Here is a 115,343-nt window from a genome sequence, read left to right on the forward strand (position 1 = left end):
TGTAAAAGTATTACAATAGAGTCAGAGTCAGATATATAAGGCTGAAATCATTAAAAATCTTCTGGAGCGACTGACAAAAACAACCTCATGAACAATTTGGGGGGCACTGTTCCGTTGTACGTAAAAATTTGACTAAAAGGACTGAATTCTTTGCCTGAAAACCAGCAAGACCCATTAAAAGAAATCATGAAAAAAGCAGGGATCAAGAATACCAAGCATAGGAACTTGATATTTGACCTGCTTCAGAATGCGGAAGAACCTCTGACAGCTGAGGAGATTTTTATTTCTCTAAAAGATAAAAGCTCGTCCATTTGCCTTTCTACCGTCTATCGTACGCTGGAAAAGCTGATGTCGGGCAATCTGCTTCTCAAAACGAATATCTCTGATGACGGCAAAGCCAGATATGAACTGAATGACGACAAGCACAAACACTATCTGATTTGTATGAAGTGCAATAAACGGATCTCGATTGCGGACTGCCCAATGAAAGAATTTGAAAAGGCCCTGAAAGACCAAGCCAATTTCGATGTGATCCAGCACAAACTGGAAATCTATGGTTACTGTCAGGACTGCAAGGCCTCGCCGCTGTCAAAAAGATAAAAATACTTTTCTTTGACTTTTCTCCCTGTCAGCATTTCCAGCGCCCTGGCATAATAAAGAATCTGCTGGCGGTACCTTTCCAGAATAATGCGGGACCCGCCTTCCGGAATGCGGTCCGTCTTATAGTCAACCAGAACAATCCCGTCCTCTTCCTCAAAATAACAGTCAATAATGCCCTGCAGCAAGACGACTTCCTGCCCGCAGGCACCTGCCGCCATGTCGGAGAATATTTCCCGGCATGGTATTTCTATATTAAAGCGGACTTCACGGTTTACACTGCCTGAGGCCTTCATTCTGCATCCGAGCGGGGACTCGAGGAAAAATATTACCTTTTCCGGATCAACGCTTTCAGCCTGCTGCTCTGTGAGCAGTTCTTTTTTCACCATTTCCTGAATCTGATTCGGAATGTCATTGCGCTGAACATCCAGGTGCTGCATGACAAAATGCAGGATCGTTCCGGCTTCAGCCGCACCCAACCCTTTCTTTTCTTCGAGAAACAACGGCTTTTTGATCAGTTGTGGCAGAAAATCTGATCCGGTTGCCAGCCGCAGCTCCGGCTCTTCCGTAAGCTCCGCTTCCAGCCGTCTTTTCAGTTCGGTGACAGAGACTTTGGGCGGTATCCGGGTACTGGCAGCAAAGGGATACTCCCAACCAAGCCTTCGCGCAATCTCTTGCTTTACATTTCCGCCGTGAAGCCCATCACTGTCGTTATTATCGATATAATCGTTATAATCGATATAATCGTTATTAGCACGATTATCGCTGCTACCGTTTTTATCATTATTCACTTCAGTATCACTGTGATCCTCGGTATCGCCGTGATCTTCGGTCTCCTGATGCAAACCGGCCAGCCATCGGATGAATGTTTCTTCTTCCTGTTCCTGAACAGCTGGTCTGCCAAGAAGCTCATTTTTTGTCCATACGCGGATCTGCCATTCCGACGGATCTTCAAGTTGACCGTTTCCCAATGCTCCCTCCGTCGCATAGGTAGGATACCCAAGCCAACCGGTCAGACTGGCAGTGCAGCAACCCCGGTGCTTCATGAGTGCCGGTCCGATCCAGTCCAGATATTTTTCTCCTTTATATACTTCATGTGCAGGCAGCTTTTCCGGATCACCTGCAGCAGCTTTGCACCATTTGTTCAACGCCTTCCGGGCATTGGAAACCGCTCCGGAGATAATCAGCTTTTCCCTGGCTCTGGTCAAGGCCACATAGAGAATCCGCATTTCTTCCGACAGGGTCTCCATCCTGATTTGTTCCCGAATTGCATATTTAGGAACAGATGGATACGCTATCCTGAGCCTCGGATCCGTAACGTCAGGACCGAGTCCAAGCTCCTGGTGAAATAAAATGCTCCTGTTCAAATCCTGAAAGTTAAATTTCTTGCCGCATCCGGCCAGAATGACGACCGGAAATTCCAGCCCTTTGCTTTTATGAATACTCATGATCCGAACGACATTATCATTTTCACCAAGGATTTTAGCACTGCCAAAGTCACCCTGGTTGCTTTTTAGCTTGTCGATGAAATTAATAAAATTGAACAGCCCTTTAAAGCTTGTTCCCTCATATTGTCTGGCCCGTTCAAATAGAATCCGGAGATTGGCCTGACGCAGCACGCCCCCAGGCATCGCTCCGACAATTCCATAATAGCCGGTCTCGGTATAAAGCTGCCAGAGCAGCTTGTCGGCAGACAGATATTGAGCGGTGCCCCGCCATCTGTGAAGGTTGTTCAGGAACATTGCTGCTTTCTTTTTCAGCGCTTCTTCGGCCGACGTCTCTATTTCGTTCTTTATTTTTTCAACCTCAGATTCTCCGTCCGTGGATTGGCTCTGAGATTTGATTTCCGGCTTACTGCTCCCTAATTCATTATCAGGCCCTCCGCTCTCCGGTTCAGGGGTATCCCCTTCTGCCATCTCTTCCACCAACTGTTTGAGCGCCTCATAGATCGGCACATGCCGTCTGCTAAGCCGCAGCCCGGCGAGTTCATCGGATGAGAAAGCGGCCAGCGGCGATCTCAGAACGGCCAATAACGGAATATCCTGCAACGGGTTATCAATGATCTGGAGCAGTGACAGGATTACCTGTACCTCGGATGATTTGAAAAATCCTGTGCCGGTATCAGCAAAGGCAGGGATACCGGCCGCCGTCAGTTCCTCTGTGAATATCTCGGACCAATTCCGGGTGGTCCGGAGAAGAATGACAATGTCGCTGCAGCGCAGCTCCCGGTACGCTTTACATTCCTTATCATAGACGGACGTCCGCCTGCCCTTCTCATCCGGATGAAACAGTTCCTGTATCCTTCTGACCGTAAAGCGGGCTTCACACTGAATCGCATCCAGCATACCCGAGTCAATCTGTTCCGTTTCATCAGAGAGGCCATTTGAGGCGTCCGCAAACTCCGTCAATTCCTGTTCTTCCTGACCTGAACTGTCAGAAAATCCGTTTTCCTGATCCAGCCGTTCCGGATCACCTGTTTGAATAAGATGAAATTCTACCGCCCCGCCGACAGTCAAATGTTCCTGGTCATTTTCAGCAAAGACAGCTCCCGGATTCAAAGCCTCGTTGTCATTGTAGTCCAGTTCCCCGACCTGCACCGACATGATCTGCCTGAAAATGTAGTTAACAGCATCAACCACTTCCCGGCGGCTACGGAAATTCTTATACAGGCAAATTTTTCGATGGCTGGCGCCTTGTTCCGGAGAGTAGCTGTGATACTTCTCCAGAAACAGTTCCGGTTTAGCCTGTCTGAATCGATAAATACTCTGTTTGACATCTCCGACCATAAAGACATTCGGCCTGGCTGATCCTGTGCGGGAAATCATCTGAAGCAAAATCTCCTGGACCAGATTGCTGTCCTGGTACTCATCGACCAGAATTTCCGCGAAGCGTTCCTGATAGCGTTTGGCTGCTTCAGATGGTACATACGCTCCCGTTTCATCCTGTACAGTCAAAATTTCGAGGCAAAAATGTTCCAGATCATTAAAATCCACCAGAGACTTGCCATTCTTTTTCAGCGCATATCTGCGTTCAAATTCAACAACCAGTCTGCCCAGACACTGCATCAGCGGCTGAATGGTCTGCAAATCGGTTCTGATTTCTTCCGAATCCGCTGCCAGCGACCTTTCTTTCAATTTGCCGATTTTCTTTTTGACCTGATCCCGGATTTCTTTGACCTGCTCCTGAACAGCTTTATCCGCATCTTTGCCGGCTGCCGGCAGTCTTTGAAACAGGTAGTTCCGGACTGTTTGGGCAAGGTCATCCCACCTGGCATTACGCTCTTCCAGACAAAGCTCCCAGATATGCTGCAGAAAGCAGTATTCTTCCTCGAAGACAGGACGGTATTTATCCAGTCCTGTACCAGGCTGCAGAAGGGCAACCGCGGCCTGCATATTCTGTATCAGTCCCTCCATTTCGAGCCCAATACTTTTAAGCAGGACTTTTTCCCAGCAGGTCTGACTGAAATCCGTCCCTTCGGACATGCCGAAACGTCCGATCATCTCCGCAAGCCATTTTTCCGGCCAGGGACTGCTTTGTATAAACGTATGCAGATTCAGCACCATGTCCTGCAAGGCCTGATCGTCCCTGTTGCCGCCATAACACTCTAATAGTTCAAGAAAATCCTGATTCTCGGCATTCTCTTCATACATTTCATCAAACAGGTCATTGAGCACTTCCATTTTCATCAGCATCGTTTCCGTCTCATCGGCAATCCGGAAAGACGGATCAATATTAATGGCCTGAAAGTTACTGCGGATGACCTCAAGACAAAATGAGTGAATGGTTGTAATACTGGCTTTGCTTAACAGCGTCAGCTGTTTTTGCATATTGGAAGACCCCGGGTTGCTTTCCAGTACTGCAGCGAGCGCTTCGGCAATCCTTTCCCTCATCTCTGCCGCAGCTGCATTGGTAAACGTCACCACAAGCAACCGGTCAATGTCCACAGGATCATGGCTGTCTGTAATTTTTTGAATGATACGCTCCACAAGCACGGCCGTCTTGCCGGCCCCGGCAGCCGCTGCGACCAGCAGGTTGCAGTCCTTGGCCGTAATTGCTTCCCTTTGTTCATTCGTCCATTTCGTCTGATCAGTCATGATTTTGTTCCGCCTTCATGATATCGTTCCAGATTTCCTCATCCCCGCGGTCAGCCAGCAACCGGAAGCTGTTTTCCTTTCTGGCCGGATCAAATTGGCAGACTGCTGCATAGCGGCAGTAGGTGCACGAGGTTGTCCGCTTTTTCTTGTACGGCGTGATCGAAACGCTGCCACTCATCATTTCCTCACATAAGTCTTTCAGAAGGTTCCGAACATATTTTCTGAGGATTTCAAATTGCTCCAGGGTAGCTGCCGATGATTTGCCCAGAAGGTCCCCCTTATTGATCCTGGCCGGAATGATCAGCGAAGTGCCGTCGATGGTCCGGTCCATTTCCTTGATCAATTTGACATCCGCGAGCAGCAAGCCCTTCATTTTCAGTTGTTTCATAATGTCCAGCTCGATCTCTTCCTCCGTGAGCCTGCCGTCAGCTCTGACGATAGGATCATCGATCCGGAAATACAGGATCCCTCCCGGCAGGACTGGTTTTTCCGTCTCCAGCCCGCTGTTCTGCCAGAGGGCATCGAGATACGTGAACAACTGGATCTGCAGTCCATAATAAACGTCGGCCAGTTTGAAATCCTTGCTCCCGGATTTATAATCCACGATTCTGAGGTAGGTCCCTTCTTCAGCTTCCAGCGCATCGACCCTGTCAATCCTTCCGCTTAAAGATACCTTCCGGCCTGAATCAAGTTCAATCACAATTGGCGGGAACTTTTCCCGCTCGCCAAATCCAAGCTCATAACCCAACGGCTCAAAGCCACTGCGCTTGAGGTGCTCCGCAATCATCCAGACCGCACGCGTGATGACCCTTTTCAGTCTCAAGGCAAGTGAAGTATACCGTTGGGAGGCCGTGAGGCCGGACCCTTGCATTTTTCGAAGCATTTCATCCACAATCTCCGAGACTTTCTCCCGGCACCACGGTCTTTCCATCTCTCGCCAAGAGATTTGCTGCTGTGCCGCCTCCAGCGAAAATCTTTCGAGAACGGCATGCATAAACGTCCCGACATCCGGCGGACTGAACTGATAAATCTTTCTCTCTTTGGCTTCAAGTCCATATTGAAGATAAAATGCGAACTGACAGGACGCATATTTCTCGAGCCTCGATGCACTGGCATGAGCCGATGCGCCATACAGCGCCGTTATTTTTTCAGAACTGACCGGCTCGGCAATATTTCTGGCTGAAAATGCTGTCTGAAGTGCCTCACAGCGCGGTTTCCATTCTTCCAGCCCATTGTACCAGCGATAGACATCCTGCCACCAGCCGTTGATTTCCAGCCCTTCTGCCTTGCAGCGGAAAGCTGCAACCATTTGTTTAAAAGAAGGGGATTTTCCGGTCAGCTGTTCCAATTCAGCACTTTCTAGCCAGGTATTTTCTGTACCGTCATTCACCACTTCTGTATTCTTCGTCTCTGCATTCTCCGTCCCTATATTCTCCGTCTCAGCATTTTCTTTACCAGCAGCAAACCCGGATAGCATTGGAATCAGCGTGCTGTTTTCCGTAATTTTCGGAAACAGCTTCCTTAACCTGTAGATCACCATCGAAGGCCGTAAGCTTCGGCCCTCCTGGTCGGCGATCGGCCAGCTCAGGCGAAGATAAGCAGATGCGGTCGTTAAAGACCGGTAAATCAGATACTGGGCCTGAAAGGCCTGCGTGCGGGTATCATTAGCCAGTTCGATCCCCATCGTATTCAGCGCGGCACGGTCCGCATCGGCCAGGATACCTTCCGTCTGAGCAGTGGAAGGGAACACCCCGTCATTGACCCCTAAAATGAAAAGTGCTTTGATCTCATGGCTTCGAAACCTCTCGATGCTGCCGATCAGAACTTGATCCAGCGAAGCCGGTATCAACCCGATCTGATATTCGGCAAAGCCGATTTTCAGGGTGTCCGTAAAGCTTTCCAAACTCAAAGGCTCCTCGCCCATGGTCTCCACGGTCTGATCCAGGATGTTCATCAGGATATTCCAGACCTGGCCGTATTCATTGGCCAGATTCAGCATACCCTGCCGCCTAAATTCCTCCATGATCCTTTCCAACCTGGCCGGGACGCCTATCCCGCCAAGAAAGTCATACAGGGCCTCGCAGATTTCCGAAGCCTTTTTTCTGTTTTTGGTTTTGGCGCGAAATTGAAGAAGCGGGGCTGCAATTTCATGTCTGGTCTGATTGATCTCCTTCAGCTCTGTTTCGGCCTTCTCCACATCTTGGGGCCGCTGATTCTCTTCCGGCAGCAAACCCGGATGCATCGACCAGTCTTCATTTTTCGTCCAGCGGCTGCCGCGGATCCCACAGGCCAGCACATAATTTTCGATGCGGTCGATACGCTCCCTGTCCAGACCGGTTAAACCGGTTTTTAGATAAGCGAATACCGTCTCGTAAGACCAGTTGTCGCTAAAAATATCGAGCATCGCCAGCATCATCCTAACCAGCGGCTGATCCGTGATCTCGGTCTTTCTGTCTAAAAAATACGGGATCTCATATTCAGCAAAAACAGTCTCCAGAAAACTCCGGTAGCCGTCCAGATTTCCGGTGACTACGGCAATATCTCTGTATCTGAGCCCGCGATCCCGGCAAAGCCTGACAATGTCTGCCGCTGCAGCTTCAATCTCCGCATAGATATTCACCGAAGCATGCAGGAAGATATCCCTGGTTGCTTCGGGATATACCCGATGCGGATACACATCATAGTAACGTTCAAGGTGGGACAACTCCGTACTACAGCGAAACCTGGGCAGAGGAACTTCCGCCAAATGAACCGACGGCTCAATCTCCAAGCCCGCCTCCTGGCAGATTTTCTTGAACTTACGGTACACGCCTTTAACTTCAGAGAATACATCGGTTTCCAACAGACCTTCTTCAGCCAAGGAATCCGTACACAGGCAGATATTCACCCTGCTCACCTTAAGCAGCAGCATAGTGATGACTTTGTATTCCTGCGGTGTAAATCCGGCAAAACCATCAATCCAGATTTCTGCGCCGTCAAAAATGTTCGTGGATTCCAGCTTGGCTGCCGCCAGGGTAAGATCATCGTCACTGTCCCGGTATCTTTGCCGGATCAATTCCTCGAACCCGGAATAGACGGCATTCAGTTCGGCCAGTTTGTCCTTGAGCGGCTGGTCCGCCATACCGGCAATGGCGTTCTGCAGATCTTCCGGCGTAACATTATACCGTTTCAGTTCCGTGATCAACCCGGAAAGCGAGCTGACAAACCCCTTGCGATCGGCTGATCTCGCATAGACCTTCAGTTCATCTTTGATCTGCGTCAAAATCCGATAAATCAGCATGCTTTTGCCGGCTGGATGAATATGCGGGTACGTGATTCCGCCCGCCTCATTAAATACCCTGAATGCCAGGCGGCGGAAACTTAGTACTTCCGTCTTTAAAATACCGCCGGTCTTCAGCACATTAATCAAGTCTCTCTCCGCCTGCAGCGTATACTGTTCCGGCACAAGCAGCACCAAAGGATGATCCGCTCCGTTTTTGACGTGTTCCTTTATTTCATTCAGGCAATAGGTGGACTTGCCGCTGCCGGACCGTCCGTAAATAAACCTAAGACTCATCCTGTTCTCCGTTCCTCTGAGAATTATCCAACTAAAACAGTGTATTTATTATTCAAACGTACGGTCTTTGGTTTCTTCAATCAACCTAATAAAGGCCGTCCTGAACCTTTCATTGTCTTCTTTGGTTCTTTTCTTGACATGGGTGGTCCTTCCTCCCCCACGCCGTACCTTTTGTCCGACGTGACGTTCGAAAAGGAGCCGTTCAATATTGCTGTCCGTATAAATAAGGCCATTTTGATTAATGGCCCTGGCGCCTTTTCCCAGAACAAGCGCCGCCAGTCCATAATCCTGCGTGACAACAATATCTTCCCTGTCCAACCGCTTCATCAGCGCGAAATCTACACTGTCCCGATCCTGGTCCACGGTGATCACCATACTGTAGTCATCCTTCAGTTCATGGGAAGTATCGATGATCATGATGACCGGAAGTTCAAATTGTTTCGCGCAGCTCACAATGAGCTCTTTCACCGGACAGGCATCCCCGTCAACCAATATTTTCATGTCCTTGCAGGGCCTCCTTGATCTCCTCTAAAAAAAGATCCCCGTATTTCTGGAGCTTTCTTTCGCCAACACCATTTACCCGGATCAGGGCATTCCTGTCCTGCGGACAGCTTTGAGCCATTTCCCTGAGCGTGCTGTCCGGAAAAATCATGTACGGAGGCAATCCCTCCTGCTGGGCAATCCGTTTGCGCAAGGCCCGCAGTCTTTCAAAGATTTGTTCAGCGGCGGTGAGCGATACTTCTTCCCGCTGCACCTGAATCTGATATACTCTTTCCTCACTCTTAAGTACAGCCGCCGCTTTCGGCGCAAGCTTCATTACCGGATACTGACCGCCTGCAACCACGAGATAACCTTCGGCTGCCAGGAAACTGATCCTGTCCTTAATCTCCTGCAGCGGTGTGTCCTTCATGATCCCATGGGTAGATAGTCTGTCTAGCCCAAACTGCAGAACTTTTTTGTTCTGGGAGCCTTTGAGTACCTCGGCTACCAACGCCGAACCAAAACGTTCCTTCATCCGATAAACACAGGATAAAATTTTTTGGGCGTCCAGAGTCACATCAACCTTTTTCCGGTCATCGTCACAGTTACTGCAGTTCCGGCACTTATCCGGACTTTCTGTTTCTCCGAAATACTCCAGGATGGTCTGCCTTAAACATCTCGATGTATGGCAGTAATCGACCATGGCCTGCAGTTTTTTATACTCATTGGCCACACGCTGTTCCTGAAATATGGTTTCTTCAATCATCATTTTTTGAATCTGCACATCCTGGGGGCCAAAAAGCAGAAAACATTCTGCCGGCTCACCGTCACGACCCGCCCTGCCGGCTTCCTGATAATAGGATTCGATGTTCTTGGGCATGTTGTAATGAATCACAAACCGGACATTGGATTTATCGATTCCCATGCCGAAAGCGTTTGTTGCCACCATCACAGCAATCTCGTCATAGATAAACTTTTCCTGATTGCGCTTTCGTTCCTGATCGGGCAAACCGGCATGGTAACAGCCGACTGAGAATCCCTGTCCTTTCAGTAATTTATAGAGTTTATCGACATCTTTACGCGTTGCGGCATAGATAATTCCCGAATCATTGAGGTTATTTTTCAGATGGTCCTGGATAAAAACCTTTTTGTTTTCACCGCGCAGAACGGAAAACTTCAGGTTCGGCCTATCAAATCCCGTAATAAAGCAATTCGGTTTCTTGAGGCCCAGCAAGCGGATGATATCCTGCCTGACTTCCTCTGTGGCCGTAGCTGTAAAAGCTCCAAACAACGGCCTTGCGGGCAGGGATTGCAGAAACTTGCTGATCCGCAAATAGCTCGGGCGAAAGTCATGGCCCCACTGGGAAACACAATGCGCTTCGTCTACAGCCACAAAATGGATTGGCAGTCCCTTCAACCTGGCAAGGAACTCTTCCGATTCCAGACGCTCCGGTGCCAGATAGACCAGCTTATACTCTCCCCGCTGCATCCTGTCAATGCGCGACCAGGTCTCTTTCGGAGAAATAGAGCTGTTGATAAACGTAGCCGGAATCCCGGTTTGCCTGAGGCTGTCCACTTGATCTTTCATTAGAGAGATCAAAGGGGAAATGACAAGCGTAACCCCTTCAAACAGAACCGCCGGAATCTGATACGCAATCGACTTGCCTGCCCCTGTGGGCATAATGGCTAACGTATCCTGCCTTTGAAGCAGGCTCTCTATCACTTGCTCCTGCCCTCCTCTGAATTCCCGGTAACCGTAATATTTGAGCAGGGCTTCTTTGGCTTTGGCAATCATATCCAATCAATCTCCCATCCGCCGGGATTATAGAAAAATAACCATAGAGCAGAATCTATGGCCGATTTTATGTATTAAAGTTCGCCGAAAAAAAGTCATTTCCTTTATTAATCTCAGGATTTTTGTTACAATTCTTCATATCGTTGATATCATTGCAGCAATTATTTTCAGGAGGTGTTTCTGTGAACAAGAAACTGTAGTTCACATGGTTAGGAAACATTGCCAAAAAAATACATTTTAAATTGACATTAAATTAATCTTTTGTTATCCTATATTTATCAGCTAATATTTTGGCTGGATTCAGTAAATAGGATACGCAAAACATAATACGTTTGCTTTCGGTTGGAATGGCACTTGCCATTTTCAAGAGAAACAAGGCTCTGGGGTGGGAGGCTACTTAATGTGTTAGCTTTTCACCTTATGTTTTTATCAAAGAATAAAACTGAATTTATTTTAAACGCTGAATCCGTATGGAACGGGAGACCCAAACAAATAGGGGTGAATCCATAGCAGGTGCTTTGGTAGGGTTAGGCTCTTTCGACCCGAATCCGTCAGCTAATCTCGTAAGCGTTGGAAGAGAAGGTGATTAATATGCTTGATGACACCTTTAGTTAGGGTATAAATTTTTTAGGCATATGCTGCAGGGACCTCTCTGCAGCATTTTTTATTGAAGAAAAAACAATTATTAAAAAGGAAGGATTGCTATGATTTCTGTATGTATTTCGGGTCTTGGCAGAACAGGTAGGAAATTGCCGGAGTATTATTACAAGAAGATGATATCAGAATCGTAGCGGCAATATGCAGTCCCCCACAGCCATAAAAGAGGCAAACATTTAGGAGAGATTAAAGGAGGAACAGGCTGAATAAAGATTGGAGAGGAGCATAATGAAATGCCGAGAGATTACAGGGATATACCTTTATGGAAAGATATAACGACAGAACAATGGCAGGATTGGCAATGGCAGATTGCCAATCGAATCACCGGAATAGATCAGTTGGTACAGGTGGTCAATCTTACCCAGGATGAGCGCCAGGGAGTAGAAGTAAGTCTTAAAAAATTACGTATGGCAATAACACCCTATTATGCGATGCTCATGAATCCTAATGATGCGCATTGCCCTATACGGCGGCAAGCAATACCGACAGTTCATGAAACTAAAATATCCAAGTTCGACAGTTGTGATCCGCTGCATGAAACAGTCGACTCGCCAGTCCCGGGTCTTACTCACAGATATCCGGACAGGGTACTTTTGCTTATTACTGATCAGTGTTCAATGTATTGTCGCCACTGTACAAGAAGACGATTTGCCGGGCATGAGGATAGGGCTCTTTCCCAGGACAATATCAAACGGGCGATTAATTATATCAGAGCGCATAAAGAAGTCAGAGATGTACTTTTGTCAGGAGGGGACGCCTTATGCCTCTCTGATGAAAGGCTGGAAGCAATCATAAGATCAATACGAGAAATCAAACATGTGGAAATAATACGGATAGGCACAAGAACACCAGTTGTCATGCCTCAGAGAATTACCGATACGCTCTGCAAAATGCTGAAAAAATATCATCCAATTTGGCTGAATACTCACTTTAACCACCCCAAGGAATTGACAATTGAGGCTCGCATGGCATGCGAGAAATTGGCAGATGCCGGAATTCCTCTTGGCAACCAATCTGTACTTTTAAAAGACATTAACGATTGCCCCTATATAATGCGTGATTTGGTTCAGAAACTGATAAGCTCCAGAATTAGACCATATTACCTTTATCAGTGCGACCTTTCAGAAGGAATAGAGCATTTCAGAACTCCGGTTTCTGTAGGGATTGAAATCATAGAAATGCTGCGTGGACATACCTCGGGTCTAGCTATTCCACAGTTTGTTGTGGATGCGCCTGGAGGCGGGGGGAAGATCCCAGTCAATCCACAATACTTGATTTCATATTCCCCTGAAAAGGTCATTCTTAGAAATTATGAAGGTGTAATTTGCACGTATAGCGAGCCTCGGGATAAAACGCACCAGTGCCGAAAATGCGGCACGTGCAGTAAATTCAAGAATAAAGAATACCGGGGATTAGAAAAGTTATACAGAGATGAACAAGTGTGCTTGATTCCAAGTACAAACGTAAGACTCAACAAGAGGGAGGACTTCCATGAATATAGATCAAGACGAATGTGAAAATTTATATACAAACTTTTCGGGTGTGGACATGTACGTGGATTATCGCAATAAAAGGCTTAAAATATTGAGTCATTCTCTTTTGTCTGAGTTGATAATCAAAGAGATTATTGATTATTCCAAAAAAGAAAATCTGGGTAAGATTATTGCGAATTGTTATAAACAAGATCTTAGTATCTTTGAGGAATGTGGGTTTGTAGCAGAGGGGGTTATCGACGGTTTTTTTCAGGGAGAGGATGCAACTTGTATGTCCCTTTTTCTTGATACGAAGCGCAAAAATTCACTCTATGAGGAGAAAGAAAACAGAATTATCGATTATTGCGTTAAGAATACCAATAAATTCGAGCTGAATAAGAATAAAAACTATACGATAAGGCAGGCCGTGCCGGACGATATTCCCCAGATAATTCAGCTTTTTCAAACGGCATTTGAAACCTATCCAACTCCTATTTTCAGCAGAGAGTATCTTCAAAAAGTTATGCAGGATCATATTTTATATATGGTAGCGGAAGAAGAAGGAAAAATTATCAGTATTGCTTCGGCGGATCTTGACAAACAACACATGAACGCTGAAATAACTGATTGCGCCACTTATCCAAAGTATAGAGGCAGAAACATATTAAGCGAATTGATATTCCAACTGGAAACACACTTGAAACGCAATGGCTTTGCTACAGCATATAGCCTTTCAAGAGCTAACAATCTTGGAATCAACAGGTCTTTAAGCAAGCTGGGGTATATGTATCGGGGTAGACTAATCAACAACTGCCATATTTGCGGCGGTTTTGAAGATATGAATATTTGGGTAAAAACTTTAAAATAGTAAAATACTATTTTGTAAGTCAAGGGGAAGAAGATTTTTGAGAGATAGCCTGATTTGCTAAAGGATTATATTAAAAAACAAAATACTTAAGATAAATACCTGGACTCTTCAGCATAAAGTGGATATATTCAGGGTATTCAAAAGAATAATTTTCTGTTATAATATAAAAGCTTAAGCAAAAATAACAATATATAGTTGTACAGGTTGATGCAAACTTCGTGAAAGTGAAGGACGCTAAAGCTATGGGTCTAAGGTTGCTTGTAAGTTGCTATGATTGCCAGGCTGCAAGTAATATGAACTTCTTGGGGGGGAGTAGTTCCGTTTTGGAGTACTCTCTTTTTTATGTCTTTTATTTTCACTTGGGAGGATAGTACATATGAAAGAAATGGGCATCGGACGGGCTTTCAGAGATAATTTTCTGGGCCGCGCTCCGGACTGGTACAAAAGAACAATTCTTGCTTTTCTGGTGTTGAACCCTATTTTGATGGTTACCGCCGGTATGTACGTTACCGGGTGGGTGTTGATTGTCGAATTTATTTTTACCCTGGCAATGGCGTTAAAATGTTATCCGCTTCCTGCCGGTGGGCTTCTGGCGATTGAAGCCGTTGTGCTCGGACTTACTAACCCTCATATGGTCTATCACGAGGTTGAAATGAACCTGCCGGTTATTCTTCTTCTGATGTTCATGGTTGCCGGGATCTATTTTATGAAAGAAGGTCTTGTGTACCTGTTTTCCAAGCTCCTTACTAAAGTACACTCTAAAGTCGCGCTTTCATTCCTGTTCGCTGTTCTAGGTGCGGTTCTTTCCGCGTTTTTGGACGCGCTGACCGTAACCGCAGTGATTATCGCCGTGGCCTATGGTTTCTATTGCATCTTCCACAAGTTTGCTTCCAGCGAAAAAGTATACGAAACGTATGACATTAATCACGACCATAGTGTTGATGAAAAACATCATGAGGACCTGAACGAGTTCCGTGGTTTTCTGCGTAATCTTCTGATGCATGGCGCTGTGGGCACTGCGCTGGGCGGAGCAATAACACTGGTTGGTGAACCGCAGAACCTCTTAATTGGCTCCATTATGCAATGGGACTTCGTAGATTTCTTTATACAATGTGCCCCTGTGTCTATCCCGGTATTGATCGTTGGTCTTCTGACTACCATTATCCTTGAAGTTACTAAGTTCTGGGGGTACGGCTACCAGCTTCCTGAGTCTGTGCGAAAGGTTATGGAAGATGATGTAAAAGTCAAAGATACTGCCAGGAATATGCGCGGACGTGTGCGCCTGATTGTTATGGCTTTGTGCGGTGTTGTGCTGATCTTCTCCCTGGCACTGCACCTGGCGGAAGTAGGTATTATTGGTCTGATGATTATTATCCTGCTTACAGCCTTCAACGGGGTTACTGAAGAAAAGCGCATCGGTCATGCGTTTGAAGAAGCGCTGCCGTTTACTGCGCTGCTGGTCGTATTTTTCGCCGTCGTTGCGGTTATTCATGATCAGCATTTGTTTACGCCGATTATTCAATGGGTATTGAACATCGAAGGACAGAATCAGCTTGCCGCTTTTTTTACGGCCAACGGCGTCCTTTCGGCAATCAGTGACAACGTTTTTGTGGCTACGGTATATATGACTGAAACAAAGCAAGCGTTTGAAGCCGGAGCTATTGCGCTGGAGCAGTACAACAAGCTGGCAGTTGCCATCAACATGGGTACAAATATCCCTTCCGTTGCCACACCAAATGGTCAGGCGGCGTTTCTGTTTCTCTTGACTTCTGCACTTGCACCGCTGATTCGCCTGTCTTACGCTGAGATGGTAAAACTGGCTCTGCCATACGCCGTCGTTATGACTGCAGCAGGTTTACTGGCAACAATGTACCTGTTATAACACTTGAGAATATCAGATTACAAGGGTTTGAGCATTACTGATCTTTTAGTATCTCGACTTTCGGTGACCTTATATACGATGAGAAAGATTGTCCGTTGTTAAGACTGAGGTTGTCAAACTTTTAAGCCTGGCCACATATCCTACCCAAGGAGTGTGGATATCATGACTGATCCAATAACTAATACATGTCATCGCGGCTGAAATTAACATGACAAATACCCGACTGAGAGGAGTTACCTTGCCGCCGCTGTCGAGATTGAAAGGCGGCTGACGGAGGTCAAGGCCCCTTCTTAAGCATGGAGAAAGGGGCAAGTGGCTGGAGGAGTCTCAGAGTACGGCCGGCAGACATATAAAGGTCTTCAGAGAGTACGGGAACAAACTGCCCGATGCTTCCGCCGGCAACTCAAATTACGCACCAGTGCGCAATTTGACATACTCCCAGGCGGTGATCCTAGGAGTCCCGGAAGAAGAACGAAAAATGCGTTACAGATGGTCTAAGTTAATTCTGTTTTCCGCCCAAAATAAGTACACCTTTCGGGTAATGATCCTGCACCCAGGCCAAACTATTTTTGTCTGTTATCTCCTGGATATGCTTCTTATAGACATCATACCAGTCCTGATGATTCGTACTGGCGTATTTGATATCCTCACTGCCGAGGATCTTTCGGCACAGGATCTCCATCAGACTTCCCTTTAAGCCTGTTTGCCCGCCTTTTGCAAATTCGGAGAATAGGTAAGGCAGTGCTTGTTCATCCATGGCCAGAATGATATTGTACTCTGCCTGATGCGCTTTGATATAATCATAGGGATTGGAGGAAGGTAACGGTGATGACATAATTTTCTCCAAGCACAGCTCAATCTGCTTAGCTCTGTTGACCGCCGTATTTCCTTCATTTCCAAGACTGAAGTACGCATGCTCCAGACGTGTAAGCAATTCCTTCAGTGAATCGGTACTTTCGGCATATGCGCGTACATCTCTCTGCATGATTTGCTCGATTCTGCTTCTTAAGTAAGTCGTGCTATATCCTTCATATTTTCCCGCGATGTCGGTAAATTTTATGTTAATGACTTCAACATTATCGACTAGGCTGAACAACAGGATGGCATTGCGCCCAAACACATCACCGATCATTCCGTTTTCCGCAGAAATCGCTGAAACGTCGTTGATCCGGTAATGAATGGTTAAACCATACGGCGCGGTCGACGTCTGCAATTCGACTTTATCCCGTACGACCCCTTTCGGCAAAGGCATCGCGTCAATCAGCGCGATAACCTTGCTCGCATTGCCTACATACGGTGTTTTGTTGGCCAGTAATTTATCTACTGCATAACCAGCGTATGTTTCCTGTCCTGCAGCCGTGTCATTGACCGGGTTTGCCACAAATCCAATCATCAACGCTACAATCATAACAACTGCCGCCGTACCAATCCAAACACCGGGTTTTCTGTAATGGATTACATTTTTTATTCTCTCTTTAATATTGTTTTCACCGAAAGCTAAAGGGGTAGCCTGCCAGAAGCTGTTCTTCTGAACTGCCAACGCCAGCAGGGAATTGGAATAATCTTCTTTGATCTCTTGTCCCTTGTTTCTGATAACCGTTTCATCGCAAGACATTTCCATGTCCTTAACCATCAGCGCAAAGCAGAACCACATCAACGGATTAAACCAATGGATGATCAGAACCAGAAATGCCGCTGGTTTGATCAGATAATCGCGTCTCTTAATATGTACCGTTTCGTGCGCCAGTACATAGGGTAATTCCCGGGACGAAATTCCTACAGGCAAGTAAATTCTCGGTCTCCTAAAGCCAAAAACAAACGGTGTGCTGATTTGATCTGTCTCATAAATATCCGGTAAAGAAGCATCCAGCAGCGTAGCCGTTTTGATCTTCCCTGCAATTTTAAAATAGGAAAAAATATTCCAAATCTGCAGCACCATAACCCCGGCCATCCAGACCATACTGCCAAGCAACATCAGCATAGAAAGCGGACTTACACCCATTGCTGCGACCAGAGGCAGCGTACTGCCAACTGAGCTGTTTACTGTACCGTTTATTGCATAATCTATGTTCTCAAGGCCTGCCATCACCAGCGTCTCAGGCAAAGCATCAGGCTGCATGGCGGGTTTGAAAACGTTTAGAAAACTGAAAGCTGAGGTAAATGAACCAGGACAGATCAGTCTGAAAAAAACTGCCAGCCACAACAGATAAGAAAAGATTTTCGGTGCCCTTTTCAGAAGCAGTCGAATCAGGATCACACCGAGAGCCACGTAGGAAGCTGTCATGCTCATATCGACAATAGTGCTGAATACTGCCATCAAGCTGTTCATTGCATCGCCTCTTCAATAATTCTTTTCAGTTCTTCAGCTTCCTTAGCCGTGAGCTTTTTCCGATCAAGGAATGCTGTTAAAAACTGCGGCAGAGAACCTTCAAAGTTTTTTTCGATCAAAGATTGGCTTTCATACTTTTGCACTTCTTCCTTTTTAATACGTGAAGTGACTACAGTATCCGTGTTGTCTAAAATGCCCCGTTCACATAGTTTTCGCAAAACCGTATAAGTCGTTGACTTCTTCCAGCCCAGTCTTTCCAAAGAAAGCCGTACAAGCTCAGTCGAATTCACCGGTTCCTTTTCCCAGACGATACTGACAAATTTATACTCCGCATCAAATAATTTATAGTTTTCCATGATGGCCCCCTAAGGTTTATCTCAATAGACTTAATTGTAAGTTTATTCTAATAGACCTCATTTGTCAACAGAAAATCCGCGGTACTTCAGGGCCCTGAAAATTTGTTAGAGGACAACCGATCAAAGCCTAATATATTTTGTTACTACTGATTGCACAAACGCACTGTCATGCTCCACAAACAGCAGGGTCGGCCGGCATCTTACAATAAGGTCCTCAATCTGCATTCGGGACAGGACGTCAATATAGTTCAGCGGTTCATCCCAGATATACAGATGGGCCTGCTCGCAGAGACTTTTGGCCAGGAGCACCTTTTTCTTCTGCCCTGCGCTGAACATACGCAAATCTTTTCCGAACTGAATGCCTGAGAAATCAAGCTTGTGCAGAATGGTCAGAAAACGGCTTTCCTCAATCTGGCACTGCTCGGCAAAACTGCGCAGACTGCCCTGCAAGTAAGCGGTATCCTGCGAAATATAGGAGATTTTTAGATTACTTCCAATATTAACCTTACCGCTGTAGGCAAGGTCTTCTCCAATCAGCAGCTTTAAAACACTGGATTTACCGCAGCCATTCATGCCACTTAAGGCCACCCGCTCTCCTCTCTCTACAGTAAAATGAACATTCTCGCAGACCTTCCTGTCCGCATAATAGATTGCCAGGTCACGTAATTCCACAAGTGTATTTTTCGGGTGTGAAAGAGGTTTCATACTCAAGCTGTCGGCCAGCTCGATATTTTTTAAAAGTTTTTCTTTCGTCTGAATGTTCTTTTGCAGCCGAGTTTCGATCACTTTGGACCGTTTCATCATTTTTGCCGCCTGGTGGCCGATATAGCCTTTATCCGGCTTGATGCCGGAGTTCAGCGTTCCCTTCTTGGTTTTCTCGATTTTATCCGACCAGTCGGCTGTCCGCCTGGCTGCTGCCGATAATTGTTTGATCTCTTTCTGCAGCCTGTCATTCTCCGCTGTTTCAAACGAATCCATCCTCTCTTTATTGACCCACCATGTTGAAAAATTGCCTTTTTGAAGTTCAATATTGGTTTTATTGATGGTCAGGATATGGTCGATACAACCGTCCAGAAAAACTCTGTCATGAGAGACCAGGATGAAGCCGGTTTTCCTGTTCAGATATTTCCCGACAACGCGCCTACCCTCTATGTCCAGATGGTTGGTCGGCTCATCAATCAAAAGAAAGTTGTGGGGCTTAATGAACAGTGCCGCAAGCAAAACCTTGGTCTGCTCCCCCTGGCTTAAGGCCGCAAAAGGCAGCTCCAGGACATCCTCTGCAACTTCGAGCAATGACAATTCTTTCTGAAGTTCCCAATGTTCAAAAACAGGGCAGATACTTGCCACTACCTCAATGACATTTTGACTGGGATCGGTAACCTGAAAAGGAAAATAATCAAAAGACACAGGGGAGTCAATTGTCCCACGATACTCGTATTTCCCGCACAGCAGCTGCAAAAAGGTCGTTTTACCGCGCCCGTTCCGGCCAGTGAACCCAAGTTTCCAGTCCGTATCGATCTGAAAAGATACATTTTCAAAGATATTGTCGTAACTGCCGTCATAGCAAAACGTTAAATGGTCGATGTTAATCAACGCCATCACGATCACCTCACCGTGTAAAAATAATAAGGCTGCAAGAAAGTTTATTCTTGCAGCCTCAAAATATCCTTGAACGCAGTTGATGTGCAGAAAAAATGTTAACATGATGCACATTCCAAAACGCTGTCGGTCCAATGTGATCTTTGATTACTTTAAAAGATTGAAACTTTCTTGCTCCGTGGGCGTCACAAGGCCAGCAGCACTTGCTGCTTACTCTGGAACGCTCTTTTAACTTCACGTTTAGCAAGAAAGTTTGCGCATCTTCCCATCTCCGATTAAATTTATCTATTAATGAAAAACTCCAAATCGTCCTATTGATAGATCACTAACCCTAATATTATATCAGATAACCCTATCATTCGATACTAGGCTAGAAAACCCTGCAGAATCATATCTTCAGCCTCTTTTTCCGTGAGACCAAGCGTCATCAGCTTGATCAGCTGATCGTTTGCAATCCTGCCGATCGCCGCCTCATGGATCAGCTGAGCATCCGAATGAAAGGCCGAAATTTCCGGAATCGAAGAAACTTTCGCTTGATCCATAATAATGGAATCACATTGAATATGTCCGCGGCATTGGGCATAGCCGCGCATATTCAAATGAAAAACTTGGGTGGAATGATCCTGCGCCACGGAACGCGAAATGATCTGGGCGGCAGCATCTTCTCCTGTCAGCTCAACTGTAATATTGGATTCGGCATTCTGGTTGGTGGTAGTCAGCAGTCTTTCCATGACAATCAAACGCGCGTTCTTGTGCAGGCGCACTTCCGTATCCCTTTTGGTCTGGTCGACGCCTCTAATCTGAACCATTTCCAGCTCAGCCATGCCGCCCTCTTCGACTTCAATAATCGTCTTCGGATTCAAAATTCTTTCTCCGCTGCCATCGCCTTCGCCATAGTGTTTTTCCACATACTTCATCTTAGCACCCTTGCGGACAAAAAATTCGTGAACACCGTCATGCTGAGCTTTCTTGCTTCCGGGGTTATGAATTCCGCAGCCAGCCACAATCAGGACATCCGAGTCGGCGCCGATTTCAAACGTATTGTAAACAAGGTCATCCATCCCTTCAGACAGAATAACCGGAATATGCACGCTTTCTCCTTTAGTTCCGGGCTTTACAATGATATCAATGCCGGGCTTGTCCTGCTTGGTGACAATGTCAATATTGGCGGTCGTGTTCCGTCCTGCTTTCTCGCCATTTTTACGGATATTATAGGCCCCATGAGGTATTTCATGCAAATCAGCGACTTCAGCCAGAATTTTTTTATCAATCGCATTCAACATTGGCTTTTCCTCCTACAATGGTACAGTTGTTTCTACATTCGCAGTTGGAATCCAACAGCTCAATTTCACCCAGAATTTTAGCCTTGGTGGTCACTTCGCTGATTTTTCCGTCGGACACTAAAACAACCTGGTCGGCCAGACGGAGAATCCGTTCCTGATGGGAGATAATTACAATCGTCGTGTCATATTTTTTATTTAAATTTTGGAACGTCTCGGTCAGCTTCTGGAAGCTCCACAGGTCAATCCCTGCTTCCGGTTCATCAAAAACAGCCACTTTCAGGTTGCGCGCCAAAATACTGGCAATTTCAACTCTCTTTAATTCCCCGCCCGAAAAGCTCGCATTAATTTCCCTATCCAAATAATCCTGCGCACATAAACCCACATCATAAAGCAAATCACAGGAATTCACCTCTTTATCCGGACCGGCAGCCAGCTTCAAAATATCGCGGACTTTCATTCCTTTGAAACGGGGCGGTGACTGAAACGCATAGCCGATGCCGAGACGCGCTCTTTCCGTAATTCCCATCTGAGTAATATCCGTTCCGTCCAATAATATTTTCCCTGCCGTAGGCTGGTAAATACCCATAATCACTTTGGCGATCGAGGATTTTCCTCCCCCGTTCGGACCTGTCATGACGTAAATCTTTTTCTTATCCAGGGTGAGACTGATGTTCTCAAGGATTTCTACATCTGTTCCCTTGTCATCGTCTAACGTCAGTCCGACATTTATCAGTTCCAACATCTCAATACCACCTTTTAAGCATTTTCCAATTTGAAAATGGTTGCAACATCTTCCATCATTATCTCTGATAGATATTTCTCCGGATATTATAGCATCCCAAATAAAATAAAGGAAATCCCAGTATCCTTTAAATTCATAATTACTTTGTTAACGCCCCAAAAAACAATTAACTGCTATTGAGGGCAACTATCTTCCTTAATGGTTATAAAGTACAAGCGAAAAAAAGCCGACTTTTCCCATTCCTGCGTTATACGTCATCTTCTGGTCCATGGACATCCGGACGACATCAATCCCGTTGCCTTCCATCGAATATTGCTTTTTGTCCGGGAAGCGGCAGGGTACTCCGTCAAGAGCCGAGCATTTCTCACACAATGTACAGGGACCTGCCCCCAAAATCAGAACATCTTCCGCAGCAAATTCTTTCCGCAGCGCTTTGTTCAAATTGCCCAGAATCCCCATCGACTCCATCATATCATCGCCGGAGAGGATCGAGATGATTTTACAGAGAATAAAAGCCTGATCATATTTCCGGACCCTGGCTTTCCTTTCCTCCTCCGTCCCTGCTCCGGGCGGGCAAGCATGGTTCTTTCCAAAATTCCCGCAGGTATTTCTGGCGCACTGATCGAATACATCCTGTGAAAAAACAATGTTATCAACTTTAATTTCTCTGTATTCGTCAAATCCCAATTTGGTGAAGGCTTCGATTAACCGCTCTCTAAGATCCATTTTCTTCAGCCCCTTTTTTATTTTTGGCACGCAGGAAGCTTGGAACCCTACATATGGAATACTATACAAACTGATCAATTAATTCAAGGGCAAAAGGAGGGATAAAACACGCTAATCTCGCCAGATCGGGGCTGAAACCCTCACACTTGTCTGGGGACCGGAATATTTTATAGCGTTATCTGTAAAATATCATCGGTTAAGAGAGTGAAACCAGAATGAATGTTGAATTATCTACCCGGACACCGGCGCAAATCGCGGCCGAGATTAACTTAATTAAAAGCCGGACCGACAAAATCATGCTCCAGAACTGCGTTCGAATCGGCACCTGCCTGACGGAGGCCAAGGCAACGGTTCCCTATGGGGAGTGGGGAAAGTGGCTGAGGCAAAAAAAAACTAAAGAGCTATTTATAAAGCCTTTAGTTCTGTAATATCCTCAGTATTTTTCGCCGTTGCTGAAATCATTGTATCAAGTTTCCGGTGAATTTCTTTGTGTTCTGCTTGGTTTTTCTTTTCCATTGCTTCCAGTTTATCATCAATAGAATTGATTCTATTATCAATGGATGATAATTTTTCTAGGATAATATCAAGTTTATCCATTAGAAAGTATCTCCTTTGTTATAAGTATAAATGGATCGGAGTCTTAGGCATTTTAAATATATTTTGGTAACTTTCCCAACCCCTAATATCTCTCAAGTAACCTTATGGTATTTAGAATAATGGTGGGTTTGATAGGATTCGAACCTACGACCCCCGCGATGTGAACACGGTGCTCTAACCGGCTGAGCTACAAACCCACAATGGCATGCACATGGTTTATTATAGCGCTATTATCTGAGAAATGCTACCCTAAAAGCTCTAAAAAGCAACGATCTTTATCAAAGCAAAGGACTGATTAGAAACTTATAGACATACTCAATCGGCGGCCCGATCACGATATTGATCACATTTGTAATAATCAGAATCAGTAAGATAAACGTACTCATCTGATAAATCTGGCTGTACAGACTGCTGTCTTTCAAACCGAGCAAACCAAAGACAACATGGGAACCGTCGAGCGGCGGGATTGGCAGAAGGTTAAAGACAAACAAAACGACATTCATCCAGACCGCATTAATAAAGATACTTTGAAGAATATTTAAAGTATTGCTATCGAGGATGCTTTCCGGAATATAACTGATGGCCCATATCAGGATCACGAAACATACCGCAAGCAACAAGTTCATCACCGGTCCGGCCAGGGATACCAGAATGTCATCTCTTTTTCTGTTTTTAAAATTGCTGGTGTCAACCTGAACAGGCTTAGCCCACCCAAAATGGGCGATGACCAGCATCAGGAATCCAATAATGTCAATATGAACCAACGGGTTAAGCGACGTCCTGCCCTGCAGTCTGGGCGTATCATCACCCAACCACACTGCGGTCTGGGCGTGGGCAAACTCATGAAAGGTAAGACCAATAATGATTCCGGGTAACATATAAAGGGTTTGAACAATATCAAAATCCATGCTTTACTTCCTTTCGGGTAATTTGTTCTCTTAACTTTTGAGAGGTTGCCACATCAAGGGGAGTCGCCACATCAAGGGGATAAAATCCTATAATCCTAATAATACATAATTCCAGCCCATTTGACAAAGGAATACTTCAGATACAATATAAGATACAGGGTAAAGCTTAAGAATATGTGAATAAAGAAAGGAAGTGATCCTTATGGAAAAACATTTTCTTAAAAATATTGATTTTGGTAAAGTTCTGGATATGGCTTCTTTGGTAGATTACCAGAACGGTCAGGTCGTCAGCAGAACGCTGGCCCAGAACAAAGCCTTAAGTCTGACACTTTTTGCGTTTGATCTGGGAGAAGAGATCAGCTCCCACTCCTCTGGCGGAGATGCGATGGTCTACATCCTTGATGGCAGCGCCCGGATCACGATCGGATCTCAGGACTATGTGCTGGAAAAAGGCCAGACCATCGTCATGCCTGCAGCTATCCCGCACGCAATATTTGCTGCCGCGAAATTCAAAATGCTACTGATCGTTGTATTCAATATTGACGCATAATAGCGTTTGCTTACACAAGAACCCCCCTGCAATCGGGAGGTTTCTTGATTCTGATGATCTTCGGTTCAATGTTCTATCTATGCTATCAGCTTATCTGTATACCTTCCTATCGTTTGAAGCCTCTTCCGTCTCCCGGTGCGCCACCGGATCCAGGCTGAGTGCTCCCGGCTCTGCCGCCCATTCCTCCGCTATAGGAACCGACACGCGTAACCTTCTCGGAAATCGCAACCTCTTCGTAGCATGTTCCAGCCGTATAGGTTCCACCTGAATAGAGACCGTTGGCAGAGGTGCCTGTTGAACTTCCCCCATAATAAATCTTGTAGGTTGTGCCTTTGGTTAATTCCGATGAACATACGACCAGATTCCGGAACATTTTGGTCGGCGCGAAAGTAAGTACTTCTTTTCCATCTGCAGTTTCGATCCTGACGATGGTCCCGGCCTGCTGATCAGACGGCAGGTTAATGTTCAAAGCGTAGAGGGATGAATTCGTATCCGGAGCCTCTGCCATGCCTGCGCTGCCTGCCGCTACCAGGAACCCGCCGGTTACGGTGAATGATCCGGTATAATCCAGAGCACCGTTGCCGTTGTCCGTTGGTCCGTTGACAATGACCTTTCCATCGGTCATGGTGACCGCTCCGTTGATATCAATCCCATCACCGCCTGAGTCAACAACGATGGTACCACCATTGATGCTCATACTGCAATCACACGAAGACGCAAAATCATTTTGACCCGGCCGGCCATTCACTGAGGAAGAATCTGTACCGCCTGCACCGTTGATACCATCGTCGCTTGACTTCACGTTCACATCCCCGCCATGGATATTGATCACAGCACTTTCAATGCCCTCATAGGATTTCGCAATCGTAACCTCTCCGGCGTTAATATTCAGTGTCGTATCGGAATGCATCCCGTCATCTCCGGCTGTAATATTGATCTTTCCGCCGCTTACCGTTAAACTGCCGTTGGAATGAATCCCGTCGTCCGCCGAGTCAATGCTGATCGTGCCTCCTTCGATCGTGACCACAGAACCAGCCTTGATTCCTTTCATACTGCCGGTGGACGTACTGTCATCCTTCGAAGCAGTGTCAGGTGCGGCACCGCCGGGTCTCATCATACCTGAATTTGTGTTTGTATTAATGCTGTTGGCGCTGCCTCCGCCGGACGTAATATCAATCGTTCCGTCTGTGCACCAAATGCTTGTTTCGGCCTGCATCCCGTCTTCACCGGCAGTCATATGGATTGTTCCTGCTTCAATCAGGATAAAGCCTTTAGCAGCATCCGCATCATTAGAAGATTTAAGCCCGTCATCTCCTGCATTCACCGTGATACTGCCATCTTTAACGGCAAGAAAATCACGGCCAATGATCCCGTTCTTCACGGCATCGACGGAAATGTTGCCGCTCACGATTCTAAGTTCATCTTTGCTCGTTATGCCATTTTTGAAGTTGGCTTTGACATTCAATGATCCGCTGCCATTAATCGTCAGGTCACTTTTGCTGAAGATCACTGCATTCGGTTCCTCTGCTTTTGGATCCGAGTAAGTGTAGGCTGAGCCGTCCTTCAGCGTATTTTTCGTGCCGTCTGCCAGGGTAATGACAGTCTTCTCAGATTTTAGCACATAAATAGGCGCACTGGTTGAACAGGTCATATCGACACCATTCAGGATCAGTCTGACAGTTTTGCTGTCCTCGGTGTAGACGATCATCTGAGCGTCGGCAATTGTGCCGCTGACAACATACGTACCTGCAGATAGAATGGTTATAACGTTATCGACAACGCTGACTCCGCTTCCCTCTGTCTTCGCCGAGCCCCCCGAAAAAGTAATATGTGAGGCCTTGGTATCATCCCATTCCGCATTGGTATCTTCATCATTATAATCAACGGATATACGGTTCTCAGTACTGTCCAGGGCGGTACCGGCGCTGTCCGATTCCGCTGTCTTCTGTGAGGAGCAAGCTGTTAAGGTTAAAAGGGATACGCACAATATAGCAATCATGCCAATGGAGATTATTTTTTTCTTGGGAATATTGGGAGTATTGGGGGTCTTTGGGCCCATCAATCTTCATCCTTTCCAGGAATCTTTTTTTGTGATTGTACAACAGGTTTGTGACCATGAGGTGTAGGCAGTGTGACAAAATGATGAAAACGTTCAACAAACAACAATTAAAAGCCGGTTCAGATCGAACCGGCCTTATACTAGGTATCCTATACGATTGTCATTCTGTTTCATCTGTCCATTGTCCCAAACAAATTCTCATAACGGATTTATCATGCTGTCTTGCGGCAGTTTTACGTATATTTTTATTTGTCTATCTCTTTATCTTTCTGGTCTTGATAAGGGTCAAGATGGATATTCACACGGGTGTTTTTCAATTTGTCACTCATGTCCTTTTTCAGGGTTCCGATAATATCATGCGCTTCCTTGACGGTAACGTTGTGATCAATCGTAATATGAAAATCGATGTGTTTCATATTTCCTGATTTTCTTGTTTTAAGCTTGTGATAATCTCTGAATTGATGACTGTGCTCAGAAATGATCTTTTCGATCTCAGCTTCTTCTTCATCAGAGAGCTTCGAGTCGAGAAGGAAGTTAAAGGCTGTTTTGCATAAGTGAAACGCTTCTTTGATGATCAGCAAAGCCACAATGACCGCGACAACGGAGTCCAGTGCGGCAAGTCCGGTAAGTTTAATCAGCAGGATTCCAACGCCGACGCCTAACGACGTATAAACATCGGTTTTCAGGTGAAGCGCATCTGCTTCCAGGGCCATCGATTCCTCTTCTTTGCCCACCTGATATAATTTTTTTGATACAACCAGATTGACAAGCGCCGATACCAGCATCACCCCGATGGCAACAGCCGCCTGTTCAATCTCCGAAGGCTCAAATATTTTCTTAATAGCTTCAATAATAATCAGTGCCGCTGCTACAAAAATTAGAAGCCCTTCAATAAGTCCGGAAATATTTTCGATCTTTCCATGTCCGTAGGGATGATCCTTATCCGCCGGCTTCGTTGACTGTCTCACCGAGAAAAAGGCGACAATCGATGCGGCAAGGTCCATACTTGAGTGGATCGCCTCGGAAATAATACTGACGGAACCACTCAAAATGCCTGCTATGACCTTAAATATGATCAGCGCAGTATTCGAAATAATGGATAACAATGCAAACTTGACTCTTCTGTCAGCCACAGCTTTTCTTCCTCCCAAAATCACCAAAAATATCAATTTCTTAAAATTACCTAATACCTCGTTAACCCTAAAATTACAATATAATGACGAGCAGATTTCTTGTAAGACAAGGCAAATAATTGAGGAACCCCTTCTTATATAAAAAAACTGTGGAACTATAATTGTTGGAAATATAGTCCCACAGGGTTTGTCTCCTGCTGCCAGTATACCGGCCCAGCCTTATACACCTAAATCAAGTGTCGTGTGTATCGGCCTGATCGATGCGCAATATTCTTTGATAAATCAAGAATTAGTATATTTGAAAACAACCTCTACTGTCAATATCGTTTTGCCTAAAACTTGAGATAGCTCTGCCTAAAATTTAGGATAGCTTCCTGCTTTTAAATACCATTGCAATCAAGTACACCAATCCTGCTGCCGCTCCGGCCCAGCCGGCCACTTGGAACAGCTGAACGTAGCCGGATGCAGTCCCGGCAATATCGAGTATCCCCTTCAGCAGACTGCCCACGGTTAATACCGCAATGCCGGAATTATAGATATTGTAGAACAAACGGTAGTTTCTCCGGTCGCTGATCCGGGGAACGATCAACCCCAGCATAAAGTAGAACAATGCGCCGCCCAGAAGCGGATACAGAAACATCAGGGTCATTGCCGCCGAACGAACCCCATGACCGAACTGTGCATAGATATTCGCCACAGCAATGGATACCGCTGTGAGTATCAGATAGACAATCACTGTTTTACGGATCTGCCGTGATCCTTCCGTACTATTCATTACCGATATAGACAATGTCGCTCACCTCTCTCTGCTGAGAACTCCTGCCATCGGTCGGATGATTGACGATTTCTCCGTTAAAGTACATGGTTGAAGATCCTCCTCCATCCAAATTATATGCAATCGTACAGCCCCTCTCGGCAAACTCCTGCGCAAGCTCCAGCAAGGAAAGTCCTGCGCTCTCTTCCGTCCGGCCGTCAGAGACAATTACGATGTAATGCAGACCGGAGACCTGACCGATCGCGGTCCTCGGATTGCTGTTTTTGGACTGGGATACCTCACTGGTACTGTCTACCACGATTTCTCCATTTTCGATCAGGGCCGGTCCAAATGAAAGTACCTGCCAGGGATTTGTCAGGGAATCGGCACTGGCTGCATTTTCATTAATAATTGAGAAATCCCCGTGGCCGTCAATCACCAAGGCTTCATCGTTTCCAGCCTGACGGGCCGTATCCCTGTACAAAACACCATTGCGTAAAACATAACCGTTATTTCTGAATCCATAGTAGTCGCCATTGATCGCAAAGATTGCCTGATGTTCTTGGGCCATATCCGAGGTTGTTTCCTTGAGATTGCGCCCAAAGCTGTTTTCGGCCAGCGCTGTTTTCAGGTAAGACGCATTGCTGAGCCGGATATCGGCGACATAAAAGGTTGTGTCATACGCTTGCACTGTGTCAATCGTTATTTTGATATTTTTATCCTGATAAGAATGATCGGTAACTGCAGCTTCAGTCTCTGACCCGGACTCGGGCGGATCCTCTGCTGCACTTTGCTGCTCAGAGGCTGTATTTTGCTGTTCGGCAGCCTCACGCTGCTTGACTTCAGTCACGTTCTTTGGAATTACAAAGGTGTCCAACAGAACAAAAACAAAAGAAAATGTCAGTAAAACAGCTAAGACGGCTGCCCAACGGTAGGGTTTGAATAGGAATTTTTTCATGTTGCCAATGAACACTCCTGTCTTCTGTCATCGATTTCTGTTTTATATTAAATGACCCATGTGACAGTTTGATGAACGATCGATGAGCATTCATTGAATATTATGTTCTTTTCCAGCGTTTAAACCCTTTGACAACCTCATACCAGCCAACAGATACGACGGCCAAAGCGGCAGCCAGGATAAGCTGTTTCCAGGACAACGGCGCGAGCTTCAATAAGTGATTCAGCGGCGTATAGATAATAAGAAGCAATCCTGCTATGGTCCCAACATTTACCATCCACATGACCTTATCTCTGATTAGTTTCGCAAAAGACCGAAAAGCAGAATCCGTATTGGAGCTGTTCACCTGAACCAGCACTAGGTTTGCCAGCAAAATAATCGCTAGTGCCATAGTCCTGGCCAGAGAAGCCTGATCAGGATGGTTGTTTAACATGGTGAAATAGGTACCGAATGATGCACCAAAGATCACGAGACCCTGTAGGACACTTTTGGTCAGTATTTTTGCAGTGAGCAGCTTTTCATTGGGATTGCGCGGAGGCTGATCCATGATATCCCGTTCGGCCGGCTGCCGCTCCAGCACAATGGAACAGGTGGGGTCAATGACAACTTCAAGCAGTACCACGTGCAGCGGCAGCAGCAAAAGACTCGCCGGACTGATTCCCAGGAAGGGTGCAAGTAAAGAGGCAAATGCGATCGGGATATGAATCGTGAAAACATAGCCCACGGCTTTTCTGATGTTATCATAGATTCTTCGGCCATCCTTAATGGTATCAACAATGGTTGAAAAATTGTCATCCAGCAGGACCAGATCGGCAGCCTCACGAGAAACCTCAGAACCGCGCTTGCCCATCGCAATCCCAATATCGGCATATTTCAAGGCTGGCGCATCATTGACGCCGTCTCCGGTCATCGCGACAATCTCGCCGTTATCTTTAAAAGCTTTGACGATTCTCATTTTGTGTTCAGGAATTACCCTGGAAAAGATACTGACATCCTTGACTTTCTCACGCAGTTCTTCCTCGCTCATTTGATTCAGCTCATCGCCGGTGATAATCTTATCGCAGTTCGGCATGTTAATCTGCCTGGCAATCGTGCTTGCCGTAATCCCGTTATCTCCGGTGATCATAACGACCCGGACCCCGGCTTTGTTGCAGATTTGAATATCCTGCTTAACAGATTCCCGCGGCGGGTCGGCAAGACCGACCATGCCACAAAGCTGCAGCCGGCATTCTGGCAGGGTGTCCGGGACTTCCTCTTTGCCGGCCAGTACCATTTGGCCAACAGCAATCACCCGCAGGCCCTGCTGCGACATTTCTCTGATTTTGTGCTCGGCAACTTTTCTCTCCTGATCCGTCAGACTGCATACGTCCAGAATACGTTCAGGCGAGCCTTTGGCTGCGACCACAAGCTCATTTTCATTTTGCCAGACGTGTCCCATCATCTTGGTCTGATCCGTGAACGCATATTCTTTGATCAGCTCTCCGCCAAAAAGGAGCTCTCTGCCAATCCCTTGCGCTTCACAGTAAGCAATCATAGCCTTCTCCATCGGGTCATAGGCATCCGGCTCGCAGCCCATGCCCATAATCTGGATCAACCTTTCGCCGTCGTCGTTCAGACTCCAGGTATCCCGGACCGTCATTTGGTTCATGGTAATGGTACCTGTTTTATCGACGCAAAGAACGGATACAGCCCCGAGCGTTTCCACGGACGACAGTCTTCTGACCAGCGATTGCTTTTTGGCCAGTCGCCAGGCACCCATGGATAGAAACACAGTCAAAATAACGGGAAACTCCTCCGGGATCATGGCCATGGCCAGGGTGATCCCAGATAAAATGCTTTCAATGACCCGTTCACTGCCAACATGGTCCGGCAGATTGAAATAGGTTACGACTCCGACCAGCGCGAATAAAACTGCGGCAATTCCCGCGCACAGCTTGACCAGTTTTCCGGTTTGTTTTTCCAGTGGGGTCGGACGGTCAGGCGCGGTGGCTATTTCCTGCCCGATTTTTCCGTATTCGGTAGCCGGGCCGATTTTATCGACCCTGATCGCTCCGGTGCCCTGGGTAACCAGCGTTCCGGCATAGCAATAGTCCCGTCGCCAGTATTCTTTACTGCAGGGGGACGATTCCTCATCGGCAGCAGCCTTATCTCCGCAGACAACTTTCCAGACACCTGCCGATTCGCCGGTCAGCGAGGATTCATCGACACATAGTGTGCTCGCTTTTAAAACCGTGCCATCTGCCGGCACTTTGACGCCTTCGGCAATAAACATGATGTCGCCGGGCACCAGGTCCGAACTGTTGATGATCTGCATCATCCCATCGCGCAGTACGGAAATCTTCGGTGTGGATAAATCCTTCAAAGCCCTAAGTGTTTGGTCGGTTTTCCATTCCTGGATGACTTCTATGCTGATAATCCCGACAACAAAAACAAGCATGATGGCGCCGTCCCGGGGTTCTCCGAGGATAAAATAGATCACAGCTGCAATGAGCAGCAGCAAAAACATGGGTTCACTGATCACCTGCAGGATCTTGTGCAGAAAGCTTTCTTTTTTTTCAGGTACCAGCTCATTCTTCCCGAACCTTTCCTGAAGCTGTCTGGCTTCGGAACTTGAAAGTCCCTGCAGTTCCCTGATCTGTTGTTCTGTCATACAGATCCCTCCATTATTTTCTTGAAGGATATAAAAATACCTGTAGAACATTTTACTGTCCCACAGGTATTGTATATCATCACCTGCTGCCCATCGGGCCCAGCCCCATGAACTTGTGTCCAAGTTCATCGCCTGCTCAGTTTGTACTGTAGATTGATATGCAGTGCAAAGAGATAGTTGAATTTTACCATATTGTTTTTTTTTAAGCAATATTTTATGCAGATTTTATTTAGACAATTTTATTTAGACATTTTAAGGCATCTGCTTTTTTTAATGAATAATTAATTGAATTTTAGTGGACATTTAATAAATATCTTATACGATTAAAAGGGACCAATTTTTTAATATTACGCAAAGGATATAAAGATGACAACACCTAAGATAAATAAACAGAAAGATATTTTCCATATCGGCTTCGAAATCGGTTTGCTGATGAAAGGCATTGACGGTCTGCTGGAAATCATCGGCAGTATCTTGCTGCTGTTTCTGACGCCGGACCGGTACAACTGGCTGATACGCCTCTTGACGCAGCATGAATTATCTGAAGACCCGCAAGACTTGTTTGCCAATTACCTGATTAATTCCAGCCCCAGCTTTTCCTCCAGCATGCAGCATTTTGTGGTATTCTACCTGCTGTCCCACGGGATCATCAAATGCATTCTCGTACTTCTGTTATGGCGCCAAAAGTTGTGGGCTTACCCTTTGGCCATTTTGTCCTTAATCTTGTTTGTCGTTTACCAGCTTTACCGCTATACGTTCACACATTCCGCATTTCTGATTCTGCTTACGATCTTCGATGTGCTCATGATTTTCCTGACTTACAAAGAATCGAAACAAGTAAGATCTAAGGCTATGTGATTCTGTCTGATCGGCCATTTAGCTTTATTTTTGTAAATGGTACGGTATCGTCGCCACGCACACATTTCTCCGATATAACAAATGTGTGCGAATTAGTAAGCTCGACTGGTTATGCAGAATATGGTGCCATCCTTTTTTCGGAATAAATTCCGGGATCAGAACCATGATCTGATAATTCTGATCGGTTGCTTTGTGTTCGATCATATCGATAAATTTGGTCAGCGGGTGGATAATGCTCCGGTGTAGAGAATTCAACGTTACCAAACGGACGTTAGGATTCCATTTCTCCCACTTTTCCTCGAGTTTTTTCTCTTCTTCCTTATCAAAGCAAACACTTACCGCAATAATCTGGTTTGCCGACAGCGATTTCGCATAGTTTAACGCATTTTCCACCACGCGCGTGATGCTTGCGACAGGAATGATGATAATATTTCCTTTAATCGGTACTGTTGGCTCAGCCGCCGATACCCGAAGCTGCTCTGCGACGTCCATATAATGCTTGTGGATTCTGTGGAAAAGCAGAATAATCAAGGGCAGGAAAATTAAAATCGGCCAAACCTGCGTAAACTTGGTCAACAGGAACATCATGACAACGACAAAGCTGATCAGCGCCCCGAGCGAATTAATAATCAGTTTTGGCATCCAACCTTTCGGCTTTTCGCGGAACCATTTCACGATCATTCCGGTCTGGGCCAAGGTGAACGGAATAAACACGCCAATCGCGTAAAGCGGAATCAGGCGCTCCGTTTTCCCTTTAAAAGCCACAATCAAGAGGATCGATAAAAAGCCAAGGATAAGGATTCCATTAGAGAATCCCAGACGGTCTCCGCGGATTGTGAACATCCTTGGAATAAATTTGTCTTTGGCAAGATTCACAGCCAGCAAAGGGAAAGCCGAGTATCCGGTATTTGCGGCCAGAATCAAAATCAACGCGGTTGTGCCCTGAATAAAGTAGTAGATAAAATTACGTCCGAATATTCCTTCAGCCATTTGGGAAACAACCGTTTCCTGTGGGTTCGGGGCTATTCCATAATAAAAGGCCAGAAACACAATCCCAAAAAACAATATCGCGAGCAAACTACCCATCGCCATTAATGTTTTGGCCGCATTATTCGGAGCGGGCTCTTTAAAATTCGGGATCGCGTTAGAGATAGCTTCAACACCAGTCAAAGCCGAACAGCCGGAGGCAAAGGCCTTGAGCAGAATAAACAAGCTTATCCCTGCGACAGGTGTGCCGACAGCCGCATGCAGTTCGGCCGACACCTGACCTGTAAAGACATTGTACAGACCGGCACCAATTAAAATAAACAGGGCCGCCACAAACAAGTAGACAGGATAGGCCAGGATCGTAGCGGATTCTCTTATCCCGCGCAGATTAAGGACCGTAATTAAGAGAACAAAAAACACAGCGATCGCTACTGCATGGACATGCAAGGCCGGGAAAGCTGAGGTAAGCGCATCGGTTCCTGCAGACACGCTAACCGCTACAGTCAGAATGTAGTCGACCAGCAGGGAGCCTCCGGCGATTAAACCTGAATTCATGCCGAGGTTGTTCTTCGATACGACATACGCTCCGCCGCCGCGCGGATAAGCAAAAATGATCTGCCGGTACGACAGGATTAAAGCAATTAAGAGAACCAAAACACCGATCGCGATCGGAACAGAATACCAGAATGCTGCCGTTCCAACCGTAAAGAGAACGATCAGGATTTGTTCCGGGCCGTACGCTACCGAGGATAACGCGTCGGAAGAAAGAATCGCAAGGGCTTTCTTCTTGTTCAGCTTCTGTTCGCCAAGCTCCGTTGATTTTAAAGGACGCCCGATTAAGAAGCGTTTAAGGGCAGATACCATGAAATGTTTCACCATCCAATAAAATAGTTGCGTTCCTTGCCATCTATAGCCGTTGGCAGCCTTCGCTGCACTTAGATATATTATGAAGTATTTATACTTCATGATATACCAAAAAAGGTTAATTTCGTTCGCACACCTATTTATAACACCAATGGCATAAAGAAAGAATTCAGATATACGCCCTTCATATAAAGAATGTATAAAGATTATGCCAAATAAAAAAAGCCCGTTTATGCGGGCTAAATCTCCTCAACCATCCGGTATCCTACCCCAACCTCGGTTAGAATATACCTGGGTTCTGCAGGGTTGATTTCCAGCTTTCTGCGGATATTGGCCATATTGACCCTGAGCGCTTGGATCTCATTGGTGTAAGGTCCCCATATTTCCTTCATGATGAAATCGTGGGTCAGTACTTTCCCGGTGTTTTTGGAAAGCAGCACAATGATCTTGTATTCAATCGGTGTAAGGTGGATTTCTTTACCGGCCATGCCTACAAGTCTTTTCTGATAGTTTATCTCGAGATCGCCGACTGTCATCTTCTCTGATTCGGGAAAACTGACACTGACGTTCTTTTGACTGTGACGGATCCCGGTTCTTATCCTGGCCAGCAGCTCGGAAGTACCAAACGGTTTGGTCAGATAATCGTCCGCACCAAGATCCAGGGCTTCAACTTTTTCCCGCTCCTGTCCACGGGCCGACACGACGATGATCGGAATTCCGCTCCACTGCCTGATTGTACGCAGCACTTCCACGCCGTCCATATCCGGCAAACCGAGATCCAGCAGGATCAAATCGGGTGAATAGGATGCCGCCATTGAGACAGCCTCTTTCCCCCGGGCTGTCCGGATAATCTGATAATCATTGGAACTCAGGATCGCCGAAATAAAGTTGCAGATTTTTTCATCATCCTCGACAATCAGGAGCATGGGTTTGTTATTCATAAATGTTCTCTTCCTCCAGAGGCAGTGTGAACCGGAATACGGCGCCACCCTGTTCTTTGTTGGCAGCCTCCATTTTCCCATTGTGGGCCTTGATAATCGACATGCATATGGACAGACCGATTCCCATTCCACGGGCTGAATCCGAGCTGCGTTTGCCACAGGGCACATAACTTTCAAATAAATACGGGAAATCCTCTTCGGCAATTCCTGGTCCGTTGTCACTAACCTCAAAGACAGCCTGAGCTCCGGCTTTTGTCACCTGCACCGCGGTCACGGTGTCATCCGGCGAATGCTTGACCGCATTTTCGAGCAAATTGATCAAAACCTGCTCAATCAGCTTTCCATCCATCGGCACCAGCAAAAGGTCTTCAGGCACCTGCACCGCTATTTTACGGTTCGGGTATCGATGACGGGTTCTGCTGATCGCTTCGGCCACGATCTCCTCCGCAGCCTCAGATGTTTTGGCGACATTCATGGTTCCTTCCTTGATCCGGGTTACGGACAATAAGTTTTCGACCATACGTATCAGCCATTGCGAATCTTCTTTGATGTTTGAGACCAGTTGGATATGGGTCTCTTTATCCAGATGATCACCATTTTCAAGGATTGCTGAGCTCGCCCCGAGAATGCCGGTCAGCGGGGTCCTCAGATCGTGCGAAATTGCACGCAGCAGATTGCTTCGCATTTTTTCTTTTTCTGACTCGATTAATATTTGCCGTTGTTCATCAGACAGGTACTGCCGTTCCAAAGCCATGGCGACTTGGGAAATAATCATTTTTAGCAGCAGACGGTTATTACGGTTTAATCTGCCTTTGAGACATGAAATTCCAATCACGCCAAGCACATCACCTTGGGAAATGATCGGCATATAATAAGCGCCTGCTTCTGTATGTGTATCTGTTCCTGCACCGGCCTGTTTTTGATTGGCAAATACCCATTGCGCAACCTTGCTTTCGCGCTCCGACAGCAGAAACGAAGCATCAGGCTCTGCGGAGGATTGCGTCAGGATACCTGATGAATCCTGATGATTGGATGAACGATGCAGGTTTGCCGGCCCATACTGATCCCGGGTGTAAAAAACCGCTGAGCATTTAAAAAGCTTCACAATGTATTCATTCGTCAGCGTAACAATATGTTGAAGCCCTCTGGTTGTTAAAAGTCTTTTATTAATCTCATACAATAGCTCAGTACGCCCTTCTCTTTCCGCAGCGAGCCGTGCTTGGGTCTGAATGCGGACAGTCGTCGTACTTGTGATCAAAGCCACAACCAGCATAATCACAAAAGTGACCGGATAGCCTGTCTGGACGGCATAAAACGTGAAAAGCGGCGAAATAAAAAAGAAGTTAAAAACAAGTACACTTAAGACCGAGGCAGTCATGCCGTACACATACCCCATGGTGAGCCTGGAAATAAAAAACACAGACAAGATATAGACCATGATAATATTTTGATTGCCAAATTCCAGCGCCCGAAGGCCAAAGGAAAGCAGGGTTGCCCCAGTCAGAACCCCTATCGTTTTCCAGATATCCGGCCAGGATAAGAACAGGTCTTGGCTGATCCGCTTCCTTCGCGGTTCGCGATAGGATCTTTGAGGCCAGCTGCTTGGGATGATATGAATTTCAATGTTTGGCAGCAGCCCGATGAGCTTATCCTCAAGTGCCGGATCAAATAATGTTTTCAGCGTCTTTTTATTTCTGCTTTTTCCAATGACAATATTTGTGATGCCCGTAAGCTTGGCATATTCCGAAATGATGGAAGCCAGACCATGTCCGTTCAGCGTCACAATTTTGGCGCCTAAGAGCTCGGCCAGATCCAGATTCTCCTGGACGTTTTTCTTTTCTTCTTCCGTAAAATACCTGCTTTCCATATCTTCGATATACAAAGCAGTCCACGGGGCATGGAAGGCCTCTGCCGATCTGGCCGTCCAGCGGATGCATTTAGCGGCCGACGGCGAAGAACTGATACAGACTAATAGCTTAATTCCGGCTGTTTTTACGGATAAGAGCTGTTCATTTTGATTCTCGTTGACGATCCGGTCCGCAACCTTGCGCATTGCAGTCTCACGCAGGAGGCGCAGGCTTTCAAGACTTAAGGGACATTTCTTTTCCCCGCAGCGTTTCATCAGTTCGTCCGGCTCGATATCGATCAGCTCAACTTTATCGGCGCTGTCAAACATATAGTCCGGAATCGTGTCCTGCTCATTAACCTTCGTGATATCCTGCATTAGATCTCTCAGGCTTTCGATATGCTGCACATTGACTGTGGTGTAGACGTCAATTCCGGCATTCAGCAGCTCTTCGATATCCTGGTAGCGTTTTTTGTTCCGCATGCCGTCCGCATTACTATGGGCCAGCACATCAACCAGCAGGAGCTCGGGTTTTCTTTGCAAAGCGGCGTCCAGATCAAATTCTTTGCGGTAACGGTTTTTATGGTTAACAGTCTTCGGCGGCAATGCCGGCAGTCCGTCCAGCAGCTGAATGGTTTCAGGACTTGTATGCGGCTCCAGATAACCTAGGACAACATCTACCCCGCCTTTCAGCTGGCTGTGGGCATCATCAAGCATCGCATAAGTTTTCCCTACACCCGGGGCATAGCCAAAGAAGATTTTTAGTTTTCCGGTTTCCTTTGCAGCCCTGGCGCGAATATCCTGCACGCCGCCACCACCCTGACTCTTCATTCGTTTAACTCTTTATTGTTTAGCTATTATAGCGCTCTATAGAACATTATCATACCCCCGATAGGGTGATTTAGCAAGAAGCGTTCAACTCACCTTGCCGCTTCATTTGAACACATGGTATGCTGAGGAAACAGACTCCGCCAGCTTCAGGAGCATACCACATTAATCAGACGAACACCCCGGCTAACATTCGGGGTGTTGTTTATTATGTGATGCACACTTTTTTCTTCCTCAACATATTCTGTTCTAGAATCACTCGTTAAAGTTAGCTTCGGCTAACCCCCAGAGAATACCTACAGTTATTTCTCCCTTGTATGACGCAAAACAAAGTCGTCAAAATCTTGTTTCCAGGACGTATTGCTTTTCATGAACTCCACCAGCGTTTTTATCGCATCAATCGATGCAATTGAAAGGTAGTGTTCCATCGCTTCAGCCTCAGCAGCAATATTGCATTTGCTACATATCAGCGAAAGAAATTCCTGCAGCAGCTGATTCCTGGCAACCAGGTAAAACCCATACTCTTTTCCTTTATCCGTAAGCTTGATTTCGCCATACGGTTCGTACTTTATGTAGTCAGAGTCTCGCAGTCTGTAGAGAGCTTTCGTTACGGAAGGCAAAGCGACCTGAAGCCTATTACTTATATCCGTGACTCGAACTTCATCAAGTGACAGCGAAAAGCGATAAATTTCCTCCAAGTAATCTTCCAGGCTCGGTGAAAGCATCTTCCCCACTCCTCTCGCTTCACCTGAAGTTACTGATATTTGTTAGCATCCACCTAAATGCTTATCGCTATTTAAGAAAGAATTATTCAGCCGTATCACAGTAGATTCACATCTATGTGTACTGCTTCGTTCTATACCTATATCATTTTCTTGCCTCATATGACAGTTCATTAGAAATAAGCGGAGGGTTATAACAATGAGCAAAGAAATCAACCTTGTTCAAACTTCATTAACATTACCTTTGCCTAAAAATACCTGGCTGGGAAAGATCAAAGACACACTGAGATACCTGGGTCCGGCCTTCATCGTGAGTGTCGCCTATATTGACCCCGGCAACTTTGCCACCAACATCAGCGCAGGTTCCAATTTCAATTACAATCTTGTTTGGGTTGTCTTATGGAGCAACCTGATGGCGATTTTCTTGCAAACACTGTCGGCGAAGCTCGGCATTGTCACCGGTGTTGATCTGGCTACGCAGTGCGGACGTGTTTTCTCCAGGCCGGTAAATCTTTTACTTTGGATCATCATGCTGTTTGCCGTCATCGCAACGTATATGGCAGAGTTCCTGGGCTCGACGCTTGGCCTGTACCTACTTTTCGGCATACCGCTCGTGGCAGCAGGTCTGATAACCGTATGTCTGACCTTCGTCATTGTATATTTGCGGCGTTTCGGCCAGCATATGGTTGAAAGAATTATCATCAGCCTGGTGGCTGTCATCGGGGCCTCGTATTGTCTCGAGCTGTTCCTGGCTAAACCGGATTGGCACGCGGTCGCTTTGCACACCTTAGTTCCTAGCCTAGGTCCCGAAAGCATTCTGGTGGCCGTCGGTATGTTGGGCGCGACTGTTATGCCTCACGTCATTTATCTCCATTCGGACTTGATGAAAGCAAGACGTACTTCCGATGATTTGGCCGAAGCAAAAAAGCATTTCCGAATGGAATGCTTGGATATCGCCTTTGCTATGAACATCGCGTTTCTGGTCAACGCTGCAATGGTTATTATCGCTGCAGCCGTTTTTTTTAACCAGGGCCCCGTCGATTCCATTGAACAGGCGCACAAGTCCCTGGCGCCGCTGCTTGGCAGTTTATCCAGCGGTGCTTTTGGCCTGGCACTGCTTGCTTCAGGCCTTTCCTCATCCACCGTTGGCGCTATGGCCGGAGAATGTATGCTGAAAGGGTTCATCGGTCTGGATATTCCGGTCAATATCCGGCGGGCAATTACTATGATTCCGGCCATCATTCTCCTGTGGCTTGGCTTTAACCCGATGAAGATGCTGATTATGAGCCAGGTTACCTTAAGCTTTGCGCTGCCGGCAGCGGTCATTCCGCTGCTTCTGATCACCAAACGCCGGGACATTATGGGTGAAATGACAAACCGTAAAATCACCAATGCTGCCGGTGTGGCAATCGTAAGTCTTATTGTCTCGCTGAATGTTGTTCTGTTATATTTAACTTTTTCCGCTTAAGTTAGAACTAAACATCAGTTTTCAAGATGCCTTAACCCTTTCCGATAAAAGATAATCATGAACAGCGCAGCAATCAGAGCCATCACAGAGCCATAGTAAAATGGCACGCTGTAATTGACATGATCATAAAGCAAACCTGCTATGACACTGGCCGGAAGGAGCGTAATACCCACAAGGCTGTTATATATGCCCAGTCCTGTTCCCCGTTTGTCTTTGTCAATCAAATCAGACACCAATGCCTTCTGTACGCCGTCAGTGGCTGCGCTGTAAAGTCCGTACAACGCAAAAAGCAATACCACTACGGTTCCGCTGTTTGTTCTGCCAAACCCGAAATATAAGATTGAATACAGCAGATAGCCAAAAATAATCAGTCTTTCTCTGCCGATTTTATCTGACAGCATGCCGGCTGGTACGGAGAAGAGCGCTGACACTGCGTAAAAGATCAGATAGATCATCGGGATCAAGGAGTCTTTGATCCCAATATCACTGGCTTTGACCAAAAGAAGCGCATCGGTTGAATTTCCCATCGTAAAGATAAAGATGATTCCAAGAAAGGCATAGTACTTTTTCGGGAAGTCCTTCAATGTAATTTTCCCAAGCGGTTCCATCTTCTCCGATTTTGCTTCCTTCACAAAGCATATAATGTTTATCAGTCCCAGCAAACCTGGGATGGCTGCTATAAGAAATATCAGCCGGTAATCATTTGGAAACAACAGCAGGATTCCTGCTGCCAGAAGCGGCCCAACGATCGCCCCGCTGTTATCCATCGCTTTATGAAAGCCAAAGTTTTTGCCTTTGCTGCCGTCTTCAGAGGACGCGGCGATCAGGCTGTCTCTTGGCGCAGTCCGGATGCCCTTGCCAACCCGCTCGGTAAACCTGATAAGCAGAACCTGCAGCGGCGAGGTTACCATCGAAAACATGGGTGAAAGAACTGCCGTGAAAGCATACCCTATGACCATGAATGGCTTATTTTTTCTGATCTTGTCACTCCACCAGCCAGATAACGCTTTAAGCACGGATGCCGTACTCTCCGCAATCCCTTCAATCAAAGAGAGCTCCGTTTTAGTTGCTCCCAAAGACATTAAAAATAACGGCATTACAGAATAAATCATTTTCGTCGTCGTATCCGTTAGAAAACTTGTCAGGCCTACGAAAAAGATGTTCTTCTCTATGCCCAAGATCTTCTTTTCCCGGATCTTATTGTTATTGCTCATTTTCTTTTCTCATTAAAAGAGCGATCTCCATCGCCCTAGCTCCCTTTGTCATATCCGTTACGTCAATGCTAACACATTGTAATATCAGTTTACAAGTAGAGATAACACATATCGCCGTCATCACATTCCATATTCCAGTTCGCAAATCTTACGTGCTCAGCCAATCTTTGAACCCAAAACAGTATTCATAAATAACTTCATTCCTAACGGGAGATACTACGTAAGGTTAGGTTCAAAGTGGAAGGATGAAAGCAGTATGTTCCGCTCCATTCATTCTAAACTGCGTTTTTGGCAGTTAGCAAATCATAACGGCGCTAACGCCAATCATTCAGAGAATTCTCAATCTAACCTTTTCGACAATTTGAACAAAAACCTTACCGCTTTAAAAGGTGTGTTCGGAAATAGCTATGATCTTAACATGCGTGAATTTAACTTTGGTGATCAGGGACTTACGCGTGGTGCGATCGTCTTCTTATCCGGGATGACGGATACAGCCATAATTAACGAAAGTATTATAAAACCATTGATGTACGACATCCGGTTAAGCTCCAGACAAGAAACATCATTACTGAATAATATGAGTATTATTCAGACAACGCTGCTTACAGTGGGAATGGTTCAAAAAGCTTCTACGATCGATGAAGTCATAGATGGCTGTTTGTCCGGAAAAACAATTCTACTGATTGATGGCTCAAAAGAAGCTTTAGTCATTGGCACCGAAGGTTGGGAAACCCGTGGCGTGGACGAACCCAAAACAGAATCCGTTGTCCGGGGTCCGAGGGAAGGCTTTACCGAGAATTTGCTTACCAATACAACCCTGTTGCGTCGTAAAATAAAAAACCCTAATTTAACTCTGGAAACAATGAAAATAGGTGAACGAACCAAGACTATTGTTTGTGTTGCCTATTTAAAAGATCTCGTTCATCCACAGCTCATCAAAGAAATTCAACGGCGTCTTAATAGAATTAAGACAGATGCAATTCTGGAATCAGGGTATATCGAACAGTTCATTGAGGATGCTCCTTTTTCTATTTTCTCCACAGTTGCTAACAGTGAAAAACCGGATCTTGTTGCAGCAAAAATCTTGGAAGGAAGGGCGGCCATTTTTGTTGACGGGACTCCCTTTGTGCTTAGCGTTCCAATGGTTTTTATTGAAAGTTTCCAAAGCGCTGAAGATTACTATTCCCGGCCTTATTTTGCAAGCGTGGTTAGACTCCTCAGGCTTTTAGCTTTTCTGATTAGCATTACGGCTCCGGCAATCTATGTTGCTTTAACAACTTTTCACCAAGAATTGATTCCTACTTCCTTACTTTTTACCATGGCTGCATCCGAGGAGGGCGTCCCTTTTCCCGCGATGGCAGAAGCACTCATTATGGGAACAACATTTGAAATTCTCAGGGAGGCCGGGGTTCGCTTGCCCCGTCCTATTGGTCAAGCGGTCAGTATTGTGGGGGCTTTGGTTATTGGCGAGGCTGCTGTAGGCGCCGGAATAATCGGAGAACCTATGGTTATCGTGATCGCTTTGACAGCAATTTGCAGTTTTGTGGTTCCTTCCCAAACAGATTCCGGTAGTATCCTACGATTAATTCTTGTTCTCTTAGCCGGGGCAATGGGAGGGTTTGGGATTGCGGTTGGATTAATGGGGACATTTATTCACCTGGCTTCCTTAAGATCTTTTGGCACCCCGTATTTATCACCTTTCGCTCCTCTCAGTACGCAAGACTTGAAAGATACATTCATCAGGGCACCTGTTTGGGCAATGTTTACCCGCCCTAGGACGATAGGCTGGCATGACCCTGAGCGCCAGGAGTTCAGATTAAAACCCAGCCATCCGTCAGAAGAAGACAAGAGTTAACCGGCTTGAATAACGTTGAAAACAAGAGGCAATTGATGAAAAATCGAATTGGTTTCATTATGAAAATCATGGTATGTTTCATGTTAATTTTGCCCATAAGCGGATGCTGGAGCCGCCATGAGTTAAATTCTTTATCGTTCGTCGTAGGCGTAGGTTTAGATAAAGCTGAGAAAGCCGGAGAAATACAATTGACGACGCAAGTTGCGAAACCAGGTGAGCTAAAGTCTGCTTCTGCCAAAAATAAGAGTGGTGGGAGTGGTGGGAGCGGGACAAACGCTTACTGGAACATAAAAAAAACGGGATATCTTGCCTCTGAAATTATCAGAGATTTTAGTCATGAATCCAGCCATAAGTTGTATTTCCCACATAATCAGGTTCTGATATTTGAGAGAAAGTTGGCTAAGGAAGGAATACAACCATATATAGATACTTTTATACGGGATAGTGAGACTCGTTTTAATGTTTTGCTCGTGGTCTCCGAAGACCAAGCAAGTGAGGTACTTGATGTCTCGACTGGATTAGAGAAGCTGCCGGCAATTAACATTGCCAAATTAGTTGAAACTCAAAAGATAACGTCTGAATCGCCCACGGTTAAATTGATCGATTTTATTCGTCGTTTAATGAGCAAGACCACAGCTCCCATCGCGCCTTTGATTAGAGTGACCGGCGAAGGAAATGAAAAAACATTGGAAGTCTTTGGAACAGCAGTTTTTAAGCATGATAAATTAGTTGGCGAACTGAATAAACGTGAAACGCGCGGACTGCTATGGGTCATCAACGAAGTAAAAGGCGGGATGATTAATGTCGCTAGTTCTAGTGGTGATGGTACCGTGAGCTTGGAGATTACGCGTGCGAAAAGTAAAATGACACCTGTCATCAAAGATGACACGATTCTGATAAAGATAGATATCAAAGCGGATGGGATCGTCAATAGCCAGAGTGGTTCAGAAAACATAGCATCACCAGACATTGTCTTCTCTCTGGAAAAAGAACTATCCGCTGAAATCGGAAAGGAAATCATGGCTGCTTTAAAAACGGCCAAGGATCTCAATTCAGATATCTTCGGTTTTGGTGATTCAATCTATTGGAAATACCCCTCCGAGTGGAAGAAACTGAAGATGAAATGGGACGAGGTCTTTCCTGACGTTGAAGTAGCGTTAAATATCGATACTAAGCTACGCAGTACAGGCAATATCAGCGCTCCTGCCGTACCTGCTAAGGAGTAATTCATGAGGCTTGAAAAAGGAATCATATCAAGTTCACAGTTGATGTTTTTAGTTGCAGGATATGTCCAGGGTTCTGTTATGGTAGTTGCATTTACGAATATAATTACCAAGCAGTATACCTGGCTGGTTGTTTTATCCGGATTGGCTGCAAGCATCCCCCTTGCCTTGGTTTATGTTGCCTTAGCGAGGAAATTCCCCGGTAAGGACCTGGTACAAATCAATCATATTGTCTATGGTCCCTATTTAAGTAAACTGGTTTCCGCCTTATATATTGGGTTCTTTTGCTCTGTTGCAGGTTTTATGTTAACCTATGTCGGCGATATTATAAAGTATTACATGATGCCGGAAACTCCTAAGTTTGCAATTTGTATTCTATTTGCTTGCATCTGCGCCTGGACAGTTCGCAACGGAATAGAGGTCCTTGCCCGGACCAGTGTTATATTTGTCATGATCATCATATTTGTAATCCTAATCACTTTCTTTCTACTGCTGAAAGACATGGAACTAACCAATTTCCTGCCGTTTTTTGATCTTTCCCTGAAGGATTTTATTCAGGGTACACATATCATGATGACCCTTCCTTTTTGTGAAATCGTGGTGTTTCTCATGCTATTCCCCTATGTGAACAAGGGAGTAGAAACAAAAAAATCTGTTATCTTAGGATTACTCATCGGGGGGATCAGCATATTAATTGATACAGTTCGCAATACAGCTGTGCTGGGAGTAGTATCGGCGATTATGATTTCCCCTTCGCTTGAATCAGTGCGCCTGATAGACCTGGCAGAGATCATAACCAGGTTGGAAATGCTTGTTATTACTTTATTATTAATTGCAATGTTCATAAAAGTAAGCGTCATGTATTATGGCACGGTATTAGGGATAGCCCGATTATGTAATTTACGGTCCTATAGGCAACTGGTACTTCCGATTGGAAGTATCATTGTTAGTTTATCCATTATGACATTTGATTCTCTGGCACAAAGCAATGATTTCGCGATTAGGACAGGACCTTTTTTCACCCTTGTGTTTGAGTTTTCGCCTGTAATAACATTACTTGTAGCAAAAATACGAAAGTTACCAAAATAACAGAAAAGGAAACGGCCATGATTTTTTTATTAACGATAATTTTTGTCGCCATAGGATTATTTGAAGTACCTGCTCTTGTCAGAAACAAGCATTGGCGGGAACTTACCGTCTTTTTGGTCTTTTTTCTGTTAGCGTTTACACTGGCCCTATTACAAACAGTAGGTGTCAAAATACCCAATCCAATCAAAGGCGTTGAATATTTGATTAAGGATATATTAAAAATTAGTTATCGATAAAAATTCCGCTGATTCTTTCTTTAAAGATACCAAAGAACCAAAAGGATCTCCACCAGAATTTGCTATATTTGAAATATTCCTTTGACATATACTTTCATTGCAGTTATACTTAAGCAGCTCGTTCATTTTGTGGATTTACTAGTAACCTCTCCATTGCCTAAAGCTCTGGGAAGCTATGAATTCTTCCCATAAAGCGGGTAATATATTTTGGAGGTTTTTTTATGTTTGAAGACAAAGTTTTAACCTGTAAGGACTGTGGAAATGAGTTTTCCTTCTCCGTTTCCGAACAAGAATTCTACGCAGAAAAGGGATTTACCAATGAACCTGGCAGATGTCCGGAATGCCGCTCTGCGAGAAAGGCACAGGGTAGATCCAACAACCAATACGGTCGTCCGCAACGAGAAATGTTCCCGGCCGTCTGTGCTACTTGCGGAAAAGAAACTCAAGTCCCTTTCCAACCCTCAGGTGACAAACCGGTTTATTGTCGTGATTGTTATCAACCACGCACACGTAATAATTGGTAAGTATTTGAAAGAAGCCTTCCTAGTACACACACTAGGGAGGCTTTTTTATTTCGGGTCTTTTATTCCATAAGCAGCCCAACCTTTTACCATTTTATAAAAAATGTTTATGGCTATTAATTATAGCTTTATTTTACAAATAAAGCTTATTAATTTATTAACCATTAATTCATTGACATTAATCATTGACATACATTTTTATAAATGATAAAATAATTGATTTGCTATATATCATTTTCTATGATATGCTTAATAAGCTACTGACTCAGGGAGGTGAATATATGTTCCAAGTTGGTGATCAGATTGTCTATCCTATGCATGGAGTCGGAACTATTGAAGCTATTGAAGAAAAAGAAATCTTGGGGAAAAAAAGAATTTACTATATTGTCAATGTCCCCCAAACCAGGATGCAGATGATGATTCCCCAGGATAAAGCTGAAAGCTTTGGCATCCGGAAGCTGGTTGAATCCTCTATCTTTGAGGAAATTCTGGAAAATTTTAATGAGGGAATTACCGATCCCCTGCTTTATAAAAACCAGAAATACTGCACTGATTTAAATACGAAAAAGATGAGAAGCGGAGATATTTTCAAAGGGACAGAAATAATCCGTGATTTAACGCGGAAAAACCTCCTTGGTAAATTGGGAAAAGAAGATTCCAAAATGTTGGAGGGTGCCCGTAATATATTTATCAGTGAACTGATGCAAGTAAGATGTATGACTAAAGAGAAAGCAACAGATTTATTAGATTCAGTGTTAGCAGCCAACGTTTTAGATGTAGAATTTCAGGAGGTAAAATAATTTGAAACCATATACTTGGTATGATTTTAGTTATTTATCGAAAAAACAGAAGCTTCAGTTTCTGATCGATGTCAAACCTGCTGCTGAAAAAAATGGCAGATTTGATCTAATCTTATACAACAAATACGCAGAGCAGTTTGGTTTAGACAAGACCAAAGAAGCTTAGAGGTAACTTTGAAAATTCTGCTGACATATCCCTTTTGAGGTTCCTCATGTGATGGTAAGGAAAAAGCCTCCCCTTTCGAGATGACCTTCGTTATCTTTGTCGTAAACAATAAGAGGCGGATGGTATTGGGTCTGTCATACCGCCGTCGTGATATTGTACAAGAAGATTGTAAAAATCTTCAAAACTTAGCAGAGTAGAGTTCCTACTCTGCTTTTATAATGCAGCTTGGTAGATATCGATGATATCTTCAACCGATCCCTGCCTGGGGTTCGTTAACGTGCAAATGTCTTTCATCGCATTATTTGCCAGTTCTTCAATATCACCTTCCTTAAGACCCATCATAGATAGCTTTCCGGGAATACCAATTACAGAAGACAGATTCTTAATTGATTCAATAATAATATTTATCGCTTGCTCCTTATGATGTGTAACAGTCCCCATAGCTTCACATAATTTCAAAATCCGATGTTCCGGTATCGCCGTGGAATTGAATCTAAAAACATGAGGCAGCAGCGCAGCATTATTGAATCCATGAGCCCCATTATAAAAACCGCCCAGCTGATGCGCCATTGCATGCACATAGCCTAGACCTGCGCTATTAAAGGCAAGCCCTGCCATAATATTGGCATACATCATTTTTTCTCTGGCTTCCAAATCATTGCCGTTCTCATAGGCTCTCGGTAAGTACTCAAATGACAACCTCAATGCATCCAAAGCCAAAGCATCTGTAATCGGAAACGCCTCTGTCGAAACAAACGTTTCTATCGCATGCGAGACAACATCTATTCCAGAACTGGATGTTACTTCCTTCGGCATCGTGGTCATAAAAATTGGATCGTTTACGGATATAAACGGTGTCAATAAAGCTGAAGTGATTACCATTTTCACCTTTCTTGTATTGTCCGTGACGATTGCAGTATTTGTTACTTCTGCTGCAGAGCCAGCCGTTGTGTTGATTGTAATAAGAGGGATCATCGGTTTGGTTATTTTGTTATATCCTTCATAGTCTATAATCGAGCCACCGTTTACAGCGACTGCAGCAATTGCTTTTGCACAATCATGATTTGTCCCGCCGCCGATGGAAATGATTAATTTATAGTCTCGTTTAAAGACATTCCAGCCATGCTTGAAATATCTTAATCCGTCCTCAACAAAAGATACTGTCGGATTGGGGTGTAAAATCCCGTCAAAAATATCGTAGGAAATAAATAGACTCTTCAGTATCTTTTCAATATTTTCAACATACCCAAGTTTGATCATATTCTTATCAGTCACAATCAGCGCTTTACTTAATTTCCAGGACAATAACTGATTAGAAAGATCCTTAATTGCCCCAACGCCGATCAGATTGGTTTTAGGGATAAAAAAATTATGGGTATTTTCCAAAACCAAACCACCCACCCTCTGCAAAATGAATTATTAATATGAAAAAGCCGCAAGCATTGCTTAATCGCAATGCTTAGTAGGGATACATTTTCTCTCTGCTTTTATCCTCGACAAAATGGCTCCATTTTAAAAATGCCCAGGTGGCAACGGAAAACCAGACCGTGAAACCGATCAGCGGCAGAATTAATCTGCTGGAAGCCTTGAAGATTCCTATATCAAGCAATAAATTATAGTATAAAATGGAAGCAAAGACTCCTGCTGCTATAGAAATATAATAAAACGGCCTTTGTCTTGGTAAATAATAAAGATAAATAATGAAAAACGCTGTCCAGGCAATATTGGCAAAAAGATGAACACCAATGAAGCCAAAAGGGCCAAAATTCGTCCAAGAAAATAGTCCGGTAAAATATCCAAAAGCGTGGACAATAGAATCCATTATCCCGCCTAAGACAACACCAAACAAGGACAATCGCTGAATATCTTTTTTGGGCACAATAACGATTAAGAGTAGAATAAAAGTCGCAGCATAGAACGGATGCAACAAAAAAATTGGCATTACTGCAATCCCCTTTATATTATATGCTTAGGATATCCATTAAGGCATTAAACTATTCGGATATTAGAAGAGCGCCGTTTAACGTTTTCATTTTTTAATAGCCCGGAGCAGTTTCCGGCAGCTCTTTGGAGCAATACTTCAGCAACTCGGCAAGTCTTCCTTCTTCGAGTTCCTGAACATCGGCCAGCCGGTATGACAGTCCCAGCAGCTTATATTTTTTAATACCCATCCTGTGATAAGGTAGCAGTTCCATTCGTTCCACAGCTACTCCGCTATCATGAATAAGGCTACACAGGCTGCCGATATCATCTTTCTTGTCGTTAATGCCCGGTATCACTACGTGCCGTATCCATATCCGACAGCCTGCCGCCGAAGCTGCCTGCAGAAAATTCATTGTCGCACTTAGACTGCCTCCGATATATTGATCATACCGCTCTTGATCCGGCATTTTGATATCCAGCAGGACCGTGTCGGTATTTGCCAGCACCTCGGCTACCTCCTCCGACGGTGTCGTACCGGCAGTATCCAGAGCCGTGTTGATACCGGCCTTTTTAAGCTGTTTAAACAGTTCTGCCGCAAAAAGGGGCTGCATAAGCGGCTCTCCGCCGGAAAGCGTGACACCGCCTTCCCGGCCAAAGTAAGTGCGGTAACGCATCGCTTTTTGCACCAAAGCTCCCGCAGTGAACTCCCTCCCCCCATTCCTGTCCCAAGTATCGGGATTATGGCAATAGATACAGCGTAATGGACATCCCTGCATGAAAATAACCATTCTCAATCCAGGTCCATCCGCTCCTCCAAGGGTCTCAATGGAGTGTATCCTTCCCGTCTTTCCTATCTCTTCCGCTTTACCGCTCATCTGCTTACTGCCTCACAGCCTTTCATGGTAGGTCCTGCTGATGACCTCCTGCTGCTGCTGACGGCTGAGCTTGTTGAAGTTGACTGCATAGCCCGATACGCGTATCGTCAGATTGGGATAGCGTTCCGGATGCTCCATAGCGTCAATCAGTTGTTGCCGATTCAAAACGTTAACATTGATGTGATGGGCCTTCATATCAAAATAGCCGTCTAAGACCGCTACCAGGTTGCTCTTCTGCTCTTCAGGGTTCTTGCCGATGGTGGAAGGAGTTATGGAAAAAGTACAGGATATCCCGTCCCGGCAGGCTTCATACGGAAGCTTTGAAACAGAATTCAATGATGCAAGCGCCCCGTTTGCCTCTCTGTTGTGCATCGGATTAGCACCGGGAGCAAAAGCTTCGCCCTTTTTCCTTCCGTCCGGGGTTGCACCTGTCTTTTTGCCGTAGACCACATTGGAGGTAATTGTCAGCACCGAAAGGGTGTGTACGGCGTTTCTGTAAGCAGGCGTCTTTCTCAGTTCCCCGATAAAATCCTCTGTTAGCTCTGCAGCAATCGAGTCCACACGGTCGTCATCATTGCCAAACCGCGGGTATTCCCCATCTATTTCAAAGTCCTGGATCAGGCCCTTTTCGTTTCTGGCTGCCCGTACTTTGGCATACCTGATCGCACTCAAAGAATCCGCAACCACGGAAAGTCCGGCTATTCCGAAAGCCATAAAGCGTTCGACATCCGTGTCATGCAATGCCATCTGCAGCTTTTCGTAGGCATACTGGTCATGCATATAATGGATGACATTCATGGTATTGACATACAGCCTGGCGAGCCATCCCTGATAAAAAGCGAACCTCTTCATGACATCCTCGTATTCCAGCAAACCGTCCTTAACCCCTTCGGATACAGGCCCGACCTGTTTGCCGGTGATTTCATCCCTTCCGCCGTTTAAAGCCATAAGCAACATCTTTGGCAGGTTGCAGCGTGCTCCGAAATACTGCATTTGCTTGCCTATCTTCATCGCCGATACGCAACAGGCGATCCCATAGTCGTCCCCATATAAAGGACGCATTACATCGTCGTTCTCATACTGAATAGAGTCGGTATCGATAGACACCTTGGCGCAATAACGTTTAAAAGTCTCCGGCAGCGCCGCGGACCACAGCACAGTTAGGTTTGGCTCGGGTGCCAGTCCCAGATTATATAGCGTATGCAAGAAACGGTAGGACATTTTAGTAACCAGCGTCCTTCCGTCCTCGCCCATACCTCCGATAGCCTCTGTGATCCACATGGGATCCCCGGCAAAAAGCTCGTTGTATTCTGGTGTCCGAAGATGCCGGGCCATTCTCAGTTTAATGATGAAATCGTCTATGATCTCCTGGACCTGCTGTTCGGTCAATCTTTGCTGATCAATATCCCGCTGAGCATAGATATCCAGAAATGTGCTGACCCTTCCCAGGGACATGGCGGCGCCGTTCTGCTCCTTAATCGCGCCAAGATAGCCAAAATATAACCACTGAACCGCCTCTTTAAAATCTGCGGCTGGTTGGGATATATCGAAACCATAAAGCTCCGCCATCTTTTTCAGCTTTTCTAAAAAATCGATCTGCTTGTACAATTCCTCGCTTACTTTGATATTCTCCATGTCCATCAGTAACTGACCTTTTTTGCGCTTATCTTCTTTTTTCCCTGCAATCAGCCTGTCAACGCCATATAGTGCTACACGCCTGTAGTCCCCGATGATCCTTCCCCGTCCATAGGCATCCGGCAATCCGGTAATGACTCCGCTCCTGCGGGCTTCCTTCATTTCATCGGTGTAAACACGGAAAACGCCGTCATTGTGCGTCGTCTTGTAAAAGAACTTTCTTTCGATTTTCTCATCCATGGTATAGCCATAAGCCTTGCAGGCTTTCCTGGCCATATTGATCCCGCCAAAAGGATTGACTCCTCTTTTTAACGGCCTGTTGGTCTGAATGCCAACGATGAGTTCCTTTTCCTTGTCCAGAAAGCCCGGCGCATAGCTTAGCAATGAAGAAACCGTTGAGGTATCGATATCCAGCACGCCGCCAAATTCCTTTTCAAGCTTTTGCAGCCTTGAAAGTTTCTCTAGGATATGCTGCGTTCGATTCGTTATCTCCGTTAAAAAAGTTTCCTTACCTTCATAAGGCTGGTAATTTGCTTGTATGAAGTCCCTAACATCAATTTCCTGCTGCCATCTGCCGCCTTTGAAGTTTTCCCATCCTGTATTATTCATCATTTTAACCCTCCTGATTTGCCAGGTTCTGAATTTTATGAGGGTGACTCAGAAAATAAAAAAACCTGGACAATATTTATACTGCCCAGGCGGTCGACGTTTGAACTCTTCCAATCCCTTATGGTTCAACCCATATGTCCGCCAGTCTTGGAAGCTTACAGACATTCTATTATGGATGTAATGACTTTGTCAATTACCTTGTTTATACGGAGTTTATATGGAGCTATGTTTATTCAAAGCTCGAACAGAATAACGCTTATTCGAGTACGTCAAAAGGGACTGGATCATTGTTTTTTAGGTCTATATGCAATGTGCCGTCATAATCAAGAGACCCCAGTAAAACTTCTTGCACCGAATTAATCTTTTGTTTCTTCAATTCATGAGTTAACCACTTTTCATCCCGGTTCACAAGGCTGAGATGTTTTTTTAAGACTGTTCCGTCAATAATCAGGTTGGCAGCAATACCTTTAGCGGAAGTATTTATATTCATATCTTCAGGTGTTAAAGGTTGTTTTTGTGCTTTAAGTTGAATACTGACTTGGCCGCTTGTCTCAAGGATTGCGTTTTCTACATCGCTAATACTAAATGCACCTTTGTTCCTGCATTCCTCCATTACTTCATTGATATGAAATCTGGCTTTCTTTAAGTTTTGTTCGATCAATTTGCCATTCTGTATTAAAATCGTCGGCACTCCACATAAAAATTTTCTGGCCCGGATACTTCTCCGGGATACATAAGAAGACAGTAATACAAAGCTGCCATAAATAAGAATTCCGAGTATTCCGTGTAAATAAGGAATTTCATTATCTATTGCTAAAGATGCAGCAATAGAACCAATAGAAATGCCTATTGTGTAATCAAAAAAGCTTAATTGAGAGAGTTGTTTTTTTCCCAGTAAGTGAGTTAACAAAAATAAGATAATAACTGAAAGTATGCTTCTGAGCACAATATCTAAAATACTGATGATATTATCGTTCATGGTAATCACCCCTGTAAACTCGACCCAATTATTATGCGTATTATACATTCAAAGACAGAGAATTATACACCAAATGCCTTATCAATCCACCTTTTATTTTTTTCACCTGTTGCTTCAATGTACAAACGGAGTAAGACAGTACGCTTACAATGCTTTCAAACTTCTTAAACGGCAAACCAGGAAAAAGGTAGTTTTACATATTTGTGACGATATCCCGACCCAAAAGCTCCGCTTATGTCTGTCCGAACATCCTTTTGGCACGGTCATCCCGCCAGACCGGGGCTGAAGCCCTCACACTCGTCAAGGAATTTGGGCCTAAACCCGCCTCCCCCGGCGGAGACTTGCCAGATTCGAATCCGGATTCGAATCTTAGTTTTTCCCAGGCGGTCATCCTTCTGGGGATTGAACTATCCTAAAACACAGGGCTTCTTAATTCTTCAAATATTTCGTTGATCAATGTATCGATTTTAGAAATATCAGATGACTCTTTTTTTTGCAACATGACAGTGTCTGTTTCAGAAATAGAAAAGTTTCTGCTTCCTAATTAGTTCCATTTTTTTATCATCTAATATACGTAAAATCTCAGGAAAATTATTTACATTATGTGCTCTCTTGAATTGAAAAACCTTTCTAATTTCAACTAATGTGAAGCCTGAGAATTTCATTACTTCCGCATACCTCAAATCAAGTATATCCTGCTCAGTGTAATAGCGATATCTATTCTCCGAACGTTTAGGGCATACCAAGTCAAATTTATCATAATATCGCAATGTGTCTTTAGATATTTGTAATAAATTAGACACTTGCTGAATAGAATATGTCTGCATAAAATCTCCCTCCTATATACTCATAGCAACGTGTCAAAGTTGAAAATTAACTGAATAACTCTATACTTTCTCCCCACAAGTCATTACTAAGTTTGCGCGAGTATTTTTCCTCCAAGGATACAATTTCCGCTTTATCGTTGAAAAAATGTCCAGTATTATTAGAAAACTTTTCGTCAAGAGCAAGTTGCGACCCAACTGTTGAATTCTTTTTAGAAAAACGCCCCATAATTTTACCAATAAGCTTCATCCAGAAACCACTATTTCTATCCAGATTTGAATCAGGAATATAACCAGGATGGAAAATATTAACCGTGATGTTCTGGTTTTTAAGTCAGTAACACTCGAGCAACTGTGGCATCGTTAATTACATTAATGTATTGATAAGTCTCTGCTTTTTGAGGTTTAAACTCTGGTAATTTTACTTTTGCATGATTTATAGCATAAGGTAAAGCTCCAACAAATAGTATTCGTCCATGTTTTCCTTTTTCAAGTAACGTTGTAAATTCATTTGCCAACCCAAAATGCGAAACATAATTTATAACAAGATTCATATCATGGCCATCTTTAGACAACCGCAAATCTTGTAAAAAGACCCCTAAAGTGCAAACTAAAAATCAATATACTCCTACATATTTTGAACATTTTTTACCAATTGTTTTACCCCTTGATGCGTACTCAAGTCAGCCACAATGCAATGTACATCTGAATTATTTGATAGTCGAATTATTTCCTCTTTTGCTAAGTTCGCTTGCTCATTATTACTTCCAACTATAACAACTTCTACATTTCTGCTTGCTAAGTCGAGTGTACTCCAATGTCAAGATAAATATAAAGGAATATTAAAATCAGGTTTAACCTTATAACCCAAGCCTTTTCACTGAAAAATACTAAGATATATTTCTCATGGCACTATTTTGGGGATGTTGTTTTATGCTTATATTCAAATATATTCTCGAACTACTAATGTTAAATGCACCTTATTTCCATTTCTGTTTTGGACATGAAAAGAGGCAGAGTCTGTAGGTCTTTTGGGTTGACCTAAAAACTCTGCCTCATAAATATTCACTCATTCAATATGCAGTTCCATCTATTTTCAAATTCTACCTGTTTTCTAATTTATTAATACACCATTTTTAAAATAGGCATCAGGCTAAACACGCTACTTAGGCCAGCCGGAAGTTTTCTTCTCGATTTTTTCAAGAAATGAGATTAATACTACTTCCCCTATTACTCTTCATAATCACAACCTGCCGGTCAATCCGCTCTTTCAGCTCACTCACATGAGAAATTATGCCGACCAGACGATTTCCCGCCGCAAGACCTATAAGCGTCTGCATTGCCTGCTCTAATGACTCGGTATCCAATGCTCCAAAGCCTTCATCAATAAACAATGTATCGATTTCCACGCCGCCGGCATAGCTTTGAATCACGTCAGAAAGTCCCAGCGCTAGGGACAGGGATGCTTTAAAGGATTCTCCGCCGGACAGCGACTTTACCGAACGTATCCGGCCGGTATAATGATCCAAAACATCAATTTCCAGTCCGGTCTGAGCACGGAGATCTGCCGCGTCTTCTCTGCGCAGAAGCTCAAACCGGCTGTTTGTCATGATCTTCAGCCGCTTGTTTGCCTCAATAAGAATCTGGTTAAAGTATGAAGCCTGTACATACTGCTCAAATGCCAGCTTTTGTTTGCCGCCCAACTCGCCGTTCGCCGTTTTTGAAAGATTGCTCAGAAGGAGGTATTCCTGTTGATAGATAGCTGCGTCTGAGATTGCTCTGCTGAGAGCTTTTGCAATCGGTTCATTGGTTCCCAACCGCGCTATCAGCGTCCGAATGGATTCATCCGCCTTCCTTTTTTCCTGCTCCAGCTTTTGTTTTGCGGCTTCAAGCTGTTCCATATCCTGCTTCTGCTTGTTTTCGGTTTCTTTGAAAAGCCTCCGTAAATCCTGTTCTACAGCTTGGACTTCATTCTGATACTGGTCGATAGAATGTTTTAACTCGCTGATTTCCGATTCTGTTTTCAATGCGCTATGATAGGCTTCTTCATTGGGAAAATCACATTCAGACAGCTTTTTTGTGTAAGCTGCCAGTGCCTGTTGTTTTGTTTGGATGGTGTTGCTCAGTCTTTCTCTCTGGTCGCAAAGAAGAGTTTGGTTCCCCTCCAACTTGTTTTGAAGTGCATGATATGCTTCTTCAGCTTGCCTGAAAGCTTCTTTCAAAGAATTTAGATTTCCCGTCCATTCTTCTATAGATGCCACAGCCTGTTGGCGGTCTGCATACTCCAAAGAGGATTTGAGCACCTTGAGTTCTCCGGTCTTGGAAGCAATATCTGAGATGATGTTATTTTTCTGTTGTTCGTTCTGAGTCGTTGCTTCCTCGTTGGTCTTTAAGGATCCCTCTAAAGATGCAAGTTGTTCCTTAGATTGGTTTTTACGAGAGACTTGTTTTTTCAATTGGAGATATTGATCGTCATTCTCTTTCTTTTTTTGCCTGCTTTCTGCTAAGGCTGATTCGATCAGGGTCGCAAGTTGCTCCTGCATGATGCTCTTATCGACATCGGGGAAATATGCTCCGGCAGCATGTACCAACTGTTCCCGCGCCAGTTTGACTTCCGCCAGCTTAGCAGCCGACTGTTCGCTGGCTTCCTGCATATTCTGCCGGGCAAGGTCACTTTTTTGTTTTAATTCATTCAGCTCTGCCTCGATAGGAGCATCCGCGCCCAGCGTTGCCTTGTTGGGGTGAACAGTGGAACCACATACAGGGCAGGGATTTCCATCTTCCAGTGATGCCGCCAGAAGTCCCGCCTGTTCACGGAAAAAAGCAGTTTCTTTTTCCATATAAACTGTATTAACAATTTGGAATGCCCCTTGTGCACTAGTGAACTGCTGCTGCAGCCTGGCGCTCTCACTTTGTAATTTGCTGAGCCTGGATAAAGAATCCTGTAGATCAAGCAATCCGGATTGAGTGGCTTGCAGTTGTTTTGCTTCCTGCTCACAGACCGCCGCTTTTGCCTCTATGTCCGCAAGACGCTCCAATTCTTGATTGAGGTTATTTTTCTGCTCCAAAAAATCCGCTTTTTGCTGTTGGAGTTCTCCCAGCGCCGCACAAACTGCCGATTGCTTTTCCGTCAGTTTTTCCAATTCTCTTTCAAGTAGCTCGGAAGCTTCATACTGGGGAAGCATTTTTGTAAGCCGATCAATTGCGGAAGCAAGCTTTTCCCGCTCCGGTTCCTTTTCTTTCTCTGCTTGGTAGGCGGTTTGTACTGTTTCCAGGTCTTTTATCTGTGCCTGTATTTCAATATCCAGTGCCATGATGCTCTGTGTTAATTTCTGTTCGGCTTCCTGCTCCCGCAAAAATGCGGCTTCCAGGCGAGAGACGATATATAGCGCTTTTTCCGCGTCCTGCAACATTTTCTTCTGAACGTTATGTTCCCCTTGACGCTCGATCAGAGCGTTCCGCTTTTCTTGGACGATCTTCAAATCGTAAAAGGCTTGATTAATATATTGGGCCTGCATGATTATGGCAATCTGCGAAGCAAGATCCTTATCCAGTTTATCTACCTGCTGCTTTAAGCTATCCCGAAGAGTTGTGTCCACTGTGATCAAAGCCTGTAATTCTGACAGGATATCCTCCGCGGTATGTATGGTAGCTGTGCCTATCTTCGCGGATAATATCTGCCCTTGCTCACTTTCAGGGCAGGCGATTCCAGAGATATATTGAAAGATGCTCTGCTCAATGCTCTCACAGCGCTTTTTAGATTCGCGTTCACTGTCTTTCAATAAGCGTTGCGCAGTTTGATAAAGATCGGTATTGAATACACGCCGGAAAATATCGCCCCGTTCTTTACTGTCCGCAAGCAAAAGCTGGAGAAATTCACCCTGGGCAATCATAGCAATTTGCTTGAACTGTCGATAGTTGATACCTAAAAGCTCAACGATTTCTACCGTAACATCCCGATAGCCGGTGATGATGTCTCCGTCAGGCAGTTGCAGCGTGGCATCGGAATTTTCAGTCGTTACCCCGTCGCCGCTCTTTTTGGGCCGCTCATAGCGGGGATTCCGCGTTATGGAGTACATCTTGTCTTTATGCAGAAAGGTAAATTCGACATAAGTCTTAGCATTAGGCTCTGCAAAATCACTGCGCAGGGTGTCCACGGTTCTGGTGCAACCGCTCACCTCGCCAAACAGTGCAAATGCGATGGCGTCAAAAATGGTTGTCTTTCCAGCGCCGGTATCACCGGTAATGAGAAATAATCCCTGACCACCAAATGCTGCCAGATCCAGTTCAGTTCTGCCGGCATAGGGGCAAAAGGCGCTCATCACTACTTTTAACGGCTTCATACTCCAGCACCTCCCGCCTGTTCAAAAATCCGTTCCATTACCTGGACTTGTTCTGGAGTTAGCTCGTTGTTGTTTTGCATCTGATAGAATGCCGCAAATAAATCCATCGGGCTTTTTTCGGCAATGTCACCGGAAACGGCAATCTGTGCGGAAACGGCTTGTCTAGTGCGGCTGTTTTCAAAGTTCAGTACCATCAGATTACGATACACCTGACGCAACTGCCCAATCGCGTCATAGATTTCTTCCTCGTCCGTTAGGGTTGCATGGAGGTAATCTTCCGCACTATCCGGTTCTTCCCGTCCAATGCGAAGCAGTCCGGCAATCGGCCCTTTGATTTCACGGAGATCATGCAGAGAGATAAGCGGAAGCTGGTGGATTAAAAGCTCGCCTTTTACGCCAAGCTCAACAAATGTCACTGATTTTTGATGACGTACTTCGGAAAAGGAATATTTTAGAGGTGAACCGGCATAGCGGACGGTATCCCGTCCGATTCTCTGTGGTCTATGGAGATGGCCTAATGCGACATAATCGAAAGACTCAAAGGCGGAAACGTCCACGTTGTCCAGACCACCTACAGACAGGCTTTCTGACTCCGAACGCTCCGGCTGCTGTGTGCCACTTATCACAAATTGATGCGCCAGCAAAATATTTCGTTCCTGGGCATTGATTTCCGTCGCGGAAATGACCGCACGCACAGCTTCGTCATAGGACTCCATTAGCTGTTCAAAATAAGGTTTCACCATAGCCGGTTTCAGAAAGGGAAGCAAGTATATATTGACGATACCATGCTCGTCCTCCAGCGATACCTTTTGCAGAACACCATCAAATACACCGGCGATATGAAGTCCGTTTTTCTGCATGATCCGGCTTCCAAAGCCTAATCGCTCAGGAGAGTCATGATTCCCGCTGATCATGAAAACGGGCTGTCCGAATGCAGTCAATTTTGTCAGGAACTCGTCGAGCAGCTCCACCGCTTCAGCGGAAGGCTGGCTCTTATCATAGACATCCCCAGCGATGAGGACACCATCCGGTTTTCCCTCGTCGGTTATTCGCAAGATCTGTTCCAGTATGTATTTCTGATCATCAATCATATTAAATTTATTGACGCGCTTTCCGATATGCAGATCAGCAATATGGAGCAGTTTCATCGTATCATTCTCCCGAATTTCTATTCCTTTTCCGGTTTACTCTTCTTATACCTTTCATCTCTCGGTTTTTGTGCATTTCCGGTATGGCCCAAGCGTTTCCAAAGAGACAGCACCGGGTATTTTCCCATGAATACAAAGCACCTGAACCCTCCGCTGTGTAATTCCCCATCATCTTGATGCTTCTCGGGTTGTGTATAATTCATAAATTCAATCTTTCACAGGAGAACTTTGTATATTTTAATTATGCTTCCATACCGCAAATAATACAACGAATTCAATCGATAAGTTGATTATTTTTAGAAAAATAGCGTTATTTGTAGTTGCGAGCCTTTCTTCTTTACTTTTTCCTTCTTTTATTAACTCGGCATTATGTGTTTTGAGATTGGATAAAACCGTTAATTCATTTATTGATGCAAAATCTCTGATATTATTTTTCTTTGCCAATTCTACATTAGCCCGTCTCCATTGTTTCGCCGTACAGCCGAAAAGCGCTACATTTAATAAATCGGCTTCGTCCGCATAAGCAACCCATTCTGTCTGTTTTGTATAATCACTCTGTGGCAATACATATTTTTATGATATCAGCAGCCCGTGCATCCCCACCTTTAGCTTTTGCCATATCAGTGATACAAATATAATCATCCATATTAAATGAAGCTATGGTAACAGAAATGTCCTGTACTAAATAAGGCCACTGAAAAAGTCAAAGAAGCCACTGCTTTTTAGGCAATGGCTTCTTTGACTTTTTCTGTACATTTATTGTATTAATTATTGAGCTCATTTGGTGGAGATGATGGGATTCAAACCCACGACCTCTTACATGCGAAGCAAGCGCTCTCCCGAGTTCTGCGCAACGCATCCCCAATATTGGGTTATTTTCTCTACTTTAAATTCCAATTAAACTTATTCGTAAATTTGTTCTATTTCATTGCGAACCGTGTCCGCAATAGCGCCTGTCCCTCCTAAAAGTTGGACCGTTGTGGTATTTTGCTTGTTATCCCCCAGATACTGCTTAACATAAGCGGAAAGCGGGTCTCCGACAAACAGTATCGGGCTGTTGAATTTGGTGGCTACAGCTGAACCGGACAGCGCATCCGGGAAATCCTTACCCGTAGCCAGAAATACTCTTTCCGTATTTGCCCCAAAATTCTTTGCCACCAGAACCGCCGTTTCATAGATGTCACTGCCGCTGATGCGCCGGGCGTTGGTAAGTTGACTCAGTACATTGTTGCTGACGGCACTTGGGTTTCCAACCACAATGGTCTCCGTAGGTGCTATCGTTTGCAGCGCCGTTTGAATAACAGCCGGCAGGGAATTCGGCTGGGTCAGTAAAATGGGAATCCCCTGATAGGCGGCTTGAGGCGCAACCACCAGCGCGTCATGGAAATCCTGGCCAGTCGTTATGACGACCTTGCCCTTATAGCCAAGCTCCGCGGCAATTTTGGCCGCTGTTGCATACCGGTCAGTACCGCCGATCCTTTGCACAGTGTAATTCTGTTTCAGTTTGCTCTCAATCGCCTCGGATACAGCGCCGCTGCCGCCCAGAATAATGACCTTTTTCACTCCCAAGCGGGTAATTTCCGCTGCAGTGGCAGGGGTCAGCGTCAGACGGTTGGTAAATAAAATGGGCGCGTCGTATTTTTTGGACAGGGGCGTTCCTGTGAGCGCGTCGGGATAGTTGTCCTCTCTTGTTAAAATGATGGTTCCGGCACCGTTTGGCCAGCCCTCTTGCGATACCGCAATTGCTGTTCCTATTCGGCTTGCTCCGCTCAAACGATCCGTTTTGGAATACGTCCCCGAACCGATGGTAACCATGTTGGATATGGGGGAAGATATAGGCTGTACGTCCGGCCAGCCCTCGTAGTAATCGTAGTAGACGCGGAGCTGGTAGGAATAAATATGGCTTTTAATATCGACGGAGGTCAGGGTACCTTCGTCAATGGGATCGAAGGTAATTGCAAAGGTACCGGCGCTAACGGGCGCTTCGCCGTCCTCGCCGCCGGTGTAAACATTAATATATCCGCCGCCGCCGAACTCTTCCCAGGAGCCGTCGTCAACCTTCACCGAATACTCCCAGAAAACAGAACCGCCGCCGGGGGCCTCGCTGTCGAGATTGAGAACGCTCTGGGGGAAATAGACCTGGGCTTCAAAATATGGCCTGCCGTCATCATATGTCTTTAACGCGATTTTCTGGATAGAAGGAGCTTCTAATGACGAAGGAACACCTTCCGGCAAATCTGCAAATGCAGTGATCGGGAATAGTGCGGTAACGAGAAGTGCCACAATTAATAGCAGACAAGTCCTAACAGACGGTTGTTTCATGATAATCCTCCTAAAAATAATATAGACTCTCGGCATTCACCGAGGCAGATAGCACAAACCTTTGCTTGTACCATCCCTATTGATTTCTCCTGCTTTCGGGTAGTGGGATTTCATTTATTACACGATGCCGTATGCTTTGTGTTGAAACATGCTTAAAAACAAGAGTAGTTACTTAGGCGTATGCTTGATCTCAATCGTATACGCAATGCTTCCAGAGGCGCTACCTTCTTCAGGATAGCTGATTGAAGCGGTTTTGGTGAAACTTTCCGAGCCCATGACGGCATTGTTGTTGGTGAAGGGCACTTGGAAAAGGTAATTCCCATCTTCCTGTTTGTAATCTTGGAATAATTGTTCCGCCATAAAGTTGACAAAGCTGTATTCATCGGACGATTTTTGATCAAGCTCGGGGTTATACCAGACTTCCGTCTGCGCTCCGATGGTATCCACTTGAACATCCACCGTTTTACTGTCGCAGGGAGAGAAGTTGACAAACTTCATATTCACCGGATATTTGTTGGGATAATCAATTCGTGTCGTATTTGGCGAGCTGTTGGAATAGCTTACATATTCGCCCTCGCCTTTTCCGGTAAACACTTTTTCGTCGTTTTCATCCAGCCAGGACAGTTCCACTTTGCCCTTTAACGTCATTCTTTGATTGGCGATGCCGGAATGCAGCGAGGCGTCGTAGTTTACAGTGAAGGTCATCGCATCCTTAAGCTTCTGCAGGTACTTCCGGGAAAAGTCCTGGGAGACCTGAAAATCCGAGGTAAAAATCAGCGCGCTCTGAATCAATGACACTGCCGGTCCCATTGCTTTGTAATTATGCTCTTCTCTGATTTCTTTAATCTTCTTGTCTGCAGCACGGACCATCCAGTCGGAAAACGTATCCAAATAAGGTTGGATAGAGATATCCACTCCCAGAGTTTGAGCTTCTTTTAAAATCTTCAAAGAAGCGTTCATTACCGGGATCAGTTTATCGACATCATTTTTGTAGGAGGCGATCAATTTATCGGCTTTCTTGATATTTCTCAGCTGCAGAAGCCCGGCATAATAAAAGGCTTCCTGGTTCTGGTCCAACAGAGCAACTTCACGGCCTGAGGCCAAAAGCTTGATGATCAAATCCTTCTCCGGCTGAACCACATTTTCAATGTACATATCCAGGGCCCGATTTCTTACCTCCGACGCATTTTCGCCATCTTCATCCTTACACATAAAGGTATAATCCGGTGGCACAGGGGGGACGGATATCGGGGTCTTGAGAAAAGCTTTAGCTTCTTTTACGGCTTCTTTGTACGACTCTGCAGCCATTTCAGCCGCCTGCTGAAATTCTCCTTCACTTACCGGTGTATAGAGAATATAGGAAGAAAAATGGGCTACTTCTACGGAAAGCTTATCTGTTTCCGCTTTCTTGGCAGCAAAATTCAGATACTTTCCGGACTGATCCCCGAAAAAAACAACGGATTTGTCCGTACTGGCCTTTGGCCCGGTAATGGACAGGGTGGCCGGAATAATAAACTGCAGGCCTTCTGGTTGTAATACGACGCCGGCATTCAGCTGGCCGGAAAGCATGTCTGTGCTGATATCTCCAGCCAATTGCATGGAAATCGTTTCGGCATAAGGCAGGGCATTTTCCGGAATATCCAGGCGCCAGACATTTCCTTCCGTATCTTTAAGCTCCAGAAAGACCGGACCGCCCAGAGGCACATAGCGGATGGAAACTTTGCGTGTTTTATCCAGGGTTAGAGTGGCATTCCCTAAAGAATAATATGAACTCGCTTTGTCGTTATTGCTGGTTTCCTGATCTGCCAAAGTAACCTCTTGCTTTTCAATGAATTTTTTCAGGTCATCATCCGTTGTTTTTTTAGCTGATGTTTTCGCGCAGGAACAGGCAGTCATTAGCATGGCAACAGATAAGAAAACACAGACTATTTTTTTAATTTTTGCAATCTTTCCACAGCTCGGATTACTCATTTTTAATAATTCTATACTTGCCAATAACGGGAAGTTCTTTTGCCTTACCATTTAAGGTATGAATCAGGCCCAGAATTGCAATAATTAATATCGCCAGCGAAAATAACGGCAGGAGAAGCCAACCTAAAACAGGGATAAATGACAAAATGACACTTCCGGCAACCCCCGTGATTAACAACAATAATCCCTGATTGGCATGGAATTTTCCGAATGGTGAATCTGCGCAAACGATAAGCGGCAGGAAGAAAATAATATATGCCAGAGCTGAAATCACTTTGTTTTTTTCAATATCTTCCGCTGTAAATTGAGTTGGTTTTTCTTGTTGATCCATAAAAATTCTCCTCTTCTGTAATCATATAAAATCATCTAACTTCGACGAAACCAGGCATATTTTTATTCAAAGCGGATATCCGAAAGTATTTTCGCATAATCTGCCGAGAGTGAATCAAAGGAACCTGCTAAATCGCCAAAAGTAATCGCATAGACGTCTGCGCCCACATAAAGATAGACATATTCATATTTCATCTGCATGCTACTGACCGTACAGGTGAACATGATTTTTTGGGCGTCGATTCCTCCTATACTTATCTTTTCTGATTGACCAATGTACTTGACATCACCAAAGGATCGTTCGAAGTATCCTTTGGCTTCCTGTACAACGTCACCAAGAGTTTTTCCACTAAAATTTTCTTTTTTAACCATAAAGCTGGCCGTGTTTTTCATATATTGGACCTGGAGAACGGAACCGGTTACCGGCTCCCAGCCGGAGGGTGGCGTAATCTGAATTTTCGTTTCTGCTGTTGTGGCCGTTGTCGGTGAAGTTTGCTGGGCGCTTGGTTCGGATTTTCCTTGACTTATCGGTTTTTGGTCCTGTACAGGTTTTTCTTGAGAACCGCAGGCTGAAAGAGCAGCCATTAAAATAAAGCAAAGACAAAGCATCATTAGTTTTTTCATTGCGGAAATTCTCCTTTTTTGTAAAGTAACCGAATCGCTATTGCGCCGGTTTTTCCATTGTAATTGTCGCTGTATTATTGCCTTCCACAATGTTCAGGCAAGCATTAACCCACTCGCCTTTAGCATTATAAGCCCGAAAATCACTCGAAGAAACGCTTGTGCTTTCATCCACATCTTTCGTAAAGCCGTTCAGCTTAAGCAATTTGATATAATCTTCAAAAATTGCTTTATCCACATGTTCCAAAGAAACCGTGACACTCTTGTTATTGTCATTGACAACATCCACGATCCTTCCTACCAGTTCGGGAACGCCTTCCATATAGTTTTCCGGCCAGGACGCAGCATCGGTCATATCGACGGCCGTAGCGGATTGGCCGGAAGCGTCACCGGTACCGAAGGAGATCGTACCTTCCTTGGCGGTAACATTATAGGTGAAAACCGCTGTTGAACCGTTTGCCGCCTTGCCGCTGTGAATCAGACTTTCCTCGTCGGCCACACTCAGCTCCCCGGTATATCCCCTTTTTTTCATTTCGGCAATATAGGCTTGGGCATCTTCTTTCGCCATTTCGGAAAAAGCCACTGTACATTGCCCAGTACTGTCATCCTTCAACACGGCGCTGATCTTGCCTTTTAATCCCGGTAGATTTCCCATGCTATCGGTAGGCCATTTTAAATTTTCTCCGACATCCAAGTCGCTATTCGTACTTTGGGCCGCATTTCCTTGGCTTTGCTCCCCACTGTTTTCATCTGTTTTACTGCCTGATCCACAAGCCGTTATCATAAACGCCATACATACGATGATCACCACAGTAACAAAATACCTTATTATTTTCATTTACTCACCTTGACTTTCCAGTTCTTTTTAAGAAGCGCTAATATCACACAATAACCGCTTATTTCATAAGCATCACTGCTCCATGAGATATATGATCATTGCTTTCAACTACCGGGAAAAAAACGGCGCTTTCATAACCGTCACTATAATCCGGGACGAAGTCATCCCTCACAAACATGGAGAGAGGCTCAACTAGATTTTTCAACAACGTTGTTTCCCCTAAAAAGATGTCTTCCACAGCTTCCAGCACAGCAGAATTCTCATTGGTAATGCGGCTTAGAAAATTGATTTTTCCCGCTTGTACATCGTCAGGCTTTATGTTTGCTCTTTGCAACAGGATATGATTGGCCATGATCAGTATGCCGTTGCGTTCAAAAATGGCAATAGGATAGGGAAAATTACCAATTACCTGAAAATGCAGTCCCTCGTTTTGAATTAACAATTGCATGCTTTTTATTAAGCTGTCCTGAATCTTAACCTTCTTTTCAATGTTTTTTTGCATCTGAATTAGATCTTCGAGAAGTTTCTCCTTGCTCTTTTTTTCACTCACTACTCACCACCTCATTTCATAAAAGGCACCTTTTTACCTCATGGTAGTAATTTTCAGAGAATAAATATAGTTAATATCAACCTGACTTTAGTAAATATATTGCTCAATTAAAAAAGCTCCCGTGTTCTTATCACAGACACGGAAGCCTTTATCCTATACTTTTTTATTTTTATCCAAGTGTTTTTCGGTATTGTGATGGTGTCATTCCTACCTTTTCCTTGAACACCCTGGCGTAATTTCCATTGTAATTCAAACCGCAGGCAGAAAAAGCTTCGCCAATAGATAGATTCTGATCGCAAAGCTTCTCCTTCAGCTTATTTATTTTAACGTCCTGATAATAGCTGAAGGGAGTCATGGAAGTATACCTTTTGAAAAGACGGGAAAAGTGATATCGACTCAGATTTACCGACCTTGCCGCCTTGTCCAGATCAAATTCTTCCAGCCAATGACTTTCTATATATACCTTCGCTTTAACCATTTCTTCTTTACCATTATACAGCTTGGATGTAACAAAGACATGGACGACATAGGCCAGTCGATTATGATCATCAAAAATAGGAAAACAAGTGATGTTTTGGAAGCTCATGTCAAAGCAAAGCTCGCCTACCTCAAATCGATTGATAATTTCTTGAATTGGCATTTCTAATTCTTGAAATTGTACGGTTTCACCTTGAAATGACTTTAAAATTTGTTCTCTTGCTCGTTCTTCCCATTTGTCGATAACTGGATCTTTTAATACATTAAATTTTCCGATTAAATGATCTTTCGAGGGTATATGCATTAGCCTTAATGATGCTTCGTTAGTTAAAACCATCGTCCCGTTCGGTGAATAAACTTGAATCGGATAAGGAAAAAATTCTATAATCCTTGAAAGCATCTCTTCATTTCCACCCCAGGATTGAAAAGGACGGACAATGTCTTTTGGACTTTCTTCCATTACTTTATATCTGCCATCTCTTGGTTTGGCAGTGTCGTTGGGAATGGTCCAGACCTTGCCAAACTGGACAGCTCCTGCTATCATATCCTGTTTGCATAGATATTGCACACGTCTTACAGATACTCCCCACTTTTCCGCAGCTTCCCGAACTGTCATGTAGTCCATAAAATCACGTCCTCTATTTTAGATAAGAACATATAGACAAATATGTTATTGGTTTCCAGTATAATACGTGAGTGCGTATTATACCAGAGATTTTCATTCAACCCATCGCCGGACCTCCGTAACTAAACTTTGTTAATAATTTGCAACGATCGATCAATATGTATGGATCAAACAATTGGTAGCAACGATGAGGGGGAAATCCCTCTTTTTTTGATTTTTGACTTACAAAAACAAAAAGGCAGGATTTCCCTGCTGTAAAAAAACATCAAACCCGCATGAATAGCAGGTTCTCAGACAAATTTTGGTGGAGATGATGGGGATCGCTCCGCTTCGCCTTCGGCTTCGCTATCACGCCAGGTCGGGAAAATACTCCCATAGGTCGCATTTTCTACGGCCATAAATGGCCTATCCTCCCGTTCGATCCCCTTCATCTTTCATTAAAAAAAGCTTTACTTACGTAAAGCTTTTGATTTCTGGTGGAGATGAAGGGGATCGAACCCTCGACCTCTTACATGCGAAGCAAGCGCTCTCCCAGCTGAGCTACATCCCCACTGTTTCAAAACAAAAAACAACTATTCAATTCACATGAGTATCATTATACTGAATAATCCTAGTTTTCGCTAGAGTTAGATAATTAAAAATTATGATTCCGGAACTATTTTTTGATAAACACTTCATTCTGACGGAGAATTGCAGATGTGATACACTGTATCCAACAGCGCTTAAAGGAAAAAAGCAGGTCTGTGTGGAATATATTACCTCATCATACTATAGCAGCACTATAGTATGATTGCTTTATTCCTTTACTATTCTATTACTCTTGGAGGATGAAAACATGCGCAAACATCAAGGCCCCCTGTTCATTCTGCTTACTTTGATCCTGACCTTTATCTTCTGGTCAGTCAGCGAACCATTAAAGAATGTTGCCCCGGTCAGACAATACTCCGAGATGGCTGCTTCGCTCATGCTGGTTTGCTTTGCCTGGGTCAATTTTATTTCAACACGCCATCCGCTGCTGGACTCCTTATTCCATGGCCTGGACAAAAGTTACCTTTACCATAAAGTTTTAAGTATCACGAGTGTTCTTTTGATCTTCGTGCATCGATTTACGCTCGACGCAGGTAAGGGTAATCATTATGGGGAGAACAGGGTGAATTTGGGACCGGGTCCAAATGGTCCGCCACCAGGAGCGGAAAATGGGGCGGAGCTTTTTTCCGGGATCGCCAACCTGAGCATGCTGCTTTTTATCGTCTTAATCTTGCTTGCCCTGTTCGCCTGGAAAATGAATTATGAAAAATGGAAGAATATTCACAAGCTCTTTTTTATTCCTTATATGATCGGAATCATTCATTATTACGGCAGCTCGGACTATGCCGTTACAGGCTTAAGCTCCCTGGGGCTGTGGCTGAATCTGGTCAATCTGGTCGGTCTGACTTCGGCAATCTACAGTATAGGATTTTATGAAAGAACAGCATTTCAATCCCGCTATGTCGTAACGAACATCCGCACAGTCGCCAAAAATACCCTTGAAATTACCGGCAAAGCCTTTAAAAAAGGAATCCGCTATAAGGAAGGACAATTTACTTTTATCAAGTTTACCGAGGAAGGCAAAAAATTTCCTTCTCATCCGTTCACGATAAGCCAGTCTTTCCGAAAGAATGAGATTCAGTTTGCGATCAAGGCTTTGGGAGATCACACCTCTGCTTTATTGGAAAACGTTCAGGAGGGAGATACTTTTGCCGTAACCTCTCCCCATGGCCGCTTTGATTATAAGGCAGGATCAAAACGTCAAGTCTGGCTGGCCGGTGGAATCGGCATTACGCCGTTTCGGAGCTTTTACCAGTCTGCGATCTCTCCGCAATATTCCATTGACCTGTTTTACTGTTATAACAATGAAGCCGAAGGACCCTATTTGGATGAAATAAAAACCCTTGCAGCCGGGAGTGGTATTCGCGTGCATTTGCACGATCTCCAGACGAAAGGGTTTCTGGATGCCGAAGATATTTGCGAAGTGGTACCCAAGACCGAAACTGTTGATGTCTATTTCTGCGGTCCGGAACCGTTGAGGATCAAACTGGAAAGAGAATTAAAGACCTGCGGACTGCGTATCGGACATTTTCACTACGAGTCTTTTCAGTTCAAATAGGCAAGGACAGCCGACGCCCAAGTGTTCCATCAAGCCGAAAGACTTTTTCTTCCAGTTCGCTTACCGGCATGACGTCCATCAAGGAATTGGTAAGGAAAACTTCATCAGCATTCAATAAGTCTTCAGGATAATAAACGCCTTCACTGAACGGTATGGGAAGCTCAAGGGCTTTTTCTATCACGATCCTTCTTCTGATACCGGCCAGGCAGCCGCTTTCCAGGGAAGGCGTATAAAGATGCCCATTCTTTACAAAGAAAACATTGCTTCTAGTCCCCTCCATTATCTGGCCCCTGCTGTTCAACCAGATCCCTTCAAACGCACCGCCGCCCTGCACCGCGCGCAGGGCAGCGGCAGTATCGAGAAAATCTGCGGATTTAATGTAGTTGAGCGGTATAGGGTCAACCCGGTGTTCTGGCATAAACACAACCCGGACACCCTCTTCATATTGTTCACGAGTATAGGAAACCGCTCTAGTGCTAAGAAGCCACTGGTTATTATGATTATGATTTTGGCTTTGATCGGAAATCAGACTCGGATCTTTCCTGATTTCTGCTCTTAAAGCAAAAGGCAGCTGCTCAATTTTAGTTTCTCTTAGGTAAGTTTCGATCTTGTTCAGCCATTCATCATAAGCGGGAATGGTGATTCCAAGGAGCTTACCGCCCTTGCTCATCCTCTCCCAATGCAGTTCAGGCACGACGATCCCGTCGGCAGTAACCTTTATCGTTTCAAAAATACCGACAGGCTTGATTTTATCGAAGCTTCTGTTTTTACTTTTCTGATTTCCCATCAAGCTTAACCCCCAAAACTTCCAGAAGCCTTCTCGCTTTATGGATCGTTTCTTCATATTCTTTTTTGGGGATCGAATCGGCAACAATTCCTCCCCCGGCATGAAGATACGCCGTTTTCTCTTTCAGCAGAATGGTCCGGATCACAATATTCAAATCCCAGGCCCCATCGAAGCCGATATAGCCGATGCTCCCGGTGTAAATACCCCTATTGTAGGGTTCAAGCTCATCGATGATTTCCATCGCTCTGATTTTGGGCGCACCGGTGATCGAGCCGCCCGGGAAAATGGCTTTGATCAGTTCTTCCGGTTTCAAGGATTTCTTGAGTTTTCCAACGACTGTAGCAACGAGGTGCCAAACAGTCGGATATTTTTCCAGGGTCAGCAGTTCTGTGGTAAGCACTGATCCAAACTCACAGATCCTTCCAAGGTCATTGCGTTCGAGATCAATGATCATCGTAAGTTCAGCCCTGTCTTTTTCACTGTTAACCAGCTTATCTGCGAGTTTCTGGTCTTCCTCCGGCGTTTTTCCCCTTGGCCGGGTTCCCTTGATTGGGCGCGTTTCAATATTTCCGTCCGGTGTAATCTTAATAAACCGTTCCGGAGAGGATGACAGGATCTGAAAATCGGGATACGGCAAGAACGCAGCAAATGGAGCAGAATTCTTGTGATGAAGCTGCTCATACAAATCCCAGGGGTCTCCTTCATACCTGACACTGAACATCTGAGCCTGATTCGCCTGATAGATATCACCGGCATAAATGTAATCAATGACCCGCTGCAGATCCCTGTAATATTGTTCCTGGGAGACAGCTTTATGAACTTCGGCAAAGGAAATACCGAAAACAGCTAATTCATTTCCTGTGCAGGGGTGCTCTGCTGAACCATTAGCCAAATATTGTTCCTCTACATAGTGCCGGAGGAGCTTCTCCAGTTTATCAAGTCTTTCCTGCGCGAGAGAGGGGGCGCAGCAGCCCTGATCCGTCATGCCGCAGGCCGTCAGACTGTAAGTTCCCGTTGCGTGTTCGTAGACAACAATCCCGTCATACCAGGCCAGCCGCCAGAGCGGCATCCCAAGGTCATCTTTGACCCGTACAGGCAATTCTTCAATCTCATTTTTCAGATCGTAGCTGAAGTATCCGACAGCCCCTCCGGCAAATGGAAAAGGTGCCGCGAAAGGAGCCTGATATTTCAAGACATAATCGTTCAAAATTGTTAGGCTGTACTGCGGTGCGGAGTAAGCGATCAGTTCCTCATCTTTGCAGCTCTTTGCGATGCTATACTGATATCTATGAGCGCTGATCTTTAAAAAAGGATCCGCCCCAAAATAAGAATACTTCCCAAGTTCGGTATAACCGTCCCCACTGTCCAAGAAGAAAGGATCTCTGGCATTTTTAAACACCTGAAGCATCTCGAACGGCTTTAGATTCGTAATGAAAGGTCTAACTTGCCAGATATTCTGCTTGATTTCATCTTCATCAGGCGTTTCCTGGGTTTCTGATATTTCTAATTCTGGTGTTTCCAATGTCTTTACTGATCCTGGTATTCCTGGTTTCTGAATTGTTTGTGGTATTACAGATGCTTTTAACGCTTGAATCATCTTTGATTTGCCGTGTTCACTAAGCCACCTGCGGGCATCCTGTACTGCGTTCCGCAGCATTTGATGACCGTTTTCTGTAAGAATAGCCTCCGGATGGAACTGTACTCCTTCAATCGGCAAATAGCGGTGACGGATCCCCATCACCTGACCGTCTTCTGTTTCCGCGGAAATAATAAAGTCAGCAGGTATACTGTTTCTGCGCAGGGCCAGAGAATGGTAGCGGGTCACCGTAAAGGGGCTGGCAATATCCCGGAATACGCCGGATTGATCATGCATGATGCTCGATATTTTGCCATGAACCGGCGTCTTGGCTCGGACAACCTCAGCCTCAAAAACCTGCCCGATCGCCTGATGGCCAAGGCAAATGCCCAGCAGCGGAATTTTCCCCTGGAAATGCCGAATGACTTCCAGCGCAAAGACCGCTTCATTCGGTGAGCAGGGACCCGGAGAAATCACAATAAGCTCCGGTTCCAGCTGCTGGATCCAGGCGATCGTACACTCCTCAGGACGCCGAGCGAGTACTTCCTCCCCGAGCTCTCCAAAATACTGGTACAGATTGTATGTGAATGAATCATAATTATCCAAGATGAATATCATCGATAATACTCCTTTGATGCCTTCATTTACATCAGAAAGGAAACATCGCATTTCCAGCCGTATTTGCCAGTACTGACAGTGGTTCGGCATAGACACCGAGAACCAGCGTGAGGACCAGAATCAGCAGTAGGGTAACATTGGTTCCGACCGGAACCTTGATCGGTGTGCTGGATACAGGATCGTTCATATACATGGCTTTAACCACGAGCAAATAGTAATAGACGGAAACCATGCTCATGACCAGACCGAGAATGACGAGCCATAAATAGCCCTGGTTGACGATCGAAGAAAACAAATAAAGTTTGCCGACAAAACCGGCGAGAGGCGGTATCCCTGCCATCGACAGGAGACATACCGTCAGCACGGCGGCCATAAACGGTGAACGCTGGGCAAGCCCTGCATAATCTTTAATCTCTTCACTCCCCGTATTCTGGGAGAATGTGATGACAACCGCAAAAGCACCGATCGTCGCAAACACATACACCATCGAATAGAACGCAACTGCTTTGATCCCAGCGGAACTTATGGCGATAATTCCCGTGATAATATAGCCGGCCTGCGCGATACTCGAGTAAGCGAGCATTCTCTTGATATTGGTCTGCGGGATGGCAGCAATGTTTCCGATGACCATCGTCATCGCAGCCATAATCGCCAGGATATACGTCCATTGTCCGCTGTAGCTTGGCAGTGCTTCAATCAGGATACGGGCCAACGCTGCAAAAGAAGCCGCTTTGGAACCGGTGGCGAGGAAGGTGGTGACAGGTGTCGGCGCACCTTCGTAGACATCCGGTGACCACATATGGAAAGGCACCAGCGAAACTTTAAAGCCAAGTCCTGACAGCAGGAAGATGATTCCAACGAGAATCGCCGGCGACAATCCATCCATCTGCTTAATGCTTTCAGCAATATCACGGATCACAAACGTACCGGTCATGCCATAGACCAGGCTTAAACCGTACAGCAGGATTCCGGAGGAGACCGCTCCAAGAATCAGGTATTTGACCCCGGCTTCAGAGGACTTCAGATCGGTCTTGTAGCCTGCCAGGATGTAGAATGAAATTGTCATGGTTTCCAGCGCGACATAAAGTGTCAGCAGGTCTCCGGCGGAAACCAGCACCATCATGCCCAGCGCAGCAACGAGGGTGATGACATAGAACTCATAGTTGCCGCCCATTTTCCTGACATACACCGTGGAGGTCAGGATGACCAGAACGGCAGCTATCAGGAACAGCTGTTTAAAGAACACGGCAAAATCATCGACGATGAACATGCCGTCCATCACACTGGTATTCTGTCCATAGCTTCCGAAACTGTATACGAGGATCACCGCAAGTCCCACGGCAATGACGTAACCAAGCCTATGCCGTTTTTCTTTGGACAGGAACAAGCCGACAGCCAGGACCACCAGTCCAAGGAGTGCAGTTGCAATTTCAGTGGTAAATAAAGAAAAGTTTATATTCATTACAGGTTACCTCCTATCTGGGAGCTGGCCTCGACCAGTCTTTCAGCAATAGGCTCTATCCCTGAATTGACCATATCCATCAGCAAGGATGGGAATAAACCGAAGATGACGGTGAACGCGACCAGAACGATGACCGGAATCATATAGGAGCCTTTGATATCCATTTTTCCGTCCCATTCTGTCTTGCGTGGTCCAAACAGTACATTGGCTGCCATTCTGAGGACATAGACGGCTCCAATAATAATTCCCGTCAGGGCCAGAATCGCAGGAATCCTGATGGCCGGTTCGCTAAAAGCACCCATAAATACGGTGAACTCAGGAACAAACGTAATTAAGCCCGGCAGTCCGGCCGAAGCCATCGTCGCTACTAGGAACACACCGGCTAGACGCGGCATCTGATGTGCGACCCCTCCGAGATCAGGGATATGCCTAGTTTTCGTTTCAGCATAGATATAGCCGACGACCGAGAAGAACAGGGCCGCCATGATGCCATGCGCGAACATATTGGCAACCGCACCGTTCAGACCAATCACATTAAGCGATGCGATACCGATCAGTACGAAACCCATATGGCTCACGCTGGAATATCCGACGACATATTTCATGTCTTTTTGGGCCAGGCTGATGAACGCCGCGTACAGCACGTTGCAGACAGCCAGGATTGCAATCAGCGGCGCCCAGAATTTAGCACCGAGCGGGAATATAAAGATACCGATTCGGATAAGACCATAGCCGCCAATCTTTTTCAGAACACCGGCGTGAATCATGGAAACCGCAGTCGGCGCACCGGCATATCCGTCCGGTGACCAAGAGTGAAACGGAAACATGGAGATCAGGGACGTGAAGCCAAGCGCCATCAAGCCAAAGATCGCAATCTGAAGGTTTCTGGAGAAGTTCAGCGTGGCGAGCTTTTCAATATCAAAGGTCGGCGTTCCAAGCATATTGCCGGCCAATACATACATCCAAATCAATCCGGCCAGAAGGAAGGCGCTTCCGATCAGTAGATAGATCGTCAGTTTCATACCGGCGTATTCTTTGTTGACATCTTTTGTTTTGCTGCCGCTTCCCCAGATGATCACCATGATGTAAATCGGAATGACCACCACTTCATAGAACAAGAAGAAGATAAACAGGTCCCTGGCAATAAAAGTTCCCATGACACCGGCAATCAGGATCAGCAGCAGGATATAGAACTCTTTGGCTCTTTTCTCGATACTCCAGGAACGGGAGAACACTGCTGAAAAGCCAATAACGTTGGTCAGCAGCAGGAGAGGCAGGCTCAGGCCGTCAACCCCAAGCGAATAAACAACACCCAAGTCCGTCACAAACGGAATATCTTCCGTAAAGGCGAACCCACCGACAGCCAAGTTCTGCGTGTAATAAATATAATACACAAAAATGGACAGGGCAAGGGAAATGAACGTCGTGATGCCGGCAACGGCTTTGATCGCGCCGGATCTTTCTTTCGGTATAAAGACACTGATCAGCGCACCGATGATCGGTGCCAGTAAAATGGTGGTTAAGACAGGAAAATTCATTACTTGACACCTCCCAGCAGCCCGATATTCAGTTGACCTAAGTCTGCAGTTGTTAAAATCATGATCAGGACGATCACACCAACAAAGAAGACCATTGCATAGTGCTGAAGGTTGCCGGTATTGACTCTACGGGCAGCATCACCTGAATCCCGGGTAAGCTTCGCAAGACCGTTGACAATACCGTCGACGATAACCACATCAACCCACCACAAAATCCGTCCCAACCCATCAATGATGTGATTAATGACCCAGAGGTAAAACTCATCAATATAGTATTTATTAAGCGAAAGCTTATACAGGAACGGGATCTTTTGGGCAACGGCTTCAGCTGAGAATGTCTTCTTCAGATAGAACAGCGCAGCCGTTCCAATTCCGATCAACGCCAACGCTGTTGACAGGATGATCAGGAACCAGTTTGCTTCCACCTCGTGGAAATGGCCCAACCGGACAAAGTAACCAAAAGCATGTCCTTCCCCAAGTCCCGGCCAGCCTACCCAGCCGCCGGCCAGCGAAAACACAGCAAGAATGATGAGCGGGATCGTCATGGTCTTCGGTGCTTCATGCGGATGCGCATCGTGGCTTCTGAGTTCACCGTGGAAGCAGATGAAGAACATCCTGAACATATAAAATGCCGTCATTAGGGCTGTCAACGCGGCCAGAATAAACAGGACCGTGTAGACGCCCTGAAACGGACCGGCAGCATGTCCCGATAATGATGAAGCAGCATAGGTGACTTCCAGGATCAGGTCCTTACTGAAGAAGCCGGCAAACGGAAAGATACCGGAAATGGCCAGGCAGCCAACCAGCATGGTCCAGTAAGTAACCGGCATGTATTTTTTCAAACCGCCGTATTTCGCAATGCTGGCTTCATTGTGCATCGCATGAAGCACAGCGCCTGCGCAAAGGAAGAGCAACGCTTTGAAGAAAGCGTGGGTGAACAAATGAAACATACTGGCGGTAAGGCTTCCTGCTCCAAGGGCCAGCATCATGTAGCCGAGCTGGGAAACCGTTGAGTAAGCCAGGATCTTTTTCATCTCGGTCTGCGTTAAGGCAATAGAGGCCGCAAAGATTGCGGTGAAACCGCCGATAATCGCCACAAAAACCATTGCCGTAGGAAGCGTAATGAACAGCGTAAGCGTTCTGCCAACCAGATAGACCCCTGCCACAACCATGGTAGCCGCATGGATCAGTGCACTGACCGGAGTAGGGCCTTCCATGGCGTCGGGAAGCCAAACATGGAACGGGAACTGACCGGATTTGGCCATAGGTCCGAGGAACAGCACGATCGCGATTGCCGTCAGCGCACCAGCCGAGAGGGTGGTGTACTGCGCAAAATTCGGGATCATTTCAGCGAGTTCCTGCAGGTCAAGGGTCCCGAAGTTGACTTGCAGAAGAATAATCCCCAGAAGCAGGCCGAAGTCCCCTGCCCGGCAAGTAATGAACGCCTTTTTCGCTGCTTCACGCGCTGGATTCTTCTCGTACCAGAAACCAATCAGCAGATAGGAACACAGGCCGACCAGTTCCCAGAACACAAACATTTGCAGAAGGTTCGGCGCAATGACCAACCCCAGCATCGAGGCGGCAAAGAGCGAAAGGTAGGAATAAAAACGGGAAAATCCAGGATCTCCGTGCATATAGCCGAGAGAATAAATCTGGACCAAAGACGCGACCAACGTCACTACGAAAAGCATCATGGCCGATGTAGGATCGATCTGCGTTCCTACGTCGATCGTGAGCCCATGCATACTGAACCAAGGAACAACGACTTTTAAAGGATGTTCTATTAAGAATTCGCCGCGTTGAAGTACGCCTATTCCAATAGCAACCGACAGTACAAACGATACAAGGATGCCCAGAATGGAAATGAAAGCGCTTAGCTTTTGCGAGGGTTTCGTCACAAAGACGATCAGAGCAAAGGCCAACGCTGGCAACAACGGAATCAACCAGGCGTTATTCAAAGCAAAATCAATCATTATAGTAAATTACACCTGCCTTTATCTTGAATTAAGACTACCATTTCATTGAATCGATATCATCCGCTTCAACTGACTTGTGCTGGCGGTAGACAGAGATAATCAAGGCCAAGCCTACCGATACTTCCGCTGCTGCCAAGGCGATCACAAAAAGCGCAAAGACGTGGCCGTGCAGAGCCGGAGCGGTGGTATATCTGTTAAATGCAACAAGATTGATGTTGACTGAACTCAGCATGATTTCCATTCCCATGAGGATCGCAATCAGGTTTCTTTTGGCCAGAACACTGAAAAGCCCGATGAAGAAAAGAGTTCCGCTAAGAATCAGAAAATGCGGCAATCCAATGTTGAATAGAAAATGGATGACACTACTCATGAGGACTTTTTCACCTCTTTCACAATAACAATCGCGCCGAGCATGGCCACCAGCAACAGTACTGCGGTCACTTCAAACGCAACGACGTATTTTGTCAGCATCAAATTGGCAATTTCCTTTGCTGTTGACTCCGGAGGTATCAAATCCTTAAGTGGCCACTTCGTTGTCAGTACCATTACCGCATTCACGACGATCATGATCAGCGAGAGCAGCGCGCCCGGAATCAGGTTCCTGGAGAACAAGTTTGTCGTTTTCATATCCCCGCGCATGGTAAACATGATCGCGAAAACAACAAAGATCGTAATCGCCCCGGCATAAATCAGAACCTGGGTGGCGGCCAGAAAATCAGCATGCAGCAGAACAAAAACCCCCGCAATACCCAAGAATGCTACCAGCATTAAAAGTGCACTGTGAAAGATATTTTTGCTGATGACCATCATAAGTGCCGAACCGAGGGTAACGATGGCAATTACGTAAAACATCACTGTAAAGCCCATCACGCTTCACTCCTTTCAGCCTGAACCGACTGAGGCTCGGCTTTATAGAGGATTCTGTTAAGATCTTCCCGGAAGAAGACCGTCTGTTCAAAAGCTTGCGTATTGTACAAAGCACCTTGAGGACAGGCCTCAACACAAAACCCGCAGAAAATACAGCTTTCCATCAGCATACGATACTGAACCAGCTTTCTTTTGTTGTTCTCATCCTTATAGCTTTCAATGGAGATAATCCCGTTGGGACAAGCGTTGACGCAAAGTCCGCATGCCGTACATTTATCCGGGGTCAGTTCAAACCATCCCCGGGAGCGCTTCGGCAGGTTAGGCTTTTGCTCCGGGTACATCTCCGTAACTTTCTTCTTAAAAAAGTGTCTGATTGATATGCTTAAGCCTTTTAAAAGTCCTTGTCCGTACACGATTTCACCACCTTAACCTGCAATCATCCGGTAGACGTAAACGCCAATGCCGGTGATCACAATATTGAATAACGTAAGCGGAATCAGGAATTTCCAGCCAATATGCATCAAATGCTCGACCTTTACCCTGACAAATGTCCATCTGACCCACATGAACAGGAAAATCATCAAGTAAATTTTAAGCATCATCCAGATGAATCCCGGTATGAAGGTCAAGCCAAACGGTGCATTCCAGCCGCCGAGGAACACAACCGCTGCAATCGCCGAGACCGCAACCAGATGGGTATATTCAGCGACCATAAACAACGCATAGCGGATACCCGAATACTCAACGAAATATCCCGCAACCAACTCCTGCTCCCCTTCCGCCAAGTCGAACGGTCCACGGTTTGTTTCCGCGATGGAACAAACAAAATAAGCGAAGAAGGCAAGAATCTGTGGAAAGATAAACCAGACGTTTTTCTGGGCATCGACAATCTCGGTAAGGCTTAAGCTTCCGGTGATCATGACGATGCCGAGCAAAGAAAAGGCCAGCGGAATTTCATAGCTGATCATCTGAGCAGCCGTTCTCATGCCGCCGAGCAGCGCGTATTTATTATTGGAAGCAAAACCGGCCATGACAAAGGCAATCGTTCCTGTGGAACCGATCGCAATAAAGTACAATAGTCCGACATTCAAATCTTCCAGGATCATACCTTTGCCGAGAGGAATAACGGCCCAGCCCATAATTGCTGTAAGGAATGCGCAGATACTGGCAATCTTAAATACCGGTCTGTCCACGTTTTCGGGAATGATATCCTCTTTTCCGAGCATTTTGACAATATCAACTGGGAACTGCAGAAAACCTGCAGGTCCAAGGCGGTTGGGGCCGACGCGGTCAGCGTAAAAAGCAGCAAACTTACGTTCCAGCCAGACCAGAACAATCAGGTTCGTTAGCACAAAGATAATGACAATTAAAACCAGAATGGTTTTAATCAATATTTCAGCAGGCAATGCCGGTATTCCAATCCCAACAAGCCATTGTCTGAACATATCGACCCAAACAAGAAATAGTACCATATTTTCCTCCATCTTCTGAATTCTTGTTTCTGTCTGTTAGCGATCAATTTCTCCCAACACAATGTCTAAGGAAGCAAAGGCAACGACTGCATCCTGCAGATGCAAACCGACAGCCATTTCTTCAAAAACTGCCACATTTACAAAACAGGGAGAACAAATCCTTAAACGGTAAGGTTTGGCTGTACCGTCACTCACAATATGGAAACCAAGATGCCCTTTGGAATGCTCGATACGGTGATAGACTTCTCCGGCAGGAGGTTTAATTATTTTCGGGACCTTGGCCAAAACCGGACCTTCCGGAAGTTCTCTATAAGCCTGTTCCAGAATTTTGACGCTTTCAGCCATCTCGTCCATACGAACGATATAACGATCAAACGTGTCCCCAGTCTGACGGACCGGCACATTGAATTTAAAACGGTCATAGATCCCATATGGCTCGTCCCGACGCAGATCATAATCAATGCCTGAAGCCCTGGCCGAAGGACCGGATATCCCGTAATTCAAAGCTTTTTCGCGGGAAAGCGGGGCAACCCCCTTTGTACGGGCCTGGAAGATCTCATTGCCGGTTAATATACCGTGGTACTCTTCCATGCATTTAGGCATGATATCGAGCAATTTGCGCAGGGCAGGCATAAATTCTTCATTTAGATCCGCTGCAACGCCACCAAACCGCATATAATTCGGCATCATGCGGCTGCCGGCTGCCATTTCAAATAAATCCAAAATCGTGTCTCTCTCGCGGAACCCGTAGGTCCAAGGTGTGAAACCGGCCATGTCCAGCGCCATCGAGGAATAAAACACCAAGTGGCTGGCGATACGCTGAAGTTCAGCCATAATCACCCGGATATATTCGGCCCGTTCGGGAACCTGATTGGAAATACCCATCAATTTTTCCACCGTACGGACATAAGCCTCTTCATTCAACATGCCTGAAACATAGTCCAACCGTCCGTTGTACGGAATAAACTGGGTATAGGTACGGGACTCCGCCAGTTTTTCAATGCCGCGGTGCAGATAACCGATATGGTTCACGCACTTGGTGATATATTCGCCCTCCATTGTGAACACGCCGCGATACACCCCGTGCGTACTGGGGTGCTGAGGACCAAAGTTTAAGTTCATCTCCTGGGTTCTTATGTCATTCATTCTTACACCTCAAATTCTGTTTCGCATTTTGGTGTTTAATCAGCCTGCTGCGTAAAATCTTTGCGCAAAGGATGTCCGGCAAAGTCCTCCGGCAGCAGAATCCTTCTGAGATCAGGATGATCATTAAATAGAATCCCCATCAAATCGAAAACTTCCCTTTCGTGTACCTGAGCCGCTTTCCAGACGGAACTGACCGACGGTACCCAGCAGGGATTCTCTTTGCTTATTTCCACTTTAACAGTCAAATAATGTTTATGCTCAATCGAGAACAGGTGATAGATCACAGTGAAGTTCTCCGGATAATCCACAGAGCTTAGATTCATCAGAACATCGAATTTGTACTGTGGATTTTCCCTAAGTTCCTGCATGGTCTCCCCAAGCTTCAAGCGGGATACTTTTATGGAATCTTCCGTATTGTCCTCAAAGACTTCTGCTTGAGCATCCATCTTCTCATTAAGAAAGGCAACCAATGCTTGACGATCCATCTTCTTATCCATTCTGCATGATCCTCTCCTTGTTGTTCTCAGCGAACTTTCTGGGATTCGTCACTTTTTTCCGCAGCTCGAGAAGTCCGTAGAACAGTGCTTCGGGTCTCGGCGGACAGCCCGGTACGTAGACATCTACCGGCAAGAACGTATCGGCTCCTTTCACAACACTATAGGAGTCTTTGAACGGACCACCGCTGATCGCACAGCTGCCCATCGCCAGCACGTATTTTGGTTCGGCCATTTGTTCATACAGTCGGGCAACAATCGGTTCCATTTTTTTCGTGACTGTCCCCGCGATAATCAGAAGGTCGCACTGACGCGGCGAAGGTCTGAATACTTCGGACCCGAAACGCGCGATGTCATAGCGGGCATCTCCAGCCGCCATCATTTCAAACGCACAGCAGGCCAAACCGAACGTCAGCGGCCAGAAGGACCGGGAGCGGCACCAGTTTAACGCATCTTCGATCTTGCACATGATAATATTGTTGGGCATCTCATATTCCGGCACTTCAACTTTATAGTTTTTCTTGACTACATCCATTCCAGAGCACCTTCCTTCCAGGCATAGGCAAATCCAAGGATGAGAATTGCAATAAAGATCACCATCTCAACAATGGCAAACAAGCCCAAATTTTGGAACAACATGGCCCAAGGATAGAGGAAAATTGTTTCGACATCAAAAACCACAAAAATTAAAGCATACATAAAGTAACTAATTTTGAAACGAATCCACGTATCCCCCTGGGTATCAAGGCCACACTCGTAAGTCAACAATTTTGCCTTGGTTGGATTGCTAGGACAGAGCAGCCTCTGAACCACCAGCAGAATTACTGGGAATACAATTCCCCACGCTAAAATTACTGCGATCCCTGCGTAGTTAATTAACATTGTCTACCTCCTCTATATATAAATGAAAATGAATTTAAATTCTCACCAGAGAATTATTGCAAGATGCGTGCCAGAAGTATCCGACACTCAACTTATAAAAATAAAGGCCCAAATACAGGCTTTTTCTCAAATTGTTAAAGTCTCGTAAAAACAAAATATCATTCCGAAAAATTCATAAGTGTACAATTTATTTTCAATTTGATCAACTGAAACAAAAAAGAGATGGTAATCTCAGTCTTTATTATACCATCCCTCTCCTATGATCTCATTATCAACTATTAAGAATAATAAACCTTAGGTCTATTTTGTTTTCCAGAGCCCATGCAGATTGCAGTATTCTCTGACCTCGAGAACGGCTGCGATATCTACTGGGAAAGAAGCCTCAGGCTTCTGACCAGGTTTAAGCTCTACACGGCAAATCTTATCTGCAGTCAGAACTTCGATAAACTGAATAAAATGTTTTTCTTCCATGGGGTGCTCAATGCTGCCAACCGTTACTTTAATGCCCTTTTCTGTTGGCTGAACTATCGGAAGGTGTTTTTCCAAACCCATATCTTCCGAACGTCCCTCAAGCTTTTCCATGGGCTGGCCACAGCATACCAAGGCTGGAGCCCCTGTGTGAACAATCTCCACAACATTACCACAGACGTTGCACTTGTAGATCTCTCTTAAATTCGTCATAGGATATTTCCCTCCAACTTCTCTTTCATTTCTTCCAGTTGATCCTCTTCCGGAATATATTGAATCCTGATATTTTCCAGGGTTTCAAAACCGCAGTCCTTCAGATACTGCTCGACTTGCCCGATACTCTGGCCGCTCCAGCCATAAGAACCGAAAGCCAGTCCAATTCTGTCCTTGGGAGCCAGACCCTTCAGATAGGTTAAGAAACTGGCTACACTCGGCATCAGGTTATTATTAAGGGTCGGTGAGCCGACGCAGATATATTTTGCTGTGATCACTTCAGTCATAATATCTGAAATATGGTTATTTTTTAGATCCATGAACCGGACGTTATAGCCCTTTTTCTCAAATGCATCGCTGATGCTCTCCGCAATAATCTCCGTTGCGTTCCACATCGTGTCATAGACAATCACAACCTTTTTTTCCGTGGCATTCGTGGACCATTTTTGATATTCGTTGAGAATTGCCGGGATGTTGGAGCGCCAGATCAGCCCATGGCTGGTCGCAATTACCTCGACATCCAGTCCGCCTAAGCTTCCTAAAGCTTTTTGAACCTGACCGCCGTACGGCAGGACAATATTCGCGTAATATTTCCTGGCTTCTTCCAGGATAACCCCGAGCGGGAGCTCATCATCAAATCTCTCTGTTGAAGCAATATGCTGGCCGAAAGCATCATTCGAGAACAGAATTTTATCTTCCTCAAGGTAGGTCACCATATTATCCGGCCAGTGTACCATTGGGGTCTGGACAAAAGTTAGATTCCTCTTGCCGATATTCAGGACATCTCCTGATTTGACAATCCGATAGTTCCAGTCTTCCCGGAAATGTGCCTTGAGCCCCTTTTCCCCATTGGGGGATGTGACCAGGGTTGCCTTGGTGGCAATCTCCATAATTTCCGGCAAGCTTCCTGAATGGTCCTGCTCAACATGATTGGAAATAACGTAATCAATATCTGCCGGATCAATCACATCCGAAATCCGTTCCAGCATTTCGTCAAATAGGTAATGCTTTACCGTGTCAATTAACGTAATCTTCTCATCAATGATCAGATAAGCATTATATGTACTGCCCCTTTGGGTCAGATACCCATGAAAATTTCTGATGTTCCAGTCAATTCCACCTACCCAGTAGACATTTTCTTTAATTTGAATTGCTTTTATAGAAATCACCTCATATCTTTGTCTTGATATCCACTTCCTAGAATTCACATTTTATTGATTTGTTATTTTCTCTTAATACCTAGTTTATAATATTTCTATTATTTTTTCAACAGCATACTTATTGATAATTATTATAAATCAAAATTACTTTGGTCATTCGGTTAAATCGTTCATGTGAAAGAAGGAAATCATTACGCCTTCCAAGAATATATCTTCAAATATAATGGAGAACTCTATTTTTCTATGACAAAGGAGGCTGAACAAATGTCTTGTTTTAAGCTTATGGCTATAGCTGTTAACCACAGGGCAAAAAATGCTGCCGAAGTACAGGGTGTCTTGACAAAATATGGTTGTATCATCACTGTGAGACTGGGTCTTCATGAGGCCGGTAATGTATGTTCGGACTCAGGGCTAATCATTCTTCAGCTTTCCGGCACTCCCGAAGAGTCGGAATCCTTCGCCGGCGATTTGAACTCGATTCCCGGTGTCAACGCCAAATTTATCGAGATCTGCACCGAGTAAGAAACGCTACTTTTGACTTAAGCAAAAGGCTTCAGATATCAATTTCAAAAGTTTTGTCAGAACAGGTATGATATAAGTTTCGACTGCCTATCTCCTTTCTTTTATTGTTTTTTACAATTTTACAAATTATGCTAAATTATTTACACCTTTTGTAATAAGATAAAGATACCAATATGGAGTCGAAAAGGAGGTATCATTTATGTCGAAAACCCAGGTAAGCGAATTATTAAAGATTCTTGACAGAGAAATTATGACAAAAAAAATACTCTCCGAACTGAATAATTATATCAATTTGAAAGACTCAATCATTGCGGTTATGAAGCATTTAAAGCAGATCACTAATTGTGACGCTATCGGTATTCGCATATATGATGGCAAAGATTATCCCTTTTATGCCTGTGAAGGCCTGCCTGAGATGCAGATTTCTGAAGAACCACCCCTGTGTTCTGTAAACCCTGAACTCAAAATCCTGAAGCTTTCTCAGGATGAATTCTGGTCTACAAAGTGTATCTGCATGGATGTCATCCAGGGAAAAGCAGACAGGAACATTCCTTTTTTCACTTCTCAGGGAAGCTTCTGGGCCAATGATCTGCCTTCGGTCCTTAAAACCAAGGATAAACATTGTATTGCGGCTGGCTTTAAATCTGTGGCTTTGATTCGTATCATGGCCAGGGATAACTGTATCGGTCTGATTCAGTTGTTGTGTAAGTCAGCGCCGTTTTATCTTGATATGATTCTTTACCTCGAAATGGTAGGAACCTACATCGGTATGGCCATCAACAACAGTTTGACCTATACCCGTATGAAGGAAGCCTACGATTCTATGAATCAGCTTATCCCGATGTGTTCAAGCTGCAAAAAAATTAATACCGAGGAAGAAAGCTGGATCACGATTGAGGAATACCTATTCCAGCAAACCGGTTCTGAATTCACCCACACCATTTGCCCCGAGTGCATTCAAAAGCTGTATCCTACCCTCTATCATAAGATTAAGGAAAAGGAAGAAGAAACATTTAAAGCTGTATGATTACAATACCATTATGTTTGGGTAAGTCTGAGGGCCACAATAGCCGCTTACCACGGATGGCACAATACAAAAAGCCTCGCTTCGCATCGTACTCCGCTCACAGCGAGACTGTGGCCCCAGACTGGTATCATCGGTTAACTTGCTGAAAGCCAAATTGTCCAAAAAAAGAAAGACATCATATGAAATGACATCTTTCTTTAGCCAAACTTAGTTACTGTATAATGCTTAATAGTTCTGTGCAATCACTTCAAAGTACGCTTGCGGATGATCGCAGACCGGGCAGGTCTCAGGTGCTTCAGTCCCGACATGAATATGTCCGCAATTACGGCATTTCCAGGTCGTATTTTGCTTTTTGGCAAATATCTCCTTGTTCTGAAGATTCGACAGCAGCTGCTTGTACCTTTCCTCATGTTCCTTTTCTATTTTCCCAACGCCTTCGAATAATGCGGCAATGTCTTCAAATCCTTCTTCTCTGGCCTCTTGCGCCATTCTGGCGTACATACTGGTCCATTCTTCTCTTTCCCCTGCGGCAGCTGCAACAAGATTTTCTGTCGTACAGCCAATCCCCTGGAGCTTCTTAAACCAAATCTTCGCATGTTCTTTTTCATTTTCTGCTGTTTCTAAGAAGATGGCGGCAATCTGCTCGTAACCCTCTTTTTTAGCGGCAGATGCGAAATAGGTATATTTGTTTCTCGCCTGTGATTCTCCGGCAAAAGCCTCCATTAAGTTCTTTTCTGTCTTTGAACCTTTTAAATCTTTCATCTTATAACTCCTCTCTGATTAGACTGGCCCTTGTACTTAGTCAACTCTAAAATGCATGTAAAACATCAGGAAGTATTCCATATGAATTGATCTTATATTTTGAGGACCTAAAAAGATTTTAAACGATCTAATATAATAATGCAATAGTTATTTATAATAATTATAATTATTAACCTAGTATAGTTCTTTATATTACATAATTTCTTAACACACCGATCTTCTCTATATGAGCTTCTACCCTATCTCCAGGATTCATTGCTCCAATTCCGCCAGGTGTTCCGGTCAAAATAACGTCACCGGGCAGCAAAGTCATGATTGCCGACAGATATTCCACAAGCTCAAAGCATCGGAAAACCAGATTCTTTGTGTTGGAACTTTGGCATATTTCTCCGTTCAGAGTAAGCTTGATGGCTAAGTTATCAGGATTGGCGATATCAGTCTCAATCCACGGTCCCAGCGGACAAAATGTATCAAAACCTTTTGCCCTGGACCATTGGCCGTCTTTATGCTGAAGATCCCTGGCAGTCACGTCGTTCCCGATCGTATAACCAAAGATATATTCAACGGCTTTGCTTTGCGCCACATTTTTTGCTTTTTTGCCAATCACGATCGCCAGCTCCGCTTCATAATGCAGGTTTTGAGTTTGAGGCGGATAGACAATATTCTCTTCAGGCCCGATTACACTCGTAGAAGGCTTAAGAAACAGCAAAGGTTCCGCAGGAATGGGCTTGCCAAATTCAATCGCGTGATCCCGGTAATTCAATCCAATACATAATACCTTGGACGGTTCAACAGGTGCCAGAAGCTGCACATCTTCCAGCGAACATATCTGGTCCGTTACCTCATAAACTCCAAAAATATCCCCTTTGACATAGCGGATCATCTGACCTGTCAATACGCCGTACCTGACCTGGTTTTCCGCATCCTTGAATCTAAGAAATCTCATGCGTCTTTACTCCCTCTATGATTGTGTTAACCCATAACATACCGGTAAATAAAAAAATAATGCACAATACTCCCTGCTAATATAAAAAGATGAAATATTTCATGGAACCCAAACTTTCCCAGCCTGATCCACTGAGGTTTCACAGCATAAAAGACCGATCCTACAGAATATAACAGCCCTCCTAGGATTAGAAGGAATAAGCCCTGGTCAGGCATAGCCAGAGAAATTGGGTAAATAAAGAATATGGCAATCCAGCCCAGAAGCAAATAAAAAGCGGTATATAACCAGCGAGGAGCATTGAACCAAACAAGCTTTAAGACGATCCCTAAAGCGGCCAGCGTCCAGATCCCGATCAGCAAGCCCATTCCAAGTGCACCCTGCAATGTGATCAGACAAATCGGCGTATATGTACCTGCGATTAGAACATAGATCATACAATGATCGATTTTCCGCAGCGTACGGATGACCTGTGCGCTGGAGACTACCCAGTGATAGATCATCGAAGCAGAATAAAGCAGAATAAGACTCCCCCCAAAGACTAGGGCAGAACCTAAATAGGCCATACTGTCGTGTTCCAGCGACCGCAGCAGAAGCAGAACCAGCCCGGAGAGCGAAAGTACAGCTCCGAGCATATGGGACATTGAATTGACCGGTTCCCGAATTCTTAAAGACATTTCTTACACTCCCACTGAAGATTTATTCTGTTACAAGCGTCAAAATTGTAAGGATAAAAAATGAGGCGGGAAACCCGCCTCATTTTTTTTATTTTTGCAGTGACTTTGGTGTCTTTGGCTGATAAGCCCAATAACCACAGGCAAAGACAGAACTTGCAGTAGCGAGAAGTACAAGCATGGACGCCATCAGTGTGTAGAGAATTTTTTTCATGTTGTTATCCCCCTTTTTTTATTAAATACAGGCAGAAGGGTCATCGTCTGGAAAACGATCCCCAATACTGCACTGGTATTCACCAGGAAGTTATTACTGACTAACACTACACCAATCGTCAGGATAACGAAACCTATGGAAATAATCTTAAGTTTTCTTCTGAAATTTTGAGAGTGAATAGGTTTGGCCTCACAGTCCACCGGGGCAAGAATAGCAACTAAGGCTAAAGAAAACAGTAAAAAGGCCAGAAGAATACCGGAACTCTGAAAACCGTAGTTAACAATTTCCTTGGCAGTAACACCAAGAATAGAATAAACGACCGCCCCAAAAGCCAGACACTTTAGCGGCGTGTCGAAATGAGCCCCACCGGATACTCTCCGTAGAAATCCCCCGAAAACAGCAGCGATGACCGTGGGCACCAAGGCTTTAAAAAGAAAGGCCATTCCCATTATTGCCAGAAAACCCAGCACTGTTAGAATAAGCGACTCAATGCCATAAGCAACAATTTCTTTTTTATCATCATCAAAATCTAATTCAGCTGTCAGATTACGGGAAATACGCTCACTGATTTGAGAGAGATCCATTTTCTTCCCTCCTGGTATGCCTATCTTTTAACATGTTTCTTTATTTTTAAAATAATTAAACTCACTATGAATAAAACAAATACTTGAGGTAAAGTAATCAGTATCCTTAATCCAACATCTGTGTTTAACATCTCAGTTGAAACGTGAAATACTGGCATTAATAAAGATAAACAAACTGTCTCACCAATAATTAAGGCTAAAAAGCCAAGAAGGCTTGCTACCAAAGCAGCATAAAAATTACTCTTACCCCAGAAAAATAAAAGAACAAATAAAAAGACCAACATAATCACAGTGTGTAAACCAAACAGGATTGGAAAAACCCGAAGTAAATAAGAGGTCAAAGCCAAAATTATCCCCATGGAAACAATTTTTTTCCAAGCAAAAGGCATGCCCGCAATAACATAGGCTAGAGTGACAACAGCAATCTGCTCCGGTATTCCTTGCAAAATAAGTGCTATTATTGGAATTTTCATTGATTTCCTCCTTTGGCATTATATGCATCTAAATTCTACAGCTTTGGTATTTTACCTTTATTAATCTCAAAAATATTTCATAAGTCCTATAATTTTTTGTAGTCCGGCAGTTCAATCGTTAGATCTGCTCATTTTCATTACTGCTATAATTATTAAGCGGGAAAGTTATAAAAAACGTAGTCCCCTCCTCTCCTGTCAGAAATTCAAGCCTGGCTTGATGTCTGCGCACAATACCCAAAGAAATCGCAAGGCCTAAGCCTGTCCCATTCTCTTTCGTCGTAACGAACGGTGTACCTAGAGTATCTTGAACACTCTGGGGAATCCCTTTGCCATGGTCTTGGATTGCCAGAACAACCCCTTCCTGAACCTGGTACGTTTTGATGTAGACCTTTCCCTTCGTAGCGGTCTCTTCCAGAGCGTTTCGGACTAAGTTAAGGATAAGCTGTTTAATCTCTGACTCATTGAGATCAATGCTTGGAATATCCATTAATTCCAAGAGCAGCTCTTTGTCTGAACTATGCGCATCAGCCTGCAGCATCGGATACAACCTGTTGATAATGTTGTTGATATTCTCCTCTTTCACACAATCCGCACTTACCTTGGCCACCGACAGGAAATCCGTAAGAATCTCATTGGCTCTGTCAATCTCCGTGATCATCAGATCCATGTATTCTATCTTAAGTTCCGAATCAGACTGGCCCTCCAGCAGTTGCAGAAAGCCCCGGACCGTACTCAGCGGATTTCTAACTTCATGGCTGATCCCTGCCACCATTTGTCCGATCAGGTTGAGCCGCTCCAGGCGCTGCATTTCCCTGTCCCTTTGTTTCAGCTCCGTGATATTCCTGACAAAAACTGTGAGACCCTGTTTAAACGGATAGGCATGGTACTGGAAGTATTTATTTTCCGGAGAGATATATTCCTCCCAATGCAGGGATATATTCTCTTCTAAAGCCTGTCTCAGGTTGACACGTGTTGCAGAATCAGCTAACACACTGTAAACGTCCCAAATATTTCTTCCAATCAGGTCTTCACGATCGTATCCCATGTTTTTCTTCATCTCTTTATTGACATAGGTAAAGCACCACTCCTTGTCCAACGCAAAGAATCCGTCACCAATGCCTTCCATGATGGTCAGGAGCTTGTCATTGGAGCTTTCCAATTCAACATTCAATTGATACAAGTTTTCCAGGTGATTTCTGATCTCTTCAAATACCGGTTGGAGTTCCGGCAGCCTTTCCAGGTCCTCCACGCTTTCCAGACTGTTGCTTTTAATTGTATGGGCAAATGACTCTAATGAAGCCTTGATTCTGACAATATTCTTTTTAATAATGGCCAGCACAATGATCCAGAGAATAATGCTTGGGACCAGCACTTTAGCATATTTGAACGATGACAGATAAAAGATATTATCGGTCCCTATTTCGGCCCAGGTGTAACCAATCACGGTATTCTGGTAATACAGCGGTACTGCAACCGCAATAATGCCTTGGCCGTTCCAGTCAATAACGCCCGCTTCATTGATAAATTCCGCATTCCCAGATTGAAAAAGCCGGAAGAACTCGACATTAAGCTGATCCTTAACAACGGATTCTGCACTAGGTGCAAAAATAATATTCTGATCCATTTCCTTGTCAAAATAGCCCATGCGAATATTGGAGTACTCGGCGGAAAGATCGGCAACCTCCTGGCCGAGCAACGCATTCATTTCTGTTATCTTTTCTTTGTCAGAAAGATTGCGATCATGTTTGTAAAGCTTGATATCCGTATAATGCGCTTGGATCTGATTTTCTAAAACTGACGCTGCACTCATCAGTTCAAACTCTTTCTTTAATACTTCTTCATCCCAATAAATATTTGCGATAAAAAAATATAAAATGACCATGATACTGAACATAAGCAAAGTTATCTTAATCATCGTCGACTGAATAATTGACTTACTTAATCCCATTTTTCTACCTCTTTCCACAAATGCCGATAGCGTTCAAAAATATGCTCACTTGTGTAAACAGTTATTATATATTCCTTTCCATTATTTCAGAACTTTGGCATTAATTCAATAATTTTCTTAAGAATAAGAAGCAAGAAACTGCAAATAATAACAGAAAAAAGTAACAAAGGAAGTATTTATATGGGATATTTTACAATAAAAAGTAGGAATTGGTCTACAAGATTAATCTGCTTTTTTATCATTTCTTTATTGTTTTTTCCGGGATGCAGCATGATGAATAAAATTACAGGCAAGCAGCCCGAAAAATCCGAAAATTCCGAAGCTATTCCTAAACAGCTTGAAGACGTCGAGGCATCAATCGAAAAGATCTTCGGTGTATTAAAAGGGCCGTCCCTTGTTTCAGAAGAAGCAAACGGCCAGAGTGAACAGACTCAAACCGGTGAGCAGAATCAAGCAGGCAGCAGTCAGAGCCAAACGAACAGCCAGAATCAAACCGAAGGAGGCAGCCAGCAGAAAGAGCAGTCGAGTAAGAGTTCCTCCGGGCAAACAAATACGAATCAGGCTGCTGATCCGTTCCAGCAGGCAGCACTCGAAATTAACAAACTCCATTATCTATGGAATGAGGTTATGCCCGAAATTAATAAAAAAGGCGCTCCCAAAAAACTTACTGAGGATTTTAGCAATTCTCTGAATAATCTTACAGAATCCGTGACGACCAAAGATAAAATGAAAATCATGCTGGCCTTAAACGCCCTATACGCAAAGATTCCAGATGTTTACGCGCTTTATAAAACCAATATTTCTCCCGAAATTAAGAATATCATCTATTACAGCCGAAGCTCCATTTTATTCGCTGAGTCTAAAGACTGGGGAAAAGCATCAGTCGCCATCAAAGAACTTAAATCATCCTGGGCTATGATGAATAACGCGCTGGAAGGAAAACAGCGGGATGATTCCAGCAAGCTGGACCTGTCCATTCTGGAGCTTGAAAAAGTGGTCCAGGAACAAAATACGCAACTTGTGCAAATTAAAGGGAAGATCACGCTGGCCAATATTGCTGCACTTCAAAAGTCTTTGCAAGAAGCACAGCAAAGCGAAAAGCAAAAGAAATAAACAAAACCCTCATGTTTAAGATCTGACAATTGGCGTATCCGTTTGCGTTGCAAAGAATTTCTGTTATTTTAACAAAATAATATTGGTGAAAACTTGGATTATTTGTACAATTAATTCTGTATTCCGGTATTTTTTTTCTGAAGGACTTTTTACGGCACCCTCAATGCCTTATAATAGTAGGAATAAGATGATTGATTTCAAGACCAAAGGAGATACCAAATGAAAATACAGAATTTTAATAAAGTGCTGGTCGCAAACAGGGGAGAAATTGCGATCAGGGTTTTTCGGGCCTGCAAAGAGCTTGGGATCAGAACCGTGGCTATTTATTCGGAAGAAGACAAATATGCCTTGTTCAGAGCAAAAGCAGATGAATCCTACCTGATTGGTGAGAAAAAGAAACCGATCGAAGTATACTTAAGCATTGGTGAAATTATTAACCTCGCCTTAAAAAAGGGCGTTGACGCCATTCATCCCGGCTATGGCTTTTTATCAGAAAACCCGGAATTCGCGGAAAAGTGTGAGGAAGCCGGTATTGTTTATATCGGACCGTCTGTTCATACACTCGAAAACCTCGGGGATAAAATCAAATCCAAACTGCTGGCTCAAAGCGTAGGCGTTCCTGTCATTCCCGGCGTGGACAAACCGATGACTTCCGTGGACGAAGCTGTGATCTTTGCCGAGAAATATGGATATCCCGTGATTCTGAAAGCGGCAGCAGGCGGCGGTGGAAGAGGAATGCGCGTCGTCTACAGTGAAAAGGACCTGGAGCGTGAATTTAATAATGCCAGAACAGAGGCTAAGAAGGCTTTTGGTATTGAAGATATTTTCATTGAGAAATACCTAGAAAGACCTAAACACATTGAAGTCCAAATTCTGGCCGACAAGTACGGCAATATCGTTCATCTGTATGAGCGGGACTGCTCCGTGCAGCGCCGCCATCAAAAAATTCTCGAATTTACGCCGGCTTTCTCGATTCCCCAGGAAGTCAGAGATCGCCTGTACCAGGATGCGCTTAAACTTTCCAGAGCTGTCAATTATGTTAATGCAGGCACTGCAGAGTTTCTGGTTGACAAGCACGGCAACCACTATTTTATTGAAATGAATCCCCGGATTCAAGTCGAGCACACAATCACTGAGATGACGACAGGGATTGATATTGTTCAAAGCCAAATTCTGGTCGCTCAGGGCTACCCGCTAAATTCGAAAGAAATCGGAATTTCATCCCAGGAATCGGTTGTTCCGCGCGGATACTCGATCCAGTGCAGGATTACCACGGAAGATCCGCTCTCAAACTTTATGCCGGATACAGGGAAAATTGACGTATACCGGACGAGTTCCGGTTTCGGCATCCGGCTCGACGGCGGTAATGGCTACACCGGCGCGAACATCTCACCTTACTATGACAGCCTGCTCGTTAAAATTATCTCCTGGGCCAGAACGTTTGAAGGAACTACGCAAAAAGCAATCCGTTCTGTTAAAGAAATGAATGTCAAAGGGGTCAAGACCAACGAAGCCTTCCTTATTAATGTCATGAACCACGAGAAATTCTTAAGCGGAGAATGTGATACCCATTTTATCGATGATACGCCGGAGCTTTTTGACATCAAACCCAAAAAGGATTACGAAACAAAGCTTCTGAAATATATCGGCGAAAAGATTGTCAACGAAGTCAAGAGCACCAAGAAAGACTATAACATCGCCCCAGTGCCAAAGATAGAACTGCCTTCCGAACGTACAGGAATCAGAGACATCCTGCAGCAGCGCGGCGCTGATGGCTTCGTATCCTGGGTCAAAGACCAGAACAAACTACTGCTGACCGACACGACTTTCCGGGACGCGCATCAGTCCCTGCTGGCAACGCGGGTTCGGACCAAAGATCTTGTGTCGATTGCCGAAGCAACTTCCGTCCTGGCCAGTGATCTGTTTTCCATGGAAATGTGGGGCGGAGCCACGTTTGATGTTGCCTACCGCTTTTTACGGGAATCTCCCTGGCGCAGGCTGCAAAAACTCAGACAGCTCATCCCAAATATCCCGTTCCAGATGCTGATCCGCGGCGCCAATGCCGTAGGATATACGAACTATCCCGACAACCTGATCCGAGCCTTTATCCAGGAAGCCGCAACGCAAGGTATCGATATCTTCAGGATCTTTGACAGCCTGAACTGGCTGAAAGGTATGGAAGTGGCTTTTGCCGAAGTGATGAAGACCGGAAAAATAGCAGAAGTATGTTTATGCTATACCGGGGATATCCTCGATGAAAGCAAAGAAAAATACTCGCTGAACTATTACCTGAAGATGGCGAAGGAAATTGAGAAGATGGGCGCCCATATACTTGGCATCAAAGATATGTCCGGCCTGCTGAAACCCTATGCCGCAACTAAACTGATCAAGGCCCTGAAGCAGGAAATATCCATTCCGATCCACCTGCATACACATGATACCAGCGGAAACGCTGTCGCCACGATTCTGATGGCGGCTGAAGCAGGGGTGGATATCGTTGATGCGGCGCTCAGTCCGATGGCAGGGACTACAAGCCAGCCTTCCATGGATTCAATTATTGCAGCACTCCGCAATACCAAGATGGATCCGGGAATGGACCTCGACGATATCCAAAAGCTCTGTAATTACTGGAGTGAAGCCAGAACGTTCTATGAGCAGTTTGAATCCGGACTGAAATCTGGAACTGCTGAAATATACAAATATGAGATTCCTGGAGGCCAGTATTCCAATCTGAAGCCGCAGGTGGAAAGTTTTGGTCTTGGCCACAAATTTGATGAAGTCAAAGCGATGTATATAGAGGTCAATCAGATCCTCGGTGACATCGTCAAGGTTACCCCTACCTCCAAAGTGGTCGGAGATATGGCCATCTTTATGATCCAGAACGGACTGACCAGAGAAAATCTGCTTGGAAAAGGAAAAAACCTAGCGTTTCCCGATTCGGTCGTCGACTATTTCAAAGGGATGATAGGCCAGCCGGAGGGCGGTTTCCCAGAAGAACTGCAAAAAATTGTTCTGAAAGGTCAGGATCCAATTACCTGCCGGCCCGGTGAAATCCTCGAATCGATTGATTTTGAAAAAATTAATAAGGAACTCCAGGAAGAATACCATATAGAGCCCAATATCCGGAACGCCCTGAGCTATGCACTTTATCCAAAAGTATACAGCGATTACCTCAAATCCCTGGATGAATTCGGGCATCTCTATAACCTGGAAAGCCACGTCTTTTTCTACGGATTGAAAGAAGGCGAGACCAGCGAAATCGAACTTGACGAAGGCAAGACCATGATCTTGAAGCTGGTTGAAGTCCGTGATGTGGATGAAGAAGGCTATAAGACGCTGCTTTTTGAGATCAACGGTAATAGAAGAGAAGTACGGATCTTTGACCGGAACTTTGAAGAAAAAGAAAAGGTCTCCGTCACACTGATGGCAGACCCGAATAATCCAAAGGAAATCGCCTCATCGATCACCGGAATCATCTCCAAAGTGTTTGTCAAAGAAAACGAAAAAATTATCAATAAACAAAGCATGCTGATCATTGAGGCCATGAAAATGGAGACGAATATTATGGCCCCAACGGACGGAGAAATCGAAAGCATCCTAATCAGCGAAGGCCAGCAGGTTAAATCCGGTCAACTGATTATTAAACTCAAGTAAAAACCATCATTAATAAAATAAACCTTAAGTATAAGATTCCGTAAGAATTGCGCAGACAAACCTATTTTTGTCTGCCTTTTCTTCATCCAAAAAAAGAAAACCCGGCATAACAGAGTCCGAAGAGCGACACAATGTGCCCGCCTCGACATCTGTAATACCGGGTGTTTTTTCAATCATGGTTATTTACAGTTTGGCAGCCGTATCTTTAACCGTCTCCGCCAACTTCCGCAAGTGATCGATCGTGGCTGCATTCTCCTGAGTGGCCGCAGCCTGCTGCTGAGCGATCTGTCCCGATTCTTCAGCTGCATTGGTCATGTCGGTAACCGCCGAAGAAATCGACTCAATAATCTGCCGGACTTCTTCTGCTGCTTTTTTACTGTTTTCGGCTAACTTCCGGATTTCCTGAGCAACTACACCGAATCCGCGGCCGTGTTCCCCAGCCCGGGCCGATTCAATCGCAGCATTTAAGCCAAGCATATTCGTCTGATTCGAGATGTTTGTGATGGTATTGATAATGACTTCAGTTTCATCGATTTTCTGGTTAGATTCCTGCGCCTTTACGGAGAGGGCTTGACCGACTTCGGCCAGTCTCCCGGCACCCATGGCGACCTCCTCGACCGCCGAGGCAATCTGATCCAGATAATTGGACAGCTGTACAGCTACCTCATTAACATCCTGCTGTTTCTTCCTTCCGGTCGCACATACCACCGTCCCGACAGGACTTCCGTTTTCATCAGGTATCGGTATATTTACTCCGCGAAACAGCGTCCCGGTCCGGACATTAAACACGGTCTTCCTGTTCTCTTTCATACATTTTTCGGTAGCTGTTCCCATAATCTCACTGCCGACTTCAATACCAATATTAAGCTCTTCTCCCTCGGCTACCTGAAGATATTTTTTCCCATCCGTCACGTATAAGGCCATGTCAGGAGGAAGAGCCTTAACAACATAAGGCAATATGCCGCAGAGTGCGTTAATTGCGTCTTGTCCCTTGAGCAATTCCATTCTATTCCCCCCTTATTCAAACAATTATTTATATTTTATTGGATATTCGACGCAATTATGGCAATTCCTTTTTGTTAAAAAAATAACTTGTATATCCAACTTTTATTTATCAAAATTTTAGCGAATAAAAAAATACCCGCTTAAACTTCCTCTGCTTAAGCGGGCTCTTGGTCTAAGCGGGCCGTATTTGAATGTACCAGATAAAAAATCCTGCAAGCATGAGGAATACTGTCGTAGCAGTCCATCTGAGAATTGACAAGATTCCTTTAACCGAAGCTGCCAGGCTTTCGATATCTTTTTCTTTTTTGATGCACTCCATCTCCTGCTCTTTCATCCTTTCGTCGTGACTGCTAAGCATCTCTTTGATATCAAAGCTAAACTCCATCAACTGCTCGCACAAACTATCCAGCCGCTTGGATTCCAGCACCGAGGAAGATTCCAAAATAGCCAGCCGCTCATCATACTTCTGGAGCGTCTCTTCATGATCCTTCAATCTTTCTTCAAGTCCTTCCTTACTCGTATTTTTATGGTCGGATATCATAACCTCTCCTCCATTCTAAAGCGTGAAGTTACAGGTTTCCGGGTTTTTTATTGCATCACCTCACTGATCACTTCATTTTCCTGATCATACGACAAAAGATAGACTTTCGTCATCCTTACAGTTGTCCCATCCTCTTCATAATACGTGACAGTCTTGTTCAAATAATTTGGAGGAATCCCTCCGCCCAAAACCAACCTCTTTGCCAACGTACCATCCGCACGTTTCCATTGAAGTTCGGTGAACTTTCCGAAGGCATCTTTATTTAGCCGATAGAGATTGAGTGATTCGATATGGGGTGTACGATCCACCAGATGGCTATTTAACACAGCGGCCGTGGAGCCAAGCCCATGTGCAGTGTTGTCCTGCAAGTGGTCTTGAATCGCATGGTCTATAATGTCGAGATTGTCATTATAATCACTTGTGTCCAGCGATTCCATTTCGGTAGGTTTCTTTAAAAACAGTTTCGGGGTAAAAAATGGCATATTTTTCCCTCCCTTATTTTTTACTACCCAACTATTCAAAGTTATTACACATTTAATACATAAAATATTTCGGTAAATCAGAAGATACAGATTCGAGGTATATTTCAGTTCTGTAACTAATAATCATTCCCCCTATACTTTTTTCTTATTATTAAATTAGATAATTTATAATCAACTGAATAATGAAGTTGACTCTTAGAATTCTCTAAAAAATCAACCACTTTAAAACCTAATGCATCATTTACAATGTTTTGAAATAATTTTTCTCTACTCATAAACAGTTCCGAATAATGGTCCAAAAACCTCGTCAGATTAAATTGATTAGATATTTCTGAATTATTGTTTAGGAAAGAATTAAATAGCAAATCACAGGAATGTAATTTGTAAGAAAGATATTCCAAGGAAGCAACCTTTTTTTTATCTAGACTGACAAAGATTTTGTCGTCTACCGAAAGATCCTTAATCACATTTAATAAATTCTGATTCTGTATTTCTTTCATTTTATATTCTCCTCTGAGAATTATTGAATTTGGATAGTAGAGATTTTATCTAAAACATGTTTGATTTTTGTCCGATCCTTCAATGAAATAGCTACGCGGACTACTCCATTGAGATATTCAAATTCTGGATTATCCATAGAAATAGCCTGATTAACGAAGGATTCCAAAGATTCTTTATCTGAATAATCCAAAGAGTTTAATTCTACCATACCGATCAATTGATTTCGTCGTTGATCCGTTAGTGCTTTTGTTTCGGTAAAAAGTTTTTTTATCATATTTTTATTAGTTTTAATAAAATCCTTTTCAGAAAATGTTCTAAATGTTTCAAATATTTTTTGGCAATACATGTTATCGCCAGCATAATAAGTGTTTAGCGCTGAAATATCTTCATCGATAGAATCATTTCCAATCATTATCTTTTCTGTAAGCCTAGTCATAAGTAATAAAAATTTTTTTTCATCTTGTGTCATTTTTTATTCCTCCATTACATTAAGATCTTATATTTGTAGACATTAACGTCTGAATATAGAAAATTGTTTCAGAAAGTCCAGAAGTAAGGACTATTCCTCCCTGAGAGGTACTGTGATTCTTTGATGAATTGAATAAGTGTTCGTCGTCAAATACTTTTTGTGGATGTTCTACGAAAACCTTGATACCTATATCTGGTTCATTTGTATAAGTATCTCCGGTTGGTAGCGTCATGCTTCTTCTACTAAACTCATTCCTTAATTTTGCTTTCAGCTCAATAAAGTCACTTTTGCTAAATAATCCGTTATTGGTAATATTTAATCCCAAATTTGCAATAGTTGTTGATTGGTTAGCTGCTGTACAGGCATTGTCGCAGTATCCAGAACACGTTCCTGTGCAAGCCGTACAACTTGACCCGCAACCCCCACAACCCGAGCAACCTGAACAAGATCCTGTACAACCAGTACAACTGGTACACCCCCCAGAGCAGCCTGAGCAACTAAAAGCACAACCACTGCCACATCCTGAACATCCCATACAGTCCCCATAACAGCCAGTACAAGAAATTGAACAACCACCAGTGCAGCTATCAGCACAGCCACTAACACAAGCGGAGCCGCAGGTAGACCCACAAGATCCGGTACAGTTACTACCACAATCATAAGGCATTTAAGTCACCACACAATCTCAAGTATTCTTTTTTTTGAATAATATTCAATGCCCATCCTTCGGGAACATTTAATTTAAACTCCTTGTTACTATCAATCAAATTGTATAATCTCTTGAAGAAATACCTATTTGCTAAAACCCTTGCCTGATGCATAATGCATATATATGTTGCCCTTTTATTTGGATCACCGAATTTATCATAGTTATATCCAGTACAAAGAGAACAACCGGAAGCAATCGGACAGGTATTACATTTTTCTTCCGATTGACTACTCATGGTTATCCTTTTCAACTGCTCCAGCCATTCGTTTTCTAAAAGTATCCCTGTCTCTATGGAGCCAATAGATTTTTCCTCCCGGCATGGGGTTGATAAGGAATATTGCATAAATCTTATGCAGGGGTAGAGTTTTCCATCTGTCCCTATGGCCAGCATTTCACCATTACCGCCACACCAGTTTTTATCCTCTATCAATTCCTGACCTATTGTTTCATCGAATAGTGAAGTCCAATATTTTGAAAAGTTTTTGTTTTTCAGCAAAAAATCAGCAAGTTTGATCATTTCGTCAAATAGGATCTTAGCGTGTTCAATTGTCCAACCTTCCTCATAAATGCAGTTTGCATAAGCTCCTCTTAATCCCAGACCCCATAAGTTCTGTAATGCTGCTGATAGATACATCACATTAGTTGGTGAAATTGTCATCTTTGTTGATTCCTGTATGCCTAGCTTTAATCCCTTTTTAACGGCACTTTCAACGATATCATAACTCCCGCGTCCATCCGGGAATCTTCGACAAGCATCGTGTAAGTCTCTATTTCCGTCAATTGTTATCCCTAAGCTTACACGGCCTTTATTCTTTCTAAGAAAACTTTGGACTTTCGGCGTATCAAAAAGAATACCATTACTTGTAATGCTTACCATGTAATTGTCAGCCCAGGAAATACCTAATTCAAAGGCCCGGAATCTAAAGTAATCTACGATATAATCAATTAGATCAATTTCTAGCAATGGCTCTCCACCGATAAATTCAAGAATAACCGCTGGGGAATCATTGAATTTGATATATCCATTTAACTTGCGTTTATTCAGAATGAAATCAACGGCCTTTTTTGCTATATCCTTGGTCATAACCTTTCCGCTCTTATGTGTCTCATAACAGTAAGAGCAATTTAGGTTACATCGCTCCGTCACGACAAAAGTTATCGTCTTAACCAAAAGCGTAGATAAACATCTATCACATCCTTCACTACAGTTTTGTCCATCGTACATAGTAATAAAATAATCCTGAAAATCCATAAAGTCTTTCGATGTCAGATAATATCCGTTACTTGGTAAATTCATAAATTTGCTCCTTACGAATTCATTATGAGCATAAAAACAAGACCTATTTCTAGGTCGTTCTTATCACCTTGAGCCTTACCTATGACAGTACCAGGAATGTAATGTTCACTTGCCATAGCGACGCCGGGGATATCTGAGGCAACGAGAAGATCACCTTTTTTAACAATCCCAATCACCTTAACTGGCACCCTCCCAGACACACCGACTGAAGCAAAATCCCTCTCGTCATTACCATCACCTTTTCCTCCGACACACTGAGCAAAGCAGTTAGAATAAACACCAACCACTAACGGGTCATAAGCAAATCGTGATTTAATATATCCTTTGCCATCCGGGTTAAGACATACCACATCATTTTTCTCTAATAAAAAATCATCTTTTAAAAAATACTCAGCATAGTCATTGTAGACTGCGTTATAAACCCTTGTTGCATAAAAATAACCGCTGTAGTTTAATCGTTGCGTACCTGTTGGTGCGGTTGTAGAAACGTCAAAATATCCATTCGTGTTATTAGATACTCCATATTTTAAAAATGAGTTAGCATTAACTCCTCCCTGGAGGATTGCCTTGCCATTAGATGACTCATATCGAAATGTATAAATACAATTTGCTTTCAAATCACCTGCAGAGAGATTGACCAAGGATGCGTTTACCATTGGTATTGAACCAAGTGAATTAACATTAATTGTTGATGCGCCAGTATTATCAACATTAATTTTTACAGCAAAGGCCATTCCATCAATATAAGACGTTGGAGCTGAATTAAGCGTAATAGAATACGTATTAGCTGAACCTGTTGCAACTGCATAAGAGATTTGTCTTAAAAAATCTCCCAAATGTAAAGTAAGTGTATTTTCTCCTTCGATTAGCTTATCATTGATTATTTGAAAGTTATTATTAAGAGCTTCTCTACTGACATTATCATTACTATCGTATTTTTTTATTCCAGTGAGTAATTCCTGTGCCATCTTTTGTCCTCCTATAATTTAATTTTGAAAGCAATAGTAATAATCATTAAAGATAGAATAAAGATAAATTGTATACATGAACCCTAAAGGAAAGCCGCTTTATAAGCGACTTTTATTACAAAGATATATAATTTACACCTGTTTTGTTTCCCCGCAGAAATTGGGTCTTTTACGAAGTTATCCTTCTACGCTTATTTCTCTTCCACATAACCATTTGGTACATTATCCATAAACTCAATATCCGGCTTGGGTATCATATGCTTTCCATCTTCCCTTTGTTGTATTTCAGCCCATTTTACCGTAATATCCCCGCCCAAGCGCATATTTAAACTGATAACAGCATTCGCAATATAGGCTGATTGGTAATCGTTAAATATTAACATCATACTCCTATCACCCCTTGTAATAAGCCAGCTTGGCCTTGTGTTAGTTCTTTATTAAACAAAACCAGCGCTTTGATGTTTCCGTTAAAAGAATTTGATACACTGGAGTTATCAGAATTCATACTTCTAGCTCCTATATCAATATTAGGTTGCGGCGTTAATACAGCGGAAAAATTAAATTGGGTCTTTTGCACGCCGTTTACATAATTAATACCATTGGTACTATCCCAACTTAAAAGATACTTGCTTGGGCTATTTAAGAAAATGCCATTGTTCCCGGTGGATGTTTTTGGTCCGCCTTCAAGATAAGGAACAACTTTTAAGTTGGCTGAATCGTAATATATTGCATACTGTATGTCTGTAGAGCTTTGCAAACTTTTGCAGAATAAATACCCTGTAGCGTGCGGACTAAAATCAACAAATATACTTAGCCTAGATACTAAATTTAAGCTATCCCCATTATTGGCAGGTACGAGTCGATTATTACTTCCGTTAAAATAAGGTGCAAAATCAAGTACGCCGACATTGCTTATTCTCGGTTGATACGCCGCAGTGGCTTGAGAAGCATGATTAAGTTTTCCTGACTGGTCATACCACTTCGTTACATAACCACTATTTGAGCCTAGGAAGGTCAATAGGCTGGCGTAGTCAATCTCTCCCTGTTCAAAACCGAAAGCATTGATATAATTTCCGACAAGGGCATCCATCTCAGACAAAGTTTTATTGTACAAAGGGTTTGAGGAGTCTGCGCCCATGTCAACTACAATTAAGTTTTTAAATTTTACAGATTTTCCATTAGCTGTAGCGGCATCTGCATAGGTTGCATAAACTTTGAAAGTGATAGCTCCAGAACTATTAGCATCTAATGTAGTAATGCCTGATTTGGTATACCATTGCCCAATAGTTGGATTTACTTGTACTGCTATACTGTCCATTCCATTACCTGTAGTTGGTTGTACTTTCATAACTACGGGGCTACAAGCATGTAAAGCCTTAAAAGTGTACCTGCAATAATACCTTTTACCAGTAACCCATTGAACGTTTGTTACTTGGTTAATACCAGGATAAGCACTTGTACCCGCCCCAGTATTAACTAATCCTTCAAAATCTACAGACATTGTTCCAGCATATGAGGTAAACCCAGTAGCTCCAAACTTTTGATTACCGTTGGTTAATATATTGTAGGTTCTGTTTTTGGGTACCCCCGCGCCTCCAGAAATAGTTGATGAAAATACGTCAATGACCTGTCCTTTCTTTTCTGGAATACTGGCTAACAGATTACTAAAAATTGTTTCACAGCTTGAATCACTAGGTTCATTTCCTGCGCCATACATTGCGGTTATGTCAAATAGATGCACTTTTTTTACTTTAAAGGGAACAAAACCGGTTTCAAGATTAGTAGACAATTTCATATCTATTGCAGTAACATTGTTGGCATAGTAATAAGCATGAAAAAATTGATAACCACTCACTTGCGGGGGATTGTAGCCAGTCATCGGAAATCCGCCGCCTGCTTTTTGTATGCCGGAGTAAAAACTTTGAGAATTAGTGTCTACAAAACCACAAAACAAATATAGGTGATTTGAAGTTATAGGATAATTAGGAATTTTTATTCCTGCAAACGAAGAAGTTGGTGTTATAATTTGCTCTTCATTCACTACACTGGTGTTAGCAGTATTTTCGATTGTCCAACCATCAGCTAAACCGTCACTATTGGAATCGTAAATAAAGTCACCGTATGATTGTAAAAGATTCGGAACTACCGTAGTACCTGTTGCCCTTGTGCTGTAAGTGTAACTGGCAGTATTAGCGTAACCATTACCTTGAATATAGCCAATTCTGTCAATTAAATTTTTAATCACAGGGTCAAGTTGAGCTTGCGTGGGTTCGTTTCCTGCACCAAATATTTCAGTGAGGTCGAACAAGTGAACTTGCTTGAAACTGATAGGTTGCCAAGAATCGGATTTTGCATCATAAATTTTAAACCCTCCGCTAGTGCTAATAGCTGGGGCTGAATATATACTTTTAAACTGAAATTGGTTATCGCCAGAACTAACGGAGGTAGACGTAATAACACCACTGTTTAAATACATAGCCGCTCCTGAATTATACCCTGTTGGAGCTTTTAAATATGCACAGGCATAATAAATATGTCCAAGCGCAAGAGTAATCGTCTTATATAAACCTCCTGCGGGGGAAGTAGCTGTGGCGGTAAAAGTTTGAATATTATTAACCATAGTAGGAGAAGCCAAAGTTATAATAGCCCATCCGTCACCAACACCGTCACCATTAGAATCGAATTCAAAATTCCCAACATTACTAAGTTTATTCAGAAACAGGATATTCTTTCTTGCTCCTACTAATCCAACATCCATCTCAGCGGAATCAGAAGAACGTCTTACACGCATTAGAGGGCCGGTATAGCCCTTGCTCATTTGCATTTGCCCATAAGCTGCCACCGCCCCTGGGATCTGCTCTAATATGTTTCTTTTCTTCGACAAAAGAGCTACACTCATGATCAGCCCTCCTTAACCTCTGCTTGATACGATAATTGTTCTGTCTGCGGTTGCGTTCACAGGTGAGGCGCTTGTGCCAAAACGAATCTTGAGAAAAGGAACCGCCGCCAATTTTAAGGCGGCCAGGTCAATAGTCACGATTCGGTTTGCAGCCACGGCCACGGCAACTTCTGATCCTGAATCGTCGTAGATATTCTTGTATACCCCCCCTGATGTCATAGAGCCTTGGAAGGTCATTTGCGTGACTGCTCCGGTAAGGTTTGTATCAATATCAAGGGCAAGAAGTTGGCCTTTTGACACTATTTCGTTAGATAGTGATTGACCAGTTAAGACTATGACAGTTTGTAGGTTCGGAGAACTCCCAATTATTGTAATTGGCAATGGATTTGTATTATTTACTTCTGTTAAGCCGTTAGGATGATAAATAACAGTTGGAATAAAAAAATTGTTTCCATCAACTGTTACTTTTACTGCTCCAGCTTTTTGGTTAACATCAACAGGAAATTGAAAAGGCATAATTATTTTTCCTCCTCTAAAAAACTAAGACTTTTATGGCTCGCAAAAAGTACAACCGACACTATACTTAACTATTGGATCTGTGTTAGTATTCCAAGTCTCAAGTTCTTCCCACGTAAACTTTGCATCATCAAGATCAGCCCATGTATATCCTGCTTCATTCAGTTCTCCCCACGTCAAATAGGTATAAATGTACTCAACTAGAAGATGGGTAGGAATTATCCTAACAATTGCCGCTTGGAAGTCGGTCATATTCGGTGGTATACCGTAAATACCGTTAAATTTAATTTGAACCTTGTTTTCTCTTGAAACTTCAATGACTTCAACATCGCCATTTTGGTAGCTCTCAGTGGTAGCTTCAACTAATGAAGCAGTGGTTGTCCCAGCTCCCCGAAGTTTGGATTTTACGACACTTTGCCTGAAGCTCAGAGGTTTGCTCTCATTAACAGGTATTCCAAGGTACTCTTCCCAGTATTTAATTCCCCAGGTAGCAGTATCAATAAAGCATTGCGAGAGAACATCCTTAACTGAATTTTCAACCTGACCGGTATCCTGGCCGATTGATTCTAATACCGATTTAATTGGTTCCTCTTCTGCTATCCAGTCAGGAATATAGCTCTTAACGATTACTACCCGGTTGGTCATGACAGCGTCACCATCCCTATAACAGCGACTTGACAGTCATTAAAGGTTGTACCAATCGCGATATTGGAGGTCCCCCCGTTGACCGTCAATCCGGTATGATCCAAAATTCCGGGGGTCTCAAGCAGCGTATTGCCGATCTTGGCAAAGCTGACATAATCCTGTTTGAAGGCAATGTCTTTAAGGTGCTCAGTTAATAGTGCCCGAAAAGATGTTGTCACTTGTTCCAGTGTGTAGTTCTCCGCCAGAGTGACAGTCACCGCCACATTGATATCGACTCCGGCTGCTGCTTCCACAGTTACTTCGGCGCCGATCGGTCTGACGGATTCGACATACGCTGCAACAGCCGCTACTATCTCTGCTTCTGCTGGCATTTTCTCCGAATCCACGATAACCACCTTGACGGTCCCTGCTCCGTCCCATAACGGGAACACCTTGGCATCACCGACTCCGCTTACTTCTCCGGCCCATTGCAGGTAATGAGATGCATTGCCGCTGGTTGCAGGATTTCGTACTTTGAGCAAAAGCCTGGAGAGAAGATCTTCATCGCTTTCCTCGTCTGTTCCACCGATGATTGCGTTTTCATTCGTAATTTCCGTTACGCCCTGCAAAGCAACCTGCAACGTTTTTACAGCCCCTGCAGGAACATTGCCTGTGATTCCCTCCTCCGCTGCCTGAACAGAAATATCGACTGACTCATTGTCCTGGATAACTGATGCCTTGGTCGATTCAAATCCAATTCCACCGTCGGTCAAAAAGATTGTTCCCTGACCGATTGCTACACCAGGATTCCCTGTGACTTTGACGATTCCGGCTGCCTTCACAGCAACCTTTCTGGTTAGTCCATGTTCTCCAGCCCTGTAATCGAGATATTGGCCGCTGGTCGTCTGTGCAAAAGCCAGAGTCAAAACTAAATCCAGACTGGTATACAGCTGGGCGATTTCCAAGGCTGCAGGGGACAAAGCATCATGAATAAAACTGCCTTCCGTAGTATCTATCTCGAAAGGTGCTTTGCTTTTTAGCCTTTGCAGGATTTCCTCATAAGTTTGTGCTTCAAACAACGACATTCACCTCTCCATAATCTGTTACGAGTGCACATGAAACTTTTAATGTTGCATCCTCCAAATTAACATTAAGATTTTTTACTTCTGTAACGTTTGGATTGACAAGTAGGGCCTCAGAGATATACCGTTTTGCTTCACTCAGGGCCGCCTCTTTACTCAGACTCTGGCCAAAAAGGTTTTCCAGTTCGTGACCGTAATCCCAGGAGTACGCTAGGTATCTATATCTTGGTACCCGCAAGGCTTTCATCGCCCAGATTTTCACTGCATCCTGCCCGGTTACGGTGCTTAGCTTTCCGTCGACCAATTGAAAACAGTCGCGGTCAAAATCCCAGGCGTACTCCCTTGGTATGGTTGTTTGATTGCTTGCTGTGAAATTTTCCTTTGTAACTGTTTCCAGAATAAATGGGAAAATTGATTCACCCATTTGGGCTCACCACCTTGCTTAAGACGATATAGGTTTGCTCTCTTTCTAAAGGAAGTAAAGCGACCAGAGCACCTTTTTGCAGACAACTCTCAATCTGAAGTACGCCCTCCGTCGTTTCGCCGTAACCTTCGGTTGTGGTTAGGATAGCCTGACGGTCATGATCAAGAAGGACATCGGACATTAGCAAGTTTTCTGAATCCAGCTGCAGGTCCCCCATTTTAATCCGGAGCTTCGGCGGTGGATTTGTCACCTGGCCGATACGGATATAGGGCGGATTATACTTCGATCCCTGAGCCTGTATCAGCATTACCAGTTCTGAATAGGGGTTTTTTAGTTCCATGTTGATCCTCCTGTTTGCTTATTCGATATTGCTGAATTTCAGCCCGAGGTCCATCATATAGCTGCCATCCTGCCAGGTATGGGCATCCGTCGCGATTTCAAACAACCCCTTGAGTCCTGTAAACGGTTCTAGAATCTTTACTGATTTACCGGTAAGACATTCACTGTTCCCCAGGACGGAAATATTTCCGTTCCGTTCCAATCCTTTCAGCATGTTTTTCGCTACAGTTTTTGGATCGCTGCCGGCTTCCTTTTGATAAATCTCCTGAAGAACACCGTATTTCTTCATCCATTCCTGGCTCTCGACTTTACCCAGACTGTCTCCATTATCGTTATAGATCATGACCCGGTTGATCATATTTTCAATGGTTTCAGAGTAATTGGCATCCGTAATATTCAGATTCGAACCAAGAACTAGGGAAGCTGTAACCGTCCCTTTTTCGAGTACGGATAACTTTCCATTCTGCATTTGGACGTTGTATTTTTTGCCGGTTTGCTTACCCGCTGCTGTGTAAGCCGCTGTAATAATCTCATACGGACTTTGCGCATTGACAAGCAGGTTTTGGATAATACCGGTTTTTTTGAGCTCCCCGACCGCAAGAAGGAAATCACTGGCGATCCTGGCTGCAATTGACTCAGCCGTAGTCTTCTTAAAGTTATAGTTTGCTTTGGATTTTAGTAAGTAGATCAGGCTGTCATAGGCCGTCACACGGATCATATGGTTTGACCTGGATCTTTCCTGGTAAAAAATAACCCCTGCAAACAGCTCAACTCCGTTATCATCCAACAGTCTGAGCATGTTGCCCGGGCTTAAGCTTATTTTCGGGATGTTTTCATCCGTTGAGGCGGTCACTTCAAGTTCCATCTTTCGGGCTGCTTGTTTTTCATCTCCGCTCCAGCCAATTTTTTTGATTAGCTGGGTGATGTCGGTCCTTTGGCTGGGTTCAATCAAATAGATTTTCATAGCTTCAGCACCTGCCCGGCATAGATCAGACTTGGATTCTTGATGTTGTTCTTCGCTGCCAGAGTTGGATACTTTGCTCCATCGCCATAGAACCTTTTGGCAATGGCCCACAAAGTGTCCCCGGATTTTACGGTGTAAGATGAGGGCACACTTCTTTGCGTTGCTCTGGAATTTTGAGATTGTGATTGATTCGTTAAAGTACTCATTGCCTCTATCTGGGTACCGATCTGTCTATATTCCTTCAGTTCAAGCGTAAAATAAACATCCCCGGTTCCCTCTCCTTTTTCACCGTACTGAAATCTTTCAATGGAAACGGAAATATTAATGTCCGTAGAAGTAATGATCAGTCTGACCGGTTTTCCGGACTTCCGCCAGCTTTCAATGCGGCTGACACAGTCATAAGGGGACGGGAATCCGCTATACTGGCAAAAATAATACTCTTCCTTTGGAAAGAAAGAGTTCAAGGTGATCGTCGCCAGCTTTTCTTTGCCGATCAGATTGATTTCCCCTGTACCCTGTATGTTAACTGTTGTGTTCAGATTGCCCTGAGTAATATCAAAGCAAGATGGTGGAACTGGAAGCTGCAGTGTCTCCGTATTATTGTAGTTTTTGAGCCAAAATTCCATAGCTTTTCACCTCCTGACTGCTAAGCCATGTTTAGAGCTGTCATCTTGATATTGTTGACCAGGGCATTAGCGATCCGGTCAATATCGGTGTCCTCACGAACGATAATCGTATCCGAGAGTTTGGCAATACTGACCGAACCAAAACCGGAACGCATATTGTTGGTTTCCCTTTTCGTAAGAACAGATTCGCCTTCATGCAGGAGGGCAGGATAGTTATCATAAGGGACGCGGGGGATGCCGATGGCAAATTGTTTTGTATTATTTTTTTTCCCTTGACCAACAACTCCTATCCCTGTTGAATTAAATAGTTTTTGTAGCAAATTATCTATTATTGTTGCAGCAATTGATCCGACAACAACCGATATGACCGCTAGCGCTAAGGGATTCACTGCAAGGCTACCTAATAACCCTGCAAACCCAAGGGAAGCACCTAGCGTTCCCAGTCTCCCCACTAATATTTTGGGAATTTGTTTTATCATTTGTTTTACTAACCTTGAAAAAATTCCTTCAAATATTGATCCCAATCCAACCTTTCCGAAAATTTCAAGTTTGTCCCTAAACCCAAGTGTGCCTTTTTCCTTTTTCGCCGTAGCTATCTCATACATTATTTGTGGAAGAATAGTCAACGGTTTAGTATGACCTTTCACAAAAAATCTCTGGGATTTTTTCAATTCTTTTAAAGCGGTTTCAGAAAGCCAATCGTCAAAAATAGAATACATTCTTTGTATATTATCAATGATAAAGCTGCCTAAATGCGTCGGTTTAGATTGTTTTTTTTGAGAAGGAGATTTAATTTTTTGGTTTTCAGTATTATTGTATAACGCATAGCGATTAAAATATGGATTAGAATTTATCAGGTTACTGCGATATTTCTGACCTTTGCTTAATTCCTGTAAAAAATTCCCCCTTAAAATAGTTGTATCTTGCAAAATAATCACCTAGCTTTCAATTGTTCTATAAAGCATTTAAAATATAACAAATTAACTTCAGCATTAAGAGTATCTCTCGTTTCCTGGCATGAACCTTGATAATCCAAGGTATTATTTATTGTTCAACTTTTAATTCCCGAATCTCCCTCTCATAAAAAGCCCTAATCACAAACTTTTCCCCATATGGCAGTGAGGCAAGCACGGATGGCCGGATGCCTTTTGTCACCCAATAGTAATACAGCATTTCTGCCCAGCCGTCCGTGCTGATCAGTTTTTTATTTCTTTAATGACATCGTCTCCGAAGCCGCTGATTTCGGAAATAACATTGAAAATCGTTACAATCTCACCCGGAAGTAGCAGTTTCTTTACTAGCTCAGCCGGTGTGGGAACATTAAAATGGGCCATGAGCTCCTTATCTTTTAAATTCGGCTCAATGACTCCTGCCAATACTGTGGCCATCTGGACTTCTCCCATGTCGATCCCCTGAATCTGGCCATTGGTAAAGTCAGCAGCGGCTTCCTGGATTTCATTATATTTAGACGGCGATAACGCTTGACAGGTAAATACCGCCTGGCCGCCAAATAGAGCAGACAGTCTGGGAATTTCCACCTTTCGGGTTGGAAGCTTAAATTGATCTGTATCCGCTTTTAACAAAAGTTCCAATGTATTCATTCTTTAGATTCCTTTCTGATATTTTTTAAACTTAGAGACATCGTTTCGCTTAGGTTGAAAGTCAGCGTTAACAGCATGAGCTTTTTCTAAGCTCAGACTAGTACAACGTTCTTAAATAAACTACCCCAATAGTTATCTGGCATGCTGAACTTACTTAACCGACTTTTGATTAGTCTGCGTGCCACAGTTCCAGCGTCAAGCGGAGCAAGGAAGCGAAGCGCGGCCTTTTGTGTCAAGGATGACACAACGGCCGAAAGCGGAATTGTGGCATGCAGACAGGCCTGAAATACTAAAAGCTGACAATTGTTTACCAATTTATTAAAATATACTGTACTTGTAACTCCGCTTACCCTTGAACCATCCCCGGATCAATCACATCCAATAGATCAAAATCGCTGAAGGTGAACGGAATCGTCTCCTCACCATTTTTTCCTGCTTCCCAGTCAGCCAGGGATACTTCGTCAAACATCACGTTCTTCAGGGCCACGCGTTCCGAACCATAGGCATCGGGATCGGCCAGCTTGGAAACAATCGTGCAGATGGTTCCTTTGCCGCTTTTGATATCCTGCGCGATCTTATTGATCATCCGGCTGGAAACTTTATGAAGCTTCAGGCTTCCTTTGCCTTCCCATCCGGTGACCTTATATCCTTTTGCCATCCGGCCGCAGATCTGAACATCACTTTTCATCAGATTAATCTTGGCTTGAAGGCCGCTACATTCTGCAACCTTTTCATCATCCAGCCAAACTTCGCCATGGGTTCCGTTCATAATTCTATCGGGACTCATTGCCATAATTATTCTCCCCTTTTCTTATTTATAAATAAATATCTGTCTACTAGATGCTGATTTTTAGTTCAAAATCTTCGATCGCATCAACGATTTTGATCGGTCCGGAAAGAAAGATCTTGTCTCCGGTATTGGCCTCTTTGATTTGCTGATCTGTCATCGTACTGGTATCTACCCCGACGGACTGCAGATAAGTTTTCTGGGCAGTAATGTCGATATCGACAGAATTTTTCCCACGGTCCAACAGTTGCTGGTTTTCCAGAGATTCGTAATAGGCCCGGATCGCGGTAATCAGCAGGCATTTATTATCGTAGGTATTAGGCATTTTGCCAATATACGCATCATTCGTGGTCTTCTTAATATCGGCATAGATCATATCCATGATGTCCACAAGCTTGATCTTTTTAAAGGCTGCACCTTTATCCACAGTCGTCGTAGTCAGACTGTTGACAGCGCGCGCAATCTTTACCTTTTCTCCATCATTCATCAGCACCAGTTTCCCGGCATCGATTGCCGTATCAAACTGACTGTTTGTTAAATGCGGAACATCGTCAACTTCGGACAAGACCTGGAACGTCGAACTGATTGAAAGCGGATTTCCTGCCAAAATCCCGGCAATCCTGGAGCAGTAATTTGCCGCGCTGTATGTGGATCCGCCGATCACGATACTATCTGTGGCAAAATTGATAATTCCTTCGTGGTCGGCAGCCGCATTCGGCAAAACGGCTTTGACTCTGAGGTTCTGCGTGTCCCTCAAGCCTTTGAGCCAGGTTGCCATTGAAGCTGCATCAACCGAGCTGATCCCAGGGACTGTTAGATAGTTCCATTGTGACCCTTCCAAATAGGTCTGGGCATCCGTGTAATTCTCGGCTGTGGTTGGTAGGATATAGACCAACAGCTTCAGCGGTGGATTCACCCCGCCGCTAAAAGCCAGCTGGAGCTGTTCCTTGTTCGCGGTGCTGAGATCTGCGGGAATATCACTGCTCGTTTCGTAGACACTGGCTCCGTTGTGGACACTATCTTTCAGGATTAGCGCCACAATTCCGCGCTCTCCTCGGAGGATGGCTGTGTTTGCAGCCTCCTGAAACAGAATGTTGATTTTGGGTAATGGCATATTTTTTGCCTCCTTTTTATTTCCAATTTCATTAATCCAGACTACTTCAATTAAAACAGGTTACAATTAAAAACGTTTATACCCTCTCAAAAACGTGTTTACATATCAAACTGAATTTGCATACTTCCGGCTAGCTCAGCCTGTCCGGAAGGTTCTGGTCTGCTTTCGGTGGTATCCAGGTTAAATCCAAGATAAATTTCTTTTCCTTTCGGTCCTCCGGTGATTTGCCGGATCTTGATTTTTCTGTCCCCGACGCTGAAGAAGCCGCAACTGAATAACGCCCGGATATTTTCGTAGACTTCATACTGTACTGCCTTGTCAGGGGTGTGGTTGGCATTCAAAGGTGCATTAAAAATGACGTATAAAATAATGTTCCGGGCATAAAATTGCTTACTTTTATCGGTCTGGGTTTCTTGAATGAAGACCACAGAAAAAGAAGGCCTGTTAAAACCTTCCTGCATCTCTTCCAAATAGATGTCATAATCCGGATAAGCGGTCCGGATCAGACTGCTGACCGCATCAATGATTGCCTGCATTTTTTGTTTCTTACCTCCTTTCCACCAATCTCTATGCTATGCACCCCGGCCCCTCCCTGCCTTCTGGATTGCATCGTACCCGCCGTCTCCGGCACTCCGTTTTAGAGACTCAAAATAAAAACGCCCTTACAAGGACGTTCCAATTAAGTTGCCAAACTATGTTTGGTGTGATTCTCACTGTACTCAGCATACCCGAAATTTTGCTTCAAAATCGGCAAATAACCGGAAAAAATTCGGAAAACTTTATCCGTTAGAAACCTTATTATCCAGATATGTTATTTGGATTAGATATGTTTTTTGCCTCAGATGATCCTTGGTTTTCGAGATTATTTTTCAAATTCTCTTTATCCATGGCCTGAAAAACAGCTTTCTCCTTTGTTGGAGCCACAATATAGTCATGGGCAGCTCCGGCGATCAACGCGACAAGAAAAGCATTAATGATGGCCAGACCAATGTTTTCGGCACTAACTTCTTCCCGAATGACCAGTGTCCAAATGATGATCAGGAAGGAAATCAGGACAGAGGACGGACGCACGATCCAGTCCCCTGACCCGTCTTTGGAAATCCTCTTCCCCAATATTTTCAGGTAATCTTTCAGAAAAGATACAATGACGTAGACAGCGATTACCGTGCCGCCGAGCGATGAAAGATCTTGCAGGGTAAAAAAAGTCTGGGGTAGTGTAATCGTATCCATAATTTCCTCCTTACTTGCCTTTACAGAGATCAAGCACTTTTTGGCAGGTATCGTAACGGTCCACACCGATGATATTAATTGATTTTTCTGCTGCTTGATAATTGTTGCCGATCACATAGACTTTTTCTGCACAGTCAATGAACTCTTTCGTCACATTTGCGAGGTAACATACCGGTGCCTTTAAATGATCTGCCAGATAAGCTGCTGCTCTTTCATCGGGTCCCGGATTGCATAAAATAATGTTTCGAACCACCTTTTTTCCCTCCTCACTTGAATTCGCAGAAACATTTTTTACAGGTCCTTCTTTGTTTTCTATCCCCAGAAACACAGCTGGATTAATTTCATTATTGTTTGTCCATGGCGCTCTTCTGACCTCAAAATGAAGATGAGGGCCGGTGGTGTTTCCGGTTCTGCCCATCATACCGAGAATGGTACCTTCATTGACTGTCTGTCCGCGGGTCACCTTCACAGAGGCAAGATGGGCATGGATCAAATCGTAATTGCCGTTCTTACTTCTCAGGATAACGTAATTTCCCCACCCTGTCGGATCTGCACCCTGACCACCGGCATAGGCTACCTTAATGACAGCGCCCGCGACAGCAGCATATATGGCTCTGTCTTTTGAAACCAGATCAATTCCCTGGTGATAACCTTTACTATATACACTGTTTCTGACACCATAGGGGTAAGATACGCTTGCTGACTTTAAAGAC

The 115,343-nt window shown here is 44.3% G+C and carries 107 protein-coding genes, 3 tRNA genes, 2 pseudogenes, 5 riboswitches and 1 other annotated feature (1 of these 118 running past the window's edge); of the genes and pseudogenes, 21 read left to right on the top strand and 91 right to left on the bottom strand.

Annotated elements, in window-relative coordinates; all coding sequences use genetic code 11:
• Positions 1-150 precede the first annotated feature (150 nt).
• On the top strand, positions 151-600 hold the full coding sequence (locus tag AB3489_RS10290) for a Fur family transcriptional regulator (protein WP_368292790.1): 450 nt from the start codon (positions 151-153) through the stop codon (positions 598-600).
• Here the strand turns inward: AB3489_RS10290 and AB3489_RS10295 are convergent.
• From AB3489_RS10295 to recQ, 4 genes are read right to left on the bottom strand one after another with little or no spacing between them, the layout of a single operon-like run.
• Positions 564-4,691 (bottom strand): UvrD-helicase domain-containing protein, encoded by a 4,128-nt coding sequence (locus AB3489_RS10295; protein WP_368292791.1) that lies wholly within the window; start codon positions 4,689-4,691, stop codon positions 564-566. The two genes, AB3489_RS10290 and AB3489_RS10295, sit on opposite strands and share 37 nt — an antisense overlap.
• On the bottom strand, positions 4,684-8,247 hold the full coding sequence (locus tag AB3489_RS10300; RefSeq protein WP_368292792.1) for a PD-(D/E)XK nuclease family protein: 3,564 nt from the start codon (positions 8,245-8,247) through the stop codon (positions 4,684-4,686). Before AB3489_RS10300 ends, AB3489_RS10295 begins: the two co-directional genes overlap by 8 nt.
• Before the next feature lie 48 nt (positions 8,248-8,295).
• Positions 8,296-8,748, bottom strand: coding sequence for a YaiI/YqxD family protein (locus tag AB3489_RS10305; RefSeq protein WP_368292793.1), 453 nt, complete (start codon positions 8,746-8,748; stop codon positions 8,296-8,298).
• Positions 8,732-10,522 carry a DNA helicase RecQ gene (gene recQ / locus AB3489_RS10310; RefSeq protein WP_368292794.1) on the bottom strand — a complete coding sequence of 597 codons (1,791 nt, stop codon included), beginning with the start codon at positions 10,520-10,522 and terminating at the stop codon, positions 8,732-8,734. Before recQ ends, AB3489_RS10305 begins: the two co-directional genes overlap by 17 nt.
• Before the next feature lie 340 nt (positions 10,523-10,862).
• Positions 10,863-10,917, top strand: a sequence feature (sodium ion sensor (DUF1646 type); this cis-regulatory element may regulate processes involved in with the transportation of sodium ions).
• Positions 10,918-10,970: 53 nt separating this feature from the next.
• Positions 10,971-11,108, top strand: a riboswitch (cyclic di-AMP (ydaO/yuaA leader).
• A gap of 304 nt (positions 11,109-11,412) precedes the next feature.
• Between recQ and ablA the strand changes: the two genes are divergently transcribed.
• From ablA to AB3489_RS10330, 4 genes and pseudogenes are all read left to right on the top strand, one after another.
• Positions 11,413-12,696, top strand: coding sequence for a lysine 2,3-aminomutase (ablA, locus tag AB3489_RS10315; protein WP_368292795.1), 1,284 nt, complete (start codon positions 11,413-11,415; stop codon positions 12,694-12,696).
• The gene (gene ablB, locus AB3489_RS10320; protein ID WP_368292796.1) at positions 12,671-13,519 is read left to right on the top strand and encodes a putative beta-lysine N-acetyltransferase; all 849 of its coding nucleotides are present in this window, start codon (positions 12,671-12,673) and stop codon (positions 13,517-13,519) included. Before ablA ends, ablB begins: the two co-directional genes overlap by 26 nt.
• 198 nt (positions 13,520-13,717) lie before the next feature.
• Positions 13,718-13,809: riboswitch (cyclic di-GMP riboswitch) on the top strand.
• 86 nt (positions 13,810-13,895) lie between these two features.
• A complete protein-coding gene (nhaB, locus tag AB3489_RS10325) occupies positions 13,896-15,401 on the top strand; it encodes a sodium/proton antiporter NhaB (protein ID WP_368292797.1) in 1,506 nt (501 codons plus the stop codon).
• Between the two features lie 316 nt (positions 15,402-15,717).
• Positions 15,718-15,819 (top strand): annotated as a pseudogene (locus AB3489_RS10330) (preprotein translocase subunit SecA); the annotation flags it as partial.
• Between the two features lie 81 nt (positions 15,820-15,900).
• Here the strand turns inward: AB3489_RS10330 and AB3489_RS10335 are convergent.
• From AB3489_RS10335 to AB3489_RS10360, 6 genes are all read right to left on the bottom strand, one after another.
• On the bottom strand, positions 15,901-17,730 hold the full coding sequence (locus AB3489_RS10335) for a M56 family metallopeptidase (protein ID WP_368292798.1): 1,830 nt from the start codon (positions 17,728-17,730) through the stop codon (positions 15,901-15,903).
• The gene (locus AB3489_RS10340; RefSeq protein WP_368292799.1) at positions 17,727-18,086 is read right to left on the bottom strand and encodes a BlaI/MecI/CopY family transcriptional regulator; all 360 of its coding nucleotides are present in this window, start codon (positions 18,084-18,086) and stop codon (positions 17,727-17,729) included. Before AB3489_RS10340 ends, AB3489_RS10335 begins: the two co-directional genes overlap by 4 nt.
• 120 nt (positions 18,087-18,206) lie before the next feature.
• A complete protein-coding gene (abc-f, locus tag AB3489_RS10345; protein ID WP_368294624.1) occupies positions 18,207-19,685 on the bottom strand; it encodes a ribosomal protection-like ABC-F family protein in 1,479 nt (492 codons plus the stop codon).
• Positions 19,686-20,050: 365 nt separating this feature from the next.
• Positions 20,051-20,968: a SufD family Fe-S cluster assembly protein gene (locus tag AB3489_RS10350; RefSeq protein WP_368292800.1), complete on the bottom strand. Its 918-nt coding sequence runs from the start codon at positions 20,966-20,968 to the stop codon at positions 20,051-20,053.
• On the bottom strand, positions 20,952-21,710 hold the full coding sequence (locus AB3489_RS10355; RefSeq protein WP_368292801.1) for an ABC transporter ATP-binding protein: 759 nt from the start codon (positions 21,708-21,710) through the stop codon (positions 20,952-20,954). Before AB3489_RS10355 ends, AB3489_RS10350 begins: the two co-directional genes overlap by 17 nt.
• Positions 21,711-21,905: 195 nt before the next feature.
• Positions 21,906-22,436: a DUF2284 domain-containing protein gene (locus AB3489_RS10360; protein WP_368292802.1), complete on the bottom strand. Its 531-nt coding sequence runs from the start codon at positions 22,434-22,436 to the stop codon at positions 21,906-21,908.
• A 215-nt stretch (positions 22,437-22,651) separates the two neighbouring features.
• Between AB3489_RS10360 and AB3489_RS10365 the strand changes: the two are divergent.
• A pseudogene (locus tag AB3489_RS10365) lies at positions 22,652-22,825 on the top strand (DUF3102 domain-containing protein); the annotation flags it as partial.
• A gap of 16 nt (positions 22,826-22,841) precedes the next feature.
• Here AB3489_RS10365 and AB3489_RS10370 read toward each other — a convergent pair.
• From AB3489_RS10370 to AB3489_RS10380, 3 genes are all read right to left on the bottom strand, one after another.
• A complete protein-coding gene (locus AB3489_RS10370; protein WP_368292803.1) occupies positions 22,842-23,033 on the bottom strand; it encodes a hypothetical protein in 192 nt (63 codons plus the stop codon).
• 120 nt (positions 23,034-23,153) lie between these two features.
• A tRNA-Val gene (locus tag AB3489_RS10375) sits at positions 23,154-23,230 on the bottom strand.
• A gap of 81 nt (positions 23,231-23,311) precedes the next feature.
• Positions 23,312-23,941 carry a site-2 protease family protein gene (locus AB3489_RS10380; protein WP_368292804.1) on the bottom strand — a complete coding sequence of 210 codons (630 nt, stop codon included), beginning with the start codon at positions 23,939-23,941 and terminating at the stop codon, positions 23,312-23,314.
• A 202-nt stretch (positions 23,942-24,143) separates the two neighbouring features.
• On the opposite strand from AB3489_RS10380, the gene AB3489_RS10385 reads away from it, so the two are divergent.
• Positions 24,144-24,491 carry a cupin domain-containing protein gene (locus AB3489_RS10385; RefSeq protein WP_368292805.1) on the top strand — a complete coding sequence of 116 codons (348 nt, stop codon included), beginning with the start codon at positions 24,144-24,146 and terminating at the stop codon, positions 24,489-24,491.
• Positions 24,492-24,597: 106 nt separating this feature from the next.
• On the opposite strand, the gene AB3489_RS10390 is transcribed toward AB3489_RS10385, so the two are convergent.
• From AB3489_RS10390 to AB3489_RS10410, 5 genes are all read right to left on the bottom strand, one after another.
• On the bottom strand, positions 24,598-26,550 hold the full coding sequence (locus AB3489_RS10390) for a carbohydrate-binding domain-containing protein (protein WP_368292806.1): 1,953 nt from the start codon (positions 26,548-26,550) through the stop codon (positions 24,598-24,600).
• A 245-nt stretch (positions 26,551-26,795) separates the two neighbouring features.
• A complete protein-coding gene (locus AB3489_RS10395) occupies positions 26,796-27,683 on the bottom strand; it encodes a cation diffusion facilitator family transporter (RefSeq protein WP_368292807.1) in 888 nt (295 codons plus the stop codon).
• Positions 27,684-27,854: 171 nt separating this feature from the next.
• A riboswitch (NiCo riboswitch) is annotated at positions 27,855-27,954 on the bottom strand.
• A gap of 90 nt (positions 27,955-28,044) precedes the next feature.
• Positions 28,045-28,458, bottom strand: coding sequence for a hypothetical protein (locus AB3489_RS10400; protein WP_368292808.1), 414 nt, complete (start codon positions 28,456-28,458; stop codon positions 28,045-28,047).
• Complete coding sequence (locus AB3489_RS10405; RefSeq protein WP_368292809.1) at positions 28,451-29,395, bottom strand: phosphodiester glycosidase family protein; 945 nt, start codon at positions 29,393-29,395, stop codon at positions 28,451-28,453. The genes AB3489_RS10400 and AB3489_RS10405 overlap by 8 nt, the downstream gene beginning before the upstream one ends.
• A 100-nt stretch (positions 29,396-29,495) precedes the next feature.
• Complete coding sequence (locus AB3489_RS10410; RefSeq protein WP_368292810.1) at positions 29,496-32,045, bottom strand: cation-translocating P-type ATPase; 2,550 nt, start codon at positions 32,043-32,045, stop codon at positions 29,496-29,498.
• 53 nt (positions 32,046-32,098) lie between these two features.
• Positions 32,099-32,195, bottom strand: a riboswitch (NiCo riboswitch).
• 216 nt (positions 32,196-32,411) lie between these two features.
• Between AB3489_RS10410 and AB3489_RS10415 the strand changes: the two genes are divergently transcribed.
• A complete protein-coding gene (locus AB3489_RS10415; RefSeq protein ID WP_368292811.1) occupies positions 32,412-32,903 on the top strand; it encodes a DUF2127 domain-containing protein in 492 nt (163 codons plus the stop codon).
• Positions 32,904-32,927: 24 nt separating this feature from the next.
• Here AB3489_RS10415 and AB3489_RS10420 read toward each other — a convergent pair whose 3' ends face one another.
• The 4 genes from AB3489_RS10420 to AB3489_RS10435 form a co-directional block, all read right to left on the bottom strand.
• Positions 32,928-34,754: an APC family permease gene (locus AB3489_RS10420; protein ID WP_368294625.1), complete on the bottom strand. Its 1,827-nt coding sequence runs from the start codon at positions 34,752-34,754 to the stop codon at positions 32,928-32,930.
• A gap of 239 nt (positions 34,755-34,993) precedes the next feature.
• Complete coding sequence (locus AB3489_RS10425) at positions 34,994-35,695, bottom strand: response regulator (protein ID WP_368292812.1); 702 nt, start codon at positions 35,693-35,695, stop codon at positions 34,994-34,996.
• On the bottom strand, positions 35,688-38,372 hold the full coding sequence (locus AB3489_RS10430) for a DUF4118 domain-containing protein (protein ID WP_368292813.1): 2,685 nt from the start codon (positions 38,370-38,372) through the stop codon (positions 35,688-35,690). The genes AB3489_RS10425 and AB3489_RS10430 overlap by 8 nt, the downstream gene beginning before the upstream one ends.
• 299 nt (positions 38,373-38,671) lie before the next feature.
• Complete coding sequence (locus tag AB3489_RS10435; protein ID WP_015044310.1) at positions 38,672-39,094, bottom strand: metal-dependent transcriptional regulator; 423 nt, start codon at positions 39,092-39,094, stop codon at positions 38,672-38,674.
• Positions 39,095-39,290: 196 nt separating this feature from the next.
• Between AB3489_RS10435 and AB3489_RS10440 the strand changes: the two genes are divergently transcribed.
• Positions 39,291-40,559, top strand: coding sequence for an Nramp family divalent metal transporter (locus tag AB3489_RS10440; RefSeq protein WP_368292814.1), 1,269 nt, complete (start codon positions 39,291-39,293; stop codon positions 40,557-40,559).
• Positions 40,560-40,573: 14 nt separating this feature from the next.
• On the opposite strand, the gene AB3489_RS10445 is transcribed toward AB3489_RS10440, so the two are convergent.
• Positions 40,574-41,773 (bottom strand): MFS transporter, encoded by a 1,200-nt coding sequence (locus AB3489_RS10445; RefSeq protein WP_019225468.1) that lies wholly within the window; start codon positions 41,771-41,773, stop codon positions 40,574-40,576.
• A gap of 256 nt (positions 41,774-42,029) precedes the next feature.
• Here AB3489_RS10445 and AB3489_RS10450 point away from each other — a divergent pair, with 256 nt between their 5' ends.
• The 6 genes from AB3489_RS10450 (at position 42,030) to AB3489_RS10475 (ending at position 47,663) form a co-directional block, all read left to right on the top strand.
• A complete protein-coding gene (locus tag AB3489_RS10450; protein WP_368292815.1) occupies positions 42,030-43,628 on the top strand; it encodes a spore germination protein in 1,599 nt (532 codons plus the stop codon).
• Positions 43,629-43,663: 35 nt separating this feature from the next.
• Positions 43,664-44,854: a Ger(x)C family spore germination protein gene (locus AB3489_RS10455; protein WP_368292816.1), complete on the top strand. Its 1,191-nt coding sequence runs from the start codon at positions 43,664-43,666 to the stop codon at positions 44,852-44,854.
• Between the two features lie 3 nt (positions 44,855-44,857).
• Complete coding sequence (locus AB3489_RS10460; protein ID WP_368292817.1) at positions 44,858-45,940, top strand: endospore germination permease; 1,083 nt, start codon at positions 44,858-44,860, stop codon at positions 45,938-45,940.
• Positions 45,941-46,397: 457 nt separating this feature from the next.
• A complete protein-coding gene (locus AB3489_RS10465; RefSeq protein WP_026071844.1) occupies positions 46,398-46,700 on the top strand; it encodes a zinc-ribbon domain containing protein in 303 nt (100 codons plus the stop codon).
• Positions 46,701-46,978: 278 nt separating this feature from the next.
• The gene (locus AB3489_RS10470; RefSeq protein ID WP_019225462.1) at positions 46,979-47,497 is read left to right on the top strand and encodes a CarD family transcriptional regulator; all 519 of its coding nucleotides are present in this window, start codon (positions 46,979-46,981) and stop codon (positions 47,495-47,497) included.
• A gap of 1 nt (position 47,498) precedes the next feature.
• Entirely contained in the window at positions 47,499-47,663 is a 165-nt protein-coding gene (locus tag AB3489_RS10475) for a hypothetical protein (RefSeq protein WP_019225461.1), read from the top strand.
• A 213-nt stretch (positions 47,664-47,876) separates the two neighbouring features.
• Here the strand turns inward: AB3489_RS10475 and AB3489_RS10480 are convergent, their stop codons facing one another.
• From AB3489_RS10480 to AB3489_RS10500, 5 genes are all read right to left on the bottom strand, one after another.
• Positions 47,877-49,055 (bottom strand): iron-containing alcohol dehydrogenase, encoded by a 1,179-nt coding sequence (locus AB3489_RS10480; protein WP_368292818.1) that lies wholly within the window; start codon positions 49,053-49,055, stop codon positions 47,877-47,879.
• 67 nt (positions 49,056-49,122) lie between these two features.
• Entirely contained in the window at positions 49,123-49,605 is a 483-nt protein-coding gene (locus AB3489_RS10485) for a hypothetical protein (protein WP_368292819.1), read from the bottom strand.
• A 94-nt stretch (positions 49,606-49,699) separates the two neighbouring features.
• Entirely contained in the window at positions 49,700-50,461 is a 762-nt protein-coding gene (gene pflA / locus AB3489_RS10490) for a pyruvate formate-lyase-activating protein (protein WP_368292820.1), read from the bottom strand.
• A 12-nt stretch (positions 50,462-50,473) separates the two neighbouring features.
• Complete coding sequence (gene pflB, locus AB3489_RS10495) at positions 50,474-52,708, bottom strand: formate C-acetyltransferase (protein WP_368292821.1); 2,235 nt, start codon at positions 52,706-52,708, stop codon at positions 50,474-50,476.
• A gap of 73 nt (positions 52,709-52,781) precedes the next feature.
• Positions 52,782-52,864, bottom strand: a riboswitch (ZMP/ZTP riboswitch).
• Between the two features lie 97 nt (positions 52,865-52,961).
• Entirely contained in the window at positions 52,962-53,684 is a 723-nt protein-coding gene (locus AB3489_RS10500) for a DUF421 domain-containing protein (RefSeq protein WP_019225456.1), read from the bottom strand.
• A gap of 203 nt (positions 53,685-53,887) precedes the next feature.
• On the opposite strand from AB3489_RS10500, the gene AB3489_RS10505 reads away from it, so the two are divergent.
• Entirely contained in the window at positions 53,888-54,100 is a 213-nt protein-coding gene (locus AB3489_RS10505) for a hypothetical protein (RefSeq protein ID WP_368292822.1), read from the top strand.
• 99 nt (positions 54,101-54,199) lie between these two features.
• Here AB3489_RS10505 and AB3489_RS10510 read toward each other — a convergent pair whose 3' ends face one another.
• From AB3489_RS10510 to AB3489_RS10580, 15 genes are all read right to left on the bottom strand, one after another.
• Complete coding sequence (locus tag AB3489_RS10510; RefSeq protein ID WP_368292823.1) at positions 54,200-54,511, bottom strand: MerR family transcriptional regulator; 312 nt, start codon at positions 54,509-54,511, stop codon at positions 54,200-54,202.
• A gap of 46 nt (positions 54,512-54,557) precedes the next feature.
• A complete protein-coding gene (locus AB3489_RS10515) occupies positions 54,558-54,758 on the bottom strand; it encodes a hypothetical protein (protein WP_368292824.1) in 201 nt (66 codons plus the stop codon).
• A gap of 79 nt (positions 54,759-54,837) precedes the next feature.
• A complete protein-coding gene (locus tag AB3489_RS10520) occupies positions 54,838-55,062 on the bottom strand; it encodes a hypothetical protein (RefSeq protein WP_368292825.1) in 225 nt (74 codons plus the stop codon).
• Between the two features lie 645 nt (positions 55,063-55,707).
• Positions 55,708-58,851 carry an AAA family ATPase gene (locus AB3489_RS10525; protein ID WP_368292826.1) on the bottom strand — a complete coding sequence of 1,048 codons (3,144 nt, stop codon included), beginning with the start codon at positions 58,849-58,851 and terminating at the stop codon, positions 55,708-55,710.
• Complete coding sequence (locus tag AB3489_RS10530; protein WP_368292827.1) at positions 58,848-59,999, bottom strand: exonuclease SbcCD subunit D; 1,152 nt, start codon at positions 59,997-59,999, stop codon at positions 58,848-58,850. Before AB3489_RS10530 ends, AB3489_RS10525 begins: the two co-directional genes overlap by 4 nt.
• A 237-nt stretch (positions 60,000-60,236) precedes the next feature.
• Positions 60,237-60,563: a hypothetical protein gene (locus AB3489_RS10535; protein WP_368292828.1), complete on the bottom strand. Its 327-nt coding sequence runs from the start codon at positions 60,561-60,563 to the stop codon at positions 60,237-60,239.
• A 218-nt stretch (positions 60,564-60,781) separates the two neighbouring features.
• Positions 60,782-60,862 (bottom strand) — tRNA-Ala (locus AB3489_RS10540).
• Between the two features lie 40 nt (positions 60,863-60,902).
• Positions 60,903-62,321, bottom strand: a complete 1,419-nt coding sequence (locus AB3489_RS10545) for a cell wall-binding repeat-containing protein (protein WP_368292829.1) — start codon at positions 62,319-62,321, stop codon at positions 60,903-60,905.
• Positions 62,322-62,489: 168 nt separating this feature from the next.
• Positions 62,490-64,292: a hypothetical protein gene (locus AB3489_RS10550; protein WP_368292830.1), complete on the bottom strand. Its 1,803-nt coding sequence runs from the start codon at positions 64,290-64,292 to the stop codon at positions 62,490-62,492.
• A complete protein-coding gene (locus AB3489_RS10555; RefSeq protein ID WP_368292831.1) occupies positions 64,285-64,623 on the bottom strand; it encodes a hypothetical protein in 339 nt (112 codons plus the stop codon). The genes AB3489_RS10550 and AB3489_RS10555 overlap by 8 nt, the downstream gene beginning before the upstream one ends.
• 62 nt (positions 64,624-64,685) lie before the next feature.
• Positions 64,686-65,246 (bottom strand): hypothetical protein, encoded by a 561-nt coding sequence (locus tag AB3489_RS10560; protein WP_368292832.1) that lies wholly within the window; start codon positions 65,244-65,246, stop codon positions 64,686-64,688.
• Between the two features lie 37 nt (positions 65,247-65,283).
• A complete protein-coding gene (locus AB3489_RS10565) occupies positions 65,284-66,081 on the bottom strand; it encodes a hypothetical protein (RefSeq protein WP_368292833.1) in 798 nt (265 codons plus the stop codon).
• A 58-nt stretch (positions 66,082-66,139) separates the two neighbouring features.
• Positions 66,140-66,631, bottom strand: coding sequence for a hypothetical protein (locus AB3489_RS10570; RefSeq protein ID WP_368292834.1), 492 nt, complete (start codon positions 66,629-66,631; stop codon positions 66,140-66,142).
• 169 nt (positions 66,632-66,800) lie between these two features.
• On the bottom strand, positions 66,801-67,733 hold the full coding sequence (locus AB3489_RS10575; protein WP_368292835.1) for a helix-turn-helix domain-containing protein: 933 nt from the start codon (positions 67,731-67,733) through the stop codon (positions 66,801-66,803).
• 474 nt (positions 67,734-68,207) lie between these two features.
• Positions 68,208-68,283 (bottom strand) — tRNA-Ala (locus AB3489_RS10580).
• Positions 68,284-68,568: 285 nt separating this feature from the next.
• Between AB3489_RS10580 and AB3489_RS10585 the strand changes: the two genes are divergently transcribed.
• Positions 68,569-69,879 (top strand): ferric reductase-like transmembrane domain-containing protein, encoded by a 1,311-nt coding sequence (locus AB3489_RS10585; RefSeq protein ID WP_368292836.1) that lies wholly within the window; start codon positions 68,569-68,571, stop codon positions 69,877-69,879.
• On the opposite strand, the gene AB3489_RS10590 is transcribed toward AB3489_RS10585, so the two are convergent.
• The 15 genes from AB3489_RS10590 to AB3489_RS10660 all read right to left on the bottom strand — a co-directional run bounded on the left by AB3489_RS10590 (position 69,872) and on the right by AB3489_RS10660 (position 84,547).
• Positions 69,872-70,666: an aminotransferase class IV gene (locus tag AB3489_RS10590; RefSeq protein WP_368292837.1), complete on the bottom strand. Its 795-nt coding sequence runs from the start codon at positions 70,664-70,666 to the stop codon at positions 69,872-69,874. The two genes, AB3489_RS10585 and AB3489_RS10590, sit on opposite strands and share 8 nt — an antisense overlap.
• On the bottom strand, positions 70,647-72,860 hold the full coding sequence (gene pabB / locus AB3489_RS10595) for an aminodeoxychorismate synthase component I (RefSeq protein ID WP_368292838.1): 2,214 nt from the start codon (positions 72,858-72,860) through the stop codon (positions 70,647-70,649). The genes AB3489_RS10590 and pabB overlap by 20 nt, the downstream gene beginning before the upstream one ends.
• A 31-nt stretch (positions 72,861-72,891) precedes the next feature.
• Positions 72,892-74,322: an NADH-quinone oxidoreductase subunit N gene (locus AB3489_RS10600; RefSeq protein ID WP_368292839.1), complete on the bottom strand. Its 1,431-nt coding sequence runs from the start codon at positions 74,320-74,322 to the stop codon at positions 72,892-72,894.
• Positions 74,322-75,860, bottom strand: a complete 1,539-nt coding sequence (locus tag AB3489_RS10605) for a NuoM family protein (RefSeq protein WP_368292840.1) — start codon at positions 75,858-75,860, stop codon at positions 74,322-74,324. The genes AB3489_RS10600 and AB3489_RS10605 overlap by 1 nt, the downstream gene beginning before the upstream one ends.
• The gene (gene nuoL, locus AB3489_RS10610; RefSeq protein WP_368292841.1) at positions 75,860-77,833 is read right to left on the bottom strand and encodes an NADH-quinone oxidoreductase subunit L; all 1,974 of its coding nucleotides are present in this window, start codon (positions 77,831-77,833) and stop codon (positions 75,860-75,862) included. The genes AB3489_RS10605 and nuoL overlap by 1 nt, the downstream gene beginning before the upstream one ends.
• Before the next feature lie 37 nt (positions 77,834-77,870).
• On the bottom strand, positions 77,871-78,206 hold the full coding sequence (nuoK, locus tag AB3489_RS10615; RefSeq protein WP_368292842.1) for an NADH-quinone oxidoreductase subunit NuoK: 336 nt from the start codon (positions 78,204-78,206) through the stop codon (positions 77,871-77,873).
• Positions 78,203-78,703, bottom strand: coding sequence for an NADH-quinone oxidoreductase subunit J (locus AB3489_RS10620; protein ID WP_368292843.1), 501 nt, complete (start codon positions 78,701-78,703; stop codon positions 78,203-78,205). Before AB3489_RS10620 ends, nuoK begins: the two co-directional genes overlap by 4 nt.
• On the bottom strand, positions 78,703-79,116 hold the full coding sequence (locus AB3489_RS10625; protein ID WP_368292844.1) for an NADH-quinone oxidoreductase subunit I: 414 nt from the start codon (positions 79,114-79,116) through the stop codon (positions 78,703-78,705). Before AB3489_RS10625 ends, AB3489_RS10620 begins: the two co-directional genes overlap by 1 nt.
• Before the next feature lie 12 nt (positions 79,117-79,128).
• Entirely contained in the window at positions 79,129-80,175 is a 1,047-nt protein-coding gene (nuoH, locus tag AB3489_RS10630; protein ID WP_368292845.1) for an NADH-quinone oxidoreductase subunit NuoH, read from the bottom strand.
• 36 nt (positions 80,176-80,211) lie between these two features.
• Positions 80,212-81,321 carry an NADH-quinone oxidoreductase subunit D gene (locus tag AB3489_RS10635; RefSeq protein ID WP_368292846.1) on the bottom strand — a complete coding sequence of 370 codons (1,110 nt, stop codon included), beginning with the start codon at positions 81,319-81,321 and terminating at the stop codon, positions 80,212-80,214.
• A gap of 35 nt (positions 81,322-81,356) precedes the next feature.
• Entirely contained in the window at positions 81,357-81,818 is a 462-nt protein-coding gene (locus AB3489_RS10640; RefSeq protein ID WP_368292847.1) for an NADH-quinone oxidoreductase subunit C, read from the bottom strand.
• A complete protein-coding gene (locus tag AB3489_RS10645) occupies positions 81,811-82,350 on the bottom strand; it encodes an NADH-quinone oxidoreductase subunit B (RefSeq protein WP_019225116.1) in 540 nt (179 codons plus the stop codon). Before AB3489_RS10645 ends, AB3489_RS10640 begins: the two co-directional genes overlap by 8 nt.
• On the bottom strand, positions 82,341-82,697 hold the full coding sequence (locus tag AB3489_RS10650; RefSeq protein ID WP_019225115.1) for an NADH-quinone oxidoreductase subunit A: 357 nt from the start codon (positions 82,695-82,697) through the stop codon (positions 82,341-82,343). Before AB3489_RS10650 ends, AB3489_RS10645 begins: the two co-directional genes overlap by 10 nt.
• A 300-nt stretch (positions 82,698-82,997) precedes the next feature.
• Positions 82,998-83,378, bottom strand: coding sequence for a desulfoferrodoxin (locus AB3489_RS10655; RefSeq protein WP_368292848.1), 381 nt, complete (start codon positions 83,376-83,378; stop codon positions 82,998-83,000).
• A complete protein-coding gene (locus tag AB3489_RS10660) occupies positions 83,375-84,547 on the bottom strand; it encodes an FprA family A-type flavoprotein (RefSeq protein WP_368292849.1) in 1,173 nt (390 codons plus the stop codon). The genes AB3489_RS10655 and AB3489_RS10660 overlap by 4 nt, the downstream gene beginning before the upstream one ends.
• Before the next feature lie 255 nt (positions 84,548-84,802).
• On the opposite strand from AB3489_RS10660, the gene AB3489_RS10665 reads away from it, so the two are divergent.
• Positions 84,803-85,060: a hypothetical protein gene (locus tag AB3489_RS10665; RefSeq protein WP_368292850.1), complete on the top strand. Its 258-nt coding sequence runs from the start codon at positions 84,803-84,805 to the stop codon at positions 85,058-85,060.
• Between the two features lie 199 nt (positions 85,061-85,259).
• Positions 85,260-86,087: a histidine kinase gene (locus AB3489_RS10670; RefSeq protein WP_368292851.1), complete on the top strand. Its 828-nt coding sequence runs from the start codon at positions 85,260-85,262 to the stop codon at positions 86,085-86,087.
• 225 nt (positions 86,088-86,312) lie between these two features.
• Here the strand turns inward: AB3489_RS10670 and rbr are convergent, their stop codons facing one another.
• The 7 genes from rbr to AB3489_RS10705 all read right to left on the bottom strand — a co-directional run bounded on the left by rbr (position 86,313) and on the right by AB3489_RS10705 (position 91,685).
• Positions 86,313-86,849, bottom strand: a complete 537-nt coding sequence (gene rbr / locus AB3489_RS10675; protein ID WP_368292852.1) for a rubrerythrin — start codon at positions 86,847-86,849, stop codon at positions 86,313-86,315.
• A gap of 187 nt (positions 86,850-87,036) precedes the next feature.
• Positions 87,037-87,795, bottom strand: coding sequence for a fumarylacetoacetate hydrolase family protein (locus AB3489_RS10680; protein WP_368292853.1), 759 nt, complete (start codon positions 87,793-87,795; stop codon positions 87,037-87,039).
• A 26-nt stretch (positions 87,796-87,821) separates the two neighbouring features.
• Positions 87,822-88,469, bottom strand: coding sequence for a hemolysin III family protein (locus AB3489_RS10685; protein ID WP_368292854.1), 648 nt, complete (start codon positions 88,467-88,469; stop codon positions 87,822-87,824).
• 88 nt (positions 88,470-88,557) lie between these two features.
• Complete coding sequence (locus AB3489_RS10690; RefSeq protein ID WP_019225107.1) at positions 88,558-88,680, bottom strand: cyclic lactone autoinducer peptide; 123 nt, start codon at positions 88,678-88,680, stop codon at positions 88,558-88,560.
• A complete protein-coding gene (locus AB3489_RS10695) occupies positions 88,677-89,264 on the bottom strand; it encodes an accessory gene regulator ArgB-like protein (RefSeq protein WP_368292855.1) in 588 nt (195 codons plus the stop codon). The genes AB3489_RS10690 and AB3489_RS10695 overlap by 4 nt, the downstream gene beginning before the upstream one ends.
• 20 nt (positions 89,265-89,284) lie before the next feature.
• Entirely contained in the window at positions 89,285-89,737 is a 453-nt protein-coding gene (locus AB3489_RS10700) for a hypothetical protein (protein ID WP_368292856.1), read from the bottom strand.
• A gap of 118 nt (positions 89,738-89,855) precedes the next feature.
• Positions 89,856-91,685 (bottom strand): nitrogen regulation protein NR(II), encoded by a 1,830-nt coding sequence (locus AB3489_RS10705; RefSeq protein WP_368292857.1) that lies wholly within the window; start codon positions 91,683-91,685, stop codon positions 89,856-89,858.
• Positions 91,686-91,958: 273 nt separating this feature from the next.
• On the opposite strand from AB3489_RS10705, the gene AB3489_RS10710 reads away from it, so the two are divergent.
• Positions 91,959-92,798 carry a hypothetical protein gene (locus AB3489_RS10710; protein ID WP_368292858.1) on the top strand — a complete coding sequence of 280 codons (840 nt, stop codon included), beginning with the start codon at positions 91,959-91,961 and terminating at the stop codon, positions 92,796-92,798.
• A gap of 219 nt (positions 92,799-93,017) precedes the next feature.
• Positions 93,018-96,452: a pyruvate carboxylase gene (locus AB3489_RS10715; RefSeq protein ID WP_368292859.1), complete on the top strand. Its 3,435-nt coding sequence runs from the start codon at positions 93,018-93,020 to the stop codon at positions 96,450-96,452.
• 183 nt (positions 96,453-96,635) lie between these two features.
• Here the strand turns inward: AB3489_RS10715 and AB3489_RS10720 are convergent, their stop codons facing one another.
• The 26 genes from AB3489_RS10720 to AB3489_RS10845 form a co-directional block, all read right to left on the bottom strand.
• Positions 96,636-97,457: a methyl-accepting chemotaxis protein gene (locus tag AB3489_RS10720; protein ID WP_368292860.1), complete on the bottom strand. Its 822-nt coding sequence runs from the start codon at positions 97,455-97,457 to the stop codon at positions 96,636-96,638.
• 172 nt (positions 97,458-97,629) lie between these two features.
• Positions 97,630-97,998 (bottom strand): hypothetical protein, encoded by a 369-nt coding sequence (locus AB3489_RS10725; protein ID WP_368292861.1) that lies wholly within the window; start codon positions 97,996-97,998, stop codon positions 97,630-97,632.
• 47 nt (positions 97,999-98,045) lie between these two features.
• On the bottom strand, positions 98,046-98,480 hold the full coding sequence (locus AB3489_RS10730) for a hypothetical protein (RefSeq protein ID WP_368292862.1): 435 nt from the start codon (positions 98,478-98,480) through the stop codon (positions 98,046-98,048).
• A gap of 116 nt (positions 98,481-98,596) precedes the next feature.
• Positions 98,597-98,980, bottom strand: a complete 384-nt coding sequence (locus AB3489_RS10735) for a hypothetical protein (protein WP_368292863.1) — start codon at positions 98,978-98,980, stop codon at positions 98,597-98,599.
• Positions 98,981-99,000: 20 nt separating this feature from the next.
• On the bottom strand, positions 99,001-99,450 hold the full coding sequence (locus tag AB3489_RS10740) for a hypothetical protein (protein WP_368292864.1): 450 nt from the start codon (positions 99,448-99,450) through the stop codon (positions 99,001-99,003).
• A gap of 19 nt (positions 99,451-99,469) precedes the next feature.
• The gene (locus tag AB3489_RS10745) at positions 99,470-99,775 is read right to left on the bottom strand and encodes a hypothetical protein (protein WP_368292865.1); all 306 of its coding nucleotides are present in this window, start codon (positions 99,773-99,775) and stop codon (positions 99,470-99,472) included.
• Positions 99,766-100,110: a hypothetical protein gene (locus tag AB3489_RS10750; RefSeq protein ID WP_368292866.1), complete on the bottom strand. Its 345-nt coding sequence runs from the start codon at positions 100,108-100,110 to the stop codon at positions 99,766-99,768. The genes AB3489_RS10745 and AB3489_RS10750 overlap by 10 nt, the downstream gene beginning before the upstream one ends.
• The gene (locus AB3489_RS10755) at positions 100,107-101,456 is read right to left on the bottom strand and encodes a radical SAM peptide maturase, CXXX-repeat target family (RefSeq protein WP_368292867.1); all 1,350 of its coding nucleotides are present in this window, start codon (positions 101,454-101,456) and stop codon (positions 100,107-100,109) included. The genes AB3489_RS10750 and AB3489_RS10755 overlap by 4 nt, the downstream gene beginning before the upstream one ends.
• A gap of 11 nt (positions 101,457-101,467) precedes the next feature.
• The gene (locus tag AB3489_RS10760) at positions 101,468-102,424 is read right to left on the bottom strand and encodes a hypothetical protein (protein WP_368292868.1); all 957 of its coding nucleotides are present in this window, start codon (positions 102,422-102,424) and stop codon (positions 101,468-101,470) included.
• A 191-nt stretch (positions 102,425-102,615) separates the two neighbouring features.
• Positions 102,616-102,810 carry a hypothetical protein gene (locus AB3489_RS10765; RefSeq protein WP_368292869.1) on the bottom strand — a complete coding sequence of 65 codons (195 nt, stop codon included), beginning with the start codon at positions 102,808-102,810 and terminating at the stop codon, positions 102,616-102,618.
• Positions 102,807-105,323 (bottom strand): hypothetical protein, encoded by a 2,517-nt coding sequence (locus AB3489_RS10770; RefSeq protein WP_368292870.1) that lies wholly within the window; start codon positions 105,321-105,323, stop codon positions 102,807-102,809. Before AB3489_RS10770 ends, AB3489_RS10765 begins: the two co-directional genes overlap by 4 nt.
• Before the next feature lie 12 nt (positions 105,324-105,335).
• Entirely contained in the window at positions 105,336-105,839 is a 504-nt protein-coding gene (locus tag AB3489_RS10775) for a hypothetical protein (RefSeq protein WP_368292871.1), read from the bottom strand.
• 33 nt (positions 105,840-105,872) lie between these two features.
• Entirely contained in the window at positions 105,873-106,484 is a 612-nt protein-coding gene (locus AB3489_RS10780) for a putative phage tail protein (protein ID WP_368292872.1), read from the bottom strand.
• Positions 106,481-107,548 (bottom strand): baseplate J/gp47 family protein, encoded by a 1,068-nt coding sequence (locus AB3489_RS10785; RefSeq protein WP_368292873.1) that lies wholly within the window; start codon positions 107,546-107,548, stop codon positions 106,481-106,483. Before AB3489_RS10785 ends, AB3489_RS10780 begins: the two co-directional genes overlap by 4 nt.
• The gene (locus AB3489_RS10790) at positions 107,535-107,969 is read right to left on the bottom strand and encodes a DUF2634 domain-containing protein (RefSeq protein WP_368292874.1); all 435 of its coding nucleotides are present in this window, start codon (positions 107,967-107,969) and stop codon (positions 107,535-107,537) included. The genes AB3489_RS10785 and AB3489_RS10790 overlap by 14 nt, the downstream gene beginning before the upstream one ends.
• Positions 107,962-108,309, bottom strand: a complete 348-nt coding sequence (locus tag AB3489_RS10795; protein ID WP_368292875.1) for a DUF2577 family protein — start codon at positions 108,307-108,309, stop codon at positions 107,962-107,964. Before AB3489_RS10795 ends, AB3489_RS10790 begins: the two co-directional genes overlap by 8 nt.
• An 18-nt stretch (positions 108,310-108,327) precedes the next feature.
• Positions 108,328-109,272: a hypothetical protein gene (locus AB3489_RS10800; RefSeq protein WP_368292876.1), complete on the bottom strand. Its 945-nt coding sequence runs from the start codon at positions 109,270-109,272 to the stop codon at positions 108,328-108,330.
• Positions 109,269-109,898 carry a LysM peptidoglycan-binding domain-containing protein gene (locus AB3489_RS10805; protein ID WP_368292877.1) on the bottom strand — a complete coding sequence of 210 codons (630 nt, stop codon included), beginning with the start codon at positions 109,896-109,898 and terminating at the stop codon, positions 109,269-109,271. Before AB3489_RS10805 ends, AB3489_RS10800 begins: the two co-directional genes overlap by 4 nt.
• Before the next feature lie 20 nt (positions 109,899-109,918).
• Positions 109,919-110,827, bottom strand: a complete 909-nt coding sequence (locus AB3489_RS10810; protein ID WP_368292878.1) for a hypothetical protein — start codon at positions 110,825-110,827, stop codon at positions 109,919-109,921.
• A gap of 115 nt (positions 110,828-110,942) precedes the next feature.
• A complete protein-coding gene (locus AB3489_RS10815; RefSeq protein ID WP_368292879.1) occupies positions 110,943-111,071 on the bottom strand; it encodes a hypothetical protein in 129 nt (42 codons plus the stop codon).
• A gap of 23 nt (positions 111,072-111,094) precedes the next feature.
• Positions 111,095-111,499, bottom strand: coding sequence for a hypothetical protein (locus AB3489_RS10820; RefSeq protein WP_368292880.1), 405 nt, complete (start codon positions 111,497-111,499; stop codon positions 111,095-111,097).
• Between the two features lie 346 nt (positions 111,500-111,845).
• On the bottom strand, positions 111,846-112,292 hold the full coding sequence (locus AB3489_RS10825) for a phage tail tube protein (RefSeq protein ID WP_368292881.1): 447 nt from the start codon (positions 112,290-112,292) through the stop codon (positions 111,846-111,848).
• 43 nt (positions 112,293-112,335) lie between these two features.
• The gene (locus tag AB3489_RS10830) at positions 112,336-113,400 is read right to left on the bottom strand and encodes a phage tail sheath subtilisin-like domain-containing protein (protein ID WP_368292882.1); all 1,065 of its coding nucleotides are present in this window, start codon (positions 113,398-113,400) and stop codon (positions 112,336-112,338) included.
• 98 nt (positions 113,401-113,498) lie between these two features.
• Entirely contained in the window at positions 113,499-113,936 is a 438-nt protein-coding gene (locus AB3489_RS10835; protein ID WP_368292883.1) for a DUF6838 family protein, read from the bottom strand.
• 262 nt (positions 113,937-114,198) lie between these two features.
• Positions 114,199-114,630, bottom strand: coding sequence for a hypothetical protein (locus tag AB3489_RS10840; RefSeq protein ID WP_368292884.1), 432 nt, complete (start codon positions 114,628-114,630; stop codon positions 114,199-114,201).
• Positions 114,631-114,640: 10 nt separating this feature from the next.
• Positions 114,641-115,343: the 3' portion of a M23 family metallopeptidase gene (locus AB3489_RS10845; RefSeq protein ID WP_368292886.1), read on the bottom strand. 5 nt of this gene lie beyond the right edge of the window; the window shows 703 of its 708 coding nt (coding positions 6-708); its start codon lies beyond the right edge, outside the window; it ends in the stop codon at positions 114,641-114,643.

The sequence above is a fragment of the Dehalobacter sp. TBBPA1 genome (assembly GCF_040931655.1).
Classification (GTDB): Bacteria; Bacillota; Desulfitobacteriia; order Desulfitobacteriales; family Syntrophobotulaceae; genus Dehalobacter; species Dehalobacter restrictus.

What these genes read in the sequence shown, in the direction of transcription:
- AB3489_RS10635 (WP_368292846.1), bottom strand. Translation starts at nt 81,321, where the DNA reads ATGAATGACATAAGAACCCAGGAGATGAACTTAAACTTTGGTCCTCAG.
- AB3489_RS10815 (WP_368292879.1), bottom strand. Translation starts at nt 111,071, where the DNA reads ATGCTGTATTACTATTGGGTGACAAAAGGCATCCGGCCATCCGTGCTT.
- AB3489_RS10425 (WP_368292812.1), bottom strand. Translation starts at nt 35,695, where the DNA reads ATGAATAACAAACCCATGCTCCTGATTGTCGAGGATGATGAAAAAATC.
- AB3489_RS10565 (WP_368292833.1), bottom strand. Translation starts at nt 66,081, where the DNA reads ATGAAAATAATAAGGTATTTTGTTACTGTGGTGATCATCGTATGTATG.
- AB3489_RS10515 (WP_368292824.1), bottom strand. Translation starts at nt 54,758, where the DNA reads ATGAAGCTTATTGGTAAAATTATGGGGCGTTTTTCTAAAAAGAATTCA.
- AB3489_RS10775 (WP_368292871.1), bottom strand. Translation starts at nt 105,839, where the DNA reads ATGCCTTTTCAATTTCCTGTTGATGTTAACCAAAAAGCTGGAGCAGTA.
- AB3489_RS10835 (WP_368292883.1), bottom strand. Translation starts at nt 113,936, where the DNA reads ATGCAGGCAATCATTGATGCGGTCAGCAGTCTGATCCGGACCGCTTAT.
- AB3489_RS10305 (WP_368292793.1), bottom strand. Translation starts at nt 8,748, where the DNA reads ATGAAAATATTGGTTGACGGGGATGCCTGTCCGGTGAAAGAGCTCATT.
- AB3489_RS10355 (WP_368292801.1), bottom strand. Translation starts at nt 21,710, where the DNA reads ATGTTGGAACTGATAAATGTCGGACTGACGTTAGACGATGACAAGGGA.
- AB3489_RS10665 (WP_368292850.1), top strand. Translation starts at nt 84,803, where the DNA reads ATGTCTTGTTTTAAGCTTATGGCTATAGCTGTTAACCACAGGGCAAAA.
- AB3489_RS10400 (WP_368292808.1), bottom strand. Translation starts at nt 28,458, where the DNA reads ATGAATAGTACGGAAGGATCACGGCAGATCCGTAAAACAGTGATTGTC.
- AB3489_RS10295 (WP_368292791.1), bottom strand. Translation starts at nt 4,691, where the DNA reads ATGACTGATCAGACGAAATGGACGAATGAACAAAGGGAAGCAATTACG.
- AB3489_RS10520 (WP_368292825.1), bottom strand. Translation starts at nt 55,062, where the DNA reads ATGAATCTTGTTATAAATTATGTTTCGCATTTTGGGTTGGCAAATGAA.
- AB3489_RS10800 (WP_368292876.1), bottom strand. Translation starts at nt 109,272, where the DNA reads ATGAAAATCTATTTGATTGAACCCAGCCAAAGGACCGACATCACCCAG.
- AB3489_RS10390 (WP_368292806.1), bottom strand. Translation starts at nt 26,550, where the DNA reads ATGGGCCCAAAGACCCCCAATACTCCCAATATTCCCAAGAAAAAAATA.
- AB3489_RS10730 (WP_368292862.1), bottom strand. Translation starts at nt 98,480, where the DNA reads ATGCCATTTTTTACCCCGAAACTGTTTTTAAAGAAACCTACCGAAATG.
- AB3489_RS10600 (WP_368292839.1), bottom strand. Translation starts at nt 74,322, where the DNA reads ATGAATATAAACTTTTCTTTATTTACCACTGAAATTGCAACTGCACTC.
- AB3489_RS10735 (WP_368292863.1), bottom strand. Translation starts at nt 98,980, where the DNA reads ATGAAAGAAATACAGAATCAGAATTTATTAAATGTGATTAAGGATCTT.
- AB3489_RS10445 (WP_019225468.1), bottom strand. Translation starts at nt 41,773, where the DNA reads ATGAGCAATAACAATAAGATCCGGGAAAAGAAGATCTTGGGCATAGAG.
- AB3489_RS10755 (WP_368292867.1), bottom strand. Translation starts at nt 101,456, where the DNA reads ATGAATTTACCAAGTAACGGATATTATCTGACATCGAAAGACTTTATG.
- AB3489_RS10530 (WP_368292827.1), bottom strand. Translation starts at nt 59,999, where the DNA reads ATGAAACTGCTCCATATTGCTGATCTGCATATCGGAAAGCGCGTCAAT.
- AB3489_RS10370 (WP_368292803.1), bottom strand. Translation starts at nt 23,033, where the DNA reads ATGGATAAACTTGATATTATCCTAGAAAAATTATCATCCATTGATAAT.
- AB3489_RS10805 (WP_368292877.1), bottom strand. Translation starts at nt 109,898, where the DNA reads ATGGAATTTTGGCTCAAAAACTACAATAATACGGAGACACTGCAGCTT.
- AB3489_RS10785 (WP_368292873.1), bottom strand. Translation starts at nt 107,548, where the DNA reads ATGTCGTTGTTTGAAGCACAAACTTATGAGGAAATCCTGCAAAGGCTA.
- AB3489_RS10670 (WP_368292851.1), top strand. Translation starts at nt 85,260, where the DNA reads ATGTCGAAAACCCAGGTAAGCGAATTATTAAAGATTCTTGACAGAGAA.
- AB3489_RS10460 (WP_368292817.1), top strand. Translation starts at nt 44,858, where the DNA reads ATGAGGCTTGAAAAAGGAATCATATCAAGTTCACAGTTGATGTTTTTA.
- nhaB (WP_368292797.1), top strand. Translation starts at nt 13,896, where the DNA reads ATGAAAGAAATGGGCATCGGACGGGCTTTCAGAGATAATTTTCTGGGC.
- AB3489_RS10725 (WP_368292861.1), bottom strand. Translation starts at nt 97,998, where the DNA reads ATGATATCCGACCATAAAAATACGAGTAAGGAAGGACTTGAAGAAAGA.
- AB3489_RS10765 (WP_368292869.1), bottom strand. Translation starts at nt 102,810, where the DNA reads ATGATGTTAATATTTAACGATTACCAATCAGCCTATATTGCGAATGCT.
- AB3489_RS10685 (WP_368292854.1), bottom strand. Translation starts at nt 88,469, where the DNA reads ATGTCTTTAAGAATTCGGGAACCGGTCAATTCAATGTCCCATATGCTC.
- AB3489_RS10300 (WP_368292792.1), bottom strand. Translation starts at nt 8,247, where the DNA reads ATGAGTCTTAGGTTTATTTACGGACGGTCCGGCAGCGGCAAGTCCACC.
- AB3489_RS10840 (WP_368292884.1), bottom strand. Translation starts at nt 114,630, where the DNA reads ATGGATACGATTACACTACCCCAGACTTTTTTTACCCTGCAAGATCTT.
- AB3489_RS10545 (WP_368292829.1), bottom strand. Translation starts at nt 62,321, where the DNA reads ATGAAACAACCGTCTGTTAGGACTTGTCTGCTATTAATTGTGGCACTT.
- AB3489_RS10655 (WP_368292848.1), bottom strand. Translation starts at nt 83,378, where the DNA reads ATGACGAATTTAAGAGAGATCTACAAGTGCAACGTCTGTGGTAATGTT.
- AB3489_RS10485 (WP_368292819.1), bottom strand. Translation starts at nt 49,605, where the DNA reads ATGCCAATTTTTTTGTTGCATCCGTTCTATGCTGCGACTTTTATTCTA.
- AB3489_RS10585 (WP_368292836.1), top strand. Translation starts at nt 68,569, where the DNA reads ATGCGCAAACATCAAGGCCCCCTGTTCATTCTGCTTACTTTGATCCTG.
- AB3489_RS10415 (WP_368292811.1), top strand. Translation starts at nt 32,412, where the DNA reads ATGACAACACCTAAGATAAATAAACAGAAAGATATTTTCCATATCGGC.
- AB3489_RS10695 (WP_368292855.1), bottom strand. Translation starts at nt 89,264, where the DNA reads ATGGATCTCTCTCAAATCAGTGAGCGTATTTCCCGTAATCTGACAGCT.
- recQ (WP_368292794.1), bottom strand. Translation starts at nt 10,522, where the DNA reads ATGATTGCCAAAGCCAAAGAAGCCCTGCTCAAATATTACGGTTACCGG.
- AB3489_RS10740 (WP_368292864.1), bottom strand. Translation starts at nt 99,450, where the DNA reads ATGACACAAGATGAAAAAAAATTTTTATTACTTATGACTAGGCTTACA.
- AB3489_RS10645 (WP_019225116.1), bottom strand. Translation starts at nt 82,350, where the DNA reads ATGGATGTAGTCAAGAAAAACTATAAAGTTGAAGTGCCGGAATATGAG.
- AB3489_RS10710 (WP_368292858.1), top strand. Translation starts at nt 91,959, where the DNA reads ATGAATAAAATTACAGGCAAGCAGCCCGAAAAATCCGAAAATTCCGAA.
- AB3489_RS10650 (WP_019225115.1), bottom strand. Translation starts at nt 82,697, where the DNA reads ATGTTAATTAACTACGCAGGGATCGCAGTAATTTTAGCGTGGGGAATT.
- pabB (WP_368292838.1), bottom strand. Translation starts at nt 72,860, where the DNA reads ATGATATTCATCTTGGATAATTATGATTCATTCACATACAATCTGTAC.
- AB3489_RS10450 (WP_368292815.1), top strand. Translation starts at nt 42,030, where the DNA reads ATGTTCCGCTCCATTCATTCTAAACTGCGTTTTTGGCAGTTAGCAAAT.
- AB3489_RS10440 (WP_368292814.1), top strand. Translation starts at nt 39,291, where the DNA reads ATGAGCAAAGAAATCAACCTTGTTCAAACTTCATTAACATTACCTTTG.
- AB3489_RS10680 (WP_368292853.1), bottom strand. Translation starts at nt 87,795, where the DNA reads ATGAGATTTCTTAGATTCAAGGATGCGGAAAACCAGGTCAGGTACGGC.
- AB3489_RS10620 (WP_368292843.1), bottom strand. Translation starts at nt 78,703, where the DNA reads ATGGGCTTTACAGTGATGTTTTACGTAATTGCCATCGTTACCCTCGGT.
- AB3489_RS10360 (WP_368292802.1), bottom strand. Translation starts at nt 22,436, where the DNA reads ATGGATCTTAGAGAGCGGTTAATCGAAGCCTTCACCAAATTGGGATTT.
- AB3489_RS10500 (WP_019225456.1), bottom strand. Translation starts at nt 53,684, where the DNA reads ATGAACGATAATATCATCAGTATTTTAGATATTGTGCTCAGAAGCATA.
- AB3489_RS10385 (WP_368292805.1), top strand. Translation starts at nt 24,144, where the DNA reads ATGGAAAAACATTTTCTTAAAAATATTGATTTTGGTAAAGTTCTGGAT.
- ablB (WP_368292796.1), top strand. Translation starts at nt 12,671, where the DNA reads ATGAATATAGATCAAGACGAATGTGAAAATTTATATACAAACTTTTCG.
- AB3489_RS10435 (WP_015044310.1), bottom strand. Translation starts at nt 39,094, where the DNA reads ATGCTTTCACCGAGCCTGGAAGATTACTTGGAGGAAATTTATCGCTTT.
- AB3489_RS10640 (WP_368292847.1), bottom strand. Translation starts at nt 81,818, where the DNA reads ATGGATAAGAAGATGGATCGTCAAGCATTGGTTGCCTTTCTTAATGAG.
- AB3489_RS10825 (WP_368292881.1), bottom strand. Translation starts at nt 112,292, where the DNA reads ATGGCAATGAGTCCCGATAGAATTATGAACGGAACCCATGGCGAAGTT.
- AB3489_RS10465 (WP_026071844.1), top strand. Translation starts at nt 46,398, where the DNA reads ATGTTTGAAGACAAAGTTTTAACCTGTAAGGACTGTGGAAATGAGTTT.
- AB3489_RS10470 (WP_019225462.1), top strand. Translation starts at nt 46,979, where the DNA reads ATGTTCCAAGTTGGTGATCAGATTGTCTATCCTATGCATGGAGTCGGA.
- AB3489_RS10350 (WP_368292800.1), bottom strand. Translation starts at nt 20,968, where the DNA reads ATGTTGAATGCGATTGATAAAAAAATTCTGGCTGAAGTCGCTGATTTG.
- pflA (WP_368292820.1), bottom strand. Translation starts at nt 50,461, where the DNA reads ATGAGCGGTAAAGCGGAAGAGATAGGAAAGACGGGAAGGATACACTCC.
- AB3489_RS10525 (WP_368292826.1), bottom strand. Translation starts at nt 58,851, where the DNA reads ATGAAGCCGTTAAAAGTAGTGATGAGCGCCTTTTGCCCCTATGCCGGC.
- AB3489_RS10720 (WP_368292860.1), bottom strand. Translation starts at nt 97,457, where the DNA reads ATGGAATTGCTCAAGGGACAAGACGCAATTAACGCACTCTGCGGCATA.
- AB3489_RS10715 (WP_368292859.1), top strand. Translation starts at nt 93,018, where the DNA reads ATGAAAATACAGAATTTTAATAAAGTGCTGGTCGCAAACAGGGGAGAA.
- nuoH (WP_368292845.1), bottom strand. Translation starts at nt 80,175, where the DNA reads ATGGTACTATTTCTTGTTTGGGTCGATATGTTCAGACAATGGCTTGTT.
- AB3489_RS10340 (WP_368292799.1), bottom strand. Translation starts at nt 18,086, where the DNA reads ATGGAAAACTATAAATTATTTGATGCGGAGTATAAATTTGTCAGTATC.
- ablA (WP_368292795.1), top strand. Translation starts at nt 11,413, where the DNA reads ATGCCGAGAGATTACAGGGATATACCTTTATGGAAAGATATAACGACA.
- AB3489_RS10820 (WP_368292880.1), bottom strand. Translation starts at nt 111,499, where the DNA reads ATGAATACATTGGAACTTTTGTTAAAAGCGGATACAGATCAATTTAAG.
- AB3489_RS10550 (WP_368292830.1), bottom strand. Translation starts at nt 64,292, where the DNA reads ATGAGTAATCCGAGCTGTGGAAAGATTGCAAAAATTAAAAAAATAGTC.
- AB3489_RS10590 (WP_368292837.1), bottom strand. Translation starts at nt 70,666, where the DNA reads ATGGGAAATCAGAAAAGTAAAAACAGAAGCTTCGATAAAATCAAGCCT.
- nuoK (WP_368292842.1), bottom strand. Translation starts at nt 78,206, where the DNA reads ATGAGTAGTGTCATCCATTTTCTATTCAACATTGGATTGCCGCATTTT.
- AB3489_RS10605 (WP_368292840.1), bottom strand. Translation starts at nt 75,860, where the DNA reads ATGAATTTTCCTGTCTTAACCACCATTTTACTGGCACCGATCATCGGT.
- AB3489_RS10795 (WP_368292875.1), bottom strand. Translation starts at nt 108,309, where the DNA reads ATGGAACTAAAAAACCCCTATTCAGAACTGGTAATGCTGATACAGGCT.
- AB3489_RS10750 (WP_368292866.1), bottom strand. Translation starts at nt 100,110, where the DNA reads ATGATTGTGGTAGTAACTGTACCGGATCTTGTGGGTCTACCTGCGGCT.
- AB3489_RS10705 (WP_368292857.1), bottom strand. Translation starts at nt 91,685, where the DNA reads ATGGGATTAAGTAAGTCAATTATTCAGTCGACGATGATTAAGATAACT.
- AB3489_RS10790 (WP_368292874.1), bottom strand. Translation starts at nt 107,969, where the DNA reads ATGGGTGAATCAATTTTCCCATTTATTCTGGAAACAGTTACAAAGGAA.
- AB3489_RS10335 (WP_368292798.1), bottom strand. Translation starts at nt 17,730, where the DNA reads ATGAACAGCTTGATGGCAGTATTCAGCACTATTGTCGATATGAGCATG.
- pflB (WP_368292821.1), bottom strand. Translation starts at nt 52,708, where the DNA reads ATGATGAATAATACAGGATGGGAAAACTTCAAAGGCGGCAGATGGCAG.
- AB3489_RS10420 (WP_368294625.1), bottom strand. Translation starts at nt 34,754, where the DNA reads ATGGTATCTGCCCTTAAACGCTTCTTAATCGGGCGTCCTTTAAAATCA.
- rbr (WP_368292852.1), bottom strand. Translation starts at nt 86,849, where the DNA reads ATGAAAGATTTAAAAGGTTCAAAGACAGAAAAGAACTTAATGGAGGCT.
- AB3489_RS10410 (WP_368292810.1), bottom strand. Translation starts at nt 32,045, where the DNA reads ATGACAGAACAACAGATCAGGGAACTGCAGGGACTTTCAAGTTCCGAA.
- AB3489_RS10690 (WP_019225107.1), bottom strand. Translation starts at nt 88,680, where the DNA reads ATGAAAAAAATTCTCTACACACTGATGGCGTCCATGCTTGTACTTCTC.
- AB3489_RS10830 (WP_368292882.1), bottom strand. Translation starts at nt 113,400, where the DNA reads ATGCCATTACCCAAAATCAACATTCTGTTTCAGGAGGCTGCAAACACA.
- AB3489_RS10555 (WP_368292831.1), bottom strand. Translation starts at nt 64,623, where the DNA reads ATGGATCAACAAGAAAAACCAACTCAATTTACAGCGGAAGATATTGAA.
- AB3489_RS10770 (WP_368292870.1), bottom strand. Translation starts at nt 105,323, where the DNA reads ATGAGTGTAGCTCTTTTGTCGAAGAAAAGAAACATATTAGAGCAGATC.
- AB3489_RS10560 (WP_368292832.1), bottom strand. Translation starts at nt 65,246, where the DNA reads ATGAAAAAACTAATGATGCTTTGTCTTTGCTTTATTTTAATGGCTGCT.
- AB3489_RS10455 (WP_368292816.1), top strand. Translation starts at nt 43,664, where the DNA reads ATGAAAAATCGAATTGGTTTCATTATGAAAATCATGGTATGTTTCATG.
- AB3489_RS10780 (WP_368292872.1), bottom strand. Translation starts at nt 106,484, where the DNA reads ATGACCAACCGGGTAGTAATCGTTAAGAGCTATATTCCTGACTGGATA.
- abc-f (WP_368294624.1), bottom strand. Translation starts at nt 19,685, where the DNA reads ATGGCGTTGATTAACATCGACCATTTAACGTTTTGCTATGACGGCAGT.
- AB3489_RS10760 (WP_368292868.1), bottom strand. Translation starts at nt 102,424, where the DNA reads ATGGCACAGGAATTACTCACTGGAATAAAAAAATACGATAGTAATGAT.
- AB3489_RS10575 (WP_368292835.1), bottom strand. Translation starts at nt 67,733, where the DNA reads ATGGACTACATGACAGTTCGGGAAGCTGCGGAAAAGTGGGGAGTATCT.
- AB3489_RS10700 (WP_368292856.1), bottom strand. Translation starts at nt 89,737, where the DNA reads ATGAAAATTCCAATAATAGCACTTATTTTGCAAGGAATACCGGAGCAG.
- AB3489_RS10510 (WP_368292823.1), bottom strand. Translation starts at nt 54,511, where the DNA reads ATGCAGACATATTCTATTCAGCAAGTGTCTAATTTATTACAAATATCT.
- AB3489_RS10405 (WP_368292809.1), bottom strand. Translation starts at nt 29,395, where the DNA reads ATGAAAAAATTCCTATTCAAACCCTACCGTTGGGCAGCCGTCTTAGCT.
- AB3489_RS10380 (WP_368292804.1), bottom strand. Translation starts at nt 23,941, where the DNA reads ATGGATTTTGATATTGTTCAAACCCTTTATATGTTACCCGGAATCATT.
- nuoL (WP_368292841.1), bottom strand. Translation starts at nt 77,833, where the DNA reads ATGATTGATTTTGCTTTGAATAACGCCTGGTTGATTCCGTTGTTGCCA.
- AB3489_RS10430 (WP_368292813.1), bottom strand. Translation starts at nt 38,372, where the DNA reads ATGAAGAGTCAGGGTGGTGGCGGCGTGCAGGATATTCGCGCCAGGGCT.